The sequence below is a fragment of the Sphingomonas sp. AC435 genome (genome assembly GCF_979253005.1).
Genome location: NZ_CEEDCJ010000001.1, coordinates 114,094 through 225,513 on the forward strand (window position 1 = coordinate 114,094; position 111,420 = coordinate 225,513).

General features: G+C 67.1%; 108 protein-coding genes, 1 tRNA gene and 4 pseudogenes (2 of these 113 cut by a window edge). 65 read left to right on the forward strand and 48 right to left on the reverse strand.

The genetic code is table 11. The features are described from left to right. The 7 genes in view from AC0CH8_RS00525 to AC0CH8_RS00555 are tightly spaced (at most 56 nt apart) and all read right to left on the reverse strand, a layout consistent with a single transcriptional unit that may run on beyond the window. Positions 1-682, reverse strand: partial view of a flagellar basal body L-ring protein FlgH gene (locus AC0CH8_RS00525; RefSeq protein ID WP_343283981.1) — the 5' portion only. The gene continues 14 nt to the left of window position 1, outside the view; the window shows 682 of its 696 coding nt (coding positions 1-682); the start codon lies at positions 680-682; its stop codon lies off the left edge, out of view. A gap of 47 nt (positions 683-729) precedes the next feature. Then, on the reverse strand, positions 730-1,518 hold the full coding sequence (gene flgG / locus AC0CH8_RS00530; RefSeq protein WP_204200244.1) for a flagellar basal-body rod protein FlgG: 789 nt from the start codon (positions 1,516-1,518) through the stop codon (positions 730-732). A 12-nt stretch (positions 1,519-1,530) separates the two neighbouring features. After that, complete coding sequence (locus AC0CH8_RS00535) at positions 1,531-2,280, reverse strand: flagellar basal body rod protein FlgF (protein ID WP_465238238.1); 750 nt, start codon at positions 2,278-2,280, stop codon at positions 1,531-1,533. Positions 2,281-2,306: 26 nt separating this feature from the next. Beyond that, on the reverse strand, positions 2,307-3,614 hold the full coding sequence (locus tag AC0CH8_RS00540) for a flagellar hook protein FlgE (protein ID WP_204200242.1): 1,308 nt from the start codon (positions 3,612-3,614) through the stop codon (positions 2,307-2,309). Between the two features lie 56 nt (positions 3,615-3,670). Continuing rightward, the gene (locus AC0CH8_RS00545) at positions 3,671-4,357 is read right to left on the reverse strand and encodes a flagellar hook assembly protein FlgD (protein ID WP_465238239.1); all 687 of its coding nucleotides are present in this window, start codon (positions 4,355-4,357) and stop codon (positions 3,671-3,673) included. Between the two features lie 4 nt (positions 4,358-4,361). Further along, positions 4,362-4,784, reverse strand: a complete 423-nt coding sequence (flgC, locus tag AC0CH8_RS00550) for a flagellar basal body rod protein FlgC (RefSeq protein ID WP_465238240.1) — start codon at positions 4,782-4,784, stop codon at positions 4,362-4,364. Beyond that, a complete protein-coding gene (locus AC0CH8_RS00555) occupies positions 4,784-5,131 on the reverse strand; it encodes a flagellar basal body rod protein FlgB (protein WP_204200239.1) in 348 nt (115 codons plus the stop codon). Before AC0CH8_RS00555 ends, flgC begins: the two co-directional genes overlap by 1 nt. A 395-nt stretch (positions 5,132-5,526) precedes the next feature. Between AC0CH8_RS00555 and AC0CH8_RS00560 the strand changes: the two genes are divergently transcribed. From AC0CH8_RS00560 to AC0CH8_RS00600, 9 genes are all read left to right on the forward strand, one after another. Then, positions 5,527-6,174, forward strand: coding sequence for a motility protein A (locus AC0CH8_RS00560; protein WP_465238241.1), 648 nt, complete (start codon positions 5,527-5,529; stop codon positions 6,172-6,174). After that, positions 6,171-6,671, forward strand: coding sequence for a hypothetical protein (locus AC0CH8_RS00565; RefSeq protein WP_465238242.1), 501 nt, complete (start codon positions 6,171-6,173; stop codon positions 6,669-6,671). The genes AC0CH8_RS00560 and AC0CH8_RS00565 overlap by 4 nt, the downstream gene beginning before the upstream one ends. After that, on the forward strand, positions 6,668-7,180 hold the full coding sequence (locus AC0CH8_RS00570) for a flagella basal body P-ring formation protein FlgA (protein ID WP_465238243.1): 513 nt from the start codon (positions 6,668-6,670) through the stop codon (positions 7,178-7,180). The genes AC0CH8_RS00565 and AC0CH8_RS00570 overlap by 4 nt, the downstream gene beginning before the upstream one ends. Positions 7,181-7,251: 71 nt before the next feature. Then, a complete protein-coding gene (gene flgM, locus AC0CH8_RS00575) occupies positions 7,252-7,548 on the forward strand; it encodes a flagellar biosynthesis anti-sigma factor FlgM (RefSeq protein WP_465238244.1) in 297 nt (98 codons plus the stop codon). After that, positions 7,535-7,846 carry a flagellar protein FlgN gene (locus AC0CH8_RS00580; RefSeq protein WP_465238245.1) on the forward strand — a complete coding sequence of 104 codons (312 nt, stop codon included), beginning with the start codon at positions 7,535-7,537 and terminating at the stop codon, positions 7,844-7,846. Before flgM ends, AC0CH8_RS00580 begins: the two co-directional genes overlap by 14 nt. Positions 7,847-8,058: 212 nt before the next feature. Next, on the forward strand, positions 8,059-8,883 hold the full coding sequence (locus AC0CH8_RS00585; RefSeq protein WP_465238246.1) for a transglycosylase SLT domain-containing protein: 825 nt from the start codon (positions 8,059-8,061) through the stop codon (positions 8,881-8,883). A 1-nt stretch (position 8,884) separates the two neighbouring features. Further along, complete coding sequence (flhA, locus tag AC0CH8_RS00590; RefSeq protein WP_465238247.1) at positions 8,885-10,960, forward strand: flagellar biosynthesis protein FlhA; 2,076 nt, start codon at positions 8,885-8,887, stop codon at positions 10,958-10,960. After that, positions 10,957-11,730, forward strand: coding sequence for a sigma-70 family RNA polymerase sigma factor (locus tag AC0CH8_RS00595; RefSeq protein WP_465238248.1), 774 nt, complete (start codon positions 10,957-10,959; stop codon positions 11,728-11,730). Before flhA ends, AC0CH8_RS00595 begins: the two co-directional genes overlap by 4 nt. A 155-nt stretch (positions 11,731-11,885) precedes the next feature. Next, entirely contained in the window at positions 11,886-13,079 is a 1,194-nt protein-coding gene (locus tag AC0CH8_RS00600) for an NF038122 family metalloprotease (RefSeq protein ID WP_465238249.1), read from the forward strand. A 199-nt stretch (positions 13,080-13,278) separates the two neighbouring features. Here the strand turns inward: AC0CH8_RS00600 and AC0CH8_RS00605 are convergent. Together AC0CH8_RS00605 and AC0CH8_RS00610 are read right to left on the reverse strand one after the other, a co-directional pair. Continuing rightward, positions 13,279-13,548: pseudogene (locus AC0CH8_RS00605) on the reverse strand (flagellin); the annotation flags it as partial. A 678-nt stretch (positions 13,549-14,226) separates the two neighbouring features. Beyond that, positions 14,227-14,637, reverse strand: a pseudogene (locus AC0CH8_RS00610) (flagellin N-terminal helical domain-containing protein); the annotation flags it as partial. 289 nt (positions 14,638-14,926) lie between these two features. Here AC0CH8_RS00610 and AC0CH8_RS00615 point away from each other — a divergent pair. From AC0CH8_RS00615 to AC0CH8_RS00700, 18 genes are all read left to right on the forward strand, one after another. Further along, positions 14,927-16,228, forward strand: coding sequence for a sigma-54 interaction domain-containing protein (locus AC0CH8_RS00615; protein WP_465238250.1), 1,302 nt, complete (start codon positions 14,927-14,929; stop codon positions 16,226-16,228). Positions 16,229-16,269: 41 nt separating this feature from the next. Further along, positions 16,270-16,581, forward strand: coding sequence for a flagellar hook-basal body complex protein FliE (gene fliE, locus AC0CH8_RS00620; protein ID WP_465238708.1), 312 nt, complete (start codon positions 16,270-16,272; stop codon positions 16,579-16,581). Positions 16,582-16,584: 3 nt separating this feature from the next. After that, positions 16,585-18,276 carry a flagellar basal-body MS-ring/collar protein FliF gene (gene fliF, locus AC0CH8_RS00625; protein ID WP_465238251.1) on the forward strand — a complete coding sequence of 564 codons (1,692 nt, stop codon included), beginning with the start codon at positions 16,585-16,587 and terminating at the stop codon, positions 18,274-18,276. Further along, on the forward strand, positions 18,273-19,289 hold the full coding sequence (gene fliG / locus AC0CH8_RS00630) for a flagellar motor switch protein FliG (protein WP_204200225.1): 1,017 nt from the start codon (positions 18,273-18,275) through the stop codon (positions 19,287-19,289). The genes fliF and fliG overlap by 4 nt, the downstream gene beginning before the upstream one ends. Then, positions 19,282-20,022 carry a FliH/SctL family protein gene (locus tag AC0CH8_RS00635; protein ID WP_465238252.1) on the forward strand — a complete coding sequence of 247 codons (741 nt, stop codon included), beginning with the start codon at positions 19,282-19,284 and terminating at the stop codon, positions 20,020-20,022. Before fliG ends, AC0CH8_RS00635 begins: the two co-directional genes overlap by 8 nt. Then, positions 20,016-21,335 (forward strand): FliI/YscN family ATPase, encoded by a 1,320-nt coding sequence (locus tag AC0CH8_RS00640; protein WP_204200223.1) that lies wholly within the window; start codon positions 20,016-20,018, stop codon positions 21,333-21,335. Before AC0CH8_RS00635 ends, AC0CH8_RS00640 begins: the two co-directional genes overlap by 7 nt. A gap of 10 nt (positions 21,336-21,345) precedes the next feature. Beyond that, complete coding sequence (locus AC0CH8_RS00645; protein WP_204200222.1) at positions 21,346-21,774, forward strand: hypothetical protein; 429 nt, start codon at positions 21,346-21,348, stop codon at positions 21,772-21,774. Positions 21,775-21,808: 34 nt separating this feature from the next. Further along, on the forward strand, positions 21,809-24,292 hold the full coding sequence (locus AC0CH8_RS00650) for a flagellar hook-length control protein FliK (RefSeq protein ID WP_465238253.1): 2,484 nt from the start codon (positions 21,809-21,811) through the stop codon (positions 24,290-24,292). An 18-nt stretch (positions 24,293-24,310) separates the two neighbouring features. Beyond that, positions 24,311-24,964, forward strand: a complete 654-nt coding sequence (locus AC0CH8_RS00655; protein ID WP_204200220.1) for a flagellar basal body-associated FliL family protein — start codon at positions 24,311-24,313, stop codon at positions 24,962-24,964. A gap of 3 nt (positions 24,965-24,967) precedes the next feature. Then, a complete protein-coding gene (locus tag AC0CH8_RS00660; RefSeq protein WP_465238254.1) occupies positions 24,968-25,900 on the forward strand; it encodes a flagellar motor switch protein FliM in 933 nt (310 codons plus the stop codon). After that, positions 25,897-26,187, forward strand: coding sequence for a flagellar motor switch protein FliN (gene fliN, locus AC0CH8_RS00665; RefSeq protein ID WP_055846664.1), 291 nt, complete (start codon positions 25,897-25,899; stop codon positions 26,185-26,187). Before AC0CH8_RS00660 ends, fliN begins: the two co-directional genes overlap by 4 nt. 6 nt (positions 26,188-26,193) lie before the next feature. Further along, on the forward strand, positions 26,194-26,490 hold the full coding sequence (locus AC0CH8_RS00670) for a flagellar biosynthetic protein FliO (RefSeq protein ID WP_465238255.1): 297 nt from the start codon (positions 26,194-26,196) through the stop codon (positions 26,488-26,490). A 68-nt stretch (positions 26,491-26,558) separates the two neighbouring features. Further along, a complete protein-coding gene (fliP, locus tag AC0CH8_RS00675; protein ID WP_204200382.1) occupies positions 26,559-27,320 on the forward strand; it encodes a flagellar type III secretion system pore protein FliP in 762 nt (253 codons plus the stop codon). Between the two features lie 62 nt (positions 27,321-27,382). Beyond that, entirely contained in the window at positions 27,383-27,652 is a 270-nt protein-coding gene (gene fliQ / locus AC0CH8_RS00680) for a flagellar biosynthesis protein FliQ (protein ID WP_204200217.1), read from the forward strand. A 226-nt stretch (positions 27,653-27,878) separates the two neighbouring features. After that, positions 27,879-28,652 (forward strand): flagellar biosynthetic protein FliR, encoded by a 774-nt coding sequence (fliR, locus tag AC0CH8_RS00685; protein WP_465238709.1) that lies wholly within the window; start codon positions 27,879-27,881, stop codon positions 28,650-28,652. After that, positions 28,652-29,779: an EscU/YscU/HrcU family type III secretion system export apparatus switch protein gene (locus tag AC0CH8_RS00690; protein ID WP_465238256.1), complete on the forward strand. Its 1,128-nt coding sequence runs from the start codon at positions 28,652-28,654 to the stop codon at positions 29,777-29,779. The genes fliR and AC0CH8_RS00690 overlap by 1 nt, the downstream gene beginning before the upstream one ends. Positions 29,780-29,827: 48 nt before the next feature. After that, positions 29,828-31,273: a flagellar filament capping protein FliD gene (gene fliD, locus AC0CH8_RS00695; protein ID WP_465238257.1), complete on the forward strand. Its 1,446-nt coding sequence runs from the start codon at positions 29,828-29,830 to the stop codon at positions 31,271-31,273. 1 nt (position 31,274) lies between these two features. Then, on the forward strand, positions 31,275-31,676 hold the full coding sequence (locus AC0CH8_RS00700) for a flagellar protein FliS (protein WP_204200213.1): 402 nt from the start codon (positions 31,275-31,277) through the stop codon (positions 31,674-31,676). Here AC0CH8_RS00700 and AC0CH8_RS00705 read toward each other — a convergent pair whose 3' ends face one another. Continuing rightward, positions 31,677-31,907, reverse strand: a complete 231-nt coding sequence (locus AC0CH8_RS00705) for a hypothetical protein (protein WP_465238258.1) — start codon at positions 31,905-31,907, stop codon at positions 31,677-31,679. A 135-nt stretch (positions 31,908-32,042) separates the two neighbouring features. Here AC0CH8_RS00705 and AC0CH8_RS00710 point away from each other — a divergent pair, with 135 nt between their 5' ends. The 4 genes from AC0CH8_RS00710 to AC0CH8_RS00725 all read left to right on the forward strand — a co-directional run bounded on the left by AC0CH8_RS00710 (position 32,043) and on the right by AC0CH8_RS00725 (position 35,079). Beyond that, positions 32,043-33,857, forward strand: a complete 1,815-nt coding sequence (locus AC0CH8_RS00710; protein WP_465238259.1) for an ABCB family ABC transporter ATP-binding protein/permease — start codon at positions 32,043-32,045, stop codon at positions 33,855-33,857. A 75-nt stretch (positions 33,858-33,932) separates the two neighbouring features. Next, positions 33,933-34,265, forward strand: coding sequence for a hypothetical protein (locus AC0CH8_RS00715; protein ID WP_465238260.1), 333 nt, complete (start codon positions 33,933-33,935; stop codon positions 34,263-34,265). Continuing rightward, complete coding sequence (locus tag AC0CH8_RS00720) at positions 34,262-34,510, forward strand: hypothetical protein (RefSeq protein ID WP_465238261.1); 249 nt, start codon at positions 34,262-34,264, stop codon at positions 34,508-34,510. Before AC0CH8_RS00715 ends, AC0CH8_RS00720 begins: the two co-directional genes overlap by 4 nt. A gap of 2 nt (positions 34,511-34,512) precedes the next feature. Continuing rightward, the gene (locus AC0CH8_RS00725; protein ID WP_465238262.1) at positions 34,513-35,079 is read left to right on the forward strand and encodes a hypothetical protein; all 567 of its coding nucleotides are present in this window, start codon (positions 34,513-34,515) and stop codon (positions 35,077-35,079) included. Positions 35,080-35,091: 12 nt separating this feature from the next. Here AC0CH8_RS00725 and AC0CH8_RS00730 read toward each other — a convergent pair whose 3' ends face one another. Beyond that, positions 35,092-35,364: a GNAT family N-acetyltransferase gene (locus AC0CH8_RS00730; RefSeq protein WP_465238263.1), complete on the reverse strand. Its 273-nt coding sequence runs from the start codon at positions 35,362-35,364 to the stop codon at positions 35,092-35,094. Positions 35,365-35,466: 102 nt separating this feature from the next. Between AC0CH8_RS00730 and recQ the strand changes: the two genes are divergently transcribed. Continuing rightward, a complete protein-coding gene (gene recQ / locus AC0CH8_RS00735) occupies positions 35,467-37,230 on the forward strand; it encodes a DNA helicase RecQ (RefSeq protein WP_465238264.1) in 1,764 nt (587 codons plus the stop codon). Between the two features lie 104 nt (positions 37,231-37,334). Here recQ and AC0CH8_RS00740 read toward each other — a convergent pair whose 3' ends face one another. Then, positions 37,335-38,069 carry a hypothetical protein gene (locus AC0CH8_RS00740; protein WP_465238265.1) on the reverse strand — a complete coding sequence of 245 codons (735 nt, stop codon included), beginning with the start codon at positions 38,067-38,069 and terminating at the stop codon, positions 37,335-37,337. A gap of 170 nt (positions 38,070-38,239) precedes the next feature. Here AC0CH8_RS00740 and AC0CH8_RS00745 point away from each other — a divergent pair, with 170 nt between their 5' ends. The 3 genes from AC0CH8_RS00745 to AC0CH8_RS00755 are packed head-to-tail and all read left to right on the forward strand — an operon-like array spanning position 38,240 to position 39,496. After that, complete coding sequence (locus AC0CH8_RS00745; protein WP_465238266.1) at positions 38,240-38,674, forward strand: protein tyrosine phosphatase family protein; 435 nt, start codon at positions 38,240-38,242, stop codon at positions 38,672-38,674. Continuing rightward, positions 38,671-39,090, forward strand: coding sequence for a hypothetical protein (locus AC0CH8_RS00750; protein WP_465238267.1), 420 nt, complete (start codon positions 38,671-38,673; stop codon positions 39,088-39,090). The genes AC0CH8_RS00745 and AC0CH8_RS00750 overlap by 4 nt, the downstream gene beginning before the upstream one ends. Before the next feature lie 25 nt (positions 39,091-39,115). After that, a complete protein-coding gene (locus AC0CH8_RS00755) occupies positions 39,116-39,496 on the forward strand; it encodes a hypothetical protein (protein ID WP_465238268.1) in 381 nt (126 codons plus the stop codon). A gap of 40 nt (positions 39,497-39,536) precedes the next feature. Here AC0CH8_RS00755 and AC0CH8_RS00760 read toward each other — a convergent pair whose 3' ends face one another. From AC0CH8_RS00760 to AC0CH8_RS00775, 4 genes are read right to left on the reverse strand one after another with little or no spacing between them, the layout of a single operon-like run. Beyond that, positions 39,537-40,952 (reverse strand): sugar porter family MFS transporter, encoded by a 1,416-nt coding sequence (locus AC0CH8_RS00760; protein WP_465238269.1) that lies wholly within the window; start codon positions 40,950-40,952, stop codon positions 39,537-39,539. 43 nt (positions 40,953-40,995) lie between these two features. Beyond that, complete coding sequence (locus AC0CH8_RS00765; RefSeq protein WP_465238270.1) at positions 40,996-41,853, reverse strand: SMP-30/gluconolactonase/LRE family protein; 858 nt, start codon at positions 41,851-41,853, stop codon at positions 40,996-40,998. Position 41,854: 1 nt separating this feature from the next. Beyond that, on the reverse strand, positions 41,855-42,601 hold the full coding sequence (locus tag AC0CH8_RS00770; RefSeq protein ID WP_465238271.1) for an SDR family NAD(P)-dependent oxidoreductase: 747 nt from the start codon (positions 42,599-42,601) through the stop codon (positions 41,855-41,857). Next, positions 42,598-43,716 (reverse strand): fumarylacetoacetate hydrolase family protein, encoded by a 1,119-nt coding sequence (locus AC0CH8_RS00775; protein WP_465238710.1) that lies wholly within the window; start codon positions 43,714-43,716, stop codon positions 42,598-42,600. Before AC0CH8_RS00775 ends, AC0CH8_RS00770 begins: the two co-directional genes overlap by 4 nt. A gap of 125 nt (positions 43,717-43,841) precedes the next feature. Between AC0CH8_RS00775 and AC0CH8_RS00780 the strand changes: the two genes are divergently transcribed. Both AC0CH8_RS00780 and AC0CH8_RS00785 read left to right on the forward strand, forming a co-directional pair. Next, positions 43,842-44,852: a sugar kinase gene (locus AC0CH8_RS00780; RefSeq protein WP_465238272.1), complete on the forward strand. Its 1,011-nt coding sequence runs from the start codon at positions 43,842-43,844 to the stop codon at positions 44,850-44,852. Between the two features lie 203 nt (positions 44,853-45,055). Then, positions 45,056-45,985, forward strand: a complete 930-nt coding sequence (locus AC0CH8_RS00785) for an alpha/beta fold hydrolase (RefSeq protein WP_465238273.1) — start codon at positions 45,056-45,058, stop codon at positions 45,983-45,985. Here the strand turns inward: AC0CH8_RS00785 and AC0CH8_RS00790 are convergent. Beyond that, on the reverse strand, positions 45,925-46,413 hold the full coding sequence (locus AC0CH8_RS00790) for a hypothetical protein (protein ID WP_204200196.1): 489 nt from the start codon (positions 46,411-46,413) through the stop codon (positions 45,925-45,927). The two genes, AC0CH8_RS00785 and AC0CH8_RS00790, sit on opposite strands and share 61 nt — an antisense overlap. A gap of 214 nt (positions 46,414-46,627) precedes the next feature. Between AC0CH8_RS00790 and AC0CH8_RS00795 the strand changes: the two genes are divergently transcribed. Genes AC0CH8_RS00795 through AC0CH8_RS00805 form a run of 3 tightly spaced genes read left to right on the forward strand, consistent with a single transcriptional unit; the run spans position 46,628 to position 49,207 of the window. Continuing rightward, positions 46,628-47,215, forward strand: a complete 588-nt coding sequence (locus AC0CH8_RS00795) for an SRPBCC family protein (protein WP_465238274.1) — start codon at positions 46,628-46,630, stop codon at positions 47,213-47,215. Continuing rightward, positions 47,212-48,396 (forward strand): zinc-dependent alcohol dehydrogenase, encoded by a 1,185-nt coding sequence (locus AC0CH8_RS00800; RefSeq protein WP_465238275.1) that lies wholly within the window; start codon positions 47,212-47,214, stop codon positions 48,394-48,396. The genes AC0CH8_RS00795 and AC0CH8_RS00800 overlap by 4 nt, the downstream gene beginning before the upstream one ends. A gap of 25 nt (positions 48,397-48,421) precedes the next feature. Further along, positions 48,422-49,207, forward strand: a complete 786-nt coding sequence (locus AC0CH8_RS00805) for an SDR family NAD(P)-dependent oxidoreductase (protein ID WP_465238276.1) — start codon at positions 48,422-48,424, stop codon at positions 49,205-49,207. Between the two features lie 167 nt (positions 49,208-49,374). On the opposite strand, the gene murA is transcribed toward AC0CH8_RS00805, so the two are convergent. Continuing rightward, complete coding sequence (gene murA, locus AC0CH8_RS00810; RefSeq protein WP_465238277.1) at positions 49,375-50,658, reverse strand: UDP-N-acetylglucosamine 1-carboxyvinyltransferase; 1,284 nt, start codon at positions 50,656-50,658, stop codon at positions 49,375-49,377. Positions 50,659-50,899: 241 nt separating this feature from the next. On the opposite strand from murA, the gene AC0CH8_RS00815 reads away from it, so the two are divergent. Then, positions 50,900-51,589 carry a Crp/Fnr family transcriptional regulator gene (locus AC0CH8_RS00815; protein ID WP_465238278.1) on the forward strand — a complete coding sequence of 230 codons (690 nt, stop codon included), beginning with the start codon at positions 50,900-50,902 and terminating at the stop codon, positions 51,587-51,589. Positions 51,590-51,674: 85 nt separating this feature from the next. Here the strand turns inward: AC0CH8_RS00815 and clpS are convergent, their stop codons facing one another. The 3 genes from clpS to AC0CH8_RS00830 form a co-directional block, all read right to left on the reverse strand. After that, positions 51,675-52,001 (reverse strand): ATP-dependent Clp protease adapter ClpS, encoded by a 327-nt coding sequence (gene clpS / locus AC0CH8_RS00820; protein WP_204200381.1) that lies wholly within the window; start codon positions 51,999-52,001, stop codon positions 51,675-51,677. A 298-nt stretch (positions 52,002-52,299) separates the two neighbouring features. Beyond that, entirely contained in the window at positions 52,300-53,193 is an 894-nt protein-coding gene (locus AC0CH8_RS00825; RefSeq protein WP_465238279.1) for a phasin family protein, read from the reverse strand. 147 nt (positions 53,194-53,340) lie between these two features. Next, on the reverse strand, positions 53,341-55,047 hold the full coding sequence (locus tag AC0CH8_RS00830) for a PHA/PHB synthase family protein (protein ID WP_465238280.1): 1,707 nt from the start codon (positions 55,045-55,047) through the stop codon (positions 53,341-53,343). A 107-nt stretch (positions 55,048-55,154) separates the two neighbouring features. Between AC0CH8_RS00830 and AC0CH8_RS00835 the strand changes: the two genes are divergently transcribed. Then, complete coding sequence (locus AC0CH8_RS00835; protein ID WP_204200187.1) at positions 55,155-56,372, forward strand: LL-diaminopimelate aminotransferase; 1,218 nt, start codon at positions 55,155-55,157, stop codon at positions 56,370-56,372. Positions 56,373-56,747: 375 nt separating this feature from the next. Here AC0CH8_RS00835 and AC0CH8_RS00840 read toward each other — a convergent pair whose 3' ends face one another. The 5 genes from AC0CH8_RS00840 to AC0CH8_RS00860 form a co-directional block, all read right to left on the reverse strand. Next, positions 56,748-58,373 (reverse strand): family 43 glycosylhydrolase, encoded by a 1,626-nt coding sequence (locus AC0CH8_RS00840; RefSeq protein WP_465238281.1) that lies wholly within the window; start codon positions 58,371-58,373, stop codon positions 56,748-56,750. Between the two features lie 461 nt (positions 58,374-58,834). After that, positions 58,835-60,373, reverse strand: coding sequence for a tryptophan halogenase family protein (locus tag AC0CH8_RS00845; RefSeq protein ID WP_465238282.1), 1,539 nt, complete (start codon positions 60,371-60,373; stop codon positions 58,835-58,837). Beyond that, positions 60,370-61,923, reverse strand: a complete 1,554-nt coding sequence (locus AC0CH8_RS00850) for a tryptophan halogenase family protein (protein WP_465238283.1) — start codon at positions 61,921-61,923, stop codon at positions 60,370-60,372. Before AC0CH8_RS00850 ends, AC0CH8_RS00845 begins: the two co-directional genes overlap by 4 nt. Before the next feature lie 78 nt (positions 61,924-62,001). Continuing rightward, positions 62,002-64,992 carry a TonB-dependent receptor gene (locus AC0CH8_RS00855; protein ID WP_465238284.1) on the reverse strand — a complete coding sequence of 997 codons (2,991 nt, stop codon included), beginning with the start codon at positions 64,990-64,992 and terminating at the stop codon, positions 62,002-62,004. Between the two features lie 253 nt (positions 64,993-65,245). Next, positions 65,246-65,965 carry a FadR/GntR family transcriptional regulator gene (locus AC0CH8_RS00860; protein ID WP_465238285.1) on the reverse strand — a complete coding sequence of 240 codons (720 nt, stop codon included), beginning with the start codon at positions 65,963-65,965 and terminating at the stop codon, positions 65,246-65,248. A gap of 279 nt (positions 65,966-66,244) precedes the next feature. Here AC0CH8_RS00860 and AC0CH8_RS00865 point away from each other — a divergent pair, with 279 nt between their 5' ends. From AC0CH8_RS00865 to AC0CH8_RS00875, 3 genes are all read left to right on the forward strand, one after another. Further along, on the forward strand, positions 66,245-66,469 hold the full coding sequence (locus AC0CH8_RS00865) for a hypothetical protein (protein ID WP_465238732.1): 225 nt from the start codon (positions 66,245-66,247) through the stop codon (positions 66,467-66,469). Further along, the gene (locus AC0CH8_RS00870) at positions 66,411-68,792 is read left to right on the forward strand and encodes a glycoside hydrolase family 3 protein (RefSeq protein ID WP_465238711.1); all 2,382 of its coding nucleotides are present in this window, start codon (positions 66,411-66,413) and stop codon (positions 68,790-68,792) included. The genes AC0CH8_RS00865 and AC0CH8_RS00870 overlap by 59 nt, the downstream gene beginning before the upstream one ends. A 177-nt stretch (positions 68,793-68,969) precedes the next feature. After that, the gene (locus AC0CH8_RS00875) at positions 68,970-71,258 is read left to right on the forward strand and encodes a glycoside hydrolase family 31 protein (RefSeq protein ID WP_465238712.1); all 2,289 of its coding nucleotides are present in this window, start codon (positions 68,970-68,972) and stop codon (positions 71,256-71,258) included. Positions 71,259-71,594: 336 nt separating this feature from the next. Here AC0CH8_RS00875 and AC0CH8_RS00880 read toward each other — a convergent pair whose 3' ends face one another. Next, a complete protein-coding gene (locus tag AC0CH8_RS00880) occupies positions 71,595-73,247 on the reverse strand; it encodes a DUF5597 domain-containing protein (RefSeq protein ID WP_465238286.1) in 1,653 nt (550 codons plus the stop codon). A gap of 471 nt (positions 73,248-73,718) precedes the next feature. Then, positions 73,719-73,795 (reverse strand) — tRNA-Pro (locus AC0CH8_RS00885). Between the two features lie 182 nt (positions 73,796-73,977). Between AC0CH8_RS00885 and yajC the strand changes: the two genes are divergently transcribed. Genes yajC through AC0CH8_RS00905 form a run of 4 tightly spaced genes read left to right on the forward strand, consistent with a single transcriptional unit; the run spans position 73,978 to position 77,322 of the window. Beyond that, the gene (gene yajC, locus AC0CH8_RS00890; protein WP_465238287.1) at positions 73,978-74,319 is read left to right on the forward strand and encodes a preprotein translocase subunit YajC; all 342 of its coding nucleotides are present in this window, start codon (positions 73,978-73,980) and stop codon (positions 74,317-74,319) included. Further along, positions 74,319-75,926 (forward strand): protein translocase subunit SecD, encoded by a 1,608-nt coding sequence (gene secD, locus AC0CH8_RS00895; protein WP_465238288.1) that lies wholly within the window; start codon positions 74,319-74,321, stop codon positions 75,924-75,926. Before yajC ends, secD begins: the two co-directional genes overlap by 1 nt. 10 nt (positions 75,927-75,936) lie before the next feature. Continuing rightward, positions 75,937-76,923, forward strand: a complete 987-nt coding sequence (gene secF / locus AC0CH8_RS00900) for a protein translocase subunit SecF (RefSeq protein WP_204200175.1) — start codon at positions 75,937-75,939, stop codon at positions 76,921-76,923. A 24-nt stretch (positions 76,924-76,947) separates the two neighbouring features. Continuing rightward, positions 76,948-77,322 carry an Mth938-like domain-containing protein gene (locus tag AC0CH8_RS00905; RefSeq protein ID WP_465238289.1) on the forward strand — a complete coding sequence of 125 codons (375 nt, stop codon included), beginning with the start codon at positions 76,948-76,950 and terminating at the stop codon, positions 77,320-77,322. Between the two features lie 32 nt (positions 77,323-77,354). Here the strand turns inward: AC0CH8_RS00905 and AC0CH8_RS00910 are convergent, their stop codons facing one another. The 5 genes from AC0CH8_RS00910 to lepB form a co-directional block, all read right to left on the reverse strand. Further along, positions 77,355-78,494 carry a glycosyltransferase gene (locus AC0CH8_RS00910; RefSeq protein WP_465238290.1) on the reverse strand — a complete coding sequence of 380 codons (1,140 nt, stop codon included), beginning with the start codon at positions 78,492-78,494 and terminating at the stop codon, positions 77,355-77,357. Positions 78,495-78,690: 196 nt separating this feature from the next. Then, positions 78,691-79,590 carry a GTPase Era gene (gene era / locus AC0CH8_RS00915; RefSeq protein WP_465238291.1) on the reverse strand — a complete coding sequence of 300 codons (900 nt, stop codon included), beginning with the start codon at positions 79,588-79,590 and terminating at the stop codon, positions 78,691-78,693. Positions 79,591-79,664: 74 nt separating this feature from the next. Then, entirely contained in the window at positions 79,665-80,180 is a 516-nt protein-coding gene (locus AC0CH8_RS00920; protein ID WP_465238292.1) for a YciE/YciF ferroxidase family protein, read from the reverse strand. Positions 80,181-80,275: 95 nt separating this feature from the next. After that, positions 80,276-80,980 carry a ribonuclease III gene (gene rnc / locus AC0CH8_RS00925; protein ID WP_465238713.1) on the reverse strand — a complete coding sequence of 235 codons (705 nt, stop codon included), beginning with the start codon at positions 80,978-80,980 and terminating at the stop codon, positions 80,276-80,278. Beyond that, positions 80,935-81,786: a signal peptidase I gene (gene lepB, locus AC0CH8_RS00930; RefSeq protein WP_465238293.1), complete on the reverse strand. Its 852-nt coding sequence runs from the start codon at positions 81,784-81,786 to the stop codon at positions 80,935-80,937. The genes rnc and lepB overlap by 46 nt, the downstream gene beginning before the upstream one ends. Positions 81,787-81,897: 111 nt before the next feature. Here lepB and pgi point away from each other — a divergent pair, with 111 nt between their 5' ends. The 3 genes from pgi to AC0CH8_RS00945 are packed head-to-tail and all read left to right on the forward strand — an operon-like array spanning position 81,898 to position 83,992. Then, on the forward strand, positions 81,898-83,403 hold the full coding sequence (gene pgi / locus AC0CH8_RS00935; protein ID WP_465238294.1) for a glucose-6-phosphate isomerase: 1,506 nt from the start codon (positions 81,898-81,900) through the stop codon (positions 83,401-83,403). Next, entirely contained in the window at positions 83,400-83,783 is a 384-nt protein-coding gene (locus AC0CH8_RS00940; RefSeq protein ID WP_465238295.1) for a DUF4174 domain-containing protein, read from the forward strand. The genes pgi and AC0CH8_RS00940 overlap by 4 nt, the downstream gene beginning before the upstream one ends. Positions 83,784-83,821: 38 nt before the next feature. Beyond that, the gene (locus AC0CH8_RS00945; RefSeq protein WP_465238296.1) at positions 83,822-83,992 is read left to right on the forward strand and encodes a hypothetical protein; all 171 of its coding nucleotides are present in this window, start codon (positions 83,822-83,824) and stop codon (positions 83,990-83,992) included. Here the strand turns inward: AC0CH8_RS00945 and AC0CH8_RS00950 are convergent. Next, entirely contained in the window at positions 83,970-84,620 is a 651-nt protein-coding gene (locus tag AC0CH8_RS00950; RefSeq protein WP_465238297.1) for a PAS domain-containing protein, read from the reverse strand. The genes AC0CH8_RS00945 and AC0CH8_RS00950 overlap by 23 nt on opposite strands. Positions 84,621-84,764: 144 nt before the next feature. On the opposite strand from AC0CH8_RS00950, the gene gorA reads away from it, so the two are divergent. Next, positions 84,765-86,114, forward strand: coding sequence for a glutathione-disulfide reductase (gene gorA / locus AC0CH8_RS00955; protein ID WP_465238298.1), 1,350 nt, complete (start codon positions 84,765-84,767; stop codon positions 86,112-86,114). A gap of 157 nt (positions 86,115-86,271) precedes the next feature. Here the strand turns inward: gorA and AC0CH8_RS00960 are convergent, their stop codons facing one another. Continuing rightward, the gene (locus tag AC0CH8_RS00960; protein ID WP_465238299.1) at positions 86,272-87,036 is read right to left on the reverse strand and encodes an enoyl-CoA hydratase/isomerase family protein; all 765 of its coding nucleotides are present in this window, start codon (positions 87,034-87,036) and stop codon (positions 86,272-86,274) included. Positions 87,037-87,096: 60 nt separating this feature from the next. Here AC0CH8_RS00960 and AC0CH8_RS00965 point away from each other — a divergent pair, with 60 nt between their 5' ends. Beyond that, positions 87,097-87,819, forward strand: a complete 723-nt coding sequence (locus AC0CH8_RS00965) for a carboxylesterase family protein (RefSeq protein ID WP_465238300.1) — start codon at positions 87,097-87,099, stop codon at positions 87,817-87,819. On the opposite strand, the gene rarD is transcribed toward AC0CH8_RS00965, so the two are convergent. From rarD to AC0CH8_RS00985, 4 genes are all read right to left on the reverse strand, one after another. Further along, a complete protein-coding gene (gene rarD, locus AC0CH8_RS00970; protein WP_465238301.1) occupies positions 87,806-88,702 on the reverse strand; it encodes an EamA family transporter RarD in 897 nt (298 codons plus the stop codon). The two genes, AC0CH8_RS00965 and rarD, sit on opposite strands and share 14 nt — an antisense overlap. A 151-nt stretch (positions 88,703-88,853) precedes the next feature. After that, positions 88,854-90,227 carry a dihydrolipoamide acetyltransferase family protein gene (locus tag AC0CH8_RS00975; RefSeq protein WP_465238302.1) on the reverse strand — a complete coding sequence of 458 codons (1,374 nt, stop codon included), beginning with the start codon at positions 90,225-90,227 and terminating at the stop codon, positions 88,854-88,856. A gap of 3 nt (positions 90,228-90,230) precedes the next feature. After that, entirely contained in the window at positions 90,231-91,238 is a 1,008-nt protein-coding gene (locus AC0CH8_RS00980; protein WP_204200378.1) for an alpha-ketoacid dehydrogenase subunit beta, read from the reverse strand. 226 nt (positions 91,239-91,464) lie between these two features. Next, complete coding sequence (locus tag AC0CH8_RS00985; protein WP_465238303.1) at positions 91,465-92,748, reverse strand: thiamine pyrophosphate-dependent enzyme; 1,284 nt, start codon at positions 92,746-92,748, stop codon at positions 91,465-91,467. A 257-nt stretch (positions 92,749-93,005) separates the two neighbouring features. Here AC0CH8_RS00985 and AC0CH8_RS00990 point away from each other — a divergent pair, with 257 nt between their 5' ends. After that, on the forward strand, positions 93,006-93,182 hold the full coding sequence (locus tag AC0CH8_RS00990) for a hypothetical protein (RefSeq protein WP_204200159.1): 177 nt from the start codon (positions 93,006-93,008) through the stop codon (positions 93,180-93,182). Between the two features lie 76 nt (positions 93,183-93,258). On the opposite strand, the gene AC0CH8_RS00995 is transcribed toward AC0CH8_RS00990, so the two are convergent. Continuing rightward, positions 93,259-94,260: a fumarylacetoacetate hydrolase family protein gene (locus tag AC0CH8_RS00995; RefSeq protein WP_465238304.1), complete on the reverse strand. Its 1,002-nt coding sequence runs from the start codon at positions 94,258-94,260 to the stop codon at positions 93,259-93,261. Between the two features lie 252 nt (positions 94,261-94,512). Between AC0CH8_RS00995 and AC0CH8_RS01000 the strand changes: the two genes are divergently transcribed. The 3 genes from AC0CH8_RS01000 to AC0CH8_RS01010 all read left to right on the forward strand — a co-directional run bounded on the left by AC0CH8_RS01000 (position 94,513) and on the right by AC0CH8_RS01010 (position 97,855). Next, positions 94,513-95,949 carry a DEAD/DEAH box helicase gene (locus tag AC0CH8_RS01000; RefSeq protein WP_465238305.1) on the forward strand — a complete coding sequence of 479 codons (1,437 nt, stop codon included), beginning with the start codon at positions 94,513-94,515 and terminating at the stop codon, positions 95,947-95,949. 246 nt (positions 95,950-96,195) lie between these two features. Next, a complete protein-coding gene (locus tag AC0CH8_RS01005; protein WP_465238306.1) occupies positions 96,196-96,462 on the forward strand; it encodes a hypothetical protein in 267 nt (88 codons plus the stop codon). An 82-nt stretch (positions 96,463-96,544) separates the two neighbouring features. Beyond that, on the forward strand, positions 96,545-97,855 hold the full coding sequence (locus tag AC0CH8_RS01010) for a methyltransferase family protein (RefSeq protein WP_465238307.1): 1,311 nt from the start codon (positions 96,545-96,547) through the stop codon (positions 97,853-97,855). Here AC0CH8_RS01010 and AC0CH8_RS01015 read toward each other — a convergent pair. The 3 genes from AC0CH8_RS01015 to AC0CH8_RS01025 all read right to left on the reverse strand — a co-directional run bounded on the left by AC0CH8_RS01015 (position 97,798) and on the right by AC0CH8_RS01025 (position 100,356). Further along, entirely contained in the window at positions 97,798-99,195 is a 1,398-nt protein-coding gene (locus tag AC0CH8_RS01015; protein WP_465238308.1) for a glutamate--cysteine ligase, read from the reverse strand. The genes AC0CH8_RS01010 and AC0CH8_RS01015 overlap by 58 nt on opposite strands. A gap of 262 nt (positions 99,196-99,457) precedes the next feature. Then, positions 99,458-100,198 (reverse strand): 16S rRNA (uracil(1498)-N(3))-methyltransferase, encoded by a 741-nt coding sequence (locus AC0CH8_RS01020; RefSeq protein ID WP_465238714.1) that lies wholly within the window; start codon positions 100,196-100,198, stop codon positions 99,458-99,460. Then, positions 100,198-100,356, reverse strand: a complete 159-nt coding sequence (locus AC0CH8_RS01025) for a hypothetical protein (protein WP_204199445.1) — start codon at positions 100,354-100,356, stop codon at positions 100,198-100,200. The genes AC0CH8_RS01020 and AC0CH8_RS01025 overlap by 1 nt, the downstream gene beginning before the upstream one ends. Before the next feature lie 201 nt (positions 100,357-100,557). On the opposite strand from AC0CH8_RS01025, the gene AC0CH8_RS01030 reads away from it, so the two are divergent. From AC0CH8_RS01030 to AC0CH8_RS01050, 5 genes are all read left to right on the forward strand, one after another. After that, positions 100,558-101,061, forward strand: coding sequence for a PEPxxWA-CTERM sorting domain-containing protein (locus AC0CH8_RS01030; RefSeq protein ID WP_465238310.1), 504 nt, complete (start codon positions 100,558-100,560; stop codon positions 101,059-101,061). 120 nt (positions 101,062-101,181) lie between these two features. Beyond that, a complete protein-coding gene (gene ubiA, locus AC0CH8_RS01035) occupies positions 101,182-102,099 on the forward strand; it encodes a 4-hydroxybenzoate octaprenyltransferase (RefSeq protein ID WP_465238311.1) in 918 nt (305 codons plus the stop codon). Between the two features lie 203 nt (positions 102,100-102,302). After that, complete coding sequence (locus AC0CH8_RS01040; protein ID WP_204199442.1) at positions 102,303-103,652, forward strand: TldD/PmbA family protein; 1,350 nt, start codon at positions 102,303-102,305, stop codon at positions 103,650-103,652. Then, on the forward strand, positions 103,645-104,430 hold the full coding sequence (locus AC0CH8_RS01045; RefSeq protein ID WP_465238312.1) for a 3'(2'),5'-bisphosphate nucleotidase CysQ: 786 nt from the start codon (positions 103,645-103,647) through the stop codon (positions 104,428-104,430). Before AC0CH8_RS01040 ends, AC0CH8_RS01045 begins: the two co-directional genes overlap by 8 nt. Before the next feature lie 111 nt (positions 104,431-104,541). After that, positions 104,542-104,856, forward strand: a complete 315-nt coding sequence (locus AC0CH8_RS01050; protein ID WP_465238313.1) for a PilZ domain-containing protein — start codon at positions 104,542-104,544, stop codon at positions 104,854-104,856. Between the two features lie 18 nt (positions 104,857-104,874). Here the strand turns inward: AC0CH8_RS01050 and AC0CH8_RS01055 are convergent, their stop codons facing one another. Continuing rightward, positions 104,875-105,585 (reverse strand): hypothetical protein, encoded by a 711-nt coding sequence (locus AC0CH8_RS01055; RefSeq protein WP_465238314.1) that lies wholly within the window; start codon positions 105,583-105,585, stop codon positions 104,875-104,877. Positions 105,586-105,588: 3 nt separating this feature from the next. Further along, a complete protein-coding gene (locus AC0CH8_RS01060) occupies positions 105,589-106,797 on the reverse strand; it encodes a toxic anion resistance protein (protein ID WP_204199439.1) in 1,209 nt (402 codons plus the stop codon). Between the two features lie 170 nt (positions 106,798-106,967). Here AC0CH8_RS01060 and typA point away from each other — a divergent pair, with 170 nt between their 5' ends. Continuing rightward, positions 106,968-108,812, forward strand: a complete 1,845-nt coding sequence (typA, locus tag AC0CH8_RS01065) for a translational GTPase TypA (protein ID WP_204199438.1) — start codon at positions 106,968-106,970, stop codon at positions 108,810-108,812. Positions 108,813-109,119: 307 nt separating this feature from the next. On the opposite strand, the pseudogene AC0CH8_RS01070 reads toward typA, so the two are convergent. From AC0CH8_RS01070 to AC0CH8_RS01080, 3 genes and pseudogenes are all read right to left on the reverse strand, one after another. Then, positions 109,120-109,230 (reverse strand): annotated as a pseudogene (locus AC0CH8_RS01070) (PEPxxWA-CTERM sorting domain-containing protein); the annotation flags it as partial. A gap of 72 nt (positions 109,231-109,302) precedes the next feature. Next, a pseudogene (locus tag AC0CH8_RS01075) lies at positions 109,303-110,307 on the reverse strand (NF038122 family metalloprotease); the annotation flags it as partial. 162 nt (positions 110,308-110,469) lie between these two features. Then, positions 110,470-110,901 carry a DUF2147 domain-containing protein gene (locus tag AC0CH8_RS01080; protein ID WP_465238315.1) on the reverse strand — a complete coding sequence of 144 codons (432 nt, stop codon included), beginning with the start codon at positions 110,899-110,901 and terminating at the stop codon, positions 110,470-110,472. A gap of 79 nt (positions 110,902-110,980) precedes the next feature. Between AC0CH8_RS01080 and AC0CH8_RS01085 the strand changes: the two genes are divergently transcribed. Continuing rightward, on the forward strand, positions 110,981-111,420 hold the 5' portion of the coding sequence (locus tag AC0CH8_RS01085; RefSeq protein ID WP_465238316.1) for an Nramp family divalent metal transporter. The gene runs 886 nt beyond the window's last position; only the first 440 of its 1,326 coding nucleotides appear in the window; it begins with the start codon at positions 110,981-110,983; its stop codon lies beyond the right edge, outside the window.

Here is a 111,420-nt window from a genome sequence, read left to right on the forward strand (position 1 = left end):
CCACCGAGAAGAAGCGCGACAGCCACCCCTGACGGCTGGCGCGCGCGACGTCGCCCTTGCCGGTATAGGAGATCTGCGCATCGGCGACGCGGGTCGAGGGAACGCGGTTGTCGAGATCGACATCGGCAAAGCGGACGATGCCCTTGATGCGGACATATTCGTCGCCGCGGTTCAGCGTGACGCGCTTCTGCCCCTGCACCATCATCGTGCCGTTCGGATAGACTTCAGCCACCGTGACGCTGACTTCGCCCGACAGCGAATTGGCCTGATCGGCAGACCCGCCGCCCTTGAAATTGCGATTGCCGCTGGCGGACGCGTCGGTCGGCGAGAACAGGTTGAGCAGGCCCGATGCCGGCGGCGTGATGCTGGCCCCGCCAGACGAGTCGAGCTTGGAATTAGCCGTCTTCGACGCGGCGGTGCGCTCGACCAGCACGATCGTCAGCGGATCGCCGACCCGGCGCGCGCGCCAGCCCTCGTACAAGGCGGCATAACCGCTCGACACCTGGAAGATCGCGCCGTTGGCAGGCGCGGCAACCGGAACCGGCAGAGGCAGCGGCGCAGGGCGGACCGCGGTGAAGTCCTCGACCGGCTTCTTCTTGCCGAACAGCCCGGCATGCGCGGGCGACGGAGCGGCGGCGGCGAGCACCAGCAGGCCCGACGCCGCGGCGAGCGCGACCTCGATCCAGTGGAGTCGGACGGTGCGATGGGCGGATGTCACGATGCGACGCCTCACAGGTTCTGGTTGACGTATTTGAGCATGTCGTCGGTCGCGGAGATCATCTTGGAATTGACCTCGTAGGCGCGCTGCGTCTCGATCATGTCGACGAGTTCCTCGACGACGTTGACGTTCGACGCTTCCAGCATCCCCTGCCGCACGCGACCGCGGCCGTCCTGACCGCCGATGCCGAGATTGGCCGCGCCGCTCGCCGCCGTCTCGATCATGTAATTGTCGCCGGTCGATTGCAGGCCGGCGGCATTCGGGAAGCCAGCGACCTGGATCTGGCCGAGCTGCGACGCCTCCGCCTGACCCGGAATGGTCGCGGACACGGTGCCGTCGTTACCGATCGTGATCGTCGTGGCGTTGGCCGGAATGGTGATGCCGGGCATCACCTGATAGCCTTCGCTGGTGATGATCTGCCCCTCCGGCGAGCGCGAGAAATTGCCGGCGCGCGTATAGCCCAGGCCACCGCCCGGTAACTGCACCTGGAAGTACCCGTCGCCGTCGATCGCCATGTCGAGGCTGTTGGTCGTCTGCTGCATCGACCCCTGCGTCTCGATCCGCGCGGTGCCCTGCACCTTCACGCCAGTGCCGAGGTTCAGGCCGGTCGCGTAGCGCGTTTCGCCGGTCGACTGCGCGCCGGGCGCGGTCACGACCTGATAGGACAGCGTCTCGAACGAAGCGCGGTCACGCTTGAACCCCGTCGTGTTGACGTTGGCGAGGTTGTTCGAGATGACCCGCATGCGCGTATCCTGAGCGTCGAGCCCGGTACGTGCGATGTGCATGGCGGCGTAGGTCATGCGATTTCTCCCTTAAGACGGCAGGCGCATCAGCGATGCACCGCTTTCATCCATGTCCTTGGCGGACTTCATCATGTTGGCGGACACTTCGTAGGCGCGCTGGTTCTCGATCATGTCGATCAGCGCCTGCGTCATGTTGACGTTGCTGCCTTCCAGTGCCCCGCCCTCCACCTTGGCGTCGAGATCGGCCGGCAGGGTGCCGCCGCCGCGCACGCGCAGCAGGTTGTCGAGACCCTTGACGGTGTCGGTGCCCTTGGTCGACGCCAGCTTCAGCCGGTCGACGATCTGGGGCGTGCCCGTCGCATCGCCCTGCGCCACGATCGAAATCGTGCCGTCGCCGCCGATCGTCACTGAATTGGCCGGCGGCAAGGTAATCGGGCCGGACTGGCCCATCACCAGAAAGCCGTCGCCGGTCTGGAGCACGCCCGACGGCGCGATCGTCAGGTCGCCACGGCGGGTATAGGCTTCCGATCCGTCCGACGCCTGCACCGCCATCCACGCGTCGCCGGCCATCGCCACGTCGAGCGCACGGCCGGTGCGGCTGATGACGCCCGGCGAGCGATCGGCGTCGGTCACCTCTTCCGACGTCGGCGCACGCGCCTCGATCTGGGTGCCGCCGCCCTTTAGCTCGATGCGATCGAACACGACGCGGTCGGCGCGGAAGCCGGTGGTCGAGACGTTCGCCATATTGTTGGCGATCGCCGCCTGCGACGACATATGCGCCCGAAGCGCCGTCGCCGCGGTATAGACGAGCTTGTCCATCCTGTACCTCCGCGCCCCGCGTCAGATCAGCTGCGGATGTTGAAGATGGTCTGCGAAACCTGGCTGGCGGTATCCAGCGCCTTGGCGTTCGCCTGGAAATTGCGCTGTGCCGCAATCAGGTTGACCAGTTCCTCGGTGATGTCGACGTTCGACCCCTCGATCGTGCCCGACATCAGCTTGCCGAACCCGTCCGCGCTCGCCGAACCGAGCGACGCCTCACCGGACACGCCGGTCGCTTCCCAATAGGCGGTACCGATCTGGCGCAGGCCGGTGGGGGTCGAGAACTTCGCCAGCGCGACCTTGCCGAGCGGCACGATGTCGCCGTTCGAGAAGCTGGCGCGGATCAGGCCCGAGTCGGTCACCGTGACGCCGGCGAGCTGCCCGACCGCGATGCCGTCCTGCTTCTTGGTGCCGACCGAGAAGGCGCTCGACAGCTGCGTCGAACCCGAGAGGTTCAGCGACACCGTCTGCGATGCGGCGCCCGACGTCGGAACGAACGCATTGAACGTCACGGCGGCGGTCGGCGTCTTCAACGCGCCCTTGTCGTCGAACACCATCGTCACCTTGTCGACTGCGGGGCTGCCCGTCGTCATGCGCTGGTCGCCGATGAAGGTATAGACGTCCCACTCACCCGTCGTTGCCTCGACCGGCGGCTGCGCGGCCGGATCGGCGGCGGTACCCTCCTTGGTGCGGACATAATAGCTGGTCATCGTCTGCGGATTGCCGTTCGCATCGTACACGCGGGTCGCGACCGAGTTGTTGTAGGTCGACGTGTCGGCGCGATCGAACTGGTAGTTCGCGGTGTTGCCCTTCAGCGTCGAGGTGGACGACACCTGCACAGGATACGACACGACGCCGGTTGCCTTGGGCGTACCGCTGGTCTGCTGGATCTGCAGGTTGGTCAGGCCGTCATTGCCGGTCGCGGTGACGTTGCCGTCGCTGTCGACCGGGTACACCATCAGATAGCTGCCCTGCGCATCGACGACGTTGTTGTTCGAATCGACCGAGAAGCTGCCGTTGCGCGTATAGTTGACCGAGTCGCTGGTGCCGGTCGACTTCATGATGAAGAAGCCTTCGCCGACCAGCGCCAGATCGAGCGCGTTCGACGTCGTCTGGAGGTTGCCCTCCTTGAACTGCTGCGTGTTGCCCTTCACGACCACGCCGGAACCGACCATCTTGCGCGGATCGGTCGACACGCTCGACGCGATGACGTCGGCGAATTCGGTGCGGCTCCTCTTGAAACCGGTCGTCGCGACGTTCGCCAGATTGTGGCTGATCGTCGCCATGTCGGTCTGCGACGCCTGGAGGCCGGAAAGCGCGGTGTAGAAGGACATTGGGTAGCTCCTGCGTGAAAGGGGTCAGGCGATCGGGGGCGGATCGCGCGGGGAAATCAGGCGATCGAGCGGATCGCGGAGGTCGGCACCTGGCCGAGGCCGGTGATGTTGAGCGTGGGTTCGCCGCCGGCGGGCACGGACACGGACTGGACCGGTGCCCAGACCAGACCGCGCGCGGTGACGGTGGTGCCGCCGTTCGCGGCATCGACCGTGACCTTGTACGGGCCGCCTTCGATCGCGTTGCCGGCGTCGTCCTTGCCGTTCCAGTCGTAGGTGGTGCTGCCCGCGGGCTGCGCGCCGAGTTGCAGCGTCTTGACGACGCTGCCGTTGGCGTCGGCGATCGTCACGAGAACGTCGGTAGCCGGCTTGTCCAGCTCGACCGCGCCGGTGATACCGCCCGATTGACGCTCGTAGGCGGTATCGCCTTGAGTCAGCACGGTCTTGCCCACGAAGCTCATCGCGTCGGTCGCGCTGGTCGAGCCGAGCTTGGTCGAGATCGCCTTCATCGTGGCGTTCATCTCGCTGATGCCGGCGACCGACGAGAACTGCGCCATCTGCGCGACCATCTGCGTGTTGTCGACGGGGCTGAACGGGTCCTGGTTGTTCAGCTGCGCCGTCATCAGCTTGAGGAAGTCCGTCTGGTCGAGCGATGATTTGGTGCCCGCAGTCGACACCTTCGACGCCATCTTGGCGGAATAGGCGTCGATGCCCGGCTGAATCGCATAACTGGTGTCGAGGGCCATGATATCAGCGTCCCAGCTTGAGGGTGTCGATGATGAGGCTCTTGGCCGTGTTCATCACCTCGATGTTGTTCTGGTAGCCACGCGCGGTCTCCATCATGTCGACCAGCTCGCGGGTTTCGTCGACGGCGGCGTCGAACACGTTGCCGTCCTTGTCCGCCATCGGGTTGGACGGATCGTAGCGTTGCGTCGGCGCTTCGCCGGCGGTGACGACCTTTTCGACATCCACCGTGGACATGCCGCTGGCGGCGTCGAAACTGGTGCGGAACACCGGCTTCATGGTCTTGTAGGCCGCCTCCGCCGTCGATGCCGAGTTGCCGGCATTGGCGAGGTTGGACGCGGTGGTGTTCATCCGCACCAGCTGCGCGCTCATGGCGCGGCCAGCGACCTGGAAGATGGAGAGCGGGCCGTTTCCGTTGACCTGCGACATCATTCGCCCTTCAGCGCGCGGGTGATCTGGCCGATGCGACCATTCAGGAACGACAGCGTCGTCTGATACTGGACCGCGTTCTCGGCAAAGGCCGTCTGCTCGTTGTTGAGCTCGACGGTGTTGCCGTCCATCGAGGTCTGCGTCGGCACGCGGTATTGGGTCGCGGCGTCGATGCCACGATCGTTGCTACCCTCGGCGGACTTCAGCGCCGCCTGGAAATCGATGTCGCGCGCCTTGAAGCCCGGCGTCGACGCATTCGCGATGTTCGATGCGAGTACGCCCATGCGCTTGGCACGCACCTCCAGCGCCGCACCGTGCACCCCGAAAAGACTGTCGCCTGCCATCATGGCCTCCGTCACGCCCCGATGGCGCAACCGACCATAAGCAACCGCCGTGCCAGTTTCCGTAAAACGCTTGTGGCGACGTGATTTGCCGGCGATCGGCAAGGCGCGCGGCAGGATGTTGCCGGTCGCCGGCAAGCGCCTTGCCGGAAGGTGCGCTGGAGATCGCTGGCAAAGCGGGGAACGCGATACGCAGGAGGTTCAACCCACGCCCCTTATCCGTCACCCTAGCGAACGCTGGGATCTCGACCGGCTTGTGCGGTGCAGACGGGAAAAGAACCGCAGGAACCCCAAGCTTCCGCTGAGGTGACGGGTCGGTCGGCGAACGGAAGCCAGCTGGGCGACACGGACGGCGTTACCGCCCGCCACAAATCGGCACACCCCTTGCATACACGCCCCGCATGGATGTTTCCACCTTCATCGACCCGGCGGCTTTCGCGATTGTCGGCGGCGGCACGCTAGCCGCCGTGATCCTGCGCACGCCGGCGGCCGATATCGCCCGTGCACTCCACGCCCTTCACGTCTTGCCGCGCCGCCGGTTCTCGGCCGAGCCGCTGCTGCTCCAGATCGGCGCGCTTGCGCGCATTGCGCAGCGGTGCGGCGTCGTCGCGCTCGACCGCACCGTCATCACCGACTGCGATCTGGCCGCCGGCATCGCCGCGATCGTCGACGGCGCGCCAGCGACCGAAGTCGAAATCCTGATCCGCGACGCGCGCCGCACCCGCATCGAACGCCATGTCGTCGCCGCCGATGTCTGGGCGGCCGCGGCCGAAGTCGCCCCGGCGATGGGCATGATCGGCACGCTGGTCGGCCTCGCCAGGATGTTCGCATCGATCGACGACGTATCGGCGATCGGTGGCGGCATGGCCGTCGCGCTGCTCGCCACGCTGTACGGCGCAGTCCTCGCCAACCTCGTGCTCGCACCGGTCGCAGGCCGTCTGCGCGCCGCCGGTCGCCGCGAAGCGTCCGAGCGCCTGCGGATCGAAGCGCCGCTCGTCGCCCTCGCGGCGCGCGAGACACCCGTGCATCAGTTGAGGAGCGCCGCATGAACGACTGGCCCGATACCGCCGCGCCCCGTCCCCTGTGGCTGGTGACGCTGGCCGACTTGGCACTGCTGCTGGTCGGCTTCTTCGTGCTGATCCAGGCGACCCGCGCCCAGCCGAGCGCGCTGGCGCACTCGCTGCGCGCAGGTTTCGCGGCGGACGAGCCCGCGCTGCCGGTCGCAGCCGAGGGCGTGATGGGCTTCGCGTCCGGATCGGCGGTCGTGCCGGACGGTGGTGCCGCGATCAGTGCCTGGGCGCGTGGCGTGCTGGCCGATCCGCGCGTATCGCTGACCGTGACCGGCGCGACCGACGGCACCGCGAGCGATGTCGATGCCGCAACGGGCTCGGCCTCGCTCCTGGCCGCCGACCGCGCACGCGCCGTCGCGGCGATCCTCGCTCCGCTCGCGCCACGGCGTATCACCGTGTCCACCGCCAGCGCACGCGCGCGCGGCGTCACCGTTACCCTCGCCTTCACGGGTGACCGCCAGGAAAAGAAGCCATGATCGCTGTCTTGCTGCTCGCCGCCGCGACGCCGTCCTTCCAGAACGTTGCCGCCCTCGACCGGGCCGTCGCCGCCTTTACCGGCCGCGGCATCGGCGACGAAGGCGGCGCACGTGCCGGTATCGACCCGAGATTACGGCTCCAGACCTGCCCCACCGTCGCGTTGTCATGGCGTACGGCGGCCCACGACGCGGTCGTCGTCGCCTGTTCCGGCCCCGACTGGCGCCTGTTCGTGCCGGTGCGCACGCCGCCCGGCCTCGTCGCCGCACCGCCGCCCACCGCCACGGCCGCGATCGCCCGTCCCGCCAAGGTCGATCCGGTGATCCGACGCGGCGATCCGGTCGTGATCGAGGCGGGATCGAACGGGTTCGCGATCAGTCGCGAAGGCGTGGCGATGGCCGACGCCGCGCCGGGCGCTCGTTTCATGGTGCGGGTCGATGATGGCAAGGCACTGGTCCAGGCAATGGCGCTTGCGTCGGGCCGCGCGACGCTGCCCGGATGGACCGAATAAAAAAACGCTAAAGCCTTGCCGCGAACGGTCGTTTTCCCCGATGTCAGCGAGAACCGGAAGGTGCGGACGTCATGGACTCAATCGGAATTAAGACAGGGAGCATAGCGCGGATCGCGCCGAGCGCACCCGTGCAGGCGGCGAAGGCCGCGACCGAACCCGCGGTCCAGACATCCTCTGCGATCGATACGGCATCCGTCGCCTCGGCCGCGCTGACGAAGTCGATGGCGACCTCGCCGCCGGTGAACACCGAGCGTGTGGCCGAGATCAAGAAGGCGATCGCGACCGGCAAGTTTCCCTTGCTGCCGTCAACCATCGCCGACCGCCTCATCGCGTTGAAGCTGGAGTGGAACTCGAATGCAAAGGCGTGATGCTCTGATTCGGGTAATCGACGCCCTGCATGCGGAGATCGCCGCGCTGAAGTCCAACGACGTCCGCGGTCTGGAACGCGCCACCGCCGACAAGCTGGCCGGGATCGAGGCGATCGCCATTGCCGGCACCGGCCCCGCCGCGCCCGAGCTGCGTGCGCTGGCCGACGAAGCGAACCGGCTGAACGAGACGTGCCGGATCTATGTGAACCTGATGGCGGCAAATACCCGCCGCCGCCTGCAAACCTTGACCGGCGACAGCTTTGCCGGCCACCGGCCGATGGTGAACGCCTACGCGTAAGGCGGTGGGCGCGCACTGCTCGCCAGCGCCGTCACCCGCCCTTCCCCGCCACCCCCGGCGAAAGCTGGGGTTAAGCGGCTCCGTGATCTGACCTCCCAAGACAGGATACCTCAGCTTTCGCTGGGGTGACGGATGAGCCTTGGGTGCCGGTTAGCAACAAACTGGCACGCCCCTTGCAGTGATGCACTTCGAACAGAGGTGATCCAGCAACCGTGACCGTCAGTCCCATCAACACCAGCCGCATCCAGTCGGCCATCGCGCAGGCGTCGAGTACGACCGGCGTCGATTTCGATTACCTGATGGGGCAGGCCAAGCTGGAAAGCGGGTTCAACGCCAATGCCCGCTCGGGCACCTCCTCCGCATCCGGCCTGTACCAGTTCATCGAGTCGAGCTGGCTCGGCATCGTCAAGAAGCACGGCGCGGAACACGGCATGGGCTGGGCCGCGAACTCGATCGGTCAGACCGCGTCGGGCCGCTACACGGTCGCGCCGGGTGCACGTCAGGCGATCCTGAACCTGCGCAACGATCCCGCCGCCGCCAGCCTGATGGCCGCCGAGCACGCCGCCGACAACAAGGGCGCGATCGAAGGATCGCTGGGCCGTGCCGCGACCGGCACCGACCTGTACATGGCACACTTCCTGGGGATCGGCGGCGCGACGAAGTTCCTGTCGGCGCGGGAGCGCAACCCGGACGCGAGCGCCGCGGCGCTGTTCCCGTCCGCCGCGCGCGCCAATCGCAGCGTCTTCTACGCCAGCAACGGCAGCCCGCGCTCACTGGAGCAGGTGTATCAGCGCTTCGCCACCAAGCTGGGCGCAGCGTCCGACACCGTCGACGAGACGCGCAACGCCAACCTGACCTTTGCCGCACAGGCACTGAACATGGGCGACGCCACCGTCGTCACCGGCAACAACGAAAGCGCCGCCGACGCGCTGTCCTGGGCACAGGGGAAGCTGGAGGGCGCGACGAACAGCGTCCTGCGGCCGACGCCCAACACGGCGCGGCTGGCGTACATGATGCTCAGCCGGATGGGGAACTGAGATGGGCAAATTGCTCGCCAATGCCCGCGGGACGGCGCTGCCGCTCGCGATCCTGCTGCTGGTCGTGGTCATGGTGGTGCCGATCCCGGCGCCGCTGCTCGACGTGTTCTTCATCGCCAACATCGCGATCAGCCTTGCGGTGCTGATGGTCGCGCTGAACGCGCAGAAGCCGCTCGACTTTTCGTCCTTCCCGACCGTGCTGCTGTTCGCGACGCTGTTCCGCCTCGGCCTCAACGTCGCCTCGACCCGCATCGTGCTGGTCCACGGGCATGAGGGCGAGAGCGCGGCGGGCCACGTCATCGAGGCGTTCGGCACGTTCCTGATCGGCGGCGACTATGTCGTCGGCATCTTCGTGTTCGCGATCCTGATGATCATCAACCTGATCGTCGTGACCAAGGGCGCGGGCCGCGTGTCCGAGGTCAGCGCGCGCTTCACCCTAGATGCGTTGCCCGGCAAGCAGATGGCGATCGACGCCGACCTGAACGCCGGCCTCATCACGCCCGACGAAGCCAAGGCGCGTCGCGTCGAAGTCTCGACCGAAGCCGATTTCTACGGTTCGATGGACGGTTCGTCCAAGTTCGTGAAGGGCGACGCCGTCGCCGCGATGCTGATCCTGGCGGCGAACGTCGTCGGCGGCCTGATCCTCGGGCCGGTCAGCCACGGCATGTCGATCGCCGACGCCGCCAAAGGCTATATCCTGCTCGCCATCGGCGACGCGCTGGTCGCGCAGTTGCCGTCGTTGATGCTGTCGATCGCCGCCGCCGCGATCGTGACCCGCGTGTCGTCCGACAAGGATCTCGCCGGCCAGATCGGCGGCCAGTTCGGGTCGCCCCGCACCTGGACCCCCGTCGCGGTCATCCTGGGCCTGCTCGGCCTGCTGCCGGGAATGCCGCACCTCATCATCCTGACCGCTGCCGGTATCGCCGGTTTCGCCGCGTGGAAGCTGCGCCAGATCGCCGCCCGCCCCGCCTTCGTCCCCGCCCCTATCGCCGAGGAAACGCCCGATCCATCGAAGATCGCATGGGACGAGGTCACCGACGCGATGCAGGTCAATCTCGACATCGGCTACGGCCTCGTGCCGCTGGTGGACGAGCGTCGCGGTGCGCCGCTGATGGGCCGGATCACCGGCGTCCGCCGGCAATTGTCGAAGGAGTTGGGCTTCGTCGTGCCGCAATGCCGGGTGCGCGACGACATCAATCTCGCCCCATACACCTATCGCATCATGGTCAACGGCGTCTGCGTTGGCGAGGATCAGGTGTCGCCCGACGAGATGCTGGCGCTCGACACCGGTCAGGCCTTCGGCTCGCTGTCCGGCAAGGCGACCAAGGACCCGACCTTCGGCCTCGACGCCACCTGGATCGCGTCCGGCGATGCCGATGCCGCGACCGGCGCGGGCTATCTGGTGGTCGATCCCGGCACCGTCATGGCGACGCACCTGAACCACGTGCTGGGCGTGCATGCGTCCGAGCTGCTGGGGCCGGACGAGGTCCAGTCGCTGCTCGACGGGCTGAAGGATCGCGCCGGCCAGCTGGTCGCATCGCTCTGCCCGGCCCCGCTGCCGCTGACGACGCTGACCGCGGTCCTGAAGGGACTGCTGGCCGAGAACATCTCGCTCAAGGAATTCCGCCGCATCGCCGCCGCGCTCGCCACCGCCGCGCAGCGCACGCACGATCCGGAGGAGCTGATGGAGGCGATCCGCCCCGCACTCGGCCCGCTCATCATCCAGAAACTGTGCGGCGTCCGCGAGCCGCTGCGCGTCATGACGCTGGAGGGACAATTGGAAGGTCTGCTGGGACAGGCGATGCGCGCGGATACCGCCCGTCGCCACGTCATCGAACCCGATCTCGGCCGGCGTATCGTCGAGGCGCTGCAAATGGCCGCACAGCCGCTGCTCGCGGAGGCCAAGCCCTTCGCCCTCGTCGTGCAGCCCGCGATCCGCATCGCCGTACGCAAGCTGGTCAGGACCTGTCTGCCCGACACGCCAGTGCTGTCGTTCTTCGAAGTGCCCGAAGAGAAGGCCGTGGAGGTCGTCGCGATCATCGGCGGCGCGCATCAGCCACAGGCGCTGGCCGCATGAGCGCCGAACCGATGCGCCATGCGTTCGCCGACGCCAGCCCGCTGATGGCCGGCCCGGTTGCGGCCCCCCTCACCTATCGACCCGGCCAGCGCGCCACCGACCGCGACGCGCTGGTCCGGCAGCATCTGCCGCTGGTGCGCAGGCTGGCGTGGCATGTTCACGGATCGATGTCGACGATCGTGGAGGTCGAGGATCTCGTGCAGGTCGGGCTCGTGGCCCTGGTCGAGGCGGCGGCGGGGTTCGAGGATCGCGGGCAGGTCACGTTCAAGCAATATTGCGTCACGCGGGTTCGTGGCGCGATGATCGACGAGCTGCGGCGTCAGGCCACCACCACGCGCGGCGCGATGAAGCGGCGGAGGCTCTATAGCAACGCGGTCGCGGAGCTGACCCGCACCACCGGCCGCGCGCCGGACGAGGCGACGCTCGCGACGAAGCTGGATGTAACGGTCGAGCGGCTGCGCACCGACTATGCCACGGCGGAAGCTGTGCGGTTCGACTCGCTCGATGAAGTCTATGCCGACGACCTGCCCTGGTTCGCCGATGACGGCCCTGACGCGTTCGAGCAGCTGGCCGAAGGCGAGGTGCGCACGCGGCTGATCGCAGCGATCACCGCCCTGCCAGAGCGCGAGGCGCAGGTGATCCAGCTCTACTATATCGAGGAACTCAACCTGGAGGAAATCGGGCAGGTGCTGGGCGTCGGCGCAGCGCGGGTCTGCCAGATCAAGGCGGCGGCACACGCAAGGCTGAAAAAGGCGATGGGACGCAGCTGAACGATTGTTGCGGCGCAACATGAAACCGCCGTTACTTTTTTACCTCAGGGTCGTTCCGAAACGGGACTAGGCCTTTACGAACAAGATTAACCTTGCTTTAACCTTCGTATCACGAGCCGGACAACGGCCGTGGGTAAACGGGGGTTTTCAGAACCATGAAGAAGTACGCACTCGCCGCTGCCGCGGCGCTCGTCGCTGCTCAGCCGGCATCGGCCATTACGATCAACCTGTTCAACACGGGCGGCGTCGAGCAGGGCACAGCTGCCTATAACGGTTTCCGCACCGCGGCGAACTTCTGGGAAAGCGTGCTCCGCAACAACACCAGCGTAAACCTCAACGTCGGCTTCAGCGCGCTCGGGCCGGGCATTCTGGGTTCCACCGGCAGCACGACGAACGTCGCCTACACCGGCGACGTGCTCCGCGCGCTCGACCGCTCGCGCACCACCGCGCTCGACATGCAGACGTTGCTGCCCAACACCCGCAGCAGCAACTTCATCGGCGGCGTGGCCGTCGATGCCATCATCTCCGGCCCGAATGCGAACGGCAACGGCGTGCAACTGCCGCTGACCCGCGTCATCGACAACGACGCCAGCGGCAACAACTCGGCGCTGTCGGCCAACACCTCGCTGATGAAAGCGCTCGGCCTGGCGCCGACCTATGCCGCCAACAACCCGAACCAGATCGACGGCTCGGTCAGCTTCTCGTCCAGCTTCGCGTTCGACTTCAACGCCACCGACGGCATCACCGCCGGCAGCTTCGACTTTCTGGCGGTCGCGATCCACGAGATCGGCCACGCGCTGGGCTTTCGGTCGGGCGTCGACGTTTATGACGGCAACACGGGCTTCGGCGGCAACCTGAACGGTTTCGCGATCATGTCGATCTGGGACCTGTTCCGCTACAGCGAGGAGAGCGCACAGGCGGGCGTGCTGGACTGGGCGATCGGCGGCAATCCGTATTTCTCGCTCGATCGCGGCCAGACGATCTACGACGCCAACTCGTACTTCTCCACCGGTCGCGCCAACGGCAACGGCCAACAGGCGTCGCATTGGCTCGACACGCCGCCGTCGCCCGAAATCCTCGGCCTGCTCGATCCGACGCTCGGCCGCGGCCAGATGGGTGCCGTCGAGGCGCTCGATCTCGCCGCCTACGACGCGATGGGCTGGGACGTTCGTCTCGACGTGCTGAGGAACAGGGATGCCTATTTCTCGACCGGCTTCATCCAGTCGGTCGGCGGCAACCTCGCCGTGCCGGAGCCCGCGACGTGGGCGATGATGATCGGCGGCTTCGGGCTGGTGGGTGGCGCTCTCCGCCGTCGCCGCGCGGTGAAGACGACCGTTACCTTCGCCTGACCGGACATACGCGCGGCCCCGCGGGGTCGCGCGTCGCGCTCCTGAACGGAGAGCCAAAAACGGAAAACCCCGGCGGTCTTGCGACCGTCGGGGTTTTCTTCACCCTATCGCCTATGCCTGGGGAGGCGGCGGATAAGGCCGATGCCGGCGCCCTGTCAGGCTTGGGGGGCTGGCGCCGGGATCGATCCGATCGTTCGGATTACTGGAGCAGCTTCAGCACCGACTGCTGCGACTGGTTCGCCTGGGCGAGCATCGCGGTCGAAGCCTGGCTGAGGATCTGCGCCTTGGCGAGGGCGGTCGATTCGGCGGAGAAGTCCGCGTCCTCGATCCGGCTCTTGGCATCCATCAGGTTGGTCGACGTGGTGGTCAGGTTGTTGACCGTCGACTGAAGGCGGTTCTGCACCGCACCCAGATCGCCGCGACCCGCGGAGATTTTGTCGAGCGCCGCATCGATCACCGCCATCGCTGCCGAGGCACCGGTCTGGCTACCAATCGACACCGCCGACGTGCTGCCGACCGTCAGGCCCGCATCGGCCGTGCCCGTGCCGGTGATGTTCAGCGCCGCGCCCGGCTCCGCCGTCAGGGTGACGCGACCGACCGCCGCCGTCGTGACCGAGGCCAGGCTGGCATTGTCGATGCCCTTGGCATCGGACAGGCCGGTGGTCGTGCCGCCGAGCGTGATGTTGGTGCCGTCCTTGGCGGTCAGCTTCAGTCGACCGCTCTCGGTGCTGGCGACGATGTTGCCACCCGAACCCGACACCTGGTTGATCTTGGCGGCCAACGCCTCTGCGTTGCTTTCGGCCGGGCTGAGCGTAACGGACAGGCCGTTGATCGTCAGCGCGCCGGAGCTGGCGACCGCACCAACGGCGACGGTCATCGAGTTTTCTGCCGTCGCCGAGACGCGGGTCGTGCTGCTCTGTGCATTGACCGCCGTGGCGACCAAGCTGGCGTTGGCCGACGCTGCGATGATGTCGGCGCCGCCGTTGATCTGCAAATCGCCTGCACCCAGGGCAGCGGTCACGACTGTGCTCGTCACCTGCGCCTGAAGACCCAGGTCGGCGCTGGTCGCCTTGACCATCTTCATGTCGATCGTCTCGCCGGAGTTGATGCCGGTCTGGAGCTTGATCGTGCTGGCGCTGCCGTCGAGCAGCTTGACGCCGTTGAAGGTGGTGGTCTTGCTGACATTGGCGATTTCGCTGGTCAGCTGCGACATCTCGGCCTGCAGAGCGGTGCGATCCGAGTCGCGCAGCGTGCCGGTGGCCGACTGGGTGGCCAGCTCCTTCATACGCTGCAGCATCGAGGTGACCTCGCCGAGCGCGCCTTCCGCGGTCTGCGCCAGGCTCATGCCGTCGTTGGCGTTGCGCACGGCCATCGCCATGCTGCGCGCCTGGCTCGCCATGCGGTTCGAGATCGCCAGGCCGGCGGCGTCGTCCTTGGCCGAATTGATACGCTTGCCGGTCGAGAGGCGCTCCATCGCCGTCGACAGCGCGGAGGACGCGCTCATCGAAGCGTTGGCAGCGCGCATTGCCGAGGTGTTGGTCGCGATAACGGTCATCATCTGTCTCCGTTGGTCTACGGCTTCCCCGCCGCCCCCAGAGCGGAGGGCCGAGCCGTCACAGCAAGGAACGACAGGGAAGGCCGCGACTTAAGCGGAAAAAATGAGCGGTCGCGAAATAGCTTTCGGCGGCGGATTGGCGCCCTCACCGGTGTGCCCGCGCCCGTAGGATGAACCCCGCGTACGACACGCTCGCGCGCGCCCGGAAAATATCTGCCGCCCCCGGCAAGGTGTTTACTCCGCGTTTACCGAACCGGGCGCAAAGCTTCAGCATTCCAGGGGGTATTCAGCCTTGCGTTCGATTTTTCCGTCTGCCGCCGTCACCCAGACCCGCTACGCGCTGCTGTCGTCGTTGCGCGCGCAGGGGTTCGGTATCGGCTCGTTCGAAACCGGCCAGCCCTTGCCGGGCGACCTGTTCATGGTCTGCGCCGGGGAGGCCGCTCCGGCTCCCGCGCGCACCGTGATCCTCGCCGAGCCGACACCGGGCGAAGGTCCGTCCGTGGTGCCGGGTCGCGACGGTGCGCCGCACCGCGTGACCTTCGACGCCAACGATGCCGCGGTGGGTTCCGCGATGGTCCGCGCGCTGGTCGGCGGGCCGGAGATGCCGACCGCCGCCGATCCGGAGACGCTGGCGCTGTTCGCGCTGGCCGAACGGGTGGCGCAGGCGGACATCACCGTCCTCATCAACGGCCCCACCGGCACCGGCAAGGAAGTGCTGGCACGCGCGATCCACATGGGATCGACCCGCGCCGCCAAGCCCTTCATCGCGATCAACTGCGCCGCGCTGCCCGAGTCGATGCTGGAGGCGTTGCTGTTCGGTCACCAGAAGGGCGCGTTCACCGGCGCGTCGTCGGGTGGCGAAGGTTTCTTCCGTGCCGCCGAGGGGGGCACGATCCTGCTCGACGAGATCGCGGAGATGCCGCTGTCGCTTCAGGCCAAGCTGCTGCGCGTGTTGCAGGAACGCGAAGTGGTGCCGATCGGTGCGTCCGTGCCGCAGCCGATCGACGTGCGCGTCGTCGCCTGCGCCAACCGCGACCTCCAGTCCGAAGTCGCCGCAGGCCGCTTCCGCGCCGATCTCTATTACCGCCTCGCCGTCTTCCCACTGACGACGCGGTCGCTCGCCGATCGTCCGCAGGATATTCCGGCGCTGGCCGCGACGATGATCCTGCGCCATGCCGGCACGCGCGCCGTCGTGCCGTGGCCGACGCACCGGGCAATCGAGGCGCTGGTCCAGCACGACTGGCCGGGCAACGTCCGCGAGCTGGAGAACGTGATCCAGCGCGCGCTGCTGTTCGCCGGCGGTGCGACGATCGAGGCCGAGCACATCGTGTTCGACCGCCGCGTCGCCTTCACCTTTCAGCCGGCAACTGCGCCAGCGCAGGCGGCGACGCCGGTTGAGGCGACATCGCCATCCACCTTGGGCAACGTCGTGCAGATGAGCGAGTTCGCGGCGATCCGCGAGACGCTGAAGGCGTGCGGCGGCAGCCGGATCGAAACGGCAAAGCGGCTCGGTATCTCCGAACGCACGCTGCGCTATCGCCTCGCCAAGGCGCGCGAACAGGGTGAGGATCTCGCCCGGGTGGTCAACTCGTGAGCGTCGGTCCGGTCGGCGGCGTCGGCGGCATCGACCGCGTGATGCAGCTTCGCGCCCAGATCCTCGAACGCAATCAGGCGCTTGCCCGCGCCAGCGCCGCGCCGGCCCCGACCGCCGCGACGGAAGCGAAGCCGACCAGCTTCGCCGACACGCTGGAGGGGGCGCTGAAGAGCGTCAACGACGGCCAGAATCAGGCCGCGAAACTCTCCGAAAGCTACGAGCGCGGCGAGACGGTCGACATCGCCAAGGTGATGCTCGCCCGTCAGCAGGCCAGCGTCGGCTTCGAAGCCACGCTGCAGGTCCGAAACAAACTGCTGTCCGCCTACAAGGACATCATGAGCATGCCGGTTTAAGCCATGAGCACCGCCCTCACCACCACCACCGCCGGCGGCCCGGAACGGTTCGCCAATCCCCTTCGCCAGATCCAGGGCGTCATGGCGCAGCCGGCCGTGCGCCGGACCGCGCCGATGGCGCTGATGGTCGGCCTGATCGGTGCCGCCGCGCTGGCATGGACCAGCCTGTCGACGCCGCCGCAGAAGACCTTGTTCTCCGGTCTCGCCGATGCGGACAAGGCCGCGGTCGTGCAGAGTCTGGAACAGGCGAGCATCACCGCGCATGTCGACGACGGCACCGGCGCGATCACCGTCGACGAAGACGCGTACAGCAAGGCGCGGATGCTACTGGCATCGCAGGGGCTGCCCAAGGCGGCCCCCGGCGGCTACGCGATCCTGGACCAGCTGCCGATGGGCGTCAGCCGTGCGGTAGAGGGCGAGCGGCTGCGTCAGGCGCGCGAGACCGAGTTGGCCCGATCGATCCAGGACATCGACGCGGTCGCCGAGGCGCGCGTTCATCTCGCGACACCCGAGGCATCGGTATTCGTCCGCGACAAGGCGGAGCCGACCGCGTCGGTGATCGTCAAGCTCAACGCCGGCCGCTCGCTGTCCGACGCGCAGGTGTCGTCGATCATCAACCTCGTTGCCTCGTCAGTGCCGGGGATGAAGCCCGATTCGGTGACGATCGTCGATCAGGCGGGCGCGCTTCTGACCAAGCCGGGCGGGCGCGACGCGCTCGGCGCGGCGGGCGACGAGCGCCTCGACGTGCAGAACCGGGTCGAGGACAAATACCGCCAGCAACTGACGCAGTTGCTGACGCCGCTGCTCGGCGCGGGCAATTTCAGCGCCGAGGTGCAGGCCGACGTCAATCTCGACGAGACGCAGGCGACGCGCGAAAGCTACGAGAAGCAGGGCGCGTTGCGCGCCGAAACCGGCAACTGGACGGGCAATCAGGCGTCCGGTGGTCAGGCCCCCGGCGGCATTCCCGGCGCGCTTTCGAACACGCCGCCGCCCGCCTCGACCTTGCAGGTCCCGACGCCTGCGGTCGGCGCGAGTGGTGGACCGCAGCCGGTCGCCGGCGGCCCCGCCCCGGACGCCGCGAAACAGTCGGACAGCTACCAGCGCGCCTATGATCTGGGCCGCGAAGTCTCCGTCACGCGCGCTGCGCCGGGATCGATCAAGCGCCTGTCCGTCGCCGTCGTCCTGCGCGAGCCCGACAAGGGTCGGCGGACCGCGATGGAGATCACGCAGATCACCGATCTGGTGAAGAGTGCGGTCGGCTATGATGCCAACCGTCAGGATCAGGTCACCGTCATCAGCAAGAAGTTCGCCGGCGCGACCGACGCGGTCGTAGCTCCCGCCTGGTACGACAATGCGTGGCTGCCGATGGTGGCGCGCAACGTCACCGCGGTCGTCATCGTGCTGCTGGTGCTGCTGCTCGGCGTGCGCCCGCTCGCCAAGTCGCTGATGAAGAAGCGCGAGGATGCGATGCCGGGTGCCGCGCAGACCGGCGCCCCGCTTGGTGCCCTTGGTGCGGGCGTGACCACGGTCGGTCCGGACGGCGTGCCCGTTGTCACCGCCCCCGTCAGCCTCGACCAGATGGAGAATTCACGCGGCTATGACGAGCGGATCGGTGCGGTGCGCGGCTTCACGCGGGACAATCCCGCCCGCGCCGCGTTGGCCGTACGCGACATGATCAAGGCGGACGCGAAGTGAGCGAAGCCGCCGCCGGGGCACCACCCCGCAGCTATACCGGGATCGAACGCGCTGCCGTACTAATGATGATCGTCGGCGAGGAAGAGGCCGCAGCGATCCTTCAAAAACTGGAGCCGGACGAGGTTCGCCAGCTGGGCAGCGCGATGTTCGCCGTCGCCGACGTGTCCGAGGAGGAGGTCGAGCATGTCCTCGACGATTTCGTCGGTCGCGCCCGCGACCGGACCGGCATCACCTTCGATCCGGGTCCGCAGATCGAGGCGGTGATGAACCGTGCGCTCGGCCCCGAGAAGGCGGAGAGCGTGTTGGCGCGCATTACCCCACCCGAGGCGGCGTGCGAGCTGGAACTGCTCGACTGGATGGAGCCGAACGAGATCGCGTCGATGATCGAGAAGGAGCATCCGCAGATCGCCGCCGTCGTCATTGCCAATCTCGACCCCGCGATCGGCGGTCAGGTGCTGGAGTTGATGCCGGAGGTGGCCCAGCCCGACATCCTGCACCGCATCGCCAAGCTGGGCCCGATCACGCCCGATGCGGTCGAGACGCTGAAGGACGTGTTGTCGCGGCGGACCGGCGGCAGCAGCTCGACGGTGATGCTGGGCGGCGCACGCGAGGCGGCGAAGATCCTGTCGGGCGCGCGCAAGGCGACCGAGCAGAGGGTCATGCCCAAGCTGTTCAAGATCGACCGCGACGTCGCCAAGCAGATCGAGGAGGCGCTGTTCGTCTTCGACAACCTGCTGGAGATGGACGACAAGAACCTCGCGACGCTGATCCGCAACGTCGACGGCGAAGTGCTGGTCAAGTCGCTGAAGGGCGTGGACGAGGCGATCCGGGCACGCTTCCTGGGCTGCATGTCGGCCCGCGCCGCGGACGGTATCCGCGACGAGATGGAATCGCGCGGCCCGATGAAGCTGGCCGAGGTGCTTGAGGCGCAGAAGGCGATGATCGCCGTCGCCCGCACGCTGGCCAAGGACGGCACGATCATGATGGGCGCAGGCGAGGACGACTATGTCTGATTTCCAGCCTTCGGGCGGCTTCGTCGCGGGGTTCGCCGCGCGGCACGAGGTCGCAGCCGGCCTGTTGCAGGCGGCCTTCTCCCCGCCGGGAGGCTTCGCGCCGTCCGACCCGCGCGACCGGATCGCGGCGGCGGGCGCAGGGATGCCGCGCCACTTCTCGCCCGCCAATCCGGGCAGCAACCCCACCGCGGGCTGGAACCCGCTCGATGCATGCGCACCCGCTGTGGAGCAGCCGTTCGTCGACCCCGTCGCCGCCGCGCGGGCGGAAGGCTATGCAGAGGGGCTGGCCGACGCCACGGCGCTGGCGGGGGCCGAGCGCGACCGAGATGCCGCGTTGATCCAGGGCATCGCCGGGCAACTTTCCACAGATCGTATCGACCGCGCCGCGATCGCCACGCAGCTTCGCCAGACCGTCATGCTGCTCGTCACTCGTGTCGTCGGCGATGTCGGCGTCGCCGCCGATCGCCTGAGTGCGCGGGTCGAGGTCGCTGCCAGGATGCTGGCCGATGCTCAGGAGTCCGCGATGCTGCGCGTCCACCCGGACGATGTCACACTGCTGGAGGGGCGCCTGCCCGCGACCATCTTTGCGGTCGGGGACGCGCATGTCGCGCGCGGCAGCTTCGTCCTCGAAAGCGCCTCGACGATAGTCGAGGACGGACCCGGTCTGTGGCTGGAGCAATTGACCGACGCGATCGATCGCGTGCCGCTCCCGCAGGGTGCCGTCGCATGCTGAACCGCTTCGCCGCCGATTACCTCGACACGCTCGCCAATGCCGATTTCCGCCCCACCGCCAAGGTGTCGGGCCGGCTGATGTCGTGCGACGGCCTGTTGATGGAGGCGGTCGGGCTGTCGTTGCCGGTCGGCACCGTCTGTATGGTTGGCGACACGGTGGAGGCGGAAGTCATCGGCTTTCGCGGCGAGCGCACACTGCTGATGAATCTGGGCGGCCCCGCGCCGCTATTGCCGAAGGCGCTGGTGCGGCCGCTCGGTGCTGCCGGCGAGGCGGAGGTCGGCGACGCGATGCTGGGCCGCGTGGTCGATGGCGCTGGCAAGCCGATCGACGGGCTGGGCCCGATTCGCGGCGCGCAGACCTGGCCGCTGGCGGGCAAGTTGCAGGGACCGCTGGACCGTGGCCGCGTGCTGGAGCCGCTCGATGTCGGCGTCCGCGCGATCAACGGGTTGCTGACGGTCGGCAAAGGCCAGCGCATCGGCATCATGGCCGGCTCCGGCGTCGGCAAGTCGGTGCTGCTCGGCATGATGGTCCGCGCCGCCAAGGCCGACGTGATCGTCATCGGGCTGATCGGCGAGCGTAGCCGCGAAGTCGCCGACTTCCTCGATACCAAGGTCGCGGGTGAGGCGCGCAAGCGTTCGGTCGTCGTTGCTGTACCCGCCAACCACTCGCCCGTGCTGCGGATCCGCGGCGCGCTGCGCACGCATGCCATCGCGGAGTATTTCCGCGCGCAGGGCAAGAACGTGCTGCTCATCATGGATTCGCTGACCCGCGTCGCTCATGCCGGTCGCGAGATCGGGCTGGCGCTCGGCGAGCCGGCATCGGCACGCGGCTATCCCCCCTCAGCGATCGCGATGCTGCCGAATTTGATCGAGCGCGCCGGCACCGACGCGCACGGAACGGGCGCGATCACCGCGATCTACACCGTGCTGGCGGACGGCGACGACGGCAACGATCCGGTGGTCGACTCGGCTCGCTCGATCCTCGACGGGCATATCGTGCTCAGCCGTGCGCTGGCGGAGCGCGGCGTCTATCCCGCGATCAACGTCGGCCCCTCGGTCAGCCGCGTGATGACCGACATCGCCGGGCACGACCACCTCGCCGCCGCGCGAGTCCTGCGCCGGCATTTGGCGACCTATGAAGAGAACCGCGATCTGGTGCTAATGGGCGCATACCGGGCCGGCACCGATCCGGCGATCGACGCCGCCATCGCCTACCACCCCGCCGTCACCGACTATATTCGGCAGGACCCGGAGGAGACGGTGTCGCTGGGCGACGCCGCCGCCGAACTGGTCGGCGTGTTCGGCACCCCGTGAGCCCTGACGCATGAGCGCCGACAAGTCGAAGATGCTGGCGCGGCTGCACCGGGTCCGCACGCTCCAGCTCGGGCTGGCGCGCGCGGACGAGGTCCGGCATGCAGAAGCGCTCGCGAGCGAGCATCAACTGACGCAGCGTATCTCCGCACTGGTCGACGCGGTCGCCCCGACGACGCAGGCGACGGGCGCGCACAGCCTGTCCGCCGCCGCCTATTACCGCGAGCGCCTGCAAAAGACCGCCGACGCCGCTTTTACGCGTGTCGAGATGGCCGAGCGCCGCGCCGATGCCGCGACGGAGGCCACGCGCGCTGCGAAGCGAGATCAGAGCGCCGTCGAGAAGCTGATGGAGCGCGCGCGCCAAGCCGCCACGATGAAGGAAATGCGCGCGCTGGAAGACGCGCCGGGCATCCCGCGGGGAAAACGGCACGGTCCTTGCTGATCGGGTCCTGAATAGTTCGGGACACTGCCACGTCATGATCCAGTCCACTGCCGCCACGCTCCGCCTCGCCGTTTCGCCGGGCGCTGCCGCTCCCGGTGCGCCGGTCGCGGTGAACGGGGGCGGTGTGTTCACGCTGCCGGGCATCGACGTGGGCGGCGACGTGACGCCCGGCGCGTCGATGCCGAACCTCCCCGCAATGATGGTCGCCGGATCGGCCGACGATCGGCAGCCGAATGCCGCGACCGGCAAGGGCTTGCCGATGCCGGGCGTATCGCCGGCACTGCCGCCCGCAGGCGACGCTTCGCCACGCGGAAGTCTGCCCGTGGCCCTGACCTCGTCGATGCCGCAGCCCACATCGGACGCAGCAGACGACGAACCCATCTCGTGCGGGCTGATCATCGACAAGCCGCTGGGTTTGAAGCCGGTTGCGCCAGGCGATCCGCGACCGGTGCTGATGCCGACACCGAAGGTCCCGCTGCCCGTCAAGGCTCCGCGATCGGACACGCCGCCCGCGCCAGCGCCGGCAAACCCTGCCTCCCCACCGGTCGCCGGTGCTCCCGCCGTTGCACCTGTCATCTTGACGCCGCCGACTGCCGTACCGATCGAGGCTCCGACCGCAGCCCCGCAGCCGCAGGCGGATACGCCAGCGATCCTGCCCGACATTCTCACGCCACCGCTCATGCCGCCGGCGAGTGGCAAGCCGTTCGTGCCGCCCACCATCCTCACCCCGCCCGTCTCCGCGCCGCGGCCCACCGTCGCGGAGGAATTCCCGCTGCCGGTCGAGATCATCTATGTCGATGTCGACATGCCCGTGAAACAGGAGGAGGATGACCTCCCGGTCGCGGCCGCTGCTGTCGCGGCGGCGCATACGCCGCCGCCGTCGAAGCCAGGCACGTCGCCTGTCGATGCCGACTCCGGGGGACCGACCGAAGCGCCACCGAGCGACCCGGCGCCCGTCGGCGCCGACATCGCCGCGCCGATCGTATCGTCCGCCCCCGTCTTGCCGACCCTGACACCGACGCCGACGCCGACCCCGACGGACATGTCGCCAGCGACCCTGCCCGTCACCGAGGTTGCGCCGCCTTTCGCCTCGGCCAGCGCGCCGATCGACGTATCGAGCCACGTGGGCGTCAAGCAGGATAGGGCTGCGACCGCGCAGCTGCGGCCCGCCGGGATGCCTGTGCCCCCGTCCAAGCCGGTCGCAGCGCCTGCTGCTTCGTCACCGGCAACCGCCGACTCCGTCGTGGTCAAGCCACCGGCGACCGAGCAGATATCCGTCGCTCTCGACGCATCACCGACGATGACGCTCCCGCGATCGCTTCCGATCGTGGAATATGCGCCGGTAGACGCAGCACCTTTGCCGGTCGATGCGGCGAAACCGAGCACGGTTGCGGCACCTGCCGAGAATGCCGTGAATCCCGCCACGTCCGAAGCCCACATGCTACCCGTCTCGCCGCCGATCGTCGCACTGGCGGCGGCAGTCCCGATCGCCGGCGCCCTGGTCCAGCAGCCTGCACCAAAGGCGCCCGCCGGCGTCGCACCGACGCCGCCGCGCGACGAGGTCGCAACAATGGCGGCTGCGATGAACGCCACGATCACCGCGCCTGCAACGATCACCGTCGCCACATCTCGCCCGGCACCCGCTAGAGCGCGCGATGAGGCACCAGTCCTCGCAACACCGCCCGCTGCAATCCCCGCACCTTCGGCTACGCCGGCACCGACACCGGCGGCTTCACCGCTTCAGGTCCCGCCGATCACCACCGGCGTCGCGCCCATGATCGCGGCGGCGCCGGCTGCGGCCGCTCCTCCGCTCGTCACCGCACCCGTGACGGTAGCAGAGGTACCGGTCGCCGCTCGTACGATCGACAAGCCTGCGATCGAGACCCGCGCCGACACCGTGCGGTCGGCTTCAGCGCCCTATCTGTCGCCCGCGCCGGTCGGCACCACAGCCGCCGCCGGCGTCGTCTTCGGTGCCGCCAAGCTGGCGGCGCAGCGCAGCGAGCGCGAGGATCGCATCCTGACGCTCGGCAGCGAGGCGCTTGCAGCGACGACCGCGCCGGCCGAGCGGCTGGCGGTGGCCGCGACCCAGGCGGGCAACCAGCCCAGCCTGGACATGACGGACCAGCGATGGCCGCATGCGATGGTCGCGCATATCGAGGCGTTGCGCGATGCCGTCGCGGATGCCGCGAACGCCGCCGACACCCGCATCCGGCTGGTGCCCGACGCGCTCGGCGGGATCGACATCGGCGTGCGGCAGGACGGCGACACGCTGCACGTCCATTTCGCCGCCGATCAGCCGCAGACGCGCGCCTTGCTTCAGGAGGCGCAGCCGCGACTTGCGGAAGCCGCGGAAGCGCGCGGCCTGAAGCTGGGGCAGACCTCCGTCGGTACCGATGCGGGGCAAAGCCAGCAGCGCCAGCAGCAACAGCCCCATCAGTCCCCCGCCCAGCCGGTGCGCCGGAACAGTTTCACCGCGACGACCAGTGCCGACGAAACCGGCGACGGCCGCATCGCATAATTTTCGGGAGTTCGAACCATGAGCGAAGCCAAGGAAGACGCCGCGCCCGCCAAGAAGAAGGGCGGCAAGAAGAAGCTGTTGATCGGAGTCGTCGGCCTGTTGGTGCTGGTCGGCGGCGGCGTCGGCGCGGGCGTCTATGCGGCGCAATCTGGCATGATCGGCGGCAGTCACGACGCGAAGGCGGAGCATGAAGACCCGGACAAGCCCAAGCTCGTCCCGAAAAGCGAGCAGAAGCAGGCCGGCGAGGGTGCCGAGGGGGGTGAAGGCGGCGGCCACGGCGGCGGCGAAGGCGAGGAAGGCGCGTCAACCGCGCATGCCGGCAAGCCCACGCCCGAAGGCGAGGGCGGCGAGAAGTTCGCGTCCAATTATTTCGCGATGGAGAAGGATTTCACCTCCAACCTTCGTGATTCGGTGCACTTCGTCCAGGTCGGCGTCGCGGTGTCGACGCCCTATGACGACAAGGTCATCACCAACCTGAAGACCAACGACATCGCGGTACGCTCGGCGATCCTGATGGCGCTGGGCGACACCACCGAGGAACAGGTTTTCAGCACCGAGGGGAAGCGCCAGCTTCAAGCCAAACTGGTGAAGGCAATCAACGACACGCTGGAGCAAAAAGAGGGATTTGGAGGCATTCGTAACGTTTACTTTACCAGTTTCGTTGTTCAGTGAGGCATGGTTAACGCCCCGCCAACATCCGATCGACGCACCCGCGAGCGCGAGCCCGCGCGGGAGACGGTGCTGGGCGCGGCGAAGCTGAATCCGTTCGGCGACCTCAATACGCTGCAACATCTGTCGGCGCGGCTGGCACGTACGCTGCGCCCGGTCTGGGAGCAGCTGCTGCGCCAGGAAATCCGCTGCTGGGCGGAGCCGCTCAGCGTCCAGCGGTTCGGCGACTACCGGGTGGAGCGCGGCGACGCGCTGACCGCCTGGGCTCCGCTCTCCATGTCTCCGTCGGCCGGCGCGAACGGCGGCAAGGCGTGGTGCGTGGCCGAGGGGCGGTTCGTGCTCGAACTGCTCGACCTGTTCTTCGGCGGATCGGGCGCAGTCTCGCAGCCGCTGCCGACCGAATTCTCTCCGGCCGCGGAAGCGATGGCACAACGGATCGCGCGCGCGATCGCCACGCCGCTCGCCGCCGCGTGGGAACCCCTGACCCGCGTCGCGTTCCAGGCGGAGCGGACCGAGGCGAATGCCGACATCGATCCAGACGACGCCGTCATCGTCACCCGTTTCGGCATCGCCGCGGGCGACGCGCAGCCGCAGTTCGTCGACATCCTGTACCCCGTCGCGGCGCTGAAGCCGCACGGTGCGACGCTGACCGGCAAGGTGCTCGACAAGGCCGAGCCCGATCCCGTCTGGCGCAACAACCTGACCCGCGCGACCATGGCCGTTCGCTTTCCCGTTCGCTCCGTGCTCGCCGAGCCGGTGGTGGCGCTGACGAAGCTGATGGACCTGAAGCCCGGCGACGTCATCCCGATCTCGATCAACGCCGACGTTCCCGTGATGGTCGGCCGCGACCGTCTCGGCTGCGGCACCGTCGGCACGTCCAACGGCCGCGCCGCCATCCGCCTCACCAGCCTCGCCTTTCCCGAAGGATCCGACCAATGAACGACATGACCGGCGGCTTCCCCGTCGACAGCGCCGTCGCCGCCAATTTCCGGCTGCTTCAGGACGTCGACGTGAAGCTCACCGTGGAGATCGGTTCGACCAACCTGACGCTGCGCGAACTGCTCGCGCTGGGCGAAGGCAGCGTCATCGAGCTCGATCGTCAGGCCAACGAGCTGCTCGACGTGTTCGTCAACGGCACGCTGATCGGACGCGGCGAAGTCGTGACGGTCGGCGATCGGTTCGGCGTTCGGATGACCGAACTGGTTTCCCCCGACAAGCGCGGCTGATCCACGATGCTCTGGTCCTATATCCTGAAACTGGTCGTCCTGCTGCCGCTGGTCTGCGGCCTGATGATCGGCTGCCTCTATCTCTGGCGCAAGCTGGAGACGCGGATGCCCGGCAAGTCCGCCACGCGGCTGATCGCGGTCAGGGAGACGATGATGATCTCCCCCGGCGTGCGCCTCGCGGTGCTGGAGTTCGAAGGCAGGAACCTGCTCGTCTCGGTCGCGCGCGGTGGCGTGACATTGGTCGACAAGATCGACGCCGCCCAGACCGTTCCGGCCCCGATCAGGACGGGAGCGATCCGGTGAGCCTCGCGGTTTCGCTGAAGGCCCCGCGCGGGACGCTGTTGTGGATCGTGCTCGCGATCCTGCTGGCGATGATCGTGTCGGCCCCGGCGCTGGCACAGGCGGCGCCGGCCGCCGCCCCGGCCGCAGCGCCCGCTCCGGGTGTCGGCGACGCCGTCGACCGCGCGCTCGGCCAGCTCGGCGGCCAGCAGGGCCAGTCGGCCCCGCTGTCGCTGTCGCTGCAAGTGCTCATCATCATGGGCCTGCTGACGATCCTACCCGGCATCCTGTTGATGATGACCAGCTTCACGCGGATCATCATCGTCCTGTCGGTCCTGCGTCAGGCGTTAGGGCTTCAACAGACTCCGCCCAATCAGGTGCTCGTCGGCCTGTCGCTCTTCCTGTCGCTGTTCGTGATGGCGCCGACGATCTCGCAGATCAACACGACCGCGATCCAGCCCTATGCCGCCGGGCAGCTTGCCGGCACGCAGATGATCCAGACCGCCGGTGCGCCGCTGCACGACTTCATGACGAAGCAGACGCGGGTCAAGGACGTGACGATGTTCGCCGGCATGGCGAAGGCGGGTCCGTTTGCCAGCCCCAAGGACATCCCGTTCGCGATCCTGCTGCCCGCCTACATCACGTCGGAACTGAAGACCGCGTTCCAGATCGGGTTCCTCGTCTTCCTGCCCTTCATCGTCATCGATCTCGTCGTGGCGACCGTGCTGATGGCGCTGGGCATGGCGATGCTGTCGCCGACGATCATCTCGCTGCCGTTCAAACTGCTGCTGTTCGTGCTGGTCGATGGCTGGGCACTGACGATGGGCAGTCTGGCGAACTCGTTCGCGGTCTAGCCACTCCTCCTCCCCTTCTGGGGAGCGCCTGAACAACCCTCGTGATTGCGGACCGCCGAGACATGGACGCCGATTACTTCCTCACGATCGCGAACCAGACGATGTGGGTGCTGGCGCTGGCCAGCGCGCCCATTCTGGTGCCGGCGCTGCTCGCGGGCCTGATTCTGGGCATGGTGCAGGCGGCGACGTCGATCAACGAACAGACGCTGACCTTCGTGCCCAAGCTGGTCGTGGTGGCGGTGTCGATCCTGATCTTCGGCAGCCTGATCCTCGGCCTGCTCAGCGACTTCACCGTCGCGATGTTCGAGCGCATCCCGGATCTGGTGAAGTGAGGCGCAGCGCCAGCGCGGCCACGCCCGCGCGTCCGGCGCACGCCGGGGTGGAAGCCCGGCCGGCGGGGCGCAGCACCCGTCCGACGACGCGGCTTTGCCGCGGCGGGCCTCCCGTCCACAGCGTTGTAGCGCCGCGGCAAAGCCGCGCCGTCGGTCCTCGGCCCTGCCGACGCCGGCCGGGCTTGCCCGCGTGGCGCGCAACGTGCGCGCTCTCGCAGGCCGCGCCGTGCTAGGATTCGGCCTCGCCATCGAGCCGCAGCTCTGGGCGCTGATCTTCGTCATGGTGCGGATCGGGGCTGCGTTCATCGCGGCCCCCGTGTTCGGCGCGGTGGCGTTGCCGCTGGTGGTGCGCGTGTCGCTGACCGGCGCGATCGGCATCCTCGTCCTCGCCGCGCATCCGATCGTGCCGCCGCCCTCCGTCTTTTCCGTCACCACCTTCGTCTCGGTCGCGGCCGAGGCGCTGGTCGGGTTCTCGATGGGCTTCATCCTTCAGGTCGCGTTCGCCGGACCGCTGATCGCGAGCGAGATCATCGGCGGATCGATGGGCATCGGCTTCGCCTCCTCGATCGATCCGCAGAACGGCAAGTCGACGCCGGCGCTGGGCCAGTTCTTCTCCGTCATGCTGACGCTGTTGTTCCTGTCGCTGGACGGGCATCTGGTGCTCGTCGACATGCTGGTGAAGAGCTATGACGCGCTACCCCCCGGTCAGGCATGGCTGGGTGCGGAGAAGATCAAGGCGATCGCGTTCTTCGGCGGCTATGCGTTCCTCGCCGGGCTGTTGCTGGCGTTGCCCGTCGGGTTCCTGCTGCTCTGCCTCAACATCGTCGTCGGCATGATGAGCCGCGCGGCCCCGGCCCTCAACCTGTTCTCCGTCGGCATGCCCGCCAGCCTCGCGGTCGGCGTTATCGCGCTGGCGATCGCCTTCCCGGCGATGGGCGACTACATGCTCATCATCATCTCCGAGAGCCTGGGCGCGGTGCAGACGCTGGTGCTCGGCTGATGTCGGAGGGCGGCGAAAAGACAGAAGCCCCAACCCAACGCCGCCAGGAAAAGGCGGTCGAGGACGGCAACGTCCTGCGCTCCCGCGATCTGGCGACCGCGTTCGTCGTGCTGGCCGGCGTCGCGTGGGTGGTGTTCATGGGCCCCGCCCTGCTCGCTGCCTGCAAGGAGGTGATGGCCGCCAGCTTCCAGTTCGGGCGCGGCGATGTCGAGGAATTCTCGCCCTGGCGACCGCTGGCCGAGGCCGGCTGGCGGCTGGCGATGCCGATGGCGTCGCTGTTCGCGGTCAGCGTCGCCGCGGCAATCGTCAGCGGCATGATGCTGGGCCATGTCGGCTTCAACGGCGCGCTGATGGCTCCCAAATTCAGCCGCATCAGCCCCGCCGCCGGCCTGAAGCGCATCTTCGGCATGAATGGCTGGATCGAATTGGGCAAATCGCTGCTCAAGGTCATCCTGCTCGGCAGCATCGGCGGCTACATGCTGATGAAGGCGTCCAGGTCGACGCTGGGGCTGTCGTCGTCCAACCTTCAGGACGCGCTGGGTCAGGTCGGGGGTACCTTCACCGGCATCCTGATCGCGATGGCGCTGGGCCTTTTCGCAATCGCCGGCATCGATATCCCGATCCAGATCATCCAGCGGCTGAGCAAGCTGAAGATGACGAAGCAGGAGATCAAGGACGAGCACAAGGATAGCGAGGGCAATGCGGAAGCGAAGGGCCATATGCGCGCGCGCCAGCGTGCGATGCTGTCCGGCGGCGCGCGGGCCGCAGTGGCGGAGGCGCACGTCATCCTGACCAACCCGACCCACTTCGCGGTCGCCCTCCGCTACGACCGGGGGCGCGATCAGGTGCCGGTGGTGGTCGCCAAAGGTCGCGGCGCACTGGCGCTGGCGATCCGCGAGTTCGCCGGCACCGCGCAGGTGCCGATCCTGGAATATCCGGCGCTCGCCCGCGCCGTCTATTATACCAGCCGCGAGGGGCAGGAGGTGCGCGACGACCTGTATGTCGCGATCGCCGCCGTGCTCGCCTTCGTCTTCGGCCTGAACGCGGCGGCGGGGGGTGCACCGCAACCACGGATCGATGTGCCGCCGAGCGCCCGTTTCGACGAGCACGGCAACAAACAATCCTAAAGCCGACCGGTCATCGGTCGTTTACCGGAATGAACGAAGGAGCGGCAGATGGCCACGACGACAGCGACCAGCGGCACGAGCGCCACCGCCTCCCTCGCCAGTTCGCTGGGCGTCGGCACCGGCGTCGATACCAAGGCGCTGGTCGCCAGCCTGGTGCAGGCACAGTTCGCCGCCAAGACCGCGCAACTGACCAGCAAGAGCGAGACGCTGACCGCGCAGATCAGCGGCGTGGCGAAGCTGAAGAGCGCCGTCAGCGGCTTCGACAGCGCGCTGAAGTCGCTGGTGAAAGGCGGCACGCTGGCGACCGCGCCGCAAAGCTCCAACAGCAGCATCCTGACCGCCACGACCAAGACCGGCGGCGCGGTGTCCCCGAAACTGTCCGCGAGCATCACCGTCGAAACGCTGGCGCAGGCGCAGGCCGCCACCACCAATACGCCGGTCGCCGCGACGCAGGGGTTCAAGGGCGGCAAGTTGACCGTCGCGATCGGCGCCTACGACGCATCCGGTACGCTGGCGCCGAGCAGGACGGTCGATATCACGGTCGCCGATGGCGCGACGCTGGCCGACATTGCCAAGCAGATCACGAAGGACACCGGCCTCCAGACGCAACTCGTCAATGACGGCACCGGCCAGCGCCTGACGATCAAGGGCGCATCAGGAGCCGATCAGGCGTTCGAGATTGCCGTGGACCAGACCAGCACCGACGGTGCGCAGGCCGACCTCACGACGCTGGGCGTCGGCGGCGGTTCGGGCGGCGCGACGGTCGGCACTACCGCGAAGAATGCCGTCGTGGTGATGGACGGCGCGCGGTTCAGCCGGCCGAGCAACACGATCGACGACCTGATCGACGGGGTGAAGCTGAACCTGGTTTCCACCTCCTCGACACCCGTGACGCTCGGGGCCAGTGCGCCGACCAGCGCGATCAGCCAGGGCCTCAGCGACTTCGTCGAGACGTTCAACCAGCTGTTGAGCATGGTTCGCGACGAAACCAACATCAACACCGGCACGCTGAAGAACGACAGCAGCGCGACCGCCATCGCGCGCTCGCTGTCGACGCTGACCACGACGAAGCTGGCGACATCGACCACGAACGGGCCGCAGACGCTGGCCGATATCGGCGTGTCGACCAATCGCGACGGTTCGCTGAGCGTCGACACCGCCCGCCTGAACAGGGCGATGCTCGCCGATCCGGCGGGGGTCGAGGCGCTGTTCGCGGACGGAACCGGGGCGAGCGGCGGCGGCCTGGCCGCGGCATTCTCCGCCATCGCGACGCGGCTGACGAACAAGACCGGCGGACTGGATGCGGCGGCGACCCGATACACCAAGCAACAAACGGACCTGAGCACGGCGCAATCCAAGATCAGCGATCTTTCGACTGCCGCGTCGGACCGCCTGACCAAGCAGTATGCCGCGATGGATGCGCGCGTCGCCGCCTACAAGGCGACGCAGGCGTTCATGACCAACCAAATCGCCGCCTGGAACAAGAGCAGCTGAAATGGCCTATGCTTCCACCCTGCTCCGCGACCCTTGGTCCACATACCGCGAGATCGACGCCGCCGGCCGTACGGCGCAGGCGGCGACCGGCCCTGCCCTCGTGCAATTGCTGTACAGTGAGCTAGTCGCCGCGTTGCGCGCCGCTGCCTATGCCGCCGAACAGCAGCAGTACCGGGTCAAGAGCGACCGCGTGACCCGCGCGACCGCGATCCTGTTCGCGCTGGAATCTGGGCTGGATTTCGAACGGGGCGGCGACGTGTCGAAGACGCTGGCGCGGATGTATGCCGGTGCGCGGCGGACGATCGTCAACGCGTCGATCGGCCATGATCCGCAGCCATTCCGGGACACTGCCGACACGCTGGATGAGATTGCCGCGGCGTGGCGGACGGCGTCGGGGGGCTGATCAACCCTTGGGCGTCCGGGCGTCGGTCTTGACGATTTGCGCACCCGAGCGGCGGCAGTCGGCACCGATCATCGGGAAGGGCACGTCGGTGTTGCGGGCGAGCTGGTAGGGCAACGCGGCACGGCACTGCGCCATTGTCGCATAGCGGGACGGCACGATGCGCGCCTCGGTGCACTCGGTGTGACCGTCACCGCAGCCAAGGATCGCCATTACGAAGAACATCGGAGTCATTACGCGTCTCCCATCCTGTCCTATTCAACCGATGATGCGGCGAACGGGTTCCATCGAAGGTCGGACGGCGCTTGACATGATGGTTAACGCCCGGGGAGTTGCGCGCGAGGCTCGGGCGCACGACATACGGACGCAATGCCGCCCTCCGCTCCGACCGCCAGTTCAGACCAGCCGCTGATCCCCACCCTCCGCCGTTTCCTGCCGTATCTGTGGCCGGCGGGGGAGCCGATGCTGCGTGCGCGCATCGTCGGCGCGATGCTGCTCGTCGTCTGCTCCAAGCTGGTGCAGGTGTTCGGTGCCGCCTATACTCTGAAATACGCGGTCGATCGGATGGCAGTCGGCGACCGGGGATTGGCGACGATCGTCATCCTGCTGGTCATCGCCTACGCCGCATCCCGCTTTTCCACGACGCTGTTCGACAATCTGCGCAATGCTGTGTTCGAGCGCGTCGGGCAGGACGCGACGCGGCGGCTGGCGGCGGATGTGTTCCGGCATCTGCACGCGCTGTCGCTACGCTTCCACCTCGAACGCCGCACCGGCGCGGTCACCAAGGTGGTCGAGCGCGGGACGAAGAGCATCGACACGATGCTGTACTTCATCCTGTTCAACATTGCGCCGACGATCCTCGAACTGGCACTGGTGCTCGGCATCTTCTGGTACAGCTTCGGCCCGTGGCTGGTCGCGGCGACGGTGGCGATGGTCGTCGTCTATATCTGGTTCACGCGCGTCGTCACCGACTGGCGCAACGCGCTGCGCACGCAGATGAACGACCTCGACACCGGCGCGGTCGCACACGCGGTCGACTCGCTGCTGAACTTCGAGACGGTGAAGTATTTCGGCGCGGAAGAGCGCGAGGCGCGCCGGTACGAGCGTGCCGTCGACGCCTATGCCAAGGCCGCTACGAAGTCCGAAAACTCGCTGGCGTGGCTTAATATCGGTCAGGCGCTCATCACCAACCTGATGCTAGGCGGCGGCATGGCCTATGTCGCCTGGGGCTGGAGCCGGGGCGCGTTCTCGGCCGGCGACGTGGTGTTCGTGTCGACGCTGCTGGCGCAGCTGTTCCGCCCGCTCGACCTGCTCGGCATGGTCTATCGCACGATCCGTCAGGGCGTGATCGACATGGCGAGCATGTTCGCACTGGTCGATACGCCCGCCGACGTGACCGACGCGCCCGACGCGACGCCGCTGAACGTGGCGCGCGGGCATGTCCGGTTCGAGGGGGTCGGCTTCGGCTATGACAAGGGGCGGCCGATCCTCGACGGCCTCGACATCGACGTCCCCGCCGGCACGACGCTGGCGGTGGTCGGCCCCTCGGGCGCGGGCAAGTCCACGCTCGCGCGGCTCTTGTACCGGTTCTACGATGTCGGCACCGGGCGAATCACGATCGACGGTCAGGATATCGCCGCGGTGACTCAGGCGTCCTTGCGTGCGGCGATCGGCATCGTGCCGCAGGACACCGTATTGTTCAACGACACGATCGGCTACAATATCGCCTATGGCCGCGAGGGTGCCGGCCCGGACGAGGTCGCGCGCGCCGCCGAGGGCGCGGCGATCGCCGGCTTCATCGAACGCCAGCCGGACGGCTACGACACCCGAGTGGGCGAGCGCGGCCTGAAGCTGTCGGGTGGCGAGAAACAGCGCGTGGCGATTGCCCGCACGCTGCTGAAGAACCCGCCGATCCTGATCCTGGACGAAGCGACCAGCGCGCTCGACAGCCGCACCGAAGCGGACATCCTCGCGACGCTGGAGGCGGTGGAGCGTGGTCGTACGACCATCGTCATCGCGCACCGCCTGTCGACGGTGGTCGACGCCGACCAGATCGCGGTGCTCGACCGTGGCCGGGTGGCGGAGCGCGGCACGCACGCCGAACTGCTGCGGCGCGGCGGGCTGTACGCGGAGATGTGGGCACGTCAGGCCCGCGAGCGCGACGAGGCGCTGGCGGCCGAGTAATAGCTCCGAAACGGAGCAGCTTCGATTTGAGCGTGGTCGGACCGGCCATCATCCTGATCCCGAGAGGGAGAAGGCATGAAGATCAACCCGAAGACGATTACCGGCAACTGGGACAAGGGGTTCGTTCTCGACAAGCATTCGGTGTCTAGCACCCATGTCGGCACGAACGAACACGGGCATCCTCAATACGAGACGCTCCGCACGGATGTTGGCGAAGCTTTGTACTTGCTGAAGTACAAGTTACAATGGGGCAACATCGTACCGCTGGCGATCGAACTCTCACGCGGCGTCAAAAGGTCCTTCGGGAAGATTGACTTCATCGTTCCGATGGCCGCATCGAACGTGCGGCCACGCCAGCCGGTGACGGAACTGGCCGTTGAGGTGGGCAAGCAACTGGCCGCCCGGTGAACGCTGGCTTCCTGCTAAAAAGTTCGACATCGCAGATCAAGAACCTCAACACCCGTCAGGAGAAGGATGCCGTTCTCACCGCCGCGTTCTCGACGAATGCCGCTGGTGTGGGACCCGGGCCGTTCGACATCCTGCTGGTCGACGATCTGATCCACTCCGGAGCGTCTCTCGATGCGGCTTGCACGGCGTTGAGGAGATCGGGAAAGATTGGCAAAATCTACGCCGCGGTGCTGACTTGGAGATGACGATGCCGAAACGCGAAACCGTATTCATCGCCGGATCGATCGCCATCAGCCGGCTGCATCCGGCGATCTGCGAGCGGATTGGAAAGGCCGTCGAACGCGACCTGGCGATCGTCGTCGGCGACGCGGACGGTGCGGACACCGCGATCCAGCGCGTGCTGGCGGACCGCGGCGCACGGGCGGTGACGGTCTTTTGCAGCGGCGACGCACCGCGCAACAACGTTGGCGAATGGCCGGTCGAGCACATCTATCCGGATGCACCGTCCGGCACCCGGCGCTGGTTCACGGCCAAGGACATCGCGATGGCGGAGTCAGCGGATTACGGGCTGATGATCTGGGACTCGCGAAGCACGGGTACCCTGTCCAACGTCATCGAATTGCTTGGTCAGGACAAGACATCGGTGGTCTTCGTCAACAAGAACAAGGAATTCGTGAAAGTCGTCGACATCGACGGTCTGGAACGGCTGGTAGACATGATGTCCGCGACGGCACGCGAGAAGGCCGAGCAGAAGATGCGGCTGACCGATCGGATGGCTGCGCTGCGCCACCGACAGGGGGCGCTGGCGCTCTGATCGTGGGCCGCCTTACGCCAACAGATCCCGATAGCCCGGATGCTTGCGGATGAAATCCGCGACGAACGGACACTGCGGCACGACCTTCAGCCCCCGGTCGCGGGCGCTGTCGAGCGCGACGCGGATCAGGCGGCTGCCGACGCCGCGTCCCTCGATCGCGGGGGACACGACGGTGTGGGTGAAGACGATCTCGTCGCCATAGAGTTGATAGGCGGCGACGGCGCGCTCGCCGTCCACCTCCAGCGTGAATTCCTGTTCGGCCCGGTTGTCGCGTACTTCGTTCATGCGGACTAGATGCCCCTCTGCCGTACCGGGTTCAACCCGCAGCGGAAAGCCGGCCGGAAACCTCGACCCAGTGGCCCAGCGTCGCTACATGCGCCGACGACGATGCTCGATCCCCTCCCCATTCTCAGCAAGGTTTTCGGCTTCCCCGCGTTTCGCGGCGTCCAGGCGGACGTGGTGGAGCGCGTGCTCGCGGGTGAGCGGACGCTGGCGGTGATGCCGACCGGCGCGGGCAAGTCGCTCTGCTATCAACTGCCGTCCGTCATGCTGGAGGGGACGTGCGTCGTGGTGTCGCCGCTGATCGCGCTGATGCACGACCAGTTGCGGGCCGCGACGGCTGTCGGCATCCGCGCCGCGACGCTGACATCGGTGGACGAGAACCGCGCAGAGACGATCGCCCGGCTGAAGGCGGGGGAGCTGGACCTGCTCTACGTCGCGCCGGAGCGGGCGTCGGGCACGCATTTCCGCGACCTGCTGATGCAGACAAAGCTGTCGCTGTTCGCCATCGACGAAGCGCATTGCGTCAGCGAATGGGGGCACGACTTCCGCCCGGACTATCGCCTGCTCGGCCCGTTGATGGAGGCGTTTCCGGAAGTGCCGCGGCTGGCGCTGACCGCGACCGCCGACGCGCACACGCGGGCGGACATCGCCAAGCAGCTCGGCATCCCCACGGACGGGATGATCGTGTCAGGCTTCGACCGACCGAATATCCGCTACAGCATCTCCGCCCGCGACACGATTGCGCGGCAGATCGCCGACCTAATCGCCGCCAATCCCGGCCCCGGCATCGTTTACGCGCAGACCCGCGCCGCGACCGAAAAGCTGGCGGAGCAATTGGCGCGCACCGGCCGGCCGACACGTGCCTATCACGCCGGCCTCGACCCGGCGATCCGCGCGCGCAACCAGGCGGATTTCGTCGCGAGCGAGGACATGGTCATCTGTGCCACGGTCGCGTTCGGGATGGGGATCGACAAGCCTGACGTGCGCTTCGTCGCGCATGCCGGCCTGCCGAAATCGATCGAGGCCTATTATCAGGAAACTGGCCGCGCCGGGCGCGACGGCGATCCCTCGGTCGCGCACCTGTTCTGGGGGGCGGAGGATTTCGCCCGCGCCCGCCAGCGGATCGGAGAGGTCGAGCCGGAGCGTCAGGCGGGCGAGCAGACCCGCCTCGCCGCGCTGGGCGCTCTGGTCGAGACGGGAGGCTGTCGCCGCCGCATCCTGCTGAAGCATTTCGGAGAGAACCCCACCGAGGACTGCGGCAATTGCGACAATTGCCTGGGGTCGAGCGATGCGGTCGATGCGACGGAAACCGCACGCAAGTTCCTGTCGGCGGTGTTCCGCACCGGGCAGCTGTTCGGCGCGGGCTATATCGAGCAGGTGCTGCTCGGCCAGTCGACCGAGCGCAGCCTGACCAACGGGCACGAGGCGCTGTCGGTGTGGGGCATCGCGACCGCCGACGAGGCGGCGCTGGTCAAGCCGGTGGTGCGCGCGCTGCTGCTGCGCGACGCGCTGCGCACGAACGCGCATGGCGGGCTGGAGTTCGGGCCGGGCGCCAAGCCGCTGCTGAAAGGCGAGGCGGCGCTGTCCGTCATCGTGCCGCCCAAGCGCGAGCGACGGCGGCGCGGTACACCCGTGGCGGCGAATGCGGCCGATAATCCGCTTTTCGAGGCGCTGCGTGCCTGCCGCCGCGATCTGGCGAAGGAGGCGGGGGTGCCGCCCTATGTGATCTTTCACGATTCCACGCTGCGCGATATGGCGGCACAACGGCCGAACAGCCGGGCGGCGCTGTCGCTGCTGTCAGGCATCGGCGCGCGCAAGCTGGACGCCTATGGCGATGCGTTCCTGCAAGTGATCCGCGACGCCGGGTGATCCGCGGGGAGCGGGCTCACGGGTCGCGGTAGAGCCTCTCCGTAAAAAGCCCTTTGCGGAGAGGCTCTCCCCTCTCGCCCTCAAGGGGGCGGGGAAAGCCCGGCCTAGACCGACTTCATCTTCGCCGCGATCAGCAGCGCCGCCTGATCGGACCTCATGGCGCGGATCGCGAGATAGTCCTGACCCGTGTAGAGTTCCGACACGATCCCCGCGACCAGATCGCATTCGTGCGTGACCGCGTGGCGCGCGAGGATTTCGGCATAGAAGCTACGGTTCTTGCCCTTGGTGCCCTTCACCGACTTGTAGATTGCCTTCCCCAGCCGATGCACGTTGGTGCCCATGGAAAGGCCGGTCGCGCCAAAGCCCTTCTTGACCCGCTTCGCCTTTTTCTTGGCGATGACGTACGGCAGTACCGTGTTGAAGATGGTGTCGTGATCGAGCGACATCTGGTCGCCGTAGTCGCGGGTCTTGCAGTTGCAATGGTGCTTCATGGAGCCGCGCATCTGCAATCCCTCCAGCGCATCGATATGCGCATGGGTCTTGATCCCGGATACGATCGACGTGCCGATACCGACCGCCGACATCGCGATACCTGCCACCCCGAGGCCTACGCCCGCTGTCCCGGCTCCCAGGACGGCAGCGCCGGCAACCCCGACCATCGTCAGGTTATGGGCTTGCCCGACCGCCGAAGTAGCGACGGACAAACCCGCCATGGCCTTGGAAACATGGCCATGTAGAACACGACTGTCGAGAGTATTGCCGCCGCCATACTTGAAGACACTGTTCATCGCGGACCAGTTGCCCGACGGAGCCATGTCGAGCTCGTCATCGTCTTCCATGAGATTTCCCCCCTCCAGATCGTCGTCCTTACAAGCGCCAAAAGTAAGTTGCCGTCAATCCAGCAACCCCGCGTCGCCGTCCCGATCCGGAATGATGTTCGCCGCGCCGCGGCGTGCCATATCGTCGACGAAGGGCTGACGGCGGCCCTTCGATCCGATAGGAGCAGACCATGATCCGCCCGCTCAACGACGCGTTCGCCGTCGCCCCCCAGATCCGCCCCGAGGATGTTCCCGCGATCAAGGCCGCGGGGTATGTCGCGATCGTCAACAACCGTCCCGACGACGAGGAGTCCGGCCAGCCCGCGGGCGAGGCGTTGCGTGCGGCGGCTGAGGCGGCCGGGCTGGGCTACACTGCGATCCCGGTGACGGCCGCCGGCTTCTCCCATCCGCAGCTCGATGCCATGGCGGCGGCACTGACGGCGGCGGACGGCCCCGTGCTCGCCTACTGCCGGTCGGGGACGCGAAGCTGCAATCTGTGGGCACTGGCGGCCGCGAAGGCGGGCCGCGATCCGGGGCTGCTGACCACGCAGGCGGCCGGCGCGGGATACGACCTGTCGGGCATCCGGCCGATGCTCGACGCGCTGTCGGGGCCGAAGGCGGAATGATCGCCGGCTTGGCGGGCAGCGTCAGCACCGTCCAGATCGTCGCCGCGGCGGGGGTGTTGATCGCGCTGGTGATCGGCGCGGTACTGTTCGTGCGCACCCGCCGGCCGAACCGGATCGGCAGCCCGGAGGATGCCGCCGCAGCCTGCGAAGCGACGTTGCAGGGTTTCGCCGTGACCGGTGCGGTCGTCGGTGCGGATGGCGGCGGCGCGCTGGCGGTCAGCGGCGACGGGCGCGTCGCGGCGGTCAAACGGCTGGGCCGCGGCCTCGTCGCGCGCGAAGTGATGTGGCGCACGGTCCGCTCCACCGCCGACGGGATCCTGGTGGAAACCGGCGACCGGCAGCTGGGAGAGGTCCGGCTGGCGGGCGTGAACGTGCTCGATATCCGCCGACTTGCACCGCGCCACGTGGCGCTTTGACCGCAACGCGGTTAGGTCCGCGCCCATGACACCGCGCGACGCCGTTCACTGGGTGGACCAACCGGGGCCCCACAGCCTGCCGGGCCTTTGGCATCAGTTCATCGACTGGATCGGTGACGGTACCGGTTTGCCCGACACGATCCTGCATATCCACGCCGGAATGGCGGTGCTCATGCTGGCACGGGTCGTGACGCGACGCTCGCTCGGCAGCTTCGTGCCGCTGTCGGTGGTGATCGTCGCCGAGGGCTTCAACGAAATCATGGACCGGCTGCAATTCGGGTCGTGGCGCTGGCCGGACACCACGCTCGACATCGTCAACACGCTGTTCTGGCCGACGATCATCTGCCTGGGTATTCGCTTCCGCCCGATGATCGCCCGCCGCCGCAGCGGCTTCGGCCGCCGCTGAGGAGCACCGGGCCTGCCCAGCAGCAGGCCCGGTATCCGGATCAGCCCTGCATGTCCTCCAGCTCGCGACCGCGCGTCTCGTTGACCATCGCCCGCACGAAGAAGAACGATACGGCCGCAAAGAACGCATAGCCGAAATACGTCACCGCCAACCCCGGCGACACCGCCAGCGCCGGGAAGCTGACGGAGATCGCGGCGTTCGCGATCCACTGTGCGAAGCCCGACACCGCCAGCCCGGAACCGCGAATCTGGTTCGGGAACATCTCGCCCAGCATCACCCACATGACGGGGCCCCAGCTGGCGTTGAAGAAGATGACGTAGAGGTTCGCCGCGACCAGAGCGATGATGCCGTTGTTACCCGGCAGGCTGACCGCCCCCGCCGCATCGGTGACCGCGGTGGAGAACGCCCAGGCGACCACCGCCAGCGTCACCGCCATGCCGGCCGATCCGACCAGCAACAGCGGCTTGCGGCCGATCCGGTCGACGGTCGCGATCGTGAACAGGCATGCGCCGATCGATAGCACGCCCGACAGGATGTTGATCTGGAGCGCATTGTCCTCGGTGAAGCCGACCGCTTCCCACAGGGTCGCGCCGTAATAGAAGACGACGTTGATGCCGACGAGCTGCTGGAACACGGCGAGGCCGATGCCCGCCCACAGGATCGGGCGAATCTTGCCGGTCGTCTTGTCGACCAGATCGGACAGCTTGGGCTTGTGGTGGTCGGCGGCCAGCGAGCCGCGGATCTCGGCGACCTTGCGGTTTGCCTCGTCCGATCCAAACAGGCGCGTCAGCACGACATGCGCCTCGGCATCGCGACCCTTGGCAACGAGATAGCGTGGGCTTTCCGGGATGATGAGCAAGGCGCACAGGTAGATCGCGGCCGGAATCGCCTGAAGCCAGAACATCCAGCGCCACGCCTCGTACCCCAGCCAGAAGTCCGCGGTGGAGCCGCCGGCATAGCGCGCCAGCGCGAAGTTCGCGACGAACGCGCCGGTCAGGCCGGAGATGATCATCACCTGCTGTACCGACGACAGCCGCCCCCGGATCGACGCCGGCGTGACTTCGGAGATGTAGACGGGGGAGATGACGCTCGCCGCGCCGACGCCCAGACCGCCGATGATGCGCGCGAAGATGAAGATCGCGGAGCTGCTCGCCGCACCAGCCAGCAACGCGCTGGCGAGGAACAGGATCGCCGACAGCATCATCACGCCGCGCCGACCGATCCGGTCCGCCAGACGGCCCGCGCCGAACGCACCGATCGACGACCCGATCAGGATCGCGCCGACATTGACGCCGATCCCCAGCTTGCCGAGATCGAACGCCGCCTCCAGCCCCTTCTGGGTGCCGTTGATGACGCCCGAGTCATACCCGAACATGAAGCCGCCGATCGTCGCCACCGCGACGATGGCGGCGATAAAGCCGATGTTTACGCGCTGATCGCCCACGTCCCTCGTCATCCGTCCCGCTCCTGATCTGTTTTTTCGTTGTCGTTGTTTCGTTCTAGATTTTCGCCGGTGTCACCGGCACGCCCGCGACGCCGGGGTCGAAGGCGAACACATTGCCTGCCAACGGCTGACCTTTCAGCGCCTCGGCATCCAGCCCCTTGCGCGCCGTCGTCGCGTACGCCGTGCGCAGGTCCGGCCCGCCGAACGCCATTTTGGTGACGTTCGCGACCGGGAACTCCACCGTCTGGACCAGCTTGCCCGCCGGGTCGTAACGGCGGATGCCGTGGCCGGCGTACAGGCCGACCCAGACGTGATCCTCGGCGTCGCAGACCGATCCGTCGGGATAGCCGGCGCCGTCCTCGATCGTGACGAACACCTCCGGCTTCGACAGCGTGCCGTCCGCATCGACCGCCACGCGCCAGATCGTCCGGCCACCCGTATCGGTATGATACAAGGTGCGCGCGTCGCGGGTGATCGCCGGGCCGTTGGTGATCGTCACCGGCGGCAATCCGGTGTCGAGGCACACGCCACCGGTACAGCGATACAGCCGCCCGGTCGGCTTCGCCTCGCCATCGTCCATGCTGCCGAACCACAGGCGACCGGTGCTGTCCGTCGCCGCATCGTTCAGGCGGTTGCCGGGCAGCGATGGCTCCGGATCGTGGAGCAGCGTGAATTTACCAGTCGCCGGATCGAAGCGGTGCAGCCCGGTCTTGACGCCGACGATCATACCGCCGCCCTCGGCCGGCAACACCCAGCCGACCTGATCGGGCGCTTCCCAGTGGCGGCTCTCACCCGTCTTCGGATCGAAGCGATAGACGCGGTGCGCCTTGATATCGACGAACCACAGGTGGTCACCGATCCAGACCGGCCCCTCCCCCAGCGTGGCACCGACGTTCAGGACCGATTGCACCATGTCAGCGCCACCCCGCATCGACGAAATAATCATGTCCCGTGCACATCCGCGCGTCGTCGGACGCGAGGAACAGCGCCAGCGCAGCGACGTCGACCGGCTGGATACGCCCGTCGAGGCACTGCGCCGCCACGATCTCCGCCTCGCCCTCCGGCGTGTACCATCTCTCCTGCCGCGGCGTCTGGACGTTGCCGGGCACGATCGTGGTGACGCGGATGTTGTCGCGACCCAGATCGCGCGCCAGACTGCGCGTCAGCCCCTCGATCGCGGCCTTCGCGGTCTGGTAGAGGACGAGGTCCGGCAGGCCGAGATGCCAGCTGATCGATCCGAAATTGACGATCGCACCGCCGCCCGCCGCCTTCATAGCCGGCACGACCGCCTGTGCCGCGAAGAACAGGTGGCGCAGGTTGGTCGCCATCCGCTCATCCCAATAGGCGGGCGTGACCTCCTCGATTCTATGACGGTCGTCGCGCGCGGCGTTGTTGATGAGGATGTCGACGCCGCCGAGCTGCGCCGCAAACCTGTCCAGCGTCGTCTTCAGCGCGTCGAGATCGCGCAGGTCGCAGCCAGAAAAGATGGTGCCGTCCAGCCGCGCGGCCAGTGCCTCGCCCGCCTCGACATCGATATCGAGGAACGCGACCCGCGCCCCCTGCCCCGCAAACGCCTCGACCAGCCCCGCACCGATGCCAGTCGCGCCGCCGGTGATGACGACGCGCTTGTCGCGCAGGCTGGGATAGACCGCACGGTTCATGCGAGCAGGCCACGTTCGGCGAGGTTACGGTAGAAGGCGCCGATCCCGACCGTCCACGGCGCGGCATCGGCGGAGGTGACGACGCGGTTCTCCAGCCGCCCGAGCCGGGTGCTGTCGATCGCGACCACGTCGCCGACCTTATGCGTAAAGCCGCGGCCCGGCTCGTCGCGGTCCTGCACCGGCGCGAACAGCGTGCCGAGAAACAGCACGAACCCGTCGGGATACTGGTGTTCGCTCAGCGTTTGCTTCACCAGCTCCAGCGGATCGCGGCTGATCTCCGCCATGTTGCTGCGCCCTTCGAGGACATAGCCATCCTCCCCCTCGATCCGCAGCCCGACCTCCGCCTGCCGCACATCGTCGATCGTGAAGCTGCTGTCGAAGATGCGGACCAGCGGTCCCAGTGCGCAGGACGCATTGTTGTCCTTGGCCTTGCCAAGCAGCAGCGCCGACCGCCCCTCGAAATCGCGCAGGTTCACGTCGTTGCCGAGCATCGCGCCGACCGTGTTGCCGCGGCTGTCGACCAGCAGCGCGATCTCCGGTTCCGGGTTGTTCCAGCCCGAATCGGAGCGGATGCCGATCTCCGTGCCCGCACCGACCGTCGCCAGTACCGGTGCCTTGGTGAAAACCTCCGCATCGGGGCCGATCGCGACCTCCAGATATTGCGACCACAGGCCGTCCTCGATCAGCGCCGCCTTTAGCGCCGCCGCTTCGGGGGAGCCGGGCACGACCGCACGGATCGACCCGCCCATGCTCTCTTCCAGCCGGCTGCGGATCGCCGCCGCCGCCGCCCAGTCGCCGCGCGCACGCTCTTCGATCACGCGCTCCAGCGCCGACACCGCGAAGGTGACGCCGCAGGCCTTAATGCATTGAAGATCAACCGGGCTGAGGAGATCGTGAACTGCCGGATCAAACCGCCCGAGCGACGTGCCGCCCGCGCCGGAGAAGTCCCCCGCCTCGACCAGGGCCGACACGGTCGGCGCGACATGCGCCATGTCGAGCACCTCGCCGTCCCGAACGATGATCGGACTCGGCCCGTCGGCAGTCTGGATGCGGCCGAGAAAAAGTCCGGTTTCCCAATCCGCCGGTAGCATCACCGCGGGCTCAACGTCGCCCATCATGTCCCCTCCACTCGACTATCGTCGCTGATAGCGCTACCAGCACGTCGTGACCGGCGCTGTCAAGGCCGCTCGGACCCGGTTATAGGCAGGCTCTCGATAACGGCAACGCGGGAGGGTTCCGAATGGCATCGACGGGTCATGTTCTGTGCTTCGGCGAGCTGCTTCTGCGCCTGTCCGCCCCGGGGCGGGGGCATCTGTTCCAGGAACCGCGGCTCGACGCGAATTTCGGCGGAGCGGAGGCGAACGTGGCAGTCGCGCTGGCGCGGCTCGGCATACCGAGTGCGATCGTGTCCGCTGCTCCCGACGATGCCTTGGGCGATGCGGCGGTGGAGGCGATGCGCAAGCACGGCGTGGATATGAGCCGGGTGCGGCGCGCGGCCGGACGGCTCGGCCTGTATTTCCTCACGCCCGGCGCCGGCCTGCGCGCGTCGGCGATCGTCTACGACCGGGAGAACAGCCTGTTCGCGGAGACGCCCGCCGACGCCTATGACTGGCCGACCTTGCTTCAGGGCGCGGGGCGGCTGCACCTCTCGGGCATCAACCCGGCGATCGGGCCGCAGATGGTGGAGGTCGCGCTCGGCGCAATCGCCGCAGCCAACGAAGCGGGCGTACCGGTGTCGTTCGACGGCAATTTCCGCGCCAGCATGTGGGCGCGCTGGTGCGACGCCCCCTCCCCCATCCTCGCGCGGCATATCGAGGGATGCGACCTGATGTTCGGCAGCCATCGCGACATCGCGCTGCTGCTCGGCCGCGACTTTCCCGGCGAAGGGCCGGAGCGGCGGCGCGCGGCGGCGCTGGCTGCGTTCGAGCACTTCCCCCGCTTGCGCTACATCGCCACGACTACGCGGCACGTCCGCAACGCCGACCACAACACGCTGTCCGCGCGCATCGACACACAAGATGAGGCCGTCGAGACCGGCGAGGTGGAGATCACCGGCATCGTCGACCGGATCGGCACCGGCGACGCGTTCGCGGGCGGCGTACTCGCCGGCCTGCCGCACGGGCTGGAAGAGGCGGCGCGCACCGGCCTCGCCCTCGCCGCGCTGAAGCACGCGACGCCGGGGGACCAGAGCCTCACCACCCGCCGCGAACTGGCGACCTTCCACGAAGGCGGGCTGGACGTGCGGCGCTAAATCGTCCCCTGCAAGGGGCGATGGCAGGGCGACGCCCTGACGGAGGGGTATCACCCTCTCGACAGCGGGTTACCCTCCGTCGCTGCGCGCCACCTCCCCTTGTAGGGGAGGATTAGCGGGGTCACCCCTCCGGTGCTGCGCACTCCCCTTCGAGGTACGAAATGGTGTAGGGCCATCCGCCCCGACCCTTAGGAAATCTCCGAGTGCCCACCGTTCACGTCAATGACGTCGATCTCTATTACGAGGAAGCCGGCGATCCGCGGGGACCGGTGGTGCTGCTCGTGATGGGACTGGCGACGCAGTTGATCGCGTGGCCCGATCCGCTGATCGCCGCGCTGGTCGATGCCGGCTACCGCGTCGTCCGCTACGACAATCGCGACGTGGGCCTGTCGACGCGGCTGGATGGAACACCGGCGCTGCATCCCTTGTGGGTGTTGGGCGCGAGCCGGCTGCGGATGCCGTTTCCGCTCGCCTACACGTTGCGCGACATGGCGGCGGACGCGGTCGCGCTGCTCGATGCGCTGGGTGTCGAGCGCGCGCATGTCGTCGGCGCGTCGATGGGCGGGATGATCGCGCAGCATATCGCCGCCGGCTGGCGCGAACGGGTCGAAAGCCTGACGACGATCATGTCGTCCAGCGGCGCGCCCGGCCTGCCGCCGCCCAGCCCGGCGCTGATGCGGCGGCTGGTGATGCGCTGGCCGGCGACCCCCAGCCGCGACGAGGCGGTGGCGGCGACGATGGCGACGCTGGCGCTGATCTCCCATCCCGAAGCCGCGCGCGATGTCGAGGCGCTGGCGCTACAGGCGACGCGCGCGGTCGATCGCGGCCATTACCCGGTCGGCGGGCGGCGACAACTGGCGGCGATCATCGCCGATACCGGACGTCCCGTGCTGCTGACGCATATCGTCGCGCCGACGCTCGTGATCCACGGCGCGGTCGATCCGCTGATCCCGCTGGGGCACGGCGAGGACCTTGCGCGCCGGATCGAGGGGGCCAAGCTACTGATTGTGCAGGCGATGGCGCACGATCTCGCCCCCGCCGCCCTGCCGGAAGTCACGGCAGGGCTGCTCGATCACCTGGCCGGTAGTGCACCCGCGACAGGCTCGCCGATCAGTGCGCGGGCGGTGCGGTAGCAATCCTCGACATGCGCGTCGCCGGCCAGCTTCATCGCACCGAAGCTGATCGTCGCCGCCACCGCCGATCCGATGAACGGCACGAACTTCGCCACCGACGCGGTCGCGATCCGCACGCCCATCCGGCGCAGCACCGCCGTCACCAGCTTGCGCGTGACGATGCGGCCGATGAACGTGTTGCCGGCACTGGTCGCGAGCACAAGCACCTGCTGCGCCATGTTCGGCTCCATCTTTTGCACCTGTTCGTGGTTCAGCCCGAACTTCGTGCTGATCGCGGGCAGCAGGTTGGTCAGCAGGCCGATGTCGGCGACGATGTCCGCACCGGGGATCGGCACCACCGCCGCCCCCGCGGACGCGAGCGAGCGCTTCGTCACCAGCGTGTGACATTCGGCGCGGATACGGTCCAGCTCGGCAAGGTCGCGGATCATTGGGGACTCCAGAACAATCGATGCCCGTCTTAACGCACACGCATCGACTTCGGCTCGCCGCCCTTTGGCAACCCTGTCCTGCCTGCGCGCGACCTTGCGACTGATTGAAATCAAGTATTTGGAAAGATTAGTTTTATCGTAGCCGCGTTTGGAACCCACGACCAACCGCATGCGCTATCGACCCTGTCTGTTCCAGATCAGCATGGGAAATCCGATGGCCGACCTTGCGAACCCGCAGAGCGACGATGCGCCGCTCGATACCTCCAAACGCAGCGATGCGCCGGCCGATGCCGCGGGCCAGTTACCCGAGGGCCAGGGCGACAGCTTCGCCAATGCCACCGTCACGATCGGCAAGCCGGTGGCGGAGGTGTTCGCCCATTTCCGCGACTTCGCCAACCTGCCCGGCTTTATGGAGAACGTCGTCCGTATCGACGTGCTCGATCGGCAGCGCTCGCACTGGGTGGTGAAGGCTCCCGGTGGCGGCACGGTCGAATGGGATGCCCGCGTCACCGATGAGGCTGACAACGCCTTCATGGCGTGGACCAGCGAGGAGGGCGCGGACGTACCGAATTCCGGCCGCGTAGACTTTCGTGATGCCGGCCAGCGCGGCACGGTCGTCAGCGCGACGATCCTCTACGACCCGCCAGCGGGCATCGTCGGCAAGATTGTTGCCAAGATGTTCCAGCGTGAGCCCAAGATTCAGGCCCGCCGCGATCTGACCCGCTTCAAGCAATTGCTGGAGACGGGTGAGATAGCCACCCCCGCGATGAACCCCAAGCAGTTCGAGGAGATGGGACTGTGAAAGCACTCGCTTGGCACGGTAAACACGACGTCCGCATCGACAACGTTCCCGATCCAGAGATCGTCAATCCGCGTGACGCGATCATCAAGGTCACGTCGACCGCGATCTGCGGATCGGACCTCCACCTCTATGACGGCTATATCCCGACGATGCAGGCCGGCGACATCCTCGGCCATGAGTTCATGGGCGAGGTGGTCGAGGTCGGCTCCAGATCCACGCTGAAGAAGGGCCAGCGCGTCGTCGTACCGTTCACGATCGCGTGCGGCGAATGCTATCACTGCGGCAAGCATCAATATTCCGCCTGCCCCAACGGTCTGCCGGCGGACAATCAGGATATCGCCCGCGAACTGTACGGCACGGAGATGTCCGGCCTGTTCGGCTATTCGCACATGACCGGCGGCTATGCCGGCGGTCAGGCGGAATATGTCCGCGTGCCGTTCAGCGACGTCGGCCCGATCGTCATCCCCGACGGCGTCGAGGACGACAAGGTCCTGTTCCTCAGCGACATCCTGCCCACCGGTTGGCAGGCAGCGGAATATGCGCAGATCGAACCGGGCGATACCGTCGCCGTCTGGGGCTGCGGCCCGGTCGGGCTGTTCGCGGTACAGTCGGCGTTCCTGATGGGCGCGGAGCGCGTCATCGCCATCGACCATTATCCGCACCGTCTGGAACTCGCCAAGCGGTTCGGCGCGGAAACGCTGAACTTCAAGGAAAGCGCGACCTACGAAGCGCTGATGGAGATGACCGGCGGCATCGGTCCCGACGCCGTCATCGATGCGGTCGGGCTGGAGGCGCACGGCCTGTTCGTCGACAATGTCGTCGATCAGGTGAAGGCGTCGCTGTTCCTCGGCACCGATCGCCCCCATTCCATCCGTCAGGCGATCATCGCCTGTCGTAAGGGCGGGCGCGTGTCGATGCCGGCGGTGTACGGTGGCTTCGTCGACAAGTTCCCGCTCGGCGCGTTTATGGAGAAGGGCCTGACGCTGAAGACCGGCCAGACGCATGTCCAGCATTACCTGCCCGGCCTGCTCAACGCGATCATGGAGGGGAAGATCGAGACCGAGTTCCTGATCTCCCATCGCATGCCGCTGAACGACGCGCCCAAGGGCTACAAGATGTTCCACGACGAGCAGAACGAGACGACCAAGATCGTGCTGAAGCCCGGCATGGTCGCTGCTTGATCTCTATGCTGACAGGAGACTGATGATGGCTGACAGATACGCGATCGTGACGGGTGCCTCGACCGGCATCGGCTTCGAACTGGCGACGCTCGCCGCGAAAGACGGTTACGATGTGCTGATCGTTGCCGACGAGCCGCTGATCGAGGCGGCGGCGCAGGACCTGCGCCAGTTCGGCACCGAGATCACGCCGGTAGAGGCGGACCTGTCGACGTTCGAGGGTGTCGACGCGCTCTTGGCCGCCACCAACGGCCGCCGCATTAACGTGCTGTGCGCGAATGCGGGCAAGGGCCTCGGTCACGCGTTCCTCGACCAGAGCGTCGAAGACTGGAAGCGGGTGATCGACACCAACATCGTCGGCACGATCTACCTGCTGCAAAAAGTCCTGCCGGCGATGGTCGCGCGCAACGAGGGCAAGGTGCTGGTGACCGGATCGATCGCCGGCTACATCCCCGGCTCGTTCCAGGCGGTCTACAACTCGTCGAAGTCGTTCATCGACTATTTTACCGATGCGCTGCGCAACGAAATCAAGGATGCGGACGGCGTGACGATCACCACGCTGAAGCCCGGCCCCGTCGAAACCGAGTTCTTCGACCGCGCCGACATGCTCGACACCTCGGTCGGCCAGTCGGACAGCAAGAGCGATCCCGTCGACGTCGCGAACGACGGCTGGAGCGCGATGAACAAGGGCGAGGCTTCGATCTTCTCCGGCTGGAAGACGAAGCTGCAAGGCGCGATGACGGGCATCACGCCAGCGGTGGTATTGGCGGAACAGCACCGCAAGATGGCCGAACCGGGTTCGGGCGAGGGGTAACCCGACGCTTCTTCTCCCCCCTGCTTTCCTGACCCATCTCGCTTCTGACAGTCTGAGTGTGAAGACGCCGATGGGTAATGCGGCCGATGATCGGGAGGGAGATGGCCGCGGTCATCGGCTGCATTTGTGTAAACAGACTCTCAGAAAAGGGAGAGCGGACGAAGCCGTCAGCCGCCTTCGGCGCGTTCGATGTCGGCGCCAACGGCGGACAGTTTTTCCTCCAGCCGTTCGTAGCCGCGGTCGAGGTGGTAGATGCGGCTGACCTGCGTCTCGCCCTCGGCGGCGAGACCGGCGAGGATCAGGCTCATCGAGGCGCGCAGGTCGGTGGCCATGACGGGCGCGCCCGTCAGCTTGCCGACGCCGCGAACCACGGCGGTCCGGCCCTGCACGAGGATATCCGCACCCATCCGCGCCAGTTCGGGTACGTGCATGTAGCGGTTCTCGAAGATCGTCTCGGTCAGCACGCTCGCGCCGTCAGCCAGCGTCAGCATCGCCATGAACTGCGCCTGCATGTCCGTCGCGAAGCCGGGGAACGGTGCGGTCGTCAGCGTCAGCGGGCGCAGCGGATCGGGCGCGGAGACGCAGACCGATCCGGGCTTGAGCTGGATCAGCACGCCCGCATCCGCCAGCGCCGACAGCGTCGCGCCCATGTCGCCCGCATCGACCCCCGTCAGCTCCAGCGAGCCGCCGGTGATGGCGGCGGCGCAGGCATAGCTACCCGCCTCGATCCGGTCGGGCATCACGCGGTACGTCGCGCCGTGCAGCCGGTCGCGGCCCTCGATCGTCAGCGTTTCGGTTCCGATCCCGTCGATCGACGCGCCCATCGCGACGAGGCAGCGGCACAGGTCGACGATCTCCGGCTCGCGCGCGGCATTTTCGATCACGCTGGTGCCGCTGGCGAGCGAGGCCGCCATGACGACGTTCTCGGTCGCGCCGACCGACACGACGGGGAAGCGATAGCGTCCGCCCTTCAGCCGGCCGCCGGGCGCGGTCGCCTTCACATAGCCTGCCGCCATCTCCAGCTCAGCGCCAATCGCCTCCAGCGCCTTCAGGTGCAGATCGATCGGACGATTGCCGATCGCGCAGCCGCCGGGCAGCGACACCCGCGCCTCCCCACCGCGACCGAGCAATGGCCCCAGCACGAGGATCGACGCGCGCATCTTGCGAACGATGTCGTACGGGGCCTCGGTCGAGGTCAGCGACTTCGCGTGGATCGTCATCGTGCGGCCGAACTCGTCGGGGCGCGTACCCTCGACCGCGGTCGACGCGCCCAACTGGTTCAACAGATGGCCGAACCCGTCGACATCGGCGAGACGCGGCAGGTTCGAGAGGATCAAAGGCTCGTCGGTCAGCAGCGCGCACGGCATCAGCGTCAGGGCTGCGTTCTTTGCGCCGGAAATGGGCAGGCGGCCGGACAGGCGATTGCCGCCGCGGATCAGGATACGGTCCATCCGTCACGCTCTATCGCGCACGGCGCGGGGTGCAAGAGCGGTGCGCGGCCGTCCGTCGCAGCGGCGGCTCTCCACCCCGCCATAACACACGGAAAATCGTGAGAATTCCGCCGATCCCCCTACGGTTGATCGACTTTAATGCATCCGCGCCGACCTCTTGCCTAATTGGGTCGATTACCGGGGGGATTGGTCTCTAGTGCCGCACAGTTGTTTCGCCGACCGTCTCGGCGACCTGATCACCTTGACTCCCGTCGAACGTGCCGCGTTGTCGGCGTTGGAGGATCGGGAACGCCGCCTGCGGCGCGGAGCGATCCTCATCAGCGAGAATGATCGCCTGTCCGAACTCTATGTCCTGAAGCAGGGCATGATGATGAGCTACGTCCTGCTCCACGATGGGCGGCGGCAGATCCTGCGCTTCCTGTATCCCGGCGACATGATGGCGATGTCCGCGCTGGCCTTTGGGACGTCGCCGGAGACGATGATGGCGTTGACCGAAGTGGTGGTCGGTTCGTTCGACCGGGTGGTGCTGGCCAAGCTGCTGGCGGATCATCCGCGAATGGCGAGCGCGATAATGGCGCTGGACCAGATCAAGCGCGTGTCGCTGACCGACCGGCTGGCGGCGATCGGCCGAACCTCGGCAAAGGCGCGGGTGGCGGCGCTGCTGCTGGACATCCGCAACCGTCTGCGTCGAGGGGATCCGGCGATCGCGGACAGCTTCCATCCCGGTATCACGCAGGAGGAGATCGGCGACGCGACCGGGCTGACCGCGGTCCACGTCAACCGCATGCTCCGACAGTTGGAGGAAGAGGGGCTGATCGCACGCGACGGCGGCCGCTACACGTTGCTGAACGAGCAGCGGCTGGTGCGGGCGGCGAGCTATGTCGACCGGTATGCGCAGGCGAATCTGGGGTGGTTGCCGGCGGCGGAGTAAAGGTTTTGGCGTCGAGAGCGCAGAGTACCTGACCCAGCCCCTTTCGACGGGGAGGGAAGCCTGAAAAATCAGGCGGCTACGCGCCCTACGCCTTCTCCAGCGTGCACTGGAGCGGGTGCTGGTTCTGGCGCGCGAAGTCCATCACCTGGCTGACCTTGGTTTCCGCAACTTCGTAGGAGAAGACGCCGCAGACGCCGACGCCGCGCTGGTGGACGTGGAGCATGACGCGTGTTGCCTCTTCCATGTCCATGCGGAAGAAGCGCTGGAGGCAGAGGACGACGAACTCCATCGGCGTGTAGTCGTCGTTCAGCATCAGCACGCGGTAGGGCGTCGGCTGCTTCGTCTTGGCGCGGGTCTTGGTAGCGATGCCCGTCCCGGTATCGTCACCATCGCTGTCTCGGCGCTCGGCCATCGTCGGCGTCATCGCGAAGGATGCGCCGGTAGGTGCGGGCCAGGTCGCCGTGGCAGCCGTCATGAGGGGGGTTTCGATCAGTCGCTGCATGGGAATGCGGGATATGGCACCGCGCCGCCACGGGGCAAGACCCGACATCGGGTTCCGTGCATCGCGATGCGACGGAACGGCACCTGCATCACTCCTCGTCAGGACGAGATCACGAAAAAGGGCGGCGCATCGCTGCGCCGCCCCGTTCCACAGCCGGGCGAGCCCGGACCTCGTTTCAGAGGCCGGGCGAACTCGGCCAAGGTGCCAGTTACGCGGCGACCTTGATCTTCTCGGCAGCGACCGCGATGCGGTTCGAGATCGGCTGTGCGACCTCGCCGGCCAGCTTCAGCGACGCTTCGGTCGACTTCGAGGTGTGCGCCATCATCGCATCGAACGCCGAGCGGGCGTAGTCGGCCTGCAGCTTCATGAACTCGGCCGGCGACTTGACCGACGACAGCGTCTTCATCGCTTCCGAAGCATGTTCGAACGACGACTTGGCGTAGGCGACGGCGTCCTGGCTCATCGTCTCGATGCCGCGGGCGGCGATCTTCGACGACTCGACGAGCGCCTCGACGTTGCCCTTGCCGAACTCGGTGGCGTCGGCGAACAGCTTCTGGCCCTTTTCGACCGCACCCTTGCTGCGCTCGGTCATATCGGTGAACACGGCCTGGGCCTTGGCCGAGGTGTCCTGAGCGGCGTTCTGCGCGTTATCGATGACGGTAGCCATGACGGGTTCCTTTGCTTCGGTAGTGGCGGCCGGTGCGGCCGTTGGGGTGGTCGCGACCGGTGCGGGCGCGGGAGAAGCAGGTGCGACGGGTGCCGCCACGGCTTCGATGATCGGCGCTGTCACCGCCTTGACGGCATCAGCGACGGATGGGGTGACCGGCTTCGGCGCCGGTGCAGGTGCCGAGGCTTTCGCTGCGGCCGTCGCGGCTTTCGCGGGCGACTTCGGCGCGATGGACTTGGCTGCGACCGGCTGAGCCGCGGCAGGCATCGGGGCCGGAGTCGAGACGGGAGACTTTGGAGCCGCTACCGGAACCCTGGGGGCCCCGGCGGGCTTGGCAACAACAGGATTGGCTTCCGGTGCCTCGACGGTATTGGTGGCCGACAATGCGGGCGGCACCGAAGTCGGGCCGTCGACGCGCTTCAGCGCGGGCACCACGGGTGCCGGTCCAGCTGGAGTCGGCTTACGCCCACCTGCCTTGCGTCCAGTCGTCGCCATGCCGCACCTCTCCATTGCTGCACTGCACAAATGGAGGCCTAACGAAGATTTGTCAAATACAAATTGTGCAGTGCAGCAACAAAATTGTCATTTGGTGCGAACATATTGGCCGGGCGCCGGCTCCAGCGGAGCAAGTTTTCCCTTGCCGGGAATGCGCGCGCCCTTGGCTGGCACGTCCGCGTCATCGATGCCGCGCAGCCAGGCCAGCCAGTCGGGCCACCAACTCCCCTTCGTCTCGGTCGCCCCCGCCACGAAGTCGGACAGCGACTCGGTCTTCGTGTCGTTGGTCCAGTATTGATACTTGCCCGCGGAGGGCGGGTTGACGACGCCGGCGATGTGCCCCGACCCCGCCAGCACGAAGCGCAACGGCCCGGCGAAATGATGCGTCAGTTTCCAGACGCTTTCGGCAGGCGCGATATGATCCTCTCGCCCGGCCTGGACATAGGTCGGCGTCGTCACCGTCGTGAGATCGATCGGGGTGCCGCCGACCGACAGCGCGCCGGGCGTCACCAGCAAATTGTCGCGGTACAGATCACGCAGATACGATAGATGCCACTTCGCCGGCAGGTTCGTCGCGTCGCCGTTCCAGTGGAGCAGGTCGAACGGCGCATAATCCTTGCCGAGCAGATAATTGTTCGTGACGTAGTTCCAGATCAGGTCGCGGCCGCGCAGCGCGTTGAAGGTCGCGGCCATGTAGCGGCCGTCGAGGAACCCGTCCGGCGACAGTTTCTCCAGCATTGTCAACTGCTCGTCGTCGACGAAATGCTGGAGGTCGCCAGCACCGGAGAAATCGACCTGCGCGGTGAAGAAGGTGGCGCTGGCGACCTTGTCCGCCCCGCCCCGCGCCGTCTCCACCGCCAGCGTCGCGGCGAGCGTGGTGCCGGCGACGCAATAGCCGACGGTGTGGACCGCGGGCACGTCGAGCAGATCGCGGACGGTGTCGATCGCATCGACCTGCGCGGCGACGTAATCGTCCCACATCACGTCCTTCATCGTCGCGTCGGCGGACTTCCACGATACCATGAACACGGTGATGCCCTGCTCCACCGCCCAGCGGATGAAGCTCTTCTCCGGCGTCAAATCGAGGATGTAGAAGCGGTTGATCCACGGCGGGAAGATCAGCAGCGGCGTCGCCAGCACCTTCTTCGTCGCCGGGTTATACTGGATGAGTTCGTACAGGTCGGTGCGCTTGACGACCTGACCCGGCGTCGCGGCGAGGTTGCGACCGACCTCGAACGCGGAACCGTCGGTGTGCGTCATCTGCCCGCGCCCCATGTCCGCCAGCATGTTCTGGAGCCCCTTGAGCAGATTCTCGCCGCGCGTCTCGACGGTCCGCTCCAGCACCGCCGGATTGGTGAGCGCGAAGTTGGTCGGGCTCATCGCATCGACGAAGCCGCGGGTGGCGAAGCGGAGCTGCTCGCGCTGCTTCGGATCGATACCGTCGATCGCGTCGACGCCGCGCAGCATGTGGTCGGCGATCGTGTTGTAGCTCTGACGGATCAGGTCGAAGACCGGGTTCTCCCGCCACGCCGCATCCTTGAACCGCTTGTCGCGCGCCTGTTCGGGGGTTTCCGCGGTCGGCGGCGCGCTGGTGGGATCGAGAAACCGCTGCCACAGCGTCAGACTGTCCGTCCAGAAGTCGCGGGCCCGCTCCAGCGTGGCGGGATCGTTGAAGCCGGGTATGGTCGGCAGCGCGGCGATGCCCTGCTCCATCATCATCTGCTGCGCACGGCCGAGGACCCAGGTCCAATGCTGCATGTCCTTCAGGGTCGGCTGCTCGGGTGCGTCGGCCATGCGCGGTCTCTCCTCGATCCTGTAGACGGGCGTAGCGCATTCGCAGTTCCACGTCAGCTTTCGCGACGGGCCGCTTCGCTGTAGATGCGTCGGCGAAAGGTACTGCCATGACCGACCCGTCCGACGATTTCTATCGCATGAAGCGCCTGCCCCCGTACGTGATCGCGGAAGTCAACGCGATGCGGGCGGCGGCGCGCGCGGGCGGCGAGGACATCATCGATCTCGGCATGGGCAATCCCGACCTGCCGCCGCCCGAGCACGTCATCGAGAAGCTGATCGAGGTGACACGCAAGCCCGACGCGCATGGCTATTCACAGTCGAAGGGCATTCCCGGACTGCGCCGCGCGCAGGCGAATTACTACGGGCGACGGTTCGGGGTCGAGTTGAACCCTGAGACCGAAGTCGTGGTGACGATGGGATCGAAGGAGGGGCTGGCCAGCCTCGCCACCGCGATCACCGCCCCGGGCGACGTCGTGCTCGCGCCGAACCCGAGCTATCCGATCCACACCTTCGGCTTCATCATCGCCGGCGCGACGATCCGCGCGGTGCCGACGACGCCCGACGAAGCGTATTTCGAGAGCTTGGAACGGGCGATGGCGTTCACCGTGCCGCGGCCGAGCGTGCTCGTCGTCAACTACCCATCGAACCCGACGGCGGAGACGGTCGACCTCGCCTTCTACGAGCGGCTGGTGGCGTTCGCGAAGGAGCAGGGCCTCTGGATTCTCTCCGACCTCGCCTATTCGGAGCTATACTACGACGGCAATCCGACGCCTTCGATCCTGCAGGTCAAGGGCGGCAAGGACGTCGCGGTCGAGTTCACGTCGCTGTCCAAGACGTACAGCATGGCCGGCTGGCGAATCGGCTTCGCGGTCGGCAACGCCAAACTGATCGCGGCGATGACGCGGGTGAAGTCGTACCTGGACTACGGTGCGTTCACGCCAATCCAGGCGGCGGCGTGCGCGGCGTTGAACGGGCCGCAGGACATCGTCGAGAAGAACCGGGTGCTCTATCACAAGCGGCGCGACGTGCTGGTCGACAGCTTCGCGCGCGCCGGGTGGGACATCCCGAGCCCACGCGCGTCGATGTTCGCCTGGGCACCGTTGCCGCCGGCACTGGCGCATCTGGGGTCGCTGGAATTCTCCAAGCAGATGCTGACCGAGGCGAAGGTCGCAGTGGCGCCGGGCGTCGGATATGGCGAAAACGGCGAAGGCTTCGTCCGCATCGCGCTGGTCGAGAACGAACAGCGACTGCGTCAGGCGGCGCGGAACGTAAAACGCTATCTGGCGTCGATGGGGGTGAATACCCCGGCGCAAGGGGCGGGCTGAAGCGGCGGGACCACAATCACGATCTGTGGCGTTTGCCGTTCTTTCTCGTGTCGAAGGCCATAAGAACGCTACCGTCGCAGGCTCAGCATCAAGGCGCCGGTGAACCAGACCGGCAATCCGCCGATGATGATGCTCGTCGCGAAGGGTTGAGCTTGCGGCTCGGGTCAAGAGAAGAAGTTTGAACGTGGCCTGGGCGACGCCGGCCATATCCGTCCGCAGATTGGCAAGGCCGCGCTCGGCTTAGCTGAAGACGATGTTGGGCGCAGATCCGCCGGCCCCGACCTTTACGTTTCGCCAGGTGTAGGGCGCGACGGCCCAGCTGTCCGGAAAATCGGCGGATACGCGGTCGCCGTCAGCATCATCGTCAACCATAATCTAGCCCCGTGCGCGATATTGGAAGTTGCGGAACCTGGCCCGGCCGTCCCCGGCTACGAACACGCCCGGCCTGAGGCTGAGGAAACCGTCGGCGACGTTATGATTGTACCCGGCTACCTCCACCGATCGATCCTTGGTCCAGTTCCGGCCGTCGCGGCTGTAGAAGAACGTCACGACGTTTTCGTCGTTCACCGCGCGGATGTGCAATCGCGTCGCGTCGATCTTGGCTCCCGGCGGCCACCGCTCCTCCTGACCGATCCGGTACGCATGGAGTTGCCCGGGCCCGATGGCCAAGCCGCAGAAGAGCTTGTCGTTGTAGAAGAGCGTCACCCCTGCGGTGCTGGTTCCCAGGATCTCGACCTCGACCGACAGCTCATACGAACGGTCTCCTGCCACGAACAGCAAGGGTGAACTGTCTGCCGGCCCCACCCCCTGCCCGGCCAGCGTCAACACTCCCTCGTTGACGCTCGCCCGCCTCAGATAATCGCCCTTCGCCGGATCGAAGAACTGCATCTTGGTGCCGAACATGTCTGGCGAGAAGTTCGATAGCGTAATTCCGTGCGGTCCGGGCAAGCCTCCCTGTGGCGCGGCGATCGGCGTGGATAGGTCGCCGCCCGCGGCGCGCGGCCATCCGTCTTCGGTCCACGTAATCGGCTCCAAAAGCATCTGGCGGCCGAGTGTGCGGAACCCGTTCTCATAGCCGTGGTACGCCAGCCACCAGCTTCCGTCGGGTGCCTCGACGGCCGTACCATGCCCGCGCGACCACCAAGGTTCGTCCCGGCTGAGCGTGCGGACGACGGGGTTGTGGGGGCAGTTCTGCCACGGCCCGTCGATGGAGCGCGATCGCGCGACCACCACCATGTGGCTGGTCGGCGGTCCTGCCGTCCCACCCTGTCCCGAAATCAGGTAGAACCACTCGCCCCGGCGCAGGACCTTCGGCCCCTCCAAGGCGAAACCCTCGATCACATAGTCGTCGGGGATCGGCCAACCTGAGTAGACGTGCTCGACCGGCCCAACGGCGGACAAGCCGTCGGCGCTGATGCGGACCCGGCGACCGCCATTGAAGAACAGGTAGCGCTGACCGTCTTCGCCGACCGCGTGGCCGGGATCGATGAAGCCGTCCAGCTTCATGTCGATGGGCTCGCTCCAGGGCCCGCTCATGCTCGACGCGTGGATGACGAACGTCTTTTGTGGGCGCTCGGAACCGTCGAGCGTCGGAATGTAGATGAAGTAGCGGCCTTCGTGTTTGGCGATATCGAGCGCCCAGACGATGCCGATGTTCGTGCGGAGGGCAGCCGCGATGGGCGTCCAGTCGATCAGGTTGCGCGAATGCCAGATCGGAATGCCGGGATAATATTGGAAGGACGAGAAGGTAGCGTAATAATCCGCGCCGTCCTTCAGAATGCTCGGGTCGGGCCGGTCGCCCGACAGCACCGGATTGACGTATCGCCCGTCGCCCAGACTGGCTCGCCTTTGTCCCTCCACCCCCGGTCGTCCGTGCAGGCGGGGTGCGCGGTCGAACGCCACCGCGTCGGGGCGCGACTGCCCGGCGGTCTCGGCTGATATCGCCGCAGCCCCCGCGGTCGCCAGCGCAAGGGTCAGGGCTTCACGGCGCGAAGGATGCATGCTGGAGTTCCGATGTAGCGAGTCGATGGTGTGGGATACTCCCGCCGACGCGCCCCGAGGCCATATATCGGGCTGAGAAGTACTGCGCTTCCGCTAGAAGACCGTCTGCGGCAACGTACGGACAGCTTGGGGCGTGAGTCCCGGCTCGACGAGCGTTTCGGTTGCGCGCGGGAGCACAGCGTCGTTGAACCAAGTGCCCGCAATGTCGTGAAACGTGTCGTGACAGCGCGCGTAGCGAAGATCGAGCTCGCCCACGGACGTCCTCAACTGCGCCAGAATGTCGGCATAACGCAGCGCACGCGGAGAGCCCGCCCCCGGCCGAATAATCGATCGGCTCACTGGCGCGCGCGAGGTCCGGCTTGACGGTCTGCGCCGGACCTCGCTGTGCCTGCGCTGCGCACGCCGGCAGCCCGAAGCTCGTCATCACCACCGCAATTGGGTGTTGCCGATGGGGATGCCGGTCATGCAGCGTTCGCCAGATCGGCGCGACAATGCCGGTCGATGAACACGTCGTGGCGTGGCATCGCCGCGGCGGTCTTGGCGATCATGTCGCGCAGGTGGTGCATGAAGCGTCCCGCTTCCTCCACCGGCAGCGTATCGACCAGCGGGTCGTAGGACGCTGGCGCCGGCTCCTGACCGGCCAGGACCGCGATCCAGCTGTCGTCGGTGAACAGCCCGCCCTGATCGCGGATGACGCGCGCCCGGCTGCGCCACAGCGCGATCTTGCCCGACAGCGAAGCCGGAATGTCCATCGTCCGGCAGTGGTTCCAGAAGGGAGAATCGTCGCGGGTGGTGGCATGATAGTGCAGGATGATGAAGTCCCGGATCTGCTCATATTCCAGCCGCAGCAGCCGGTTGTATTCGTCGCGCTCGGCACTGGTGAACCCCGTATCGGGGAATAGGCTCAACAGGCGCGAGATGCCCGACTGCACCAGATGGATGCTGGTCGACTCCAGCGGTTCCAGAAAGCCGCCCGCGAGCCCGAGCGCGACGCAATTGCCCTCCCATAGCCGCTGCCGGACGCCCGCGACGAAGCGCAACCTGCGTGCATCCCCCAGCGCCGCGCCGTCGAGGCCGCGCAGCAGATCGTCCTCGGCCTGCGCTTCGTCCTGAAACGCGCTGGCATAGACATGGCCGTTGCCGACGCGGTGCTGAAGCGGGATGCGCCACCGCCATCCCGCCGTACCGGCGGTGGCCCGGGTGTAGGGCAGCAACGCAGCGGTACTGGTACTCGGCACCGCCAGCGCTCGGTCGCAGGGCAGCCAATGCTGCCAGCTGTCGAACGCCACGCCCATCGCATCGCCGAGCAGCAGCGATCGGAAGCCGCTGCAATCCACGAACAGTTCGCCGTCGATCCGCCGCCCATCGTCGAGCCCGATCGCGGCGATATGACCATTATGCTCCGATCGCTCGACTCCCGTGATGCTACCCTCGATCCGGGTGACGCCGGCCCGTTCCGACAGCTGCCTCAGATAGCGCCCGTACAGCCCCGCGTCGAAATGAAACGCGTAGCCGAGCGATGCGAGCACGGTGGCCGGGTTGTCCGACGGTCGCGTGAACCGGCCCGCGTGCGCGGCGACGGCGGACAGGCAATATTCGTCCAGCCGGCCGACATCGCCGGCGGCGCCATCGATCCGCGACTGCCGCAGCCAGAGCTGGTGGAACTTCACGCCCTCGACATCGCGGCCGTGAGTGCCGAACGGATGCATGTATCGGTCGCCGATGCGGCCCCAGTCGACGAACTCGATCCCCAGCTTGAACGTCGCGCGGGTGGCGCGGACGAATGCGTCCTCGTCGATCCCGAGCAGGCGGTTGAAATCGTGCAGCGAGGGGATGGTCGCCTCGCCGACGCCGATCGTGCCGATGTCTTCGGATTCGACCAGCGTGATCGCGACTCCGGCGGCGGTCAGGCGGGACAGCGCGGCGGCGGCCATCCAGCCTGCCGTTCCTCCACCGACGATAACGACCTTGCGGATCGGTCGGGGTACGTCGGCGCTCACGCCGCAGCCCGGCGCTGGCCGAAGCGATGCGACCGGGCATACTCCACCAGGTCCCGATTCGACGGCAGGTTCGCGATGGCATAGTCCGCCTGCCGCCTGACCTCCGCGAATGCCCGCCGCGCATCCTCATGATAGCGGAGCGAGCCGGCCTTGGCGCTGAGATCGGTCTTCCAGCCCATGCCATACAGGACATATTGCCAGCTCGGCTCGGTGAAGATGTCGATCTGGGCATCGATGTCGAGTTCGTTCGGCCACCGGTACCGCCAACGATCGAGCATCTCGTGGAGCGAGTCGGGGATCGACGCGGCGGCGACGTTGTCGCGCCAGAATTCGGTGTCGCGCCGTTCGGAGATGCAATAATGCAGCTTGATGAAGTCCAGCGCGCGTTCGTAGCGGCGGCGCAGGTTCAGGTTGAACTGCCGCGCCGAGGTCTCGTAATCGCCCCCCCAGGGAAACAGGTTGGCGATCATCCCGGCGGACACTTCGGCGAAGGCGATCCCGGTCGCCTCCAGCGGCTCGAAAAAGCCGCTCGATAATCCGACGGCGACGCAGTTCTTGTACCAGTTGGTTTCGCGATACCCCGCATCGAACTTGAACCGGCGCACCTCCGCATCGGCCCCTGCCGCACCGAGATAGCCGCGCAGCACGCGCTCGGCGGCCTCGTCGTCCGTGTGGTCCGACGAATAGACGTGGCCGATACCACGGCGGCGATCCAGCCCGATGTCCCACGTCCATCCCGCCTGCTGCGCGGTGGAGATGGTGTAGGACGCGATCGGGTCCCGCTCTCCCGTGTACGGCAGCTGCGCGGCGACCGCCCGGTCGCAGAACAGCACGTCGCGGCAGGAGCGGAACGGGATGTTCATCGCCTTGCCGATGAGCTCGGCCCGGAACCCGGTGCAGTCGATGTAGAGGTCGGCCGTCAGTGACCCGTTCCGCTCGGTCGACACGCTGTCGATCGCACCGTCCGCGTCGAGGCTCACCTGCGTGACGGTGTCGATCAGGTGCCGGACGCCGTTGGCGATCCCCTGCTCGCGCAGCAGCCCGGCCAGCGCGATCGCATCGAAGTGGAACGCGTAGTTGAGCGGCCCGACATAATCCTCGTGGCTCGGCAGCTTGGGCGCGCGTCGGGCATCCGCCGCCTTTTTCTGTGGATTGGAAACCTCGTCCCAGTTCTCGGTCCCGCCCTCGCCCAACAACCAATAGGGCAAGAGTTCGAGCCCGCCGCTGGCATCCGCGACCTGGAACGGGTGCGAATAATGGTCGGTCGCACCTTCGCCCGGTGCGTTGCGCCAGTTCACGAACTTGGCGCCCTGTTTGAAGGTCGCGCCACAGCGGCGGACGAGGTCGGCCTCGTCGATGCCGATCGTCGCCAGCGTTCGCCGGATCGTGGGAAAGGTGCCTTCGCCGACGCCCAAGACGCCGATGTCGTGCGACTCCACCAGCGTGACCGCAACCCCGCCGGGCAGATCGGCACCGAGGCGCTTGGCGAGATACCCTGCGGTCAGCCACCCGGCCGTGCCACCGCCGACGATCAGGATCTGCTTTCTCATCCGCCTCTCCCGAACAGGTTTGACTGCCGTCGCCGTGACCGGGAACGTCCCGGTTGCGGCGACGGTAGCCGATGTCCGTCAGAATGACAGATTGATGCCGGTACTGATGCGACGATCGCTCTGGAACCAGCTGCGACCGACTAGGTTGCCGCCCGGATACCCGCCCATCAACGTGCGCGCGGTCGCCCCGGTCAGGTTCGTCCCCTGCACACCGAACGAGAAATTCTCCGTCACCTTGAACCGGACGCCCGCATCCAGCGTCCCGTAGGAGGCGCTGTAGACCGGCAGTGCGATCTGGATCGGCACCGCGGCAGCACCCGGCGCGGCGTAATAGTTATACGTCGGGTTGGTGCCGTTGCTGTTGGTCGATTGCAGGTATTTCGACCGCCAGGAGTAGGCGATACGAAGGGAGAACGGGTTGCGCTCATACAGCAACGCCGCGTTGGCGTTGTGTTTGGACAGGCCGACCAGCGGCGCATCCTCTCGCATAACGCCGTTGATGTCGCGATACACATCGCCGGGGTTCTTGCTGTCGATGAAGGTATAGTTCGCCTCGACGCCAAACCCGCTGATCGGCCCGTCGAACATATCGAGGAAGAAGCGTCCGCCGACTTCGACGCCCTTGATCGTGGCGGCTTTGGTCGAATTGATGAAGTCCGAGGCGGCGGCGTTGACGATCTCGGTCTGGCCGTTGGTGAACACCACCGGCACCTGCCGCGTCGTCAGCGAGAAGATCGGCAGGTCGGTCAGGCGCTTGTAGAACGGCGCGATGTGGAACGTCGTGCCGCGCTCGCCATAATATTCCAGCGACAGGTCGAAGTTGTTCGATATCGTCGGCTTCAGCAGCGGATTGCCCGTCTCCGCGGTGAAGTTCGTGAAGATGCCGGGCTGCCCCGCCACGGGGTTGTTCGTCGTCGCGACACCGACGGAGCCGGACGAACGCAGCGCGTTGAAGCTCGGCAGGTCCAGCGTGATGTTATAGCCGCCGCGCAGTTTCACGCGATCCGAAGGCGAGAAGACCAGATTGACGCTCGGCAGGACGCGCGTGAAATCGGCCTTGCCGCCGCGCGCAATGAACTGCGTGCCCAGCGACACGGTCTGGCCGTTGCGAATGAACGTATTGCCATTCTGCTGGATGAAGCCGCTGCCTTCGTTCTCGATATGGACGACGCGCACGCCGACATTGCCGGAGATGCCGTTCGCTGTCCCCTGTGGACCGAAGCGAACGAGGGCGTAGCCCGCCATGTTCTCCGTACGGTTGTCCACCTGATCGCCGGGCAGGATGAAGCCCGGCTGCCGGATACCGGACAACCCGCCATAACCGCTGCGCGGCAGGGGACCGGACGCCGAGCAGTTGGACTCGGTACCCGGCGGGCAGAAGCCGGCCGGCGGTGGCGTGACGAGACCGGTGCGGTCCTCGTTGAATCGATCCGCCAGGCTTTCGCTCGCGAAGAGCAAGCTACCCGGCAACAGCGCCTCACCACGGAAGAAATCCTTGAAGGCATGTGCCGACACATCCCCAGGTGCGGCGTTCGCATAGGTCAGTTGCGGATCGCCGTTCCAGCCACGGCCCAGCGCGGTCCAGTTATAACCGTTCTGAAGGTCGCGCTCCGTCCGCTCGGCGTAGCGCCCACCGACCTTGATCGACCGGAAGAAGCCATCGTCGAACTTGTATTCCGCATCGAGCTGCGCCGTATCCAGCCGACCCCTGTTGCGCTCGTTGTGGGGCATCGATGCCGACCAGAAGTAGTTGGCGGGATCAGCGAAGGATGCCTGTGTTGCGGGGCTGACGCTGATCTGCGGAAAATCGCCGGTCAGGTCCATGCCGAACGCCGGCCCGAAACTGACCTCGCGGAAGATGTCGATGCGATCGTAGATCTGCCGCGAGTCGACCCGCTGGATCGATCCGGTGATCGACAGCGGGCCACCCTCCGGCGCCCACGCGAAGGACAGCGAATAATCGCGGGTGCGCGTATCGCTTTCCACGAAGCCCTTGTTGCCGCTGCTCGTCACCTGCCCACCGGGCAGGAATGTCGCCGGATCGCGGTTGAACAGCGAACTCGTCTTCAGCAACAGGCCGTTTTCGTCGAAGGTGCTGGTCGCGGGGTCGACCGCCAGCGTCTGCGACGAAACCTGCGCCCCGTAATCGCTCGACTGACTCTTGTAGCGCGACTGGAAGAAGCTGGCGGTGAAGGTCAGGTCGTCCGAGGGAGCCCACTGGGCTGCGCCGTAGATGCCGTTGCGGCGATACTGGAACGCTTCATCACCATAGGTGAAGCCGCCGGGGATGAACCGGTCCGCGCCGCCGACGTTCGTCTTGAAATAGGGTTCGGTGCGGATGAACTGCGACAGCGAGCTGAACTGGCTGTACGCGATATCGGCGAGCAGGCCGATGCGACCGATCGGCGTGTCGAACGAGTCGGTGACCAGCACCGACCCCATCGGATCGGCCTTGTTCGCCATATCTCCAAGGCTCAGTTCCGCCGTACCGGCGACGTGGAACTTGCCGTTGAAGTCGAACGGCATCTTCGTGCGCAGGTCGATCTGGCCGCCGGTGCCGCCCTCGATCAGGTCCGCGGTGGACGCCTTGTAGACGTCGACCGCCGCCATCAATTCGGGCGTGACGTCGCTCCACAGGATTGCGCGGCCGTTATTCGCACTGAAAATTTCGCGACCGTTCAACCGAGATGCGACGCCCGTCAGCCCGCGCACCTGAACGCCGGACCCTTGAACGGAGAAGTGATCGGGATCGCCGAGCGCGGCAAACCGGACGATCGACACGCCCGACACGCGTTGCAGCACCTCGGTGATGGAATTGTCGGGCAGCTTGCCGGCATCATCAGCAACGACCGAGTCGACAACGGTTTCGCTGCGGCGCTTGCGCTCGGTCGCGGCTTCGAGAGCTGCGCGACGACCTGTGACAACGATGTCAATATCGCCCGAAGAATCGGCCTGCGCTTGATTCTGCTCGGCTCCCGGCGCGGCCGCCTGCGTCGTATCCGGAGAGATGGCCTGCACTTCCGCCTGAGCCCAGGCTTGACCGCTGATCCCTGACGCCAACACGGCCATCAGCGAGATGCCGGCTCGTACGGTAGAGCGTCGACGAATTGGCGTCTGAACGTACATTGAAACCCCTCTCCTAGCTTTATCCGACCAGCGAACATGCCGGCGGTGCGCCTAGCGCATCGTCTCAGCGATGCTACCGCTACCATTATTAGTAATATCATTCACGATTGCAAGCGCCTTATACCAGTTGAAGTTGGCACCCTATCGTTGCGAGAAAATCCACAGCCTTGCGTTCACTGTTTGTGTATCGCCCATCTCACATCGTGCCCTTCACGCGATCATATCCCTCGTCGATCACCGCCTTCATCGCTAACGCGGCACCCGCCGCGTCACGCTGCTCGATCGCATCGGCGATCCTCGCGTGAGTGGCCACCGTTTGAGCCATCGCGAAAGCGTCAAGCGGCGTGGTCAAGCCCAGGAAAGCTCGCAGCGCCGTCTCCACGACACCAGCGAAGGATCGGAATAGCGGATTGCCGGAGCCCAGCGCGATTGCGATGTGAAAAGCCAGATCGGCCTCGCCGAAAGCACGCCGATCGGACCCGGCCAGCGCCATATCGGACAATGCCTGCCTCATAGAATGGATGTGAACCGCCTGATGCTGTTCGGCCGCCAGCGCTGCCGCGGCCGGCTCCACTGCATAGCGCATCTGTGCGAGGTGCCGGAGAAACTCCTGATCCAAGCCGACGCTGACGCGCCACGTTAGCAGGTCCGAGTCGAACCAGTTCCATGCGCTCGGCGGCAGCACCACGGTGCCAACCCGGCTTTTGCCGGCAATCAACCCTTTTGCGGTCAGGGTTTTCGCAACCTCCCGCACGAGAACGCGAGACACGCCGAAGCGCTCGAATAACTGTTCCGCCGACGGCATACGGCTGCCCGGAGGCCGAGCACCGGACAGGATTTCGGCAGCCAGCCTCGCGGCCACAGCATCGTGCCCATACACCGACCGTGACCGGTCAAGAACGGTGTCCTCCGACATGATTTCGTCACTCCCACCACGATGCTCTCACAGGCACCATCGATAGATCCAAGGATCATGTGGTCGCCTGGGGCAGCTTAACGGTAACGTTAACACAGAGAGCGAACGATTGTCATGGCCGACCGTTCGGAGTTCCCCTTGCTTCACAGCCTGTTCCGGCAGTTATGCACGAGGAGAATAGCTTCCGTCAGTAAGACCGCGGCACGGCCACGTTGTTATGCCGCCTGCCGCCCGCCACCACGCGAGCTGTAGGATAAATCCGAAAACTTTATTGACAGGATGGCCGTTGACGGCTTGATCGCTGCGCAAAAGCAAATCGTCGGCGAGGATATCAAGAATGCACATCAGCTTACACCAGGCGTGCGCCACGATCGCACTCTCGACAGCCTGCATGCCGTTGTCCGCCGCCGTGTCGCAGTCCGCAGTTTTGCCCGGCGTGACAACGATGTCATCGGTGGCGCATCCCCCAGAATGGCCGGTCCTGCCGCCGAAGCGACAGCGTGATCCGAAGGTCGAAGCACGTGTCGAGGCGCTGCTCGCAAAAATGTCGATCGAAGATAAGGTCGGGCAGTTGTTGCAGGTCGACATCGCCAGCATCGCGCCGAAGGATCTTGAGACGTACAAGCTCGGCTCGATCCTGAACGGCGGCAACAGCGCGCCGAACAACGATGAGCTTGCTCCCGCGGCGGAGTGGCTGAAGCTGTTCGACGCGTTCTACGATGCATCGGTGAAGCGCAGCGACGGTCGCCCCGTCGTCCCCGTGATCTGGGGCACCGATGCGGTGCATGGCGCCAACAATATCGTTGGTGCGACGCTGTTCCCTCACAATATCGGCTTGGGCGCCATGCGTGACCCCGCCCTGATCAAGCGGATCGGTGCGGCGACCGCCGCAGAAACCGCCGCGACGGGTATCGACTGGAGCTTCGCGCCCACGGTTGCGGTCGTTCAGGACGACCGCTGGGGCCGCACCTATGAAAGCTATTCGGAGGATCCGACGATCGTCGCCGCCTATGCCGGCCAGATGGTCGAAGGCATCCAGGGCACGGTCGGACAGGATTTCATGAAGCCCGGCCACGTCATCTCGTCCGTCAAACACTTCCTGGGCGACGGCGGCACCGGCGGTCGCGATCAGGGCGACACCAGGGTTCCCGAAGCCGTCCTGCGCGATGTGCACGCGGCCGGCTATCTGACCGCCCTCCCCGCCGGCGCGTTGACCGTCATGCCGAGCTTCTCCAGCTGGAACGGCGAGAAGATGACCGGCAACAAGAGCCTCCTGACCGAAGTCCTGAAGGAACGGATGGGCTTCGACGGCTTCACGATCGGCGACTGGAACGCGCATGGTCAGGTCACCGGCTGCACCAACGAGGATTGCGCGCCCGCCATCAATGCCGGGCTCGACATGTTCATGTATTCCGGTCCGGGCTGGAAGCAACTCTACGCCAATACGTTGCGCGAGGCGAAGGACGGGACGATCCCCTCCACCCGTCTCGACGATGCGGTCCGTCGTATCCTGCGCGTCAAAGTAATCGCCGGGACGTTCGATGCAGGACGGCCCTCGTCGCGGCCGACCGCGGGCAAGTTCGCCCTGCTCGGTGCGCCGGAGCATCGGGCGGTCGCCCGACAGGCGGTACGCGAGTCCCTGGTTTTGCTGAAGAACAGTGGCAACGTCCTGCCTCTCAAGCCATCGGCCAACATCCTCGTGGCGGGACGCGGCGCAGACAATATCGGACAACAGTCCGGGGGTTGGTCGATCACCTGGCAGGGCACGGACGTCACGAACAAGGACTTCCCGAACGGCCAGTCGATCTGGTCGGGTATCGATCAGGCGGTACGGGCCGGCGGCGGCAAGGCCATGCTGGCCGTCGACGGCACCTATACTGCCAAGCCCGATGTCGCGATCGTCGTGTTCGGCGAGACGCCCTATGCCGAGTTCACCGGCGACCGCCCGACGCTGGAATATAGTCCGGACGACAAGAGCGATCTGGCGCTGCTCAAGAAGCTGAAGGCGGCAGGTATCCCGGTCGTCGCCGTGTTCCTGTCGGGTCGTCCGCTCTGGGTGAATCCCGAACTGAATGCCGCCGACGCCTTTGTGGCCGCGTTCCTGCCGGGAACCGAAGGCGGCGGTGTCGCCGATGTCCTGATCGCGGGCAAGGATGGTCGCCCTGCCAACGACTTTCGCGGCAAGCTGAGCTTTTCCTGGCCCAAGCGCCTCGACCAATACGTCCTGAACAAGCGCGACGCCGGCTATGATCCGCTTTTCCCGATCGGCTATGGCCTGACCTATGGTGCGACATCGACGCTCGCCAAGCTCGACGAGAGCCGGCCAGCCGTATCGGCGGGCGACCAGAACGCGCTGTTTGTTCGCGGCCGGGTCGTTGCCGGCGCACGATTCAACAGCGGCGGGCCGCTGGCTCAGACGCGCACGGACCGCAGCGCGCAGGAAGACAGCCTCCGGCTCGTGTGGAACGGCAAGGGGAACGGCGAGGCTGCGATCGAGCAGGCGACGCCGATCGACGTCACGCGGGAGACGAATGGTCAGCTGAGCCTGATCGTCGACTATCGCGTCACTGCTGCGCCGTCCGCTCCCGTCACCTTGGGCATGGCCGATCCGGCGAAGTCGGCGACGGTGCCGCTCAACGGCGGGCTGACCAAGGGCGACTGGACGACGATTGCGGTGCCGCTGCGCTGCTTCGCCGATCAGGGCCTGAACATGAAAACGATCGTCAAGCCGTTCGCCCTCGCCACGTCGGGCACGTTAAGCATCGACGTCTCGGCGATCCGAATCGGCAGTGCGCCCGCCGGCCCGGTCAGGTGCGGCGTGAAGTGATCAAAGAATCCGACCGCAGCGGTTCACGCCCCGATCGACCAATTCCCGCTTAAATTCATGTCGGCGTGTTCGCGGCACGTCATGCTCTTGCAAGGAAATCCCATGCCGGTCTTCCCCCGTCAGCCTCTTCTCAGGGTCCTGCCGCACACGCTGCTGGCGTGCACGTCGCTCGCGACGATGGCTTTCCCCACTGCCGCGGGGGCCACGGCAATGGCCACGGTCAATCGCAACGGCAGCCTGGTGTTGGTCGAGCCTTACGCGCCCAACATCGTTCGCGTGACGATCGCCGTCGACCGTGCCCAGGCCGATGCTCCGCCGGGTGACGGACCCAATGCGAAAGCCGATTCCGCCGGGTGGACGCACCGCACCGATGCCGATGGCGATGTCTTCACCTCCGCGGCGCTGACCCTGACTGTCAAGGCGCAGCCTTGGCCCAAAGCGCCGTCGCAGATGGAGCGCTATTTCGCGCCGTCGCTGCCACCGGTCGCGCTGCGGATCACCGATGCCGCTGGCAAGCCGCTGACCGAGATGACGGGTTGGGAGATGGCGCCGCACACCGTCAACGGCGAGAAGACCTTCCGTGTCGGCGCGAGTTTCTCCGTCGCGCCGGGCGAGCATTATTATGGGCTTGGCCAAAATCAGGAGGGCATCTTGGACCTGAAGGGCCGGACGATCGACTGCCGCCACAACTACGACGCTCCCGCAGGCGAGACGGTCTGCGTGCCCTTCATGGTCACCAACAAGGGCTATGGCATCGTCTGGGACAATCCCTCCGTCACGACCGTATCGCCCGGCCTGAATAACGCGACTCATTGGCAGTCCGAAGTCGGCGAGCGCGTGTCCTTCTTCGTGATCACCGGTGCGACCACCGACGAGCTCTACGCCGGCTATGCCAGACTGACTGGTCAGACGCCGCTGCCGCCGAAAGCCGCGTTCGGCCTGATCCAGAGCAAGGCGCGGTACGAGACGCAGAAGGAACTGCTCGACATCGCCAACGGCTACCGCAGCCGACAACTGCCGCTGGACGTGATGGTGCTCGACTGGTTCCACTGGTCGCGCATGGGCCAACTCGACATCGACCGCACCTATTTCCCCGATCCCAAGGGCATGAACGACACGCTGCATGCCATGGGCCTGCGCTCGATCATCAGCGTCTGGCCGCGGTTCGAGAAGGAATCACGCTACTTCAACATGCTCGCCAGCAAGGGCTGGTTCCTGAAGGACAAGGAGGGCAACGTCGTCGACGGGCTGCCGATCCGGTCCGATCGGGCGGGCGCGTTGATCGATACGACAAACCCCGACGCCCGAAGCTGGTTCTGGGATCGCATCCGCGACAACATCGCCAGCGAGGGCTTCGACTGGTTCTGGCTGGACGAAACCGAACCCGATCTGGTGCCCGACGGCAACTTCTTCTCGATCGGCTCGGGCGACCGCTATCACAACATCTTCCCGCTGCTCCACACCAGCGGTGTCGCGGAGGGATCGGCGCGCGACCGGCCGACGATGCGCAACCTGATCCTGTCGCGCGCCGCGTATCTGGGCGTGCAGCGCAACGGCGCGCTGTTCTGGTCGTCGGACATCAAATCGACATGGGAAGCCTATCGCCGCCAGATCCCGACCGGGCTGGGCTTCACCGCCACCGGCATGGCCTATTGGGGAAGTGATATCGGCGGCTGGCAATGGCCGAACGGACCCAAGGCGGAGAAGCCGGTCCTGCTCGATCCGGCCGGGGCGACGGCGATGGCGCCCAGCTATGCCGATTATCCGGAGCTGTTCACCCGCTGGTTCGCCTATAGCGTGTTCACGCCGACGCTGCGGATCCACGGACAGCGGCCCGGAGCGGCGCTCTGGGAATATGGCACCGCAGCCGAGCCGGTGCTCGCGAGCTTTCTGAAGCTGCGCTACGCGTTGATGCCCTACATCTACTCGCTGGGTCGGCACACCTATGAAAGCGGTGCACCGTTCATGCGCGCGCTTTTCATGGACTTCCCCAACGATCCCAAGGTCGCCAATATGGGCGACGAGTATATGTTCGGCCCCGCATTCCTCGTCGCGCCGGTGACCGAGCAGGGCCAGACGAGCCGCACGGTCTATCTGCCCGCCGGCGCAGACTGGTATGACTACTGGACCAACCAGCGGCATACGGGCGGTCAGAGCGTCACCGTGCCCACCCCGATCGACCGCATCCCCCTGTTCGTGCGGGCGGGATCGATCGTGCCGATGGGCGTCCAGGTGCCGAGCACCGCGACCAGGCAGGCCCTGGAGAGCATCCGCGTCTATCCGGGCGCCGATGCCAGCTTCGAGATCTATGACGATGACGGCGTGACCAACGCGTACAAGGCCGGCAAGAACGGCACCACCGCGACGCTTCGGTGGGACGACGCGACCGGCCGGCTGCGGACGGTAGGCAAGCTGCCGACCGGTCAGGACGCAACGGCGTTGGTGCAGGTGATCGGCGTGAGATAGCGCGCGCCGAAAACGCCGGGTCGGTGGCGCAGGCGAGGACATGATGATGGGTTTCACCCGCCGTTCTGTCCTCGCCGGGGTCGCCGCCGGTATCGTCCATTGTACCCTGGTTCGGAGCCTTCCACGCAGACGGGACCCGCTGATCGCACGGTAAAAGCGTGCCGGTGCAAGTATTTCGTCAGTCTGGCCTTGCACCACGACGATCTCGACTGGTTCCGCCCCGGCGCGACGGCGACGCCCTGCACGTCGATCTGACGCCGCGACCGGCGAACGGCTTCGTTCCCGTGCTGCGGCTTGACGGACCCCGGGCTGGTCTGATGCGTCCGGCAATCGTCGTCAGCGATAGCGACCCATCGTCACCCTCAACAGCACAGGCCGATCGATGATGTTGATGCCGTAGTCGGTCTGATCGCCGTTCCAGATGCGGTCGGTGGCCCACTGGCCGGCGACGAAACGCCCCTCCTCCACCTTGACGACCATGCCGTTCGCCGGTCCGCCCTTCCGGGTCGCGAAGGTAAGACGGACGTGGTCGCCAGTGAACAGGAACTGATCGGCGGATAGCTGCGCGACCGCGACGCCGCCGATCGGCTCCCGGCTCCACGGCGCCGGCTCGGACTTCAGCCAGGTCCACTCCCTCATGCCGAACTGCCACTCGCCCCAACTGGCGGTGATCGTCCAGTCGCCCATCGTCGTCGAAACCGCCGCGCCATCGTCGGGCTTGCCTGCGCCCCAGGTCGGATGCTCGAAGGCGATCTTCGCCCATTCCCGGTTCATGCCCTGGAACACGGCATAGGGTTTGGCGAAGGCGTCGAGCGTCTCGGCGTCCAGCGCCTTCGCCCCGAGCGGGTAGTTGAAGAAGCCGGTGTCATCCATGCCGAATGGCGCGAAGCCGATCGCGCCACGGCCGACGGCGTCGTAAAAATAGCGCGCGAACGTCCGGGAATTGCCGATCTCCGGCACCATCAGCGCATTGTCCGGCCGGCTGTACGCGTCGAGATACAGGCCGACATTTTTGCTGACGTTGTCGTAGATGTCGGGGGCCGCGAAATCGATCGACGGCGCCGCCGCCTTCCAGATGTCGAGCACGTCCTGCTGCGGCCCTCCACTGGCGACACCGCTCGGATCGGGAACGTTGGACGGCCCGGCCAGCGCCGCGTTGACGTACATCGGCAGCGGCTTCACCTTCTTGCCGGCCGCCACGATCTCATCGATGAATTTCGCCGTGTACCACGTGTTGAAGGCCCGGTCCGCCTGCCCCGCGAACACCTGCGTCCAGGTGCCCGACTTCCCGACCTTGCGCGCCAGCGGTGCAGGGATCGGGCGTGCGAACAGCGTGTTCGAAGTGGCGCTGTAGTCACGCGGATTGCGGTAGCTTCCCACCTCGTTCTCGGGCTGCACCAGGATCACGGTGTTCTGCGCGTCGTGATCCTTCAGATAGGTCATCAACGCCACGAACGCGCGCTTGTCCGCCTCCAGCGTGGTTCGCGCCAAGGGTGACAGGACGTAATGATCCTCTCCCGCCTTGTTCTTCATTCGGGGGAAGCGACGATTGTCCAGCTTGACCCAATCCGGCGTGTAGCTGGGCGACGTATTCTTCCACGTTCCGAACCACAGGAGCACGATCCGCTTGTCATGCGCGCGCGCCTGGTCGAGCAGCGTCTGAACGAAGCCGAAGTCGAACTGCCCCTCCCTGGGCTCGATCTGCTGCCACGCGACGGGAATTTCGATGGTGTTGGCGTGGATGCGGTCGAGCACCGGCCAGACCTGCGGCAGCGCCGACGCATAGTTGCTCGAATTATTGACCTGGCCTGCCAGAACCAGAAACGGCGCACCGTCCACGAACAGCGCGTGACGGCCATTCCGGGTTTCCAGATGCGGTACGGCCGTCTTGGCAGGCTGCGCGAAACCCGGCGTGGCGGTGGCGAGCAGCAAGCCGGCGGCGAGGTTGGCTAAACGTGTCACGGGTTTCCTACTCTGGCGGCAAAGCATGACCAGCGATCGTGCCCCGGACGCGTTTTAAGTCAGCGTCAGGCTGCTCTCAAGCCACAACGCGGCACGTCGAAGTTCGTGAACAATGACGTCGCGAATGGAGGGCCCGGTCCCTCGGCGATCGCGGCCAAGCACGAAACCACCGGGGTGTTGAGGAACCCCTGCTCGACGCCTTGTGCTGCCCGAATGCCCGAAGGTGTCTGGCGCTACCCGTCAACGATGTCGAACCGGGTCGCGGCTCCGGTGAGGCTGGAATCAGGCTCGAAAATGCAGTGCCGGCTGAGGACTAGTTGGCAGGCGTACAATTGCTCCGGGCAGCCCGATCAAGCAGCGACGAGGTCGAGCACGGCGTACACGAGACGCCGAGCGGCGGAGAGACAGCGCCACCTTCAGTGCACCTGGGCGTGCTTGCTAGATGCTTGCTGGCTCTAGGCTCCAGAAGCGAAAATCTAGCCAAGCCGTTAGATTTGTTGGTCGGGGCGACAGGATTCGAACCTGCGACCCCCACACCCCCAGTGTGATGCGCTACCAGGCTGCGCTACGCCCCGACCGAGGACCGCGCCGGATTGATCCGGTGCCGTCCAGAGCCGGGGCCTCTACGCGGCACCGCCCGCGGATGCAAGCGCCGCGATCCTGACTGACATTGCGTCGGCGTGCGGGGGGTGGTAGCGGCCCTGTCCAACGCGCGGGCGGGTTTCCCGGCCCGGCCGATCAGTCACGTCGGGACATCATGCTCATTTCACCAGCCTACGCCCAGACCGCGGGCGGCGCCGCGCAGGCCAGCGGGATCGCCTCGTTCCTCAGCTTCGCGCCTATCATCCTCGTTTTCATCGTTTTCTACTTCCTGATGATCCGTCCCCAGCAGCGCCGCGTGAAGGCGTTGCAGGATGCCGTGTCGGCGGTGAAGAAGGGCGACTCGGTCGTGACCGCGGGCGGCATCGTCGGCCGCGTGACCAAGGTGGAGGACACCATCGTCGAGGTGGAGATCGCGCCGAACACGCGCGTGCGGATCGTCAAGGCGACGATCGCCGAGGTGACGAACCCCCTGTCCGCCAAGCCGGCGAACGACTGATGCTCGACTTTCCCCGCTGGAAGGTCTGGTCGATCTGGGCGCTGCTCGCTGCGCTGTGCGCGCTCGCGATCCCGAGTCTGGTGCCGGAACGCTATTCGCCCGCGTGGCTGATGCGCGCGCCGCACATCAATCTCGGCCTCGATCTCGCCGGCGGCAGCTACCTGCTGCTGGAAGCGGATGTGAACGACCTTGCCGCCACCCGCCTCGAATCGATGCGCGATCAGGTGCAGACGGAGATGCGCCGCGGCAATCCGCGCATCGCGATCGGCGACATCTCGACGCGCGACGGCCAGCTGAGCTTCATGATCCGCGACACGACTCAGGTCGACGCCGCGCGCGAACGCCTGCTCGGGATCACGGGCAGCGGCGCAGGCATGACCGGCCAGCGTGAATGGGACATCCAGGTCGTCGATTCGAACCGCTTCGTGCTGCGCCCGACCCAGGCGGGACTGAAGCAGGCGGTCAACGTCGCGATGAACGACGCGACGGAGGTAGTGCGCCGCCGCATCGACGCGCTCGGTACGCGTGAGCCGACCATCCTGCGCCAGGGCGACGACCGCATTCTGGTGCAGGTGCCCGGCCTGTCCGATCCGCAGGCGCTGAAGAGCCTGATCGGCAAGACCGCCAAGCTGGAATTCAAGCTGGTCGACGAGGTCGGCAATCAGGACACGGCCGCCATCGCCCGTCGTCAGGCGCCGATCGGCAGCGTCATCCTGCCCTACCCCAGCAACCCGTCCGGCGTCCCGCTGATCGCGCTGAAGCGACAGACGATCCTGTCAGGCGAGCAGATCGCCGACGCACAACAGACGTTCGACTCGCAGACCAATGCCCCGCAGGTCGCCCTGACCTTCAACGGCCCCGGTGGTGCGCGATTTGCGCGCGTGACTCAGGAGAATGCGGGCAAGCGGTTCGCGATCATCCTCGACAACTCGGTGATCTCCGCGCCGTCGATCAACGAGCCGATCCTCGGGGGGCGCGCGTCGATCTTCGGCAGCTTCACTGTCGAATCGGCGAATCAGCTCGCGATCGCGCTGCGGTCGGGCAGCCTGCCGATCACGCTGAAGGTGATCGAGGAATCGACCGTCGGGCCCGAACTCGGTGCGGATTCGATCCGTGCCGGCGTCCTCGCCTCCGCGGTCGCGGTCGCGCTGGTCGTCGCGTTCATGTTCGTGACCTATGGCCGCTTCGGCGCCTATGCGAACCTCGCCGTCGTCATCAACGTGTTCGTCATCCTCGGCGTATTGTCGTTCCTCGGCGGGACGTTGACGCTGCCGGGTATCGCCGGGTTCATCCTGACGATCGGCACCGCGGTCGACTGCAACGTGCTCATCAACGAACGTATTCGTGAGGAGCGGCATCGCGGGCGCAGCGTCGTGCAGGCGGTGGAGCTGGGCTACAAGGAGGCCAGCCGCACCATCTTCGAGGCGAACGTGACGCACGCGATCTCGGGCTTCATCATGCTGGTGCTGGGCTCCGGTCCGGTAAAGGGGTTCGCGGTCGTGCTGCTGATCGGCATCGCGACGTCGGTCTTCACCGCCGTGACCTTCACGCGCATGCTGACCGCGCTGTGGATCCGGCGCACGAAGCCCAAGACGATCAATATTTGAGGCCGGGCCCATGAAACTCCTGAAGCTCGTCCCCGACGACACCAACATCGACTTCGTCCGCCTGCGCACATGGGCGTTCGGCCTGACGCTCGCCCTGTCGCTGATCGCGATCGGACTGGTCGCCACCCGTGGTCTGAACATGGGCGTCGATTTCGCCGGCGGTCTGATGATCGAGGAGAAGTTTCCGACTCCTCCCTCGCTCGACCACGTCCGCGAGGTCGTGAACGCGCAAGGCTTCGGCGAAGCGCAGCTCCAGCAGGCCAGCGACCCTCGGACGATCACCATCCGCCTGCCCGCGCAGCAAAATGCCGACGAAGGTGCCACCAACGCCGTCGTTCGCAAGGTGGAAACCGCGCTGGGACAGGCCTTTCCCGGCGCGACGTTCAATCGTTACGCGACGGTTTCGGGCAAGGTATCAAACGAGCTGATCCAGAACGGCCTGCTGGCGGTCGTTCTCGCCGTGCTCGGCATCGGCCTGTTCGCCATTTTTCGGTTCGAGTGGCAGTTCGGCGTGTCGACCATTGTCGCAATCGTCCACGATCTGTTGATGACGGTTGGCTTCTTCGCGCTGACCCGATTCGAATTCGATCTGAACATCGTCGCCGCGGTGCTGACGATCATCGGCTATTCGATCAACGACAAGATCGTCATCGACGACCGTATCCGCGAGAATATGCGCCGCTATCGCAAGATGGAGATGCGCGAGATCATCAACCTGTCGGTCAACGAGACGTTGCCGCGGACCGTCATGACCTCGCTGACGATCCTCCTCGCGCTGGCGGCCTTGCTGGTGCTCGGCGGCCATGTGCTGCGCGGCTTCACCGCGGCGATGATCCTCGGCATCGTCGTCGGCACCTATTCGTCGATCTACGTGTCGTCGTCGCTGCTGATCGCGCTGGGTCTGCGGGCCGAGCCGACCCGCGAGAAGCCGGGCACGACCGACCGGACGCGTATCAGCGATGCCGAGCGCATCGCGCCGCGCGAGCCGCGCGCCTGAGCCTTCTGCGATGAGGATGGCGCGATGAGGATGGAACGCGGCCAGCCGGCGAGCGGCCCGGTGATCCGGGGCTTTACAGCCGCCGGCTTCCGGCTGGACGACGTTACCGTCGCGCCCGCGCTGCTGCTGACCGAAGACCGGGCGATCGACTGGATGCCCCCGCCGATCGCCGACCTGTCGATCGAGGCATTGGAGCCGGCGCTGACGCCGACGCCGGAATTCATCATCCTCGGCACTGGCGCGCGCCTCGCCCGCCCGCCGCAATCGCTGGTCCGTGTGCTCGAGGCCCGCGGGATCGGGATAGAGGCGATGGACAGCCGCGCCGCCGCCCGTGCCTGGGGCGTCCTGCGCGACGAAGGCCGGCGCGTAGCCGCCGCGCTGTATCCGCTCGACGCCTGAGGGCGCCGGCGGAATCGACGGGCCGATCGTGCTCAGCCTCGCCTACGGCCCTCAGCCACCAGCCTGCGCAGATGCGCCGCCAGTTGCGCGGCATTGGTGTCCCACCCGAACGCGGTCACGCTCGCCGTCACCCCCTCGACCGGCAGCGGATCGGCGAGCAGCGCCCCGATCGCCTCCGCAAAGGCCGCCGGCGTGCGTTCGGCAAGGCGTCCTGCCGCGGCCGTGACCACCTCCGCCGCACCGCCGGCGGGCGTGACCACCACCGGCGTGCCGCACGCCAGCGCCTCGACCCACGCATTGGCGAGCCCTTCGGAGGCGGAGGCCAGCGCCATCACGTCCGCCGCTGCGATCAGCGCCGGCAGATCGTCATGCGGCACCGCGCCCAGCAGCCGCACGCGATCATCGACGCCCAGCGACGCGATCAGCGCCGCCAGCCGCTCCCGCTCCGGCCCCGCACCGGCAATGTCGAGCGTCACGCCGGGTAGCGAGGCGACCGCGCGGATCACCACGTCATGCCCCTTGCGCGGGATCAGTGCTCCGACCGCTATCACTCGACGCCCCGGCACCCGCCCGCGTGGATGGAAGCGGTCGCGGTCGATGCCCGTCCGATGGACCGCGATCCGCTCCACCGGCATCCCCAGCGCGATCATGTCGTCGCGCATTGCCGCGCTGACGGCGAGCAGCCCTTCCGCGTCCCGTCCCGCCGCCAGCACCTGCTTCGCGGTCGCCGTCGATCGCCCCCAATGGTGGATGTCTGCCCCGCGCGCCTTGATCGACACCGGCACGCCGTAACGCCGCCCCAGCGCCACCGCCGCCGGTCCATCCGGGAAGAAGAAAGACGCATCGATCACGTCGAATTGGAGCCTGTCCAGCACTGGCACCAGCGCTCGCTCCAGCGCCGCGGCATGCCAGCGCCCCTGCATTCCCGGTATCGTCGTGAACCGCGGCCGATGCATGTCGAGGCCGTGCCACGTCTCGCGCTGGGATAATTGGGCGAGCGAACGATAGTGCCCTGATCGCGACAGTGGCCACGGCGGCAGGCCGACCGGGGCCGCGACGGTGACCTCTATGCCGGGAACAGCGGCCAGCCCACGCGTCTGCCGCTCCACGAACACCCCGAAATTGGGCCGAGACGTGTCGGGGAACAGCGTGGAGAGGGTCAGTACGCGCATTGTCGGCGGCATAGCGGACGGACGTTAACATCCGCCCCGGTCACTGCTGCCGCCACACGACATGCCACCCCGGCGAAGGCCGGGGGCCAGCATCGGCGCACATAGTGAGACCCGCAGCATGATCGGCAACTGGACCCCGGCCTTCGCCGGGGTGGGACGGCAATGAGAGGACTGGGCAAAGGCGCGGGCGGGGCGCCTACTCCACCCAGTCCAATCCGATATCGCGGTACAGTTCGCGGTCCTCGTCCCAGCCCGGCTTCACCTTCACGTGCAGGTACAAATGCACCGGGCGGTCCATCAGCGACGACAGCTGGTTGCGTGCCCGCGCACCGATTTCGCGGATGCGCGTGCCGCCCTTGCCCAGCACGATCGCTCGCTGCGTCGGCCGCTCGACCAATATCTGCTGGTGGATCTCGACCGATCCGTCCTCTCGCTCCTTGAACGCTTCCGTCTCGATCGCGCTCGCGTACGGGAGTTCGGCATGAAGCTGCAAATAGAGCTGCTCGCGCGTCACCTCCGCCGCCAGCGCGCGCTCGGTCGCATCGGAAACCTGATCCTCCGGATAATGCCACGGACCTGACGGCATCGCCGCGGCCAATGCCTTCTTCAACTCGGGAACACCATCACCCGTTTCGGCACTGACGAACCACGTTTCGGCAAAAGCGACCTGCGCGTTCAGGCGTTCGGCGTGCAGCAGCAGCTTGGCCTTGTCGGCCAGATCGACCTTGTTGAGGATCAGGTGCTTGGGCTCCGGCCGGTCCTTCAGCGACTCCGCGATGTCGGTCACCTTCGGCCCCAGCCCGCCCTTGGCATCGACCACCAGCGCCAGCACGTCGGCTCCCTCCGCCCCGCCCCATGCCGCGGCGACCATCGCCCGGTCCAGCCGGCGTTTGGGTTCGAAGATGCCGGGGGTATCGACCAGCAGGAGTTGCGTATCGCCCTCGATCGCGACGCCCATCAGGCGCGCGCGCGTCGTCTGCGCCTTGGGGCTGACGATCGCTACTTTCTGGCCGACGAGCGCGTTGACGAGCGTCGATTTGCCGGCGTTCGGTGCGCCGACCACGGCGACGAGGCCGCAATGCTGTTCCTGATCCATCGGTGCCGGATGACGGAAAACAGCTTCAGCGACAAGGTCGGGGGTTATCCCCCCGACCCTGCGCCGTCGATCGGTTACGCGGGAACGGCGTCCGCCTTCGCGTTGATTTTGCTGGTCGCCATCTGCGTCAGCTTGTCATCGGTCGCATATTCCTCATCCAGCGTCTCCTGCAGGATGCTCGCGATCTCGGTCCGGTCGAGCTGCTTCGCCCACGCGATCAGCGTGCCGTAACGCGCGATCTCGTAATGCTCGACCGCCTGTGCCGCCGCGATCAGGCCGGCATCCAGCACGTCCTTGTCAGAAATCTCGCCGGCGACCTCGTTGGCCTCCTTGATGATGCCGTCGATCGCCGGGCAGGTCACCGCCTTGGCCTTCTCGCCGAGCAGATCGAACACGCGCTCCAGGCGCGTGATCTGCGTCTCCGTCTCGCTCAGATGCCGCTCGAATCCCTGACGCAGGTCTTGCGCCGTCGCCTTCTCGATCATCTTTGGCAGCGCCTTGGTGATCTGGTTCTCGGCATAATAGATGTCCTGCAACTGGTGCAGGAACAGGTCGTCGAACGTCGCGATGTCTTTGCTGAACAGGCCCATGATGCGTCCTTCCTTGGGGAGGTGTCGATGGGTGTCCAACGGTCGGTGACGCCGGGAGTTCAGTGACTTGCCCGAACAAACCGCTCGGCTCGGCGCTATGCGTCCACGCGTTCGAGCAGCGCCGCCGCCGCCGCGATCTCCGCCTCCTGCTTGTTGCGCCCCGTGGCCGTGGCGGACAGCGCCTTGCCGACCGTCACCGCGATCGTGAAGCGCGGCGCGTGATCGGGGCCGGAGCGATCGACCACGGTATAAACCGGCGGCGCACGGCCATTGGCGGCGGTCCATTCCAGCAGCGCCGATTTGGGGTGACGCTGCATCGGCGCGGTCGGCCGCGAACCCCAGGCGCGGTGGATCAGAGCCCGTGCGGGCTCCAGCCCTGCCTCCCGATACCACGCGCCGATCAGCGCCTCCATCACGTCGCCCAGCACATTGTCGCTGTTCGACGCGCCGTCGTCGCGCGCCTGTTTGCCGAGACGCAGGTGATCGCGCACGCCCAGCTCGCGCGCCACCTCCGCGCAGACTGCGCCCGTGACCAGCGCGTTGAGCCGCTTGGACAATTGCCCCTCCGGCTCCTGCGGGAACAGTTCCCACAGCCATTCCGCCATGACGAGGCCCAGCACGCGATCGCCGAGAAATTCCAGCCGCTGATACGTCTCGGTCGCGTGGCTGCCATGCGTCAGCGCGCGATTGAACGGCACCAGGTCGGCGGGCACCCGGCCGAACAGGCCGGCCAGCCAGTCTTCCAGCGGCGGCGTCAGAAGCCTTCTCCGATCCGCTCCCACCGCGCGGCCGAGAACCATGTCCACGGCTTCAGCCATTCTGCCGACCCATCGGTCGAGAAGAAACCGACCATCGCCTTGCCCTCGATCCGCTCCAGCGGGATGTAACCCATCCCGCGCGGGGCGGCGAAACGACTATCGGCGCTGTCGTCGCGGTTGTCGCCCATCAGGAACACGTTACCGGCGGGAACGGTGTAGAGGCCGGTGTCGTCCGCCTCCGGGATGTCGCGCTGGTCGAGCACGCGGTAGCTGCGCCCGCCGGGCAACGTCTCGCGATACTGGCGGTACCGGCAGATCGGCTTGCCCGCCGCGTCGGTGTCCTGAAAGTCGGACTCGCAATGCGTCGCGTCGAAATTGGGTGTCAGCGGCAGCGTGAAGTCGGCGATCCGCTGCTTCGGGATGGGCTTGCCGTTCAGGATCACCTGACCGCCGCGCACCTGGATCGTGTCGCCCGGCAGGCCGATGACGCGTTTGATGACGTCGTGGTCGGCGTGAGCGGGATCGGTGTCGCCCGGCTCCGGGTCCGGCGACCGGAAGACGACGGTATCGCCGCGCGCCGGCACCGATCCGAAGATGCGGCCGGGGATCAGCGGCACGCCCCATGGCAACGACCAGCGCGAATAGCCGTAGTTCCATTTCGACACGAACAGGAAATCGCCGATCAGCAGGCGCGGCAACATCGATTCCGACGGGATCGAGAACGGCGCGATGATGAAGCTGCGGAACACGAACACGATCAGCGCCAGCTTCAGCAGGAAGCGGATCGTCTCGTTCGTTTCCGAACGCTGCTTGCCGGAGAGCGGCTTGCCGGATGGAGCTTTGGCCATGATTTGAGGCGTGGCGTGCACCGTTGGCGGCGTCAAGATGGCCGGATCGTTTGCGCGTCCCATGCGTCCCCGCTAGCGACAAACCCGAAACGATTATCCCCCGGAGGTTTCATGAGCGACTGGTCGGCCATCGAGGCGCTACCCTCTTCCACGCTGGTCGAACTGTTCGACGCCGACCCCTCTCGACTCGACCTGCTGACGCTCGACACTGCGGGCATCCACTTCGACTGGTCGAAGACGCACCTGACCAAGGACGCTATCGACGCCTTTGCCGCGCTGGCCAAGGCCCGGAACCTCGCCGGCAAGCGCGATGCGATGTTCGGCGGCGAGCATGTCAACGTCACCGAGGACCGCCCGGTCGAGCACACCGCCGAACGCGGCGAGGGCAAGGCGGACAGCGTCGCGCGGGCCGGGCAATATCACGCCCGCATGCGCGCACTGATCGACGCGATCGAGGCGGGTGCGCTCGGCGAGATCCGGTCGGTCCTGCACGTCGGCATCGGTGGCTCCGCACTGGGGCCGCACCTGCTGGTCGATGCGCTGGGGCGCGACGATCGCCGGTACGACGTGGCGATCGTGTCGAACGTCGACGGCATCGCGCTGGAGGATGCGTTCGACCGCTTCGATTCCGCGACCACGCTGCTGGTGATCGCATCGAAGACCTTCACCACGACGGAGACGATGCTGAACGCCAATTCGGCGATCCAGTGGATGACCGAGCATAATGTCGAGGACCCGTACGGCAAGGTCATCGCGCTGACCGCATCGCCCGACAAGGCGGTCGAATGGGGCGTGGACGAGACGCGGGTGCTGCCGTTCAGCGAGGGCGTCGGTGGTCGGTACTCCTTGTGGTCGTCGATCGGCTTCCCCGCCGCGATCGCGCTCGGCTGGGACAAGTTCGAGGAGTTGCTGGAGGGGGCAGCCGAAATGGACCGGCATTTCCGCCTGTCCGCGCTGCACGAGAACGCACCCGCGCTCGCCGCCTTCGCCGACCTCTACTACACACAGGTCCGCCACGCGGAGACGCGCGCGCCCTTCGCCTATGACGAGCGCCTGCGCCTGTTGCCCAGCTACCTCCAGCAGCTGGAAATGGAGTCGAACGGCAAGGCGGTGACGGTCGATGGCCAGCCGGTCGGTCGCCCAACGGCGGCGATCACCTGGGGCGGCGTCGGCACCGACGCGCAGCATGCGGTGTTCCAGTTGCTGCATCAGGGCACGCATCTGGTGCCCGTCGAATTCATCGCGGTCATCGAACAGTACGACACGCTGGCGGAGGATCATCACCGCCAGTTGCTGCTGAACGCCTTCGCACAGGGTGCGGCGCTGATGAAGGGCAAGCATGCCGACGATCCGGCGCGCAGCTATTCGGGCGACCGGCCGTCCTCGACGCTGCTGCTCGACACGCTCGACGCGCGGACGCTGGGGGCGCTGATCGCCTTTTACGAGCACCGCGTATTCGTGAACGGCGTGCTGCTCGGCATCAACAGCTTCGACCAGTTCGGCGTCGAACTGGGCAAGGAGATGGCCAAGGCCGCGGATCAGGGCGGCGGCGATTTCGACGTGTCGACGCAGGACCTGATCCGCCGCGCCGGTCTCGCCGCCGGCCTGAACGGATGACGGCCCTGCTGGCGCTCGCCGCCGCGGCCGCCACCGGGCCGGCCATCGCCGATCTGCGGTGGGAACGGCGTGTGCTGGTGGTCGCCGCGCCGCGTGCCGACGATCCCGCTTTCCTGGCGCAGCGGCGCGCGCTCGGCGGGTGGGACGGTGCCGCCGATCGGGATGTGACGGTGGTCGAGGTAGCGGGCGACCGCGTCACCGGCGTCAGGGACGATGCGGCTGCGATCCGTAGCACCTACGCGCTGCCGGCCGCACGTTTCGCGGTGATCCTGATCGGCAAGGACGGGCACGTGGCGGTTCGATCCGGGGAACCGATCCTCGCCGAATCCATTCAGTCGCGGATAGACGCGATGCCGATGCGCCGCGCGGGACGTCGCTGATGCGACCCCCGGCCCAGCCACAAGGGACAGGTGAAGATATGGCCACGGAAGGGCCCGGCAGCCGGGTCGCAAACGCGCGTCGATTGATCGTGGAGGCGCTCGACATCCTCGATTCGGAACAGCTCTTCATCGTCGCTGCGCATCTCGGCCACGCGCTCGACTTGCTGGACGCGGGCAGCGGCCAGGCTATGCCACCGCCGACACGCTGAGCAACCGCTCGACGCGCGCCACACCGGCGTGGCTGAGCTGCACGATACCGCTCTCCCGGCAATCCCGATCGATATAGCCCTTCGCCTCCAGCGCATTGAGCCATCGTTCCGCCATCCCAGCGGTCATCGTCGTCGCGTCCGCCAACTCCTCCGCACGGATCAGCCTCCCCTCGGCTTCGGCCAGATAGGTCTGCAACAGGATACCCCAGGCGTGATCGGCGAACAGGTCGTCGCCCAGCTCGGCGCGGCGCAGTTGCATCATCTTCGCGATCTCGCGCGCGGCATGCCACAGCCGCTCGGGCCCCTCGGCCTGCTCACCCTGCCCGATGCGATGGATCGTACCGACCAGACGCCCGACTGCGCCGGACTGCAAGCGCGACACATAGACCTCGCACCAGACCAGCGTGCCGTCACCACGAACATAGCGCTTGCGGACCCGCAGCGGGCCTTGACCGATCGTCAGTGCGTCGACGGCGCTGCGGTTTCGCACCACGTCCCCGGAATGCGTGAAGTCGGCGTAGTTCATGCCGACAAGTACGCGCTCTGGCCGCTGCAACAGGTCGCACAGCGCCCGGTCCATCGTCAGGATGCGGCCATCCGCGTCGGAAACTGAATGACCTATCAGCATTGTCGTACCACTAAAGTCATCTACGCCCGGGCGGCCGGCGTGCCAACCCATGTTAACCGGACATAGGTTGGCAACGTATGCTGCCGGGGCCCCTTGCCCCGTTCCGATGCCCGCGCCATGTGACGGCTCATCGGAAGGACCCCCATGCCTCAGTACGACTATGACCTCTTCGTCCTCGGCGCTGGCAGCGGCGGTACGCGCGCCAGCCGGGTCGCGGCCGCGCACGGCGCGCGCGTCGCGGTGGCGGAGGAGTACCGGGTCGGCGGCACCTGCGTCATCCGCGGATGCGTTCCGAAGAAGCTGCTCGTGTACGGCGCGCATTTCGCCGAGGACCTTCGCGACGCGCAGCATTTCGGCTGGGACGTGCCCAGCCCATGCAGCTTCTCGTGGCAGCGGCTGCGCGACAACGTCCTGAAGGAGGTCGACCGGATCAACGGCGCCTACACACAGACGCTGGAGACGCATAAGGTCGACATCATTCCGCAACGCGCGGTCGTCACCGGCCGCAACAGCGTGCGACTGGCAGACGGCACCGAGAAGACGGCGGAGCGGATCCTCGTCGCGGTCGGGGCGCATCCGGCCATTCCGGAATGTCCCGGCCACGAACACGGCATCACCTCGAACGAGGCATTCCACCTCGACGCCGTGCCGAAGCGTATCCTGATCGCCGGCGCCGGCTATATCGCCAACGAATTCGCAGGCATCTTCCATCAGTTCGGCGCGCACGTCATCCTCGCCAACCGCAGCCAGGAAATCCTGCGCGGCTATGATGCGCAGATTCGCGACCGCCTGCTCCAGATCTCGATGATGAAGGGGATCGAGTTCAAGTTCGACGCAGCGTTCCAGGGGATCGAGAAGCTGGAGGACGGCTGCCTCAAGGTCAGCCTCGCCAACCACGATCCGGTCATCGTCGACTGCGTGATGTTCGCCACCGGTCGCCGTCCGAATACGGAGGGACTCGGGCTGGAGAGCGCCGGCGTCGAGCTGGACGAGATGGGCGCGATCAAGGTCGGTGACGACAACCGCTCCACCTGCCCGTCGATCTACGCGATCGGCGACGTGACCAACCGCATCCAGCTGACGCCCGTGGCGATCCGCGAGGGGCAGGCGTTCGCCGACACCGTCTATGGCGGCAAGCCCACGACGGTCGATTACGAATGCGTCCCCGCCGCGGTCTTCAGCCACCCGCCGCTGGCCGGCGTCGGCCTGACCGAAGCGCAGGCGCGGCAGAAGCTGGGATCGGTGAAGGTCTACTCGTCGGACTTCCGCCCGATGAAGAACGTGCTGGCCGGGCGCAACGAACGCGCGCTGTACAAGATGGTGTGCGATGGCGACACCGGCCGCGTCGTCGGCATCCACATGATCGGCCCCGACGTGCCGGAGATCATCCAGGCCTGTGCCGTGGCGGTCAAGGCCGGGCTGACCAAGGCCGACTTCGACGCGACCGTGGCCCTGCATCCGAGCATGGCGGAGGAACTCGTTTTGATGAGGTGAGGCCGCGGGCAGGCACGGCCACGTCCGTGCCGATGCGCGAAGCGCAGCCCCCGGTTCGGCCGGCGGGTCGGCAACGCCGAACCCCTCCGACGGTGCGGCTTGGCCGCGACGCCCCTTCTTCCTTTCGCCCCGTGTTCTTTTCAGGCGAGCCAAACCCTCACTCGCCAGAGAACCGCCCCGGCCGCCGCTCCGCCACCGCGCGCACACCCTCCGCAAAGTCGGCGGTCTTCTGCAACCACGCCTGTTCCGCCAGTTCGTGGTCGGTCTGCGCCGTCACCAGCGCGTGCAGGTCGCCGCGCATCGTCGCACGGGTGGATCGCACCGCCAGCGGCGCGCCCGCCGCGATCTCCTGCGCCAGCGCCAGCGCCGCAGAGTCCAGCGCATCCGGCGCGACCAGCGCGTCGAGCAAGCCCCACGCCGCCGCCTCGTCACCGCGGATGCGCCGGCCGGTCAGGCACATCAGGTTCGCGCGCTGCTGCCCGATCACCCGCTCCAGCACCGCGGAGATGCCGAAGCCGGGGTGAAAGCCGATCTGCACGAAGTTCGCCACGAACCGCGCGTCCGGCGTGCCGACGCGAAAGTCCGCGACCAGCGACAGGCCCAGCCCCGCGCCGACCGCGCTGCCTTGTACGGCGCACACGACGGGCGTCTTGACCGCGAACAGCCGCGCCGCCGCGACGTAGAACGGGTTGCGCTCCGCCGTCACGCCGTCGGCCACCGGATTGGCGTTGACCAGATCCGCACCCGCGCAGAATACCCGCCCCTCCGACCGCAGCACGATCGCCCGCACCTCGCGGTCCGCGTCCGCCGCGTCGAACGCCGCCCCGATCGCCGCGATCATCGTCAGGTCTGCGAAGTTCACCGGCGGGCGGGCGAAGCTGACGATCGCGACATGCCCGTCGCGGCTGGTGGTGACGGTCATGCCCCACTGTACCGCCACGCGCCGCCATGCCAAGCTGTTCGAAAATCGGGGAGAGGATGCATGAACAAGCTGCTGATGGCCGCCGCGCTGTTCGCCACGACCGCAGGTGCCGTTGAACCCGCTGGGCCGATCGTCGGCCAGACGCCGCACATGGCCTATCGCACCGGCGACTATGCGTTCCAGATGTTCGTCCCGCGCGGCTATACGGACGATCGCCGGACCCGCTGGCCGCTGATGATTTTCCTCCACGGCTCGGGGGAGCGCGGCACCGACGTGTCCGTCGTCGCGAAATGGGGGCCGCCGGCGGTCGTCGCCAAGCATCCCGGTACGCCGATGCTGATCGCCTCCCCGCAACTGCCGGAAGGCGACTGGGATGTGGCGAAGCTCGACCGGCTGCTCGCCGACCTGCGCCGCACCTACCGCGTCGACGATGCGCGCATCTACCTGACGGGCCTGTCGCTCGGCGGGATGGCGACATGGCGCTGGGCGCTGGCGCATCCGGCGCTGTTCGCGGCGATCGCGCCCGTTGCGGCGAAGACGCCGACCGACGCCGCCTGCACGCTGAAGGACCTGCCGATCTGGGCGCTGCACGGCGACCGCGACGAGGCGGTGCCGGTCCGCGGCGATTTCGAGATGGTGGAGGCGGTCCGCGCCTGCCGCGGCAGCGTTGCGCCGCGCCTGACCGTCTATCCGGACACCGACCATTTTTCATGGGTGCCCGCCTATGACGATCCCGCATTGTGGCGCTGGATCGGCGAGCAGCGCCGGGTCAGCTCGCGGTAGCAGGCACCCGCCGCGCGCTGCGCAGGCTGTCGCTCGCGTACAGCGCGCACCCGCCCCAGATCAGCGCGAAGGTGACGAGGTGGACCCAGCGCAGCGGCTCGCCGAACAGCAGCACCGCCTCTGCGAACTGCAAGGTCGGCGCGATATACTGGAGCAGCCCGAGCGTCGTATACTTCATCCGCCGCGCCGCCACTGCGAACAGCAACAGCGGCGCCGCCGTTACCGCGCCCGCCAGCACCAGCAGCAGATCGAGCCGCGTGTCCGTGCCCCACGCGCCCTGCCCGTGCAGCGCCGCCCAGCCCAGCACCGCCAGCGCCGCGGGTGCGAGGATCAGCGTCTCCACCGTCAGCCCGCCCAACGCGTCGATCGCCGCCACCTTGCGGATCAACCCATAGGTGCCGAAGCTCAGCGCGAGCGTCAGTGAGATCAGGATCGCGCCGCCCCCCGCCACCGCCATCACGATCACGCCCAGCGCGGCGACGGCCACCGCCACCTTCTGAACGCGGGACACCCGCTCCCCCAGCACGGCGACGCCGAGCGCCACGTTGACCAGCGGATTGATGAAATAGCCGAGGCTCGCCTCCAGCACATGGCCGTTCTGCACGGCCCAGATGTACACCAACCAGTTCACCGCGATCAGGCTGGCGCTCGCGACCAGCAAGAGCAGCGTCCGCCCCCGCGCCGCCGCCGCGATCCCGCGCAACCGCCCCAGCGCCACGACGATCACGCCCAGCAGCAGCAGCGACCACACCACGCGGTGGCTCAAGACCTGAAGTGCCGGCACGTCCTTCAACAGCTTCAGGTAGAGCGGCAACAGTCCCCAAAGGACATAGGCGCTGACCCCCAGCCAGGGCGCGGCGCGATCGGGGGGTGCAGAGGCCATACACCCCCATCGCCGCTTCTGCGCTGCACCGCAACGAAGTTGGTCTTGCCGGTGCCAAGGGAGTGCCGTGCAGGCACCGCCGCGAGGGATAACTACGTCATGCCGGGCGCGTCCCGGCATGACGGTGGGTGGTGCGGCGAATCCCCGTCCCTCAGTCCGCGAAGAGCAACACCGGCGTTTCCAGCATCTTCTTCAGCGCCTGCACGTAACTGGCCGCATCCCAGCCGTCGACGACGCGGTGGTCGCAGCTGATCGACAGGTTCATCAGCTTCGCGCGGACGATATCGTCGCCCCCCTGACCGTTCGGCCGGAAAACCGGACGCTCGACGATCTTGTTCGGGCCGATGATCGCGACCTCGGGCCGGTTGATGACCGGCGTCGTCGCGATACCGCCGAGCGGGCCGAGCGAGGTGACGGTGATCGTGCCGCCGCCCAGTTCGTCCGGCTTCAGCTTGCCGGCCCGCGCCGCATCCGCCAGCCGCACGATCTCGGTCGCGAGCTGCCACACGTTGCGGTCCTGCGCGTCGCGGATGACGGGCACGGTCAGCCCGGCGTCGGTCTGCGCCGCCATGCCGACATGCACGCGGCCGTGGCGCGTCACCACGCCCGCCTCGTCGTCGTAGCGCGCGTTGAGCATCGGGAATTGCGGCAGCGTCCGGCACATCGCCACGATCATCAGCGGCAGCAGTGTCAGCTTGGGCCGGCTGCCGCGGTTATCGTTCAGGTCGGCGCGGACCCGCTCCAGCTCGGTCACGTCGATTTCGTCGACATAGGTGAAGTGCGGGATGTTGCGCTTCGCCGCCGCCATGTTCTCGGCGATCTTGCGCCGCATGCCGATGACGCGGATCGCCTCGTCAGGACGCGCACGGCTGGCACCGGGTGCGGCGTAGCCCTGATCCGAGCCGTAGCGCAGGAACGCGTCGAGATCGGAATGACGGATGCGATCGGAGTCCGACTTCACCTGCGACAGGTCGATGCCGAGGTCCTTCGCGCGGGCACGGACGGCGGGCGATGCGAGGACCGGCGCGTCTCTCGCGTCTTCTCCCTTCTCTGTCAGGGAAGGGTCGGGGGTGGGTAAGGGCTTGGCGAGACCGCTGGGAGACTCACCACTCACCCCCGGTCCCGGCCCAAGAGGGAGGGGGGAAGAGGAAACCACCTCCTCCACACCCGGGTTCTCCGCCTCATATTGCTCGGCGACCTCCTCCTGCTCGCTCGAAGCAGGGGCGGCCTTCAGCTCGACATCGACCGGCCCCAGCGCCGGCGCTTCCTCGGCGGAGGCATCGACGTCGGTTTCGATCACCACCAGCGCCGCGCCGATCGCAACCTGATCGCCGACCTCGCCCGCCAGTTCGACGACGGTGCCGGACACCGGCGACTCCATCTCGACCGTCGCCTTGTCGGTCATCATATCGGCGATGTTCTGGTCTTCCTCGACGCGCTCGCCGATGCGGACGTGCCAGGCGACGATCTCGGCCTCGGCGATGCCTTCGCCGATGTCCGGGAGGCGGAAGGTGAAACGTGCCATGTCCTACGCGTCCTTCATGATCTTCTTGAGCGCCTCGCCGATGCGCACCGGCCCCGGAAAATAGGCCCATTCCAGGCTGTGCGGGTACGGCGTGTCGAACCCCGTCACGCGCTCGATCGGCGCCTCCAGATGGTAGAAGCATCGCTCCTGCACCAGCGCCGACAACTCCGCGCCGAAGCCGGATGTGCGCGTCGCCTCGTGCACGATCATGCAGCGGCCGGTCTTGCGCACCGACGCCTCGATTGTCTCGATGTCGAGCGGTACGAGCGTACGCAGGTCGATGATCTCCGCATCGACCCCCGCCTCCGCGACGACCGCCGTGCAGACATGGACCATCGTCCCGTATGCGAGGATCGTCAGCGCCTCGCCCGGCCGCACCACCTTCGCCTTGCCCAGATCGACGCGGTAGTAACCGGTCGGCACTTCGCCGGCGGGATGCTTCGACCAGTTCTGCGACGGGCGGTCCCAGTACCCGTCGAACGGGCCGTTGTAGATGCGCTTGGGCTCGAAGAAGATGACGGGGTCGTTATCCTCGATCGCCGCGATCAACAGGCCCTTGGCGTCGTAGGGGGTCGACGGGATGACCGTCTTCACGCCCGACACGTGCGTGAAGATGCCCTCCGGCGACTGCGAGTGCGTCTGCCCGCCGAAGATGCCGCCGCCGAACGGCGACCGCACCGTGATCGGCGACGTGAACTCCCCCGCCGAGCGATAGCGCAGCCGCGCCGCCTCGCTGACCAACTGGTCGAGCGCGGGGTAGATGTAGTCGGCGAACTGGATCTCCGGCACCGGCCGCAGCCCGTACGCGCCCATGCCGACCGCAACGCCGATGATGCCGCATTCGGTGATCGGCGTATCGAACACCCGCGTCTTGCCGAACTTCGCCTGAAGCCCGGCGGTCGCGCGGAACACGCCGCCGAAATAGCCGACATCCTCGCCCATCACGATCACGTCGGGATCGCGCGCCATCATCACGTCCAGCGCGGAGTTGATCGCCTGGATCATGTTCATGCGAGTAGTGTCGCCGTCTCCGGCGATGTCTCCGGCGGTGTCGTTCTGAACGTCGTTATCGGTCATGGCTTCACTCATTGTCCCTCTCCCGTCGGGAGAGGGAGGGAGCCGCGAAGCGGCGGAAGGGGGAGGGCAGGACAGCCGCACGGACTGCCCTCACCCTTCCCACGCGGCGATGCCGCGCGGGCCCCTTCCCTCTCCCAAAGGGAGAGGGAGCTATGCAGCATCACTTCCGGTCCCACGGCCGGCCGCTCGCCGCTTCTTCGGCCATCATCTGCGCCTGCTGCTCGCGAAGGTGCCACGGCATCTCCTCGAACACGCCGTCGAACAGCGTATCCAGCGGCTGGTGCAGACCGTGACCGAGGATGCCGTTCTTTTCGGCCTCCTTCTGCGCCGCCTTCACCTGCTCGGCGAGTTCGCGGTCCTGAGCGGCGTGACGCTCCTCGTCCCACTCGCCCAGCGCGATCAGGTGATCCTTCAGCCGCCGGATCGGATCGCCCAGCGGCCACGCGGTCGGCTCCCCGGCGGAGCGATATTGCGTCGGATCGTCGGAGGTCGAATGCCCCTCCGCACGATAGGTGAAATGCTCGATCAACGTCGGCCCCTGATTGGTCCGTGCCCGCTCCGCGGCCCACTGGGTCGCCGCATAGACCGCGAGCGCGTCGTTGCCGTCGACGCGCAGTCCGGCGATCCCGTACCCCACCGCGCGCGCCGCGAAGGTCGTCGCCTCCGCGCCCGCAAAACCGGAAAAGCTGGAGATCGCCCACTGGTTGTTGACGATGTTCATGATGACGGGCGCACGGTACACCGTCGCGAACGTCAACGCCGAGTGGAAGTCGCCCTCCGCCGTCGATCCTTCGCCGCACCACACCGCCGAGATCCGCGTATCGCCCTTCGCGGCGGAGGCCATCGCCCAGCCCACCGCCTGCGGGTACTGCGTGGTCAGGTTGCCGGAAATCGAGAAGAACCCGGCTTCCTTCGCCGAATACATGATCGGCAACTGCTTGCCCTGCAACCGGTCGCCCTTGTTCGAATAGATCTGGTTCATCATGTCGACCAGCGACCAGTCGCGCGCGATCAACAGCCCCTGCTGACGGTAGGAGGGGAAACACATATCCTCGTAATCCAGCGCATGCGCAGCGGCGACCGACACCGCCTCCTCGCCCGTTGCCTTCATGTAGAAGCTGGTTTTCCCCTGCCGCTGCGCCCGAAACATCCGCTCGTCGAACGCGCGCAGCAGCGCCATGTGACGCAACATCCGGCGCAGCGTGTCGGCGGACAGGCGCGGGTCCCACGGACCGACGGCGCGGTTGTCCTCGTCCAGCACCCGGACCATCGTATAGGCGAGTTCGGTGAAGTCGCGCGGCGAGGCGGCGGTATCGGGGCGCGGTGCGGAGCCGGCGGGCGGCACCTCGACGCCGACGAAATCGACCGCGTCGCCGGGCCGGAACTTCGGCTCGGGCACGTGCAGGGACAACCGGGGCAGGTTGGCGCGCGTCGGATCGGCCACTCGTCTCTCCATCTACGACGGCCACGGGGCTGTTCCCCTCGCGACCTCCCGACCCTCTTGCCGCTTTGAAATAAAATTTCAAGCGTCGTTCGGTGCTGCGCCTACACTCCGCCTGTGCCGAGCGGCTCGCGCGCCCTCCACCAGCCTGCGGCAACATCGCTGCTTCCGCGGCCTCTATCTAACTTATGCTGTTGTAAAACAAAGGAACTGTCGACCGCCGTGCCTGTTCGAAACGCATCGGACACAGGAGATAGGACATGGCACAGAAAGGCGCAGGCGGTAATCCCGGAGCGATCACGACCAAGGGCGGCGACGGCGCCCGCGGCAGCCTTGGCACGGGCCGGGGCGGCGGCACCCGCACCGGCGCCAAGAAGACCGCCTCGGCCAAGGATGACGAGGGCGGCAACGCCGGGCAGAAAGTTAACGGAGCCTAGGCCGGGCCGGCCGGGCGTCCCGTCACGCCCGGCCATGGCGCTCGCGCCCTGCCCTTGATCGAAAGCGCCCTTCGGATCACTCCACGGTCTGCTCGATCACCCCGAAGATGGGATGATGGCGGTCGTCCTCCGCCCAGATCCGCACCGTGTCGCCCTTTTTCAGGAACGGCGTCACCGCCTGTCCGCCGGTGATCGTCTCGACCGTGCGAACCTCCGCCAGACACGAATAGCCGACGCCGCCCTCCGCGATCGGCTTGCCCGGTCCGCCGTCCGGCCCGCGGTTCGACACCGTGCCCGACCCGACGATCGTCCCCGCGCCGAGCCTGCGCGTCTTCGCCGCGTGCGCGACGAGCGTACCGAAGTCGAAATTCATGTCCTCGCCCGCCTCGGCGCGCCCGAACGGCTGGCCGTTCAGGTCGACGTTCAGCTTGCGGTGCAGCTTGCCGTCCCGCCACCAGTCGCCCAGCGAATCCGGCGTCACGAACACCGGCGAAAAGGCGCTCGCCGGCTTCGACTGGAAGAAGCCGAACCCCTTCGCCAATTCACCGGGGATCAGGTTGCGCAGCGACACGTCGTTCGTCAGCCCGACCAGCCGCACCGCCGCCAGCGCCTCGTCGCGGCTCGCGCCCAGCGGCACGTCGCCGGTGACGACCACCACCTCCGCCTCCAGATCGCAGCCCCAGCTTTCGTCCGCCAGCGGGATCGCGTCGCGCGGCCCCAGGAACCCGTCCGACCCGCCCTGATACATCAGCGGATCGCGCCAGAAGCTGTCCGGCATCTCCGCCGCCCGCGCCTGCCGCACCAGCGCGACGTGGTTCACGTACGCGGACCCGTCGGCCCACTGGTAGGCGCGCGGCAACGGCGCTGCGGCGGCGTGCTCGTGAAAGCGATCGCGCGGAATCACCTCATGCTCCAGATCGGTCGCCAGATTGCGCAGGTCCGGCTCCAGCCGGTCCCAGTCGTCCAGCGCCGCCTGCAAGGTCGGGGCGATGTGGCCGGCATCCGCGCACCAGGCGAGGTCGTTCGACACCACGACGAGCTTGCCGTCACGGCCATGCTTCAGGCTGGCGAGTTTCATGTGGGGGACCTCTCCTTGTTTGACGCGGAGGGTACGTCCGACCCTCGCGTCCGACAAGCGCAGCTTGACTTTTCCGCGGTGCAGCGTATTTGGCGCACTATCGAGGCGTCATGCAGCGTGATCGGACCTTTATCGGTTCGGGCTCCGTCTCGGTCCAGCCAACGGCTTCCCTACTCACGCGGGGTGTCAATTTCCCCCGCCAAGCGAGCGCATCCGTGCGCGCGGCCTTGGCATCTGTTCTAAGGTTACCCCATGTCCTTTATCGATCTCGGCCTGTCCGAGCCGCTCGTCCGCGCGCTCGAAGCCAAGGGCTATTCCACCCCCACGCCGATCCAGGCGCAGGCCATCCCGACCGTGCTGGAGGGCGGCGACCTGCTCGGCATCGCGCAGACCGGCACCGGCAAGACCGCGGCGTTCACGCTGCCGTCGATCCAGCGCATGGCCGCCGCGCCGAAGCGCGTGCTGCCGACCCACTGCCGCATGCTCGTCCTCGCCCCGACGCGCGAACTCGCCAGCCAGATCGCCGACAGCGCGCGCGACTATGGCAAGTTCTCGAAGATGTCGGTCGCGACCGTCTTCGGCGGCACCAGCATCAACAAGAACCGTCAGGACATGAGCCGCGGCGTCGACATCCTCGTCGCCACGCCGGGCCGCCTGATTGATCTGGTCGAGCAGGGCTTCGTCAACCTGTCGATGATCGAGATCCTCGTCCTCGACGAGGCCGACCAGATGCTCGACCTGGGCTTCATCCACGCGTTGAAGCGCATCGTGAAGATGGTCCCGCGCAAGCGCCAGACGCTGTTCTTCTCGGCGACCATGCCGACCTCGATCCGCGAATTGGCCAGCCAGTTCCTGCACGAGCCGGCGACCGTCTCGGTCAAGCCCGCCGCCACGACGGCGGAGCGCGTCGACCAGCACGTCATCTTCGTCAACCAGGCGGAGAAGCAGGCGCTGCTGACGCTGACGTTGCAGGATGCGGCGATCGACCGCGCGCTGGTCTTCACCCGCACCAAGCACGGCGCGGACCGCGTCGTGAAGCTGCTGGCCGGCAACGGCATCGCCGCCAATGCGATCCATGGCAACAAGAGCCAGGGCCAGCGCGAGCGCGCGCTGGGCGAGTTCAAGTCGGGCAGCGTCCGCATCCTCGTCGCGACCGACATCGCGGCGCGCGGCATCGACGTCTCGGGCGTCAGCCATGTCGTCAACTTCGAACTGCCCAACGTGCCGGAGCAGTACGTCCACCGCATCGGCCGCACCGCGCGCGCCGGCGCATCGGGCATCGCCATTGCGTTCTGCGCCGATGACGAGCGGCCGTACCTGCGCGATATCGAGCGCACCACGCGCCAGAAGATCCCGGTCCAGGCCCTGCCGGAGGATTTCCAGAACAAGGCGAACGCGATCAAGTCGCAGCGCGTCAAGGCGATCGGCGAGGATCCCGCCGCCCGCGCCGACCGCCCCCGCCAGCAGCGCGGCCCCGCCAAGCCGCGCGCCACGCACGCGCCGCAGCACACCGGCGCGACCGGCCGCAACTACGCCAACGCCAGCCGCGGCGGTCGCCCGGCCGGCGGTAGCGGCGGCGGCGCTCGTCCCGCCGGCAGCGCCGGTGGCCAGGGCGGTGGCCGCGGTCGCGGCGGCGCAGGCCGCGGCGGCGCGGGTCGTCCTGCCGGTGCCTCGACGCAGGGCCGGTAAGACACGGGCGGGTAAATCACACGACCGCCAGAACAAAGGCGCCGCGACCCACCGTCGCGGCGCCTTTTCTTTGGCGCCCCCACCCCAGCCCCCCCTCCCTGCAAGGGAGGGCTGGGGAGCCTTGGCGACATCGCTCGCGGAGAGAACCAACTCTCCCCAAGGGGGCGAATACAATCCCAAATATCCGGGAAACCAAGTCCTTCCCGCCCGTTACCCCGTCACGAACACAGTGACCGGGACCGAGACATGGACATCTCCACCACCCCCATCGCCGAACGCATCGCCCGCGTCCTGATCGCGCAGCGGATCAGCGCCAACGCTGCCGGCGACGAAGAGTCGGCCTCAGCCACGATCGATGCGAACTGGCAAGACCACCTCCCTGACGCCCTCGCCGTCCTCCGCACCCTGCGCGAACCCGACGAAGCGATGGCCGCCGCCGGCGACGTCGCGATCTGGGAACGCATGGTCCTCACCGCCATCGACCACGCCACCACCCCGCGGGTTGTGCTGTAGCTCCCCGTCATGCCGGCTCGTCCCGGCATGACGGCCGCACCCTTAACTCCCCCCTAACCATCCCCGCGCTAATCCCGCGCCCATGTACCACGACCCAGCGCTCGCCGCCGCCACCCGCGTGACGCGTCCGGCCTCTGCCGTTTCAGGCGGCGCGGGGTTTGCCGGGTTTGCGGGCCTCGCGAGCTGGACGCTGGTCGCGCGCGCCAATTTCCTCGATGGGCCCTATTCGGCACTGGTCGGGCTTGCCGCCTGCGCGTTGGCGATGATCGCGTGGTCGCTGCTCGTCGACCGGGTCCACCGCTCCGCCACGACCGGCCTCGACTGGCAGAACCCGCAGCCGATCAGGGCCATTCTCGACATCAGCCTGACCAAGCTCGCCGGATACTGGCTCACCTGGGGGGGGATCGCCGCCGTCTACGCCACGGGCCGCTTCTACTGGCAGGGCAATTTCGAATTCGCGATGTGGTGCTTCCTGTGGGGGGCACCCGCACTGTTCGCGCTGTCGATCCCGTACGTCCTGTGGATCGACCGCCATATGGTCGAACCACGCGACGGCGCTTGGCACCTCGGCGCATGGCTGACCGGCCAGTCCGGTGTCGATCGCGGCGCGATCCAGAACCACCTCCTGAGCTGGGGCGTGAAGGCGTTCTTCCTCCCCTTCATGCTGGGCGGCGTTCCCTCCGGCTTCGGAGCGTTCGTCCGCGCCGACCTCGCCGGGGCACTCGCGCATCCGGTTGCGCTGACGCAGATGCTGATCGGCGCGATGTTCCTGATCGACATGGGCATCGCCACCGTCGGCTATGTCCTGACCTTCCGCCCGCTCGACGCGCATATCCGCAGCGCCAACCCGTTCGCGGCGGCGTGGATGCCCGCGCTGATCTGCTATCCGCCCTTCATCCTGATGCTCGACGGCGGGCCGTTCGACTATCATCAGGGCACCGCGCAATGGGATTACTGGCTGGGCGACCACCCCCTCCTGCTGGCCGCGTTCGGCGGAGTGCTGGTCGGCCTCACCGCGATCTACGCGTGGGCGACGCTGGCATTCGGGCCGCGTTTCTCCAACCTCACGCATCGCGGCATCCTGACGCACGGTCCCTATGCGTGGACGAAGCACCCAGCCTACTGGTCGAAGAACCTGTTCTGGTGGCTGTCGGTGCTGCCGTGGTTCACCACCGGCTCCCCCGTCGACGCGATCCGCGCCACGCTGACGCTGGGTGCGGTCAGCGGCATCTATTACTGGCGCGCGAAGACGGAGGAACGCCACCTCCGCCGCGATCCGGCCTATGTCGCGTACAGCGACTGGATCACCCGACACGGCCCGATCGCGCGCGTCCGTCAGAAGCTCTCTTCGGCGTACACGCGGGAGATATCGCGACCCCACGCGTCCTCGTAACGCTCCAGCAGCATCTCGGCCGGCACCTTCCCGCGCCGCACGATCTCGCGCAGCGGATCGAGGAAGCCCGTTTCGTCGTCGCCCGCCGCGTTGGTTCGCGCCCGCGCCGCCAGCCCGCGATGCGCGATCTCCAGCACCTCCGCGGCCACGTCACGCAGCTTGCCGCCACCCGGCAGCGGCGCATCCAGCGCCAGCTTCGGCACCGCATCGCGCAAGCTCTGGCGATCCTCGATCGACCAGTCCTTCACCAGATCCCACGCGGCATCGAGAGCTTGGCTGTCGTACAGCAACCCGACCCACAGGGCCGGCAGCGCGCAGATGCGGTTCCACGGCCCGCCATCCGCACCGCGCATCTCCAGGAACGTCTTCAGCCGCACTTCGGGAAACGCCGTCGACAGATGGTCGGTCCAGTCGTCCAGCGTCGGCTTCTCGCCGGGCAGAACCGACAATTCGCCCTTCAGAAAGTCGCGGAACGACAGTCCTGCGGCGTCGATATAGCGCCCCTCGCGGTAGACGAAGTACATCGGCACATCGAGCATGTACTCGGCGTACCGCTCATACCCGAACCCGTCCTCGAACACGAACGGCAGCATGCCGGTCCGCGCCGGATCGGTGTCCGACCAGATATGGCTGCGGTACGACAGCATCCCGTTCGGCTTGCCCTCCGTAAAGGGCGAGTTCGCGAACAGCGCAGTGGCGAGCGGTTGCAGCGCCAGCCCGACGCGGAACTTCTGCACCATGTCCGCCTCGGTGGCGTAGTCGAGATTCACCTGGATCGTGCAGGTGCGCAGCATCATGTCGAGGCCCATCGACCCGACCCGCGGCATGTGCTGCCGCATGATCCCGTAGCGTCCCTTGGGCATCACGGGCAGGTCGGCGCGCGCCTTGTCCGGCCACATGCCCAGCCCCAGAAATCCGACCCCTAGCCGGTCGCCGGCGTCCTTCACCTGCCGCAGGTGTCGGCCCGTCTCCGCACAGGTCTGATGCAGGTTCTCCAGCGGCGCACCCGACAGCTCGAACTGCCCCGCCGGCTCCAGACTGACGCTGCCGTCCGCGCCCGACAGGGCGATGACGTTCTTGCGACCGTCCGGCCCCAGCTCCTCGACCGGCACCCAGCCATGCTCGGTCAGCGCCATCAACAGGTCGCGGATGCCGCCCTTCTCGTCATAGGACGGCGCGTGATGATCGCTCGTGGCATAGACGAACTTCTCGTGCTCGGTCCCGATCCGCCACCGCTCCGCCGGCTTCTCCCCGCGCGCGAAGCTGGCGATCAACTGATCGCGCGATTCGATGATGGGGGATGCCTTCGCAGTCGCAGGCGCATCGGTCTTGGTCGTCATGTCGCGCCTCTACGCGCGCACGGACGGGTGCGCCAGATGGATTGGAGGCAGGCGCGGGGTACGGATCGTTGGTGCCGCGCGGCGTCCTGCCGATCCGGCCAGAGCAACGCCCCTGTCCTACATGGCCTTTTTCAGCGACAGTCGCATCGCTGTTTGACACCGTGGACCCTCACTGGCGCCGTAAGCGCGCGGCGAAGGAGAAGCCGCGACTGGCGAAGTGGAGAAACCCGTCCGACGCCTCCACTTCCTCCACTTCGGTTCTCTACCAATCCCCGGCCGCCGCCATCCACAGCGCCACCGCCGCCGCCGCCGCGGTGTCGGCTCGCAGGATGCGGGGGCCGAGCGTCACGCCGACCGTCGCCGGGCAGACGCGGATCGCCGCGCGTTCGTCCTCGTCGAAGCCCCCCTCCGGCCCGATCAGGATCGCGCCCGCGCCGGACCGCGCGCGCATCGCCGCCAGCGCCGGCTCGCCGCCGACCTCGTCCGCGAAGAACAGCGCGCGGTCCTCCGGCCAGTCGCGCAGCAGCGCCATGAGCTTCACCGGCTCCGCAACCTGCGGCAGGGCGGTGCGCCCGCATTGCTCCGCCGCCTCGATCACGTGCGTGCGCAGCCGTTCGGTATTGGGCTTGTCGACCACCGTCCGTCGCGTGACGACGGGCACGTAACGGTCGACGCCCAGCTCGCACGCCTTTTCCGCCATCCAGTCGACACGGTTCTTCTTCAGCGGCGCGGCGCACAGCCATAGGTCGGGCACCGCCTCCCGCTCCGCCAGCCGCTCCTGCACGTCCAGCATCAGGTCGCGCTTGCCGACCGATGTCGCCACCGCCAGCCATTCGCCGGTGCGATCGTCGAACAGCTTGACCGGATCGCCCGGCTTCATCCGCATGACGGAGCCGAGATAATGCGCCGCCGGTCCGTCGACGCGCCGCGGGCCCGCCATCAGTACCTCGTCCACGAACAGCCGCGGTGTCGATCGCGGCGGCCAGGCCGGCGTCGCCGCCATCACCGCTTCCTCTTCCAGATGCGCCGCCCGATCACCCACGCCGCGGCCATCCCCAGCACGCTCAGGATCGCGATGCCGGCGACGACACCCGCGACGCGGAAGATCGCCCAGAACAGCGCCTCCACGAAGCGCCCGACCGCGACGGACAAACCGATCATGCGGGGCCGATCATGAGTGAGTGCGCCGAACCATCCGCCGGGGATAGCGCCACCGCCACGCGCGGCAACCCCGCATGCCGGGTTGCTGCACCGCGACGTAAATTGATGAACGGCCGTTCATGTCGCTTGACGTCATAACGTCGCCGCCGCCATCCTGTCGCCGACGCCGCGGATTTGCGCGTTCCCGATCAAGGAGTTCCGATGAAGACGCTGCTCGCCACCGCCCTCGCTGCCGCCACGCTGACGGCCACCCCCGCCAGCGCCGAACTCTACAATTTCAGGCTGTCGGGCGACTACACCGCGAGCTTCTCGGTCGACTCCAGCCCGATCCCGGACGAGTTCATCCCCAGCCTCGGCTTCGTCCTGTACGGTATTCCCGTCACCGGTACCGACACCGGCATCTTCGATCTCGGGTTCTTCGAGGGCGGTTTCGGTGGCGGGATGAGCATCATCGACCCTGCCACGTTCGACGCGGTCTTCGTCGCCGACGGGCCGCAGCTTTTCAGCGGCACCGTGGCTGCGCCGACCTTCCTGACCGGCAGTTTCGCGCTGACCGAATATCAGGGCACCGGCCGCTACACCCTGACCATCGCCTCCGCCGCCGGCGCGGTACCGGAACCGGCAAGCTGGGCGCTGATGATCGCCGGTATGGGCTTGGCGGGCGGCAGCCTGCGTCGTCGTTCGCTGAAGCTGAGCTTCGGCTGAAGTCCCCACCTCCGTCATGCCGGGCTTGTCCCGGTATGACGGAGGGAGGTCGACGTGACCTCCCAAAACCCGCAAGTCCCCCGCCTTCCTCCTCGCCGGTCCTTGCGGCATAGGGCGGCCATGCCCGACACGCCGCCCCCGATCGTCCCCGATAGCGAACATCGCGGCCTCGTCGCCCGCCTGCCGCCGACCGCACGCGGTCTGGCGCTGCTGGCGCGATTCGACCGGCCGATCGGCTGGTGGCTGCTGTTCTGGCCCGGCGCGTGGGGCGTCGCGCTGGCGGGCGGCACCGCCGCGCGGTGGGACCTGATCGCGTGGATCCTGCTCGGCAGCATCGCGATGCGCGGCGCGGGCTGCGTCTACAACGACATCGTCGACCGCGATCTCGACGCGCAGGTCGCGCGCACCGCCGCCCGGCCGATCCCCGCCGGCCTGATCTCCGTCAAGGCCGCTTGGGTGTGGCTCGTCGTGCTCAGCCTCGTCGGGCTGGTGGTGCTGCTGCAACTCCACACGCTCGCGGCGGTCGTCGCGCTCGCCAGCCTCGCGCCCGTCGCCGCCTATCCCTTCATGAAGCGCATCACCTGGTGGCCGCAGGCGTGGCTCGGCCTCGTGTTCAGCTGGGCGCTGCTGGTCGGGTGGACGGAAACGGCGGGCAACCTGTCGGCACCGATGTGGTGGCTCTACGCCGGGTCGATCGCGTGGGTGATCGGCTACGATACGATCTATGCGGTGCAGGACCGGGAGGACGATGCGCTGATCGGCGTTCGCTCCTCGGCGCTGGCGCTCGGCGGGCATGTCCGGGGCGGCGTCGCGGCATTCTATGTCGCCGCGGTGGTGTTGTGGGGCTTGGGGCTGTGGAGGGTCCGCCCCGACCCGCTCGCGCCGCTCGCCCTGCTGCCCGCGGCACTGCATCTCGGCTGGCAGGCGGCGACGCTTCGCCCGGAGGACGGCGCCGGCGCCCTCGCCCGCTTCCGCGCCAACCGGTTCACCGGATTGCTGGTGTTCCTCGCCTGCGCGGTGGTCGGATCGACCGTATAAACGCCTGTCCTACACGCCCGTTCTATGAGACACCCGGCGGGCTGTTTCTCGTGACGACGACCCCAAGCCCGTCACCTCAATGACAGCCGGGGTGACGGAGGAGGCCAGAAGCCGCATTGGACTAACCTTAGCCTAACCTTCCGCGCCGTAACCGCCCAAATCCGCCCCTAGCATCCGCCGCCCCACCCCCCTAAGTCTGGGCGATGCTCACCACCGATCAGGCGCGCGACCGCGCCGCCGACATCGTCGCCCGCGCCCGGACGGCCGGGGCCGACGCCGCCGATGCCGTCTTCGCCGCCGACGCCGCGCTGGAAGTCTCCGTCCGCCTCGGCAAGCTGGAGGATGTCGGCCGCTCCGAAAGCGCCGAACTCGGTCTGCGCGTATTCGTCGGCCGCCGCTCCGCCAGCGTCTCCACGTCCGACCTGACGCCGGACTCGATGCAGACGCTGGTCGAACGCGCCGTCGCGATGGCGCGCGAAGCGCCCGAGGACGAGTGGGCCGGCCTCGCCCCCGCCGAACGCCTGCTCCACGGCGCACCGCCGCTGCTCGATCTGGCGGACCACGACGATCCTGCGCCAGAGCGCCTCCGTGACCTCGCCCTCGCCGCGGAGGAAGCGGCCCGCGCGGTTCCCGGCGTCACCAATTCGGAGGGCGGCGGTGCCAGCGGTTCTCGCAGCGTCTGGGCCCTCGCGACGTCGACGGGCTTCGCGGGGTCCTATGCCGCCACCGGCTACGGCCTGTCCGCCAGCGTGCTGGCCGGCGATGCCGCCGCCGGGATGCAGCGCGACTACGCGCATCACGGTGCCCGTCACCTCCGCCACCTCGACGCTCCCGACGCGATCGGTCGGGAGGCGGGGGAGCGTGCCGTCGCGCGCCTCAACCCCGGCCGCCTTGCCAGCGGCGCGATGCCGGTCGTCTTCGATCCACGCGTAGGATCGTCGCTGCTCGGCCACCTGCTCGGCGCGATCGGCGGGTCTTCGATCACCCGCCGCACCAGCTTCCTGCTCGACGCGCTCGGCACCCGCATCCTGCCGCACGGCCTGTCGGTCCGCGACGATCCGCACCGCCCGCACGGCCTGCGCTCGCGTCCGTTCGACGGCGAGGGTTTGCCCGTCTCTCCGACGGCGATCGTCGAGGACGGCGTGCTCGAGACCTGGCTGCTCGACTCCGCCTCCGCCCGCCAACTGGGGCTGGAGCCGACCGGCCACGCCAGCCGCGGCATCGGCGGCGGACCCGGCGTGACGACCAGCAACACCTATCTCGACGGCGGCAAGCTGCCTGTCGAAACGCTGATCGGCGACATCGCCGACGGCGTGTACGTGACGGAGCTGATCGGTCAGGGCGTCAACGGCGTCACCGGCGACTATAGCCGCGGCGCGGCGGGTTTCCGCATCGTCGGCGGTGCAATCGCCGGCCCGGTGGCGGAGTTCACGATCGCCGGCAACCTGAAGGACATGTACGCGAACCTGACGGCGGCCAACGACCTGAAGTTCCGCTACGGCACCAACGTCCCGACGCTGCGCGTGGACGGCATGACGGTCGCGAGTGGCTGAACCCGACGCCACCGACCTCTTCCCCGCCGTCGCGGAGACCGTCGCCGCGGCCGGTCAGATGGCGCTCGCCCGCTGGCGCACCGATTTCCGCCGCTGGGAAAAGGAGCCGGGCAGTCCGGTGTGCGAGGTCGACCTGGACGTCGATCGCATGCTCATGGCGCGCCTGTCCGCGCTGCTGCCCGACGCCGGCTGGCTGTCGGAGGAGACGGCAGACGCCCCCGACCGCCTGAGCCGCCGCCGCGTCTGGGTGGTCGATCCAATCGACGGCACCCGCGACTATATCCGCGGCCGCGAGGGTTGGGCGGTGTCGGTGGCCCTGGTCGAGGACGGGCGCCCGGTGCTGGCGGTGCTCGACGCGCCCGCGCGCAAGGAGCGCTGGTCCGCGACGCTCGGCCGGGGGGCGTGGCGCAACGGCGTCCGGCTCGCGGCGGGCGATCGCGCCGACCTGACCGGCGCGCGCGTGCCGGCCGATGCCCCGCCCCGGTCGGACCGCGACTTCGTGGCGGTTCACAAGCCCAACTCGATCGCGCTGCGCATGGCGATGGTGGCCGCCGATGAGGCCGATCTTGTTGCGACGCTGCGCTGGGGGAATGAATGGGACATCGCCGCCGCCGCGCTGATCGCAACGGAGGCCGGCGCCGCCGCCAGCGACGCGCACGGTGCGCCGTTGGTATTCAACAAGCCACGACCGCAAGCCTTCGGCGTCCTGGTGTCCGCACCTCGCCTCCACGCCGCCGCCGTGGCCCGGCTGGAGGCCCGCGCCGCCGCCGCCGGCTGAACGTTACGTAGATCGTACAAGATCTTGATGGTTTCCGGACAGGGTAGGTCGCTTGGTAAGCCGATATTGACCATTTCGGTTCATTACGCGTCATCGGTCAGGAGACACCCCGTGGCGACACAGCCCATTGAAGATCATCGCCCCGACGGGCGCAAGAGCACCCGCCATTCGCTGAACATCAAGGGCAGCGCCCGCATCGCGGTTGGTATCGACATCATCGACGCGTCCGCCACCGGCGTGAAGGCGCGCCTGTCGGTACCGCTGCCGATCGGCACGCTCATCAACATCGGCCTGCCCGGCAACAACAAGCGCCACGCCCGCGTCGTCTGGAGCGAGGGCGACATCACCGGCTGCGAGTTCGTCCAGCCGCTCGACAGCTACGACCTCATGATGATGCTGGACGGTCCGAAGGCGCAGAACAACTAAGGGCATCGGCCGGGACGCTCAGCCCGTCTCGTCCCCGTCCTTGTACTTCATCTCCAGAAAACGCCCGCGCGTCTGGAGGTTGTCGAGGTCGCCTTGCGCCAGTCGCGCGGTCATGTCGGCGATCTCGCGCTCGATCAGTTGCAGGCCGGCGACCAGCTCGGCGTCCGGTGTCCGGCCGTTGCGCTCGACGGTGCGCAGCGTGTCCGGCACCCGCGCATAGTCGTTGACGAAGGCGGGCAGCTGCTCGCCGACCAGCCGCCGCACCTCGAACGCTTCTTCCGTCTGCGGCTCGATCCGCGCCAGTTGCGGCGACAGCGTGTCCAGCCGTTCGCCGATCCGGTCGACCAGCACCTGCGCAGGCCGCGGCAAGGCACCGCGCTGCGCACCCAGCCAGCGCTCGGTCTGCGCGGGCAGCGCGCGGATATCGACCGTCTTCAGCTTTTCCGGCGGCGGCGCGGCACGCTCGCCGGGCACGAAGGACAGGAACAGCACCGCGGCGACCATCACCGCCATCACCAGCACCGCGCCCATGATGCCGAGCGGCGCGACCAATCCCCACAGTGTTGCCGCGACGAGTATCGCGACGATCGCGCCGGCGATCCACGTCAGCCGTTTGGCTATGCTCGCGGTCCGCCGGCGTCGGGCGCGCGCCGGCACGCCGTCACCGGTGTCGCTGATCCGCGCCCAGCTGGACCGCGCGGCGGAGATGGCGTCGTCGACGTCGCTCATCGGTTATAGGCTCTCCAGCCGGTACTGGTTCGTCGGGGCGGAGATCGCCCCTTGGCTCGCCCCCTCGGCGCGGGCGATATAGCCGCGCGACTTCTCGACCTCATTGCCCAGCGTGGTGACGGTGGTCTTCATCGAATCGAGCGCCTTCAGCTTGAACGTGTCGATCGCATCCATCGTGTCGTAGATGTTCTGGAACGCGCGTTGCAGCGTCTCCAGCGGGATCGTGGAGGCGGCGGCCTGTTCGTGGATCTGCGCGGTCTGGCTCTTGAGCAACTTGCCGGTCGAATCGATGATGTTCGCCGTCGTCGTGTTCAGCTGCGTGATCTGCTCCAGCACCAGCTTCTGGTTGGTCAGCGCCTGCGCCACCGTCACCGCGGTGCGCAGCGCCGCGACCGTCGTGGTGCTGGCGCGGTCGACGCCCTTCACCAGCTCGACATTGTTCTTCTTGACCAGATCGAGCGCCAGATAGCCCTGCACCGTCACCGCCATCTGCGTCAGCAGGTCCTGCGTCCGCTGCCGCGTGTAGAACAAGGCCGTTTCGCGGATCGCCTTCGCCTTGGCGGGATCGGTGTGATCCAGCTCGTTGGCCTTGTCCTCCAGCTTGGCGTCCATCGCCTGCGACAGATGGATCATCTGCTCCAGCCGACCCATCGCGTTCCACAGATTGGCGCGCTCCGTGTCGATCGCAGCATTGTCCATCAACAGCTCGTCCTTGCCACTGGCGAGGCTCTTCAGGATCGAGCTGATATGCGTCTGCGACGATTTATAACCGTCGAAGTAATTGCGCATCTTGCTGCCGAACGGGATGATCCCGAACAGCTTCTGCGGCGCGGTCAGGTTACCCTTCTTGCCGGGATCGAGGTCCTCGACGACGCGGCGAAGCTCGGCCAGATCCTTGCCGACGCCCGTCTCCTGATCCATCGCGCGGACCGGGCGGTCGAGGAAGCGGTTCGACTGGCCGGCCGCCTCGCGAATCTCCTTCGCACCCATCGCCGTGATCGCGTCGACGCGCTTGCCGAATTCCGGGCTGTTGACGTCCTGCGCGACCAGATCGGTCACGAAGCTGTCGACGCGCGTCTCCAGCTCTGACTTCTTGGTGTCGTCCACCGGCACCAGCCCCGCCGCCTTGGCCGGCGCGACCGTCGGCACCGGATCGGGCGGCGTCAGCACCAGCTCTTTTTCAGCGGTGATCGTCTCGGTCGTGGTCGCCATGCGTCTTGTCCTCGGATGCGAGCGGCAATGTGGCCGGGCCGGTGCTGCCGCGCAAGCGTATTAGCGGAATAATACGCACAGCCGATCCGCCCCGCAATGCCTGCCCTTCCCGCGGCGCACCATTTCGGCTATGGGGCGCGCAACTTCGCTCCAGACATCCAGGATTCCCCATGAGCCTCCGCAACGTGGCGATCATCGCGCACGTCGACCACGGCAAGACCACGCTCGTCGACCAGCTCTTCCGCCAGTCGGGCACCTTCCGCGACAACCAGCGCGTCGAGGAGCGCGCGATGGACTCCAACGACCTCGAGAAGGAGCGCGGGATCACGATCCTCGCGAAGCCGACCTCGGTCGACTGGACACCGCCGGGCGCCAGCGAGAGCATCCGCATCAACATCGTCGACACGCCCGGCCATGCCGACTTCGGCGGCGAGGTGGAGCGCATCCTGTCGATGGTCGACGGCGTCGTCCTGCTGGTCGATTCGTCCGAGGGCGCGATGCCGCAGACGAAGTTCGTGACCGGCAAGGCGCTGGCGCTCGGCCTGAAGCCGATCGTCGTCGTCAACAAGGTCGACCGTCCCGACGCCCGCATCCAGGAAGTGCTGGACGAGGTGTTCGACCTGTTCGTGTCGCTCGACGCCAATGACGAGCAGCTCGACTTCCCCGTGCTCTACGCCTCGGGTCGCAACGGTTACGCCTCGACCGACATGGACGCGCGCGAAGGCACGCTGATCCCGATGTTCGAGACGATCGTGTCGCACGTCCCCGCCCCCAAGGTCGAGGTCGAGGACGTTCCCTTCACCTTCCTCGTCACGCTGCTCGACCGCGACAACTTCCTGGGCCGCGTGCTGACCGGTCGGGTCAATTCCGGCACGGTGAAGACCAATCAGGCGATCCACGCGCTGGATAACGACGGCAACATCGTCGAGACCGGCCGCGCGTCGAAGATCATGTCGTTCCGCGGGCTGGAGCGCGTGCCGGTGGATGAGGCGAAGGCGGGCGACATCATCTCGCTGGCCGGCCTGTCGATCGCGACCGTCGCCAACACGATCGCCGACGTGACCGTCACCGAGCCGCTGCACGCACAGCCGATCGATCCGCCGACGCTGTCGATGCGCTTTGCGGTGAACGATTCGCCGATGGCGGGCCGCGAGGGCACCAAGGTGACGTCGCGGATGATCCGCGATCGCCTGTTCCGCGAAGCCGAGTCCAACGTCGCCGTGAAGGTGACGGAGGCCGCCGACCGCGACAGCTACGAAGTGGCGGGCCGCGGCGAGCTTCAGCTGGGCGTGCTGATCGAGACGATGCGCCGCGAAGGCTTCGAGCTGGGCATCAGCCGCCCGCGCGTGCTGTTCGGCGAGGACGAGAACGGCAAGAAGACCGAGCCGTACGAGACCGTCATCATCGACGTGGACGACGAATATTCGGGCACGGTCGTCGAGAAGATGAACCTGCGCAAGGCGGAGATGACGGACATGCGCCCGTCCACCGGCGGCAAGACGCGCATCACCTTCTCGGCGCCCTCGCGTGGCATGATCGGTTATCACGGCGAGTTCCTGTCGGACACGCGCGGCACCGGCATCATGAACCGGCTTTTCGAGAAGTACGGCCCGCACAAGGGCCAGATCGAGGGCCGCAAGAACGGCGTCCTGATCTCCAACGGTGCCGGTGAGGCCAATTCCTACGCGCTGGGGCCGCTGGAGGAGCGCGGCATCCTGTTCGTCGGCCATGGCGAGGCCCTGTACGAGGGCATGATCGTCGGCGAGAACGCCAAGCCGGACGACCTCGAAGTCAACCCGATGAAGACCAAGGCGCTGACCAACTTCCGCGCCTCGGGCGGCAAGGACGATCAGGTCCGCCTGACGCCGCCCAAGCGCGCGACGCTGGAGCAGGCGATCGCCTATATCGACGACGACGAGATGGTCGAGGTGACGCCGAAGTCGATCCGGCTGCGCAAGCGCCACCTCGACGCGAACGAGCGCAAGAAGGCCAGCCGCGCGAAGCTGGTCGCCTGATCGGTCGGTCCTCGCCCCCGAACCGGGGCGGGGACCGCCGGAAGGTTAGGCTAAGGTTAGTCCAATGCGGCGTTTCGACGGACGCTGCACGTGGTCGGGATCCGGCGGTTCAAAGAGCGTTCGTCACAGGCCACGACCTTATGTCGAAACGCGTCGTGTAGGACAGGGCGATCGTCGCCCCTTCGCCCTGACGACAGGTTATCGCGCTGATATCGAAGCCAAGAAAAAAGGGAGTCGGACACCACGTCCGGCTCCCTTTTCTGTCCTGAAAGGCCGGCGGACCCGGAGGCCCGCCGAACTCAGTCGATCAGGCCTTCGCCGTCGCGAAGCGGACCGAGGTGCGGCGACGGCGCATCGCGCCACCGACCAGGCCCATGCCGCCGATCATCATCGCCCAGGTCGTCGGCTCCGGCACCAGCCCGAACGCCGCGCCGGTGGTGAAGGTGTAGCCTGGGTTCGCCAGCACATCGACGTTCACGTTCCAGCCGATCGCATCCAGCAATGCCAGATCGAGCGCCTCGACCTGATCTTCCAGACCGGAGCAGATGTACGGGTTCATGATGCCCAGGAAATCGCCGCACGACTGCGCCGGCTCCTTCCAGTGCGACGCCTGCCAGCCATCGCCGAAGTTCGAACCGGTCGACCAGTAGCCGCCCATGAACGCCGTGTTCCCGCCATCGAGCGAGAAGTAGGAGTCGGTTCCGAACGTCCAGTCGAGCTTGCCCGGCGCCGAATAGCGGAACATGTCGGCGCCGTAGCCCCACCAATAGTCATCGACCGGGAAACCCCCGCCGACCGAGAAATCGAAATCCTCGACGCCGCTCAGGAATCCGAGCGCGTGACCCAGTTCGTGGATCGCCACACCGATGAAGTCATAGGTGCCGGCCGAAATACCGTCGGTCGGATCGAAGTCGAAGTCGAAGGTGCTGGAGAACTGGATCTCGCCGTCGATGACGTTGGAACCGAACTGCGCATCGAAGGCCGCCGAGTCGTTGTACAGCGCCTTCAGGTTCGCGGTGGACAGGGCGATCGTGCTGCTGATCGGCGTTCCGTCCGGCGCAAATCGCTGGCTGGTCGCCGACACGCCGGTTTGGGTCCCAATGTCGTCATAACCCGGCACCGTGACCGCGACGCTGCCCGTGGAGCTGAGGGGAGCGAGGTTGGCGACCGCCTGCCTGTCCAGCGCGCTCGTGGAGGATGCCGACAGCAGATCGTAATAGTCGGAGATCGGAACGAAGGTCTGGAGCGTGCTGCTGGTGCCGCCCAGGATGTTTGGGCCGAGCGGCGAGAAGCCGACTTGGAAGTTCAGGACCGCGTCGTTGTTGAGAACCGTTTCCCAATACCGGGCCGCGGCGGCGAAGCCGCGTGCGGCGGGCGATCCGGCGACACCGCCGATATCGATAAGATTGATGGTCGTAGCCGACGCCGGCATCGCCGCGACAAGACTGGTCGCGCCCAGCATCACAGCGCTTACGCGCTTCAACGCATTCTTCATGGTGATCTCCCCGAGATTGCTTTGACTCTGTCCGACTCTTGCCGGTCCGGTCGAGGAGCATCATGACGATCAAGGGATGACGGTCAAGCCATGTTCATCTTTTATTAAGGGTCCGCACCGGCCGAAAACCATTCGTTCCCAAGGCGAAACCCACGGGCGACGTCATCCCTTCACGGGTGTCCAGCGTTGCGTTCGGCAGAAGAAGGCGATGCAGCCCTGAACCTTCAGCGTTCCATCACTCTCGCGTTTCAGGATCGATTTGTACGTCTTGCCGGATTTGGGATCGTAAATCTTGCCGCGCCAGTCGTCGCCCTTGTCGGCGAAGCCGGACAGGATCACCAATCCCTCCAGCGGGCGGCGGCGCAATGCGGGATCGGGGTTGTTGGAGTCGACCGGCGGCCCCGATGGAGGCTGCTTCAACAGCGTCGTCAGGCGACCGCACACGTTGGAGCCGCAGGGGCCGACCGTGACGATCGCGGTCTTTTCCTCGGTCATCCACCTCCCGGCGATCGGCGTCGCAGCATGGGCGGAAGCGGCGACAAAGCCGGCGGCGAACAGGGCGGCAGGTGCGAGCGCGGTCAGGATTTTCTGCATCGCTGCAATCGATGTCCTGCATGCCGCGTTAATGCAAGTCGCTTGCCGCGACGGCCCGCCTGCGCCACCTGTAGCTGCCATGCCGCCACCCTCCGCCACCGACGCCCTGCCCCAGGGCGAGTTCCGTTCGCTGTCGGAAAGCCATCGCAGCGTCGTCCTGCCCGCCGGCGCAGGCGCATTCCGCCGCTTCCTCGCCTTTGCCGGCCCCGGCTATCTGGTCGCGGTCGGCTATATGGACCCCGGCAACTGGGCGACCGACATCGCCGGTGGATCGGCGTTCGGCTATACCCTGCTCAGCGTCATCCTGCTGTCCAACCTGATGGCGATCGTATTGCAGGCGCTGTCGGCGCGCCTCGGCGTGGCATCGGGCATGGATCTCGCGCAGGCGTGCCGCGCCAACTACTCGAAGCCGGTCAGCATCGCGCTGTGGGTGCTGTGCGAGATTGCGATCATCGCCTGCGATCTGGCGGAGGTGCTGGGCACCGCGATCGCGCTGAAGCTGCTGTTCGGATTGCCGCT

Excerpts from the sequence above, each read along its gene's own strand:
- flgG (WP_204200244.1), bottom strand. The coding sequence starts at position 1,518 with ATGACCTACGCCGCCATGCACATCGCACGTACCGGGCTCGACGCTCAG.
- AC0CH8_RS00535 (WP_465238238.1), bottom strand. The coding sequence starts at position 2,280 with ATGGACAAGCTCGTCTATACCGCGGCGACGGCGCTTCGGGCGCATATG.
- AC0CH8_RS00540 (WP_204200242.1), bottom strand. The coding sequence starts at position 3,614 with ATGTCCTTCTACACCGCGCTTTCCGGCCTCCAGGCGTCGCAGACCGAC.
- AC0CH8_RS00545 (WP_465238239.1), bottom strand. The coding sequence starts at position 4,357 with ATGGCCCTCGACACCAGTTATGCGATTCAGCCGGGCATCGACGCCTAT.
- flgC (WP_465238240.1), bottom strand. The coding sequence starts at position 4,784 with ATGTCGCAGGTCAACGGAAACGGCCCGCTCTCCATCTTCCAGGTCGCT.
- AC0CH8_RS00555 (WP_204200239.1), bottom strand. The coding sequence starts at position 5,131 with ATGATGGCAGGCGACAGTCTTTTCGGGGTGCACGGTGCGGCGCTGGAG.
- AC0CH8_RS00560 (WP_465238241.1), top strand. The coding sequence starts at position 5,527 with ATGGATGTTTCCACCTTCATCGACCCGGCGGCTTTCGCGATTGTCGGC.
- AC0CH8_RS00565 (WP_465238242.1), top strand. The coding sequence starts at position 6,171 with ATGAACGACTGGCCCGATACCGCCGCGCCCCGTCCCCTGTGGCTGGTG.
- AC0CH8_RS00570 (WP_465238243.1), top strand. The coding sequence starts at position 6,668 with ATGATCGCTGTCTTGCTGCTCGCCGCCGCGACGCCGTCCTTCCAGAAC.
- flgM (WP_465238244.1), top strand. The coding sequence starts at position 7,252 with ATGGACTCAATCGGAATTAAGACAGGGAGCATAGCGCGGATCGCGCCG.
- AC0CH8_RS00580 (WP_465238245.1), top strand. The coding sequence starts at position 7,535 with ATGCAAAGGCGTGATGCTCTGATTCGGGTAATCGACGCCCTGCATGCG.
- flhA (WP_465238247.1), top strand. The coding sequence starts at position 8,885 with ATGGGCAAATTGCTCGCCAATGCCCGCGGGACGGCGCTGCCGCTCGCG.
- AC0CH8_RS00595 (WP_465238248.1), top strand. The coding sequence starts at position 10,957 with ATGAGCGCCGAACCGATGCGCCATGCGTTCGCCGACGCCAGCCCGCTG.
- AC0CH8_RS00600 (WP_465238249.1), top strand. The coding sequence starts at position 11,886 with ATGAAGAAGTACGCACTCGCCGCTGCCGCGGCGCTCGTCGCTGCTCAG.
- fliE (WP_465238708.1), top strand. The coding sequence starts at position 16,270 with ATGCAGCTTCGCGCCCAGATCCTCGAACGCAATCAGGCGCTTGCCCGC.
- fliF (WP_465238251.1), top strand. The coding sequence starts at position 16,585 with ATGAGCACCGCCCTCACCACCACCACCGCCGGCGGCCCGGAACGGTTC.
- AC0CH8_RS00635 (WP_465238252.1), top strand. The coding sequence starts at position 19,282 with ATGTCTGATTTCCAGCCTTCGGGCGGCTTCGTCGCGGGGTTCGCCGCG.
- AC0CH8_RS00640 (WP_204200223.1), top strand. The coding sequence starts at position 20,016 with ATGCTGAACCGCTTCGCCGCCGATTACCTCGACACGCTCGCCAATGCC.
- AC0CH8_RS00645 (WP_204200222.1), top strand. The coding sequence starts at position 21,346 with ATGAGCGCCGACAAGTCGAAGATGCTGGCGCGGCTGCACCGGGTCCGC.
- AC0CH8_RS00650 (WP_465238253.1), top strand. The coding sequence starts at position 21,809 with ATGATCCAGTCCACTGCCGCCACGCTCCGCCTCGCCGTTTCGCCGGGC.
- AC0CH8_RS00655 (WP_204200220.1), top strand. The coding sequence starts at position 24,311 with ATGAGCGAAGCCAAGGAAGACGCCGCGCCCGCCAAGAAGAAGGGCGGC.
- AC0CH8_RS00660 (WP_465238254.1), top strand. The coding sequence starts at position 24,968 with ATGGTTAACGCCCCGCCAACATCCGATCGACGCACCCGCGAGCGCGAG.
- fliN (WP_055846664.1), top strand. The coding sequence starts at position 25,897 with ATGAACGACATGACCGGCGGCTTCCCCGTCGACAGCGCCGTCGCCGCC.
- AC0CH8_RS00670 (WP_465238255.1), top strand. The coding sequence starts at position 26,194 with ATGCTCTGGTCCTATATCCTGAAACTGGTCGTCCTGCTGCCGCTGGTC.
- fliP (WP_204200382.1), top strand. The coding sequence starts at position 26,559 with ATGATCGTGTCGGCCCCGGCGCTGGCACAGGCGGCGCCGGCCGCCGCC.
- fliQ (WP_204200217.1), top strand. The coding sequence starts at position 27,383 with ATGGACGCCGATTACTTCCTCACGATCGCGAACCAGACGATGTGGGTG.
- AC0CH8_RS00690 (WP_465238256.1), top strand. The coding sequence starts at position 28,652 with ATGTCGGAGGGCGGCGAAAAGACAGAAGCCCCAACCCAACGCCGCCAG.
- fliD (WP_465238257.1), top strand. The coding sequence starts at position 29,828 with ATGGCCACGACGACAGCGACCAGCGGCACGAGCGCCACCGCCTCCCTC.
- AC0CH8_RS00700 (WP_204200213.1), top strand. The coding sequence starts at position 31,275 with ATGGCCTATGCTTCCACCCTGCTCCGCGACCCTTGGTCCACATACCGC.
- AC0CH8_RS00705 (WP_465238258.1), bottom strand. The coding sequence starts at position 31,907 with ATGACTCCGATGTTCTTCGTAATGGCGATCCTTGGCTGCGGTGACGGT.
- AC0CH8_RS00710 (WP_465238259.1), top strand. The coding sequence starts at position 32,043 with ATGCCGCCCTCCGCTCCGACCGCCAGTTCAGACCAGCCGCTGATCCCC.
- AC0CH8_RS00715 (WP_465238260.1), top strand. The coding sequence starts at position 33,933 with ATGAAGATCAACCCGAAGACGATTACCGGCAACTGGGACAAGGGGTTC.
- AC0CH8_RS00725 (WP_465238262.1), top strand. The coding sequence starts at position 34,513 with ATGCCGAAACGCGAAACCGTATTCATCGCCGGATCGATCGCCATCAGC.
- AC0CH8_RS00730 (WP_465238263.1), bottom strand. The coding sequence starts at position 35,364 with ATGAACGAAGTACGCGACAACCGGGCCGAACAGGAATTCACGCTGGAG.
- recQ (WP_465238264.1), top strand. The coding sequence starts at position 35,467 with ATGCTCGATCCCCTCCCCATTCTCAGCAAGGTTTTCGGCTTCCCCGCG.
- AC0CH8_RS00740 (WP_465238265.1), bottom strand. The coding sequence starts at position 38,069 with ATGGAAGACGATGACGAGCTCGACATGGCTCCGTCGGGCAACTGGTCC.
- AC0CH8_RS00745 (WP_465238266.1), top strand. The coding sequence starts at position 38,240 with ATGATCCGCCCGCTCAACGACGCGTTCGCCGTCGCCCCCCAGATCCGC.
- AC0CH8_RS00750 (WP_465238267.1), top strand. The coding sequence starts at position 38,671 with ATGATCGCCGGCTTGGCGGGCAGCGTCAGCACCGTCCAGATCGTCGCC.
- AC0CH8_RS00755 (WP_465238268.1), top strand. The coding sequence starts at position 39,116 with ATGACACCGCGCGACGCCGTTCACTGGGTGGACCAACCGGGGCCCCAC.
- AC0CH8_RS00760 (WP_465238269.1), bottom strand. The coding sequence starts at position 40,952 with ATGACGAGGGACGTGGGCGATCAGCGCGTAAACATCGGCTTTATCGCC.
- AC0CH8_RS00765 (WP_465238270.1), bottom strand. The coding sequence starts at position 41,853 with ATGGTGCAATCGGTCCTGAACGTCGGTGCCACGCTGGGGGAGGGGCCG.
- AC0CH8_RS00770 (WP_465238271.1), bottom strand. The coding sequence starts at position 42,601 with ATGAACCGTGCGGTCTATCCCAGCCTGCGCGACAAGCGCGTCGTCATC.
- AC0CH8_RS00775 (WP_465238710.1), bottom strand. The coding sequence starts at position 43,716 with ATGGGCGACGTTGAGCCCGCGGTGATGCTACCGGCGGATTGGGAAACC.
- AC0CH8_RS00780 (WP_465238272.1), top strand. The coding sequence starts at position 43,842 with ATGGCATCGACGGGTCATGTTCTGTGCTTCGGCGAGCTGCTTCTGCGC.
- AC0CH8_RS00790 (WP_204200196.1), bottom strand. The coding sequence starts at position 46,413 with ATGATCCGCGACCTTGCCGAGCTGGACCGTATCCGCGCCGAATGTCAC.
- AC0CH8_RS00795 (WP_465238274.1), top strand. The coding sequence starts at position 46,628 with ATGGCCGACCTTGCGAACCCGCAGAGCGACGATGCGCCGCTCGATACC.
- AC0CH8_RS00805 (WP_465238276.1), top strand. The coding sequence starts at position 48,422 with ATGGCTGACAGATACGCGATCGTGACGGGTGCCTCGACCGGCATCGGC.
- murA (WP_465238277.1), bottom strand. The coding sequence starts at position 50,658 with ATGGACCGTATCCTGATCCGCGGCGGCAATCGCCTGTCCGGCCGCCTG.
- clpS (WP_204200381.1), bottom strand. The coding sequence starts at position 52,001 with ATGGCCGAGCGCCGAGACAGCGATGGTGACGATACCGGGACGGGCATC.
- AC0CH8_RS00830 (WP_465238280.1), bottom strand. The coding sequence starts at position 55,047 with ATGGCCGACGCACCCGAGCAGCCGACCCTGAAGGACATGCAGCATTGG.
- AC0CH8_RS00835 (WP_204200187.1), top strand. The coding sequence starts at position 55,155 with ATGACCGACCCGTCCGACGATTTCTATCGCATGAAGCGCCTGCCCCCG.
- AC0CH8_RS00840 (WP_465238281.1), bottom strand. The coding sequence starts at position 58,373 with ATGCATCCTTCGCGCCGTGAAGCCCTGACCCTTGCGCTGGCGACCGCG.
- AC0CH8_RS00850 (WP_465238283.1), bottom strand. The coding sequence starts at position 61,923 with ATGAGAAAGCAGATCCTGATCGTCGGCGGTGGCACGGCCGGGTGGCTG.
- AC0CH8_RS00855 (WP_465238284.1), bottom strand. The coding sequence starts at position 64,992 with ATGGCCGTGTTGGCGTCAGGGATCAGCGGTCAAGCCTGGGCTCAGGCG.
- AC0CH8_RS00860 (WP_465238285.1), bottom strand. The coding sequence starts at position 65,965 with ATGTCGGAGGACACCGTTCTTGACCGGTCACGGTCGGTGTATGGGCAC.
- AC0CH8_RS00865 (WP_465238732.1), top strand. The coding sequence starts at position 66,245 with ATGGCCGTTGACGGCTTGATCGCTGCGCAAAAGCAAATCGTCGGCGAG.
- AC0CH8_RS00870 (WP_465238711.1), top strand. The coding sequence starts at position 66,411 with ATGTCATCGGTGGCGCATCCCCCAGAATGGCCGGTCCTGCCGCCGAAG.
- AC0CH8_RS00875 (WP_465238712.1), top strand. The coding sequence starts at position 68,970 with ATGGCTTTCCCCACTGCCGCGGGGGCCACGGCAATGGCCACGGTCAAT.
- AC0CH8_RS00880 (WP_465238286.1), bottom strand. The coding sequence starts at position 73,247 with ATGCTTTGCCGCCAGAGTAGGAAACCCGTGACACGTTTAGCCAACCTC.
- yajC (WP_465238287.1), top strand. The coding sequence starts at position 73,978 with ATGCTCATTTCACCAGCCTACGCCCAGACCGCGGGCGGCGCCGCGCAG.
- secD (WP_465238288.1), top strand. The coding sequence starts at position 74,319 with ATGCTCGACTTTCCCCGCTGGAAGGTCTGGTCGATCTGGGCGCTGCTC.
- secF (WP_204200175.1), top strand. The coding sequence starts at position 75,937 with ATGAAACTCCTGAAGCTCGTCCCCGACGACACCAACATCGACTTCGTC.
- AC0CH8_RS00905 (WP_465238289.1), top strand. The coding sequence starts at position 76,948 with ATGAGGATGGAACGCGGCCAGCCGGCGAGCGGCCCGGTGATCCGGGGC.
- AC0CH8_RS00910 (WP_465238290.1), bottom strand. The coding sequence starts at position 78,494 with ATGCGCGTACTGACCCTCTCCACGCTGTTCCCCGACACGTCTCGGCCC.
- era (WP_465238291.1), bottom strand. The coding sequence starts at position 79,590 with ATGGATCAGGAACAGCATTGCGGCCTCGTCGCCGTGGTCGGCGCACCG.
- AC0CH8_RS00920 (WP_465238292.1), bottom strand. The coding sequence starts at position 80,180 with ATGGGCCTGTTCAGCAAAGACATCGCGACGTTCGACGACCTGTTCCTG.
- rnc (WP_465238713.1), bottom strand. The coding sequence starts at position 80,980 with ATGGTTCTCGGCCGCGCGGTGGGAGCGGATCGGAGAAGGCTTCTGACG.
- lepB (WP_465238293.1), bottom strand. The coding sequence starts at position 81,786 with ATGGCCAAAGCTCCATCCGGCAAGCCGCTCTCCGGCAAGCAGCGTTCG.
- pgi (WP_465238294.1), top strand. The coding sequence starts at position 81,898 with ATGAGCGACTGGTCGGCCATCGAGGCGCTACCCTCTTCCACGCTGGTC.
- AC0CH8_RS00940 (WP_465238295.1), top strand. The coding sequence starts at position 83,400 with ATGACGGCCCTGCTGGCGCTCGCCGCCGCGGCCGCCACCGGGCCGGCC.
- AC0CH8_RS00945 (WP_465238296.1), top strand. The coding sequence starts at position 83,822 with ATGGCCACGGAAGGGCCCGGCAGCCGGGTCGCAAACGCGCGTCGATTG.
- AC0CH8_RS00950 (WP_465238297.1), bottom strand. The coding sequence starts at position 84,620 with ATGCTGATAGGTCATTCAGTTTCCGACGCGGATGGCCGCATCCTGACG.
- gorA (WP_465238298.1), top strand. The coding sequence starts at position 84,765 with ATGCCTCAGTACGACTATGACCTCTTCGTCCTCGGCGCTGGCAGCGGC.
- AC0CH8_RS00960 (WP_465238299.1), bottom strand. The coding sequence starts at position 87,036 with ATGACCGTCACCACCAGCCGCGACGGGCATGTCGCGATCGTCAGCTTC.
- AC0CH8_RS00965 (WP_465238300.1), top strand. The coding sequence starts at position 87,097 with ATGAACAAGCTGCTGATGGCCGCCGCGCTGTTCGCCACGACCGCAGGT.
- rarD (WP_465238301.1), bottom strand. The coding sequence starts at position 88,702 with ATGGCCTCTGCACCCCCCGATCGCGCCGCGCCCTGGCTGGGGGTCAGC.
- AC0CH8_RS00975 (WP_465238302.1), bottom strand. The coding sequence starts at position 90,227 with ATGGCACGTTTCACCTTCCGCCTCCCGGACATCGGCGAAGGCATCGCC.
- AC0CH8_RS00980 (WP_204200378.1), bottom strand. The coding sequence starts at position 91,238 with ATGAACATGATCCAGGCGATCAACTCCGCGCTGGACGTGATGATGGCG.
- AC0CH8_RS00990 (WP_204200159.1), top strand. The coding sequence starts at position 93,006 with ATGGCACAGAAAGGCGCAGGCGGTAATCCCGGAGCGATCACGACCAAG.
- AC0CH8_RS00995 (WP_465238304.1), bottom strand. The coding sequence starts at position 94,260 with ATGAAACTCGCCAGCCTGAAGCATGGCCGTGACGGCAAGCTCGTCGTG.
- AC0CH8_RS01000 (WP_465238305.1), top strand. The coding sequence starts at position 94,513 with ATGTCCTTTATCGATCTCGGCCTGTCCGAGCCGCTCGTCCGCGCGCTC.
- AC0CH8_RS01005 (WP_465238306.1), top strand. The coding sequence starts at position 96,196 with ATGGACATCTCCACCACCCCCATCGCCGAACGCATCGCCCGCGTCCTG.
- AC0CH8_RS01010 (WP_465238307.1), top strand. The coding sequence starts at position 96,545 with ATGTACCACGACCCAGCGCTCGCCGCCGCCACCCGCGTGACGCGTCCG.
- AC0CH8_RS01015 (WP_465238308.1), bottom strand. The coding sequence starts at position 99,195 with ATGACGACCAAGACCGATGCGCCTGCGACTGCGAAGGCATCCCCCATC.
- AC0CH8_RS01020 (WP_465238714.1), bottom strand. The coding sequence starts at position 100,198 with ATGGCGGCGACGCCGGCCTGGCCGCCGCGATCGACACCGCGGCTGTTC.
- AC0CH8_RS01025 (WP_204199445.1), bottom strand. The coding sequence starts at position 100,356 with ATGATCGGTTTGTCCGTCGCGGTCGGGCGCTTCGTGGAGGCGCTGTTC.
- AC0CH8_RS01030 (WP_465238310.1), top strand. The coding sequence starts at position 100,558 with ATGAAGACGCTGCTCGCCACCGCCCTCGCTGCCGCCACGCTGACGGCC.
- ubiA (WP_465238311.1), top strand. The coding sequence starts at position 101,182 with ATGCCCGACACGCCGCCCCCGATCGTCCCCGATAGCGAACATCGCGGC.
- AC0CH8_RS01040 (WP_204199442.1), top strand. The coding sequence starts at position 102,303 with ATGCTCACCACCGATCAGGCGCGCGACCGCGCCGCCGACATCGTCGCC.
- AC0CH8_RS01055 (WP_465238314.1), bottom strand. The coding sequence starts at position 105,585 with ATGAGCGACGTCGACGACGCCATCTCCGCCGCGCGGTCCAGCTGGGCG.
- AC0CH8_RS01060 (WP_204199439.1), bottom strand. The coding sequence starts at position 106,797 with ATGGCGACCACGACCGAGACGATCACCGCTGAAAAAGAGCTGGTGCTG.
- typA (WP_204199438.1), top strand. The coding sequence starts at position 106,968 with ATGAGCCTCCGCAACGTGGCGATCATCGCGCACGTCGACCACGGCAAG.
- AC0CH8_RS01080 (WP_465238315.1), bottom strand. The coding sequence starts at position 110,901 with ATGCAGAAAATCCTGACCGCGCTCGCACCTGCCGCCCTGTTCGCCGCC.